The sequence below is a fragment of the Neorhizobium petrolearium genome (genome assembly GCF_017873175.1).
Lineage (GTDB): Bacteria > Pseudomonadota > Alphaproteobacteria > Rhizobiales > Rhizobiaceae > Neorhizobium > Neorhizobium petrolearium.
Map to the genome: position 1 here is coordinate 1 of NZ_JAGGJW010000014.1, position 113,753 is coordinate 113,753.

At 60.9% G+C, this 113,753-nt stretch carries 103 protein-coding genes, 1 tRNA gene, 1 other RNA gene and 1 pseudogene (1 of these 106 running past the window's edge); 57 read left to right on the forward strand and 49 right to left on the reverse strand.

Features of this window, described 5'->3' with window-relative positions; genetic code table 11:
* The first annotated feature begins 309 nt into the window (after positions 1-309).
* Both J2046_RS24175 and J2046_RS24180 read left to right on the forward strand, forming a co-directional pair.
* Entirely contained in the window at positions 310-1,725 is a 1,416-nt protein-coding gene (locus tag J2046_RS24175) for an FAD-binding oxidoreductase (protein ID WP_210056261.1), read from the forward strand.
* Between the two features lie 72 nt (positions 1,726-1,797).
* Positions 1,798-5,499: an AsmA family protein gene (locus J2046_RS24180; protein WP_210056263.1), complete on the forward strand. Its 3,702-nt coding sequence runs from the start codon at positions 1,798-1,800 to the stop codon at positions 5,497-5,499.
* 11 nt (positions 5,500-5,510) lie between these two features.
* On the opposite strand, the gene J2046_RS24185 is transcribed toward J2046_RS24180, so the two are convergent.
* The 4 genes from J2046_RS24185 to ssrA all read right to left on the reverse strand — a co-directional run bounded on the left by J2046_RS24185 (position 5,511) and on the right by ssrA (position 7,064).
* Entirely contained in the window at positions 5,511-5,726 is a 216-nt protein-coding gene (locus J2046_RS24185) for a ribbon-helix-helix domain-containing protein (protein ID WP_210056265.1), read from the reverse strand.
* Positions 5,727-5,841: 115 nt separating this feature from the next.
* The gene (locus tag J2046_RS24190; protein ID WP_210056267.1) at positions 5,842-6,045 is read right to left on the reverse strand and encodes a DUF4169 family protein; all 204 of its coding nucleotides are present in this window, start codon (positions 6,043-6,045) and stop codon (positions 5,842-5,844) included.
* A gap of 17 nt (positions 6,046-6,062) precedes the next feature.
* Positions 6,063-6,575 (reverse strand): SspB family protein, encoded by a 513-nt coding sequence (locus J2046_RS24195; protein ID WP_210056571.1) that lies wholly within the window; start codon positions 6,573-6,575, stop codon positions 6,063-6,065.
* Between the two features lie 119 nt (positions 6,576-6,694).
* Positions 6,695-7,064, reverse strand: a transfer-messenger RNA (tmRNA) gene (gene ssrA, locus J2046_RS24200).
* A gap of 133 nt (positions 7,065-7,197) precedes the next feature.
* Here ssrA and J2046_RS24205 point away from each other — a divergent pair.
* Complete coding sequence (locus J2046_RS24205; protein WP_210056269.1) at positions 7,198-8,091, forward strand: NAD-dependent epimerase/dehydratase family protein; 894 nt, start codon at positions 7,198-7,200, stop codon at positions 8,089-8,091.
* Positions 8,092-8,243: 152 nt separating this feature from the next.
* Positions 8,244-9,161, forward strand: a complete 918-nt coding sequence (gene thyA, locus J2046_RS24210) for a thymidylate synthase (protein ID WP_210056271.1) — start codon at positions 8,244-8,246, stop codon at positions 9,159-9,161.
* Between the two features lie 26 nt (positions 9,162-9,187).
* On the opposite strand, the gene mgtA is transcribed toward thyA, so the two are convergent.
* From mgtA to J2046_RS24235, 5 genes are all read right to left on the reverse strand, one after another.
* Positions 9,188-11,776: a magnesium-translocating P-type ATPase gene (gene mgtA, locus J2046_RS24215; protein WP_233470256.1), complete on the reverse strand. Its 2,589-nt coding sequence runs from the start codon at positions 11,774-11,776 to the stop codon at positions 9,188-9,190.
* 15 nt (positions 11,777-11,791) lie between these two features.
* Entirely contained in the window at positions 11,792-12,904 is a 1,113-nt protein-coding gene (locus tag J2046_RS24220; RefSeq protein WP_210056572.1) for an ABC transporter permease, read from the reverse strand.
* 2 nt (positions 12,905-12,906) lie between these two features.
* Complete coding sequence (gene rbbA / locus J2046_RS24225; RefSeq protein ID WP_210056275.1) at positions 12,907-15,651, reverse strand: ribosome-associated ATPase/putative transporter RbbA; 2,745 nt, start codon at positions 15,649-15,651, stop codon at positions 12,907-12,909.
* 12 nt (positions 15,652-15,663) lie between these two features.
* A complete protein-coding gene (locus J2046_RS24230) occupies positions 15,664-16,734 on the reverse strand; it encodes an HlyD family secretion protein (protein ID WP_325169783.1) in 1,071 nt (356 codons plus the stop codon).
* Between the two features lie 160 nt (positions 16,735-16,894).
* Complete coding sequence (locus tag J2046_RS24235; RefSeq protein ID WP_210056278.1) at positions 16,895-17,368, reverse strand: NUDIX domain-containing protein; 474 nt, start codon at positions 17,366-17,368, stop codon at positions 16,895-16,897.
* Positions 17,369-17,534: 166 nt separating this feature from the next.
* On the opposite strand from J2046_RS24235, the gene J2046_RS24240 reads away from it, so the two are divergent.
* Positions 17,535-18,365 carry a universal stress protein gene (locus J2046_RS24240; RefSeq protein WP_210056281.1) on the forward strand — a complete coding sequence of 277 codons (831 nt, stop codon included), beginning with the start codon at positions 17,535-17,537 and terminating at the stop codon, positions 18,363-18,365.
* A gap of 116 nt (positions 18,366-18,481) precedes the next feature.
* On the opposite strand, the gene J2046_RS24245 is transcribed toward J2046_RS24240, so the two are convergent.
* The 4 genes and pseudogenes from J2046_RS24245 to J2046_RS24260 all read right to left on the reverse strand — a co-directional run.
* A complete protein-coding gene (locus J2046_RS24245) occupies positions 18,482-21,151 on the reverse strand; it encodes a cation-translocating P-type ATPase (RefSeq protein ID WP_210056283.1) in 2,670 nt (889 codons plus the stop codon).
* Positions 21,152-21,284: 133 nt separating this feature from the next.
* Positions 21,285-23,675: a phosphoketolase family protein gene (locus tag J2046_RS24250; RefSeq protein WP_210056285.1), complete on the reverse strand. Its 2,391-nt coding sequence runs from the start codon at positions 23,673-23,675 to the stop codon at positions 21,285-21,287.
* 90 nt (positions 23,676-23,765) lie between these two features.
* Positions 23,766-24,965 (reverse strand): acetate/propionate family kinase, encoded by a 1,200-nt coding sequence (locus J2046_RS24255; RefSeq protein ID WP_210056287.1) that lies wholly within the window; start codon positions 24,963-24,965, stop codon positions 23,766-23,768.
* A pseudogene (locus J2046_RS24260) lies at positions 24,962-25,918 on the reverse strand (bifunctional enoyl-CoA hydratase/phosphate acetyltransferase); the annotation flags it as partial. The gene J2046_RS24255 and the pseudogene J2046_RS24260, both read right to left, overlap by 4 nt.
* Before the next feature lie 161 nt (positions 25,919-26,079).
* Between J2046_RS24260 and J2046_RS24265 the strand changes: the two are divergent.
* Together J2046_RS24265 and J2046_RS24270 are read left to right on the forward strand one after the other, a co-directional pair.
* The gene (locus tag J2046_RS24265; protein WP_210056289.1) at positions 26,080-27,561 is read left to right on the forward strand and encodes a pyruvate kinase; all 1,482 of its coding nucleotides are present in this window, start codon (positions 26,080-26,082) and stop codon (positions 27,559-27,561) included.
* A 96-nt stretch (positions 27,562-27,657) separates the two neighbouring features.
* Positions 27,658-29,172, forward strand: coding sequence for a bifunctional aminoglycoside phosphotransferase/ATP-binding protein (locus J2046_RS24270; RefSeq protein ID WP_210056290.1), 1,515 nt, complete (start codon positions 27,658-27,660; stop codon positions 29,170-29,172).
* A 39-nt stretch (positions 29,173-29,211) separates the two neighbouring features.
* Here the strand turns inward: J2046_RS24270 and adhP are convergent, their stop codons facing one another.
* Together adhP and J2046_RS24280 are read right to left on the reverse strand one after the other, a co-directional pair.
* A complete protein-coding gene (adhP, locus tag J2046_RS24275) occupies positions 29,212-30,249 on the reverse strand; it encodes an alcohol dehydrogenase AdhP (protein ID WP_210056291.1) in 1,038 nt (345 codons plus the stop codon).
* 180 nt (positions 30,250-30,429) lie between these two features.
* Positions 30,430-31,194: a response regulator gene (locus tag J2046_RS24280; protein ID WP_210056292.1), complete on the reverse strand. Its 765-nt coding sequence runs from the start codon at positions 31,192-31,194 to the stop codon at positions 30,430-30,432.
* A 178-nt stretch (positions 31,195-31,372) separates the two neighbouring features.
* Between J2046_RS24280 and J2046_RS24285 the strand changes: the two genes are divergently transcribed.
* The 4 genes from J2046_RS24285 (at position 31,373) to J2046_RS24300 (ending at position 35,923) form a co-directional block, all read left to right on the forward strand.
* Positions 31,373-31,903 carry a dihydrofolate reductase gene (locus J2046_RS24285; protein ID WP_210056293.1) on the forward strand — a complete coding sequence of 177 codons (531 nt, stop codon included), beginning with the start codon at positions 31,373-31,375 and terminating at the stop codon, positions 31,901-31,903.
* Between the two features lie 140 nt (positions 31,904-32,043).
* Complete coding sequence (hflK, locus tag J2046_RS24290) at positions 32,044-33,138, forward strand: FtsH protease activity modulator HflK (RefSeq protein WP_210056294.1); 1,095 nt, start codon at positions 32,044-32,046, stop codon at positions 33,136-33,138.
* Positions 33,135-34,073: a protease modulator HflC gene (gene hflC / locus J2046_RS24295; protein WP_210056296.1), complete on the forward strand. Its 939-nt coding sequence runs from the start codon at positions 33,135-33,137 to the stop codon at positions 34,071-34,073. Before hflK ends, hflC begins: the two co-directional genes overlap by 4 nt.
* Positions 34,074-34,294: 221 nt before the next feature.
* Entirely contained in the window at positions 34,295-35,923 is a 1,629-nt protein-coding gene (locus J2046_RS24300; RefSeq protein ID WP_210056298.1) for a Do family serine endopeptidase, read from the forward strand.
* A gap of 2 nt (positions 35,924-35,925) precedes the next feature.
* Here the strand turns inward: J2046_RS24300 and J2046_RS24305 are convergent, their stop codons facing one another.
* Together J2046_RS24305 and serB are read right to left on the reverse strand one after the other, a co-directional pair.
* On the reverse strand, positions 35,926-36,519 hold the full coding sequence (locus J2046_RS24305; protein WP_325169784.1) for a GNAT family N-acetyltransferase: 594 nt from the start codon (positions 36,517-36,519) through the stop codon (positions 35,926-35,928).
* Positions 36,516-37,406, reverse strand: coding sequence for a phosphoserine phosphatase SerB (gene serB, locus J2046_RS24310; RefSeq protein ID WP_210056300.1), 891 nt, complete (start codon positions 37,404-37,406; stop codon positions 36,516-36,518). The genes J2046_RS24305 and serB overlap by 4 nt, the downstream gene beginning before the upstream one ends.
* Here serB and miaA point away from each other — a divergent pair, their 5' ends adjacent.
* Complete coding sequence (miaA, locus tag J2046_RS24315) at positions 37,407-38,300, forward strand: tRNA (adenosine(37)-N6)-dimethylallyltransferase MiaA (RefSeq protein ID WP_210056302.1); 894 nt, start codon at positions 37,407-37,409, stop codon at positions 38,298-38,300. It begins immediately after the preceding gene.
* Here miaA and J2046_RS24320 read toward each other — a convergent pair whose 3' ends face one another.
* Entirely contained in the window at positions 38,301-40,400 is a 2,100-nt protein-coding gene (locus J2046_RS24320; RefSeq protein WP_210056304.1) for an ATP-binding protein, read from the reverse strand.
* A 397-nt stretch (positions 40,401-40,797) separates the two neighbouring features.
* Between J2046_RS24320 and J2046_RS24325 the strand changes: the two genes are divergently transcribed.
* Genes J2046_RS24325 through J2046_RS24335 form a run of 3 tightly spaced genes read left to right on the forward strand, consistent with a single transcriptional unit; the run spans position 40,798 to position 44,265 of the window.
* Complete coding sequence (locus J2046_RS24325; RefSeq protein WP_210056306.1) at positions 40,798-42,591, forward strand: acetolactate synthase 3 large subunit; 1,794 nt, start codon at positions 40,798-40,800, stop codon at positions 42,589-42,591.
* 49 nt (positions 42,592-42,640) lie between these two features.
* On the forward strand, positions 42,641-43,213 hold the full coding sequence (ilvN, locus tag J2046_RS24330; RefSeq protein ID WP_037147347.1) for an acetolactate synthase small subunit: 573 nt from the start codon (positions 42,641-42,643) through the stop codon (positions 43,211-43,213).
* 44 nt (positions 43,214-43,257) lie between these two features.
* Complete coding sequence (locus J2046_RS24335; RefSeq protein WP_233470262.1) at positions 43,258-44,265, forward strand: capsular polysaccharide export protein, LipB/KpsS family; 1,008 nt, start codon at positions 43,258-43,260, stop codon at positions 44,263-44,265.
* On the opposite strand, the gene J2046_RS24340 is transcribed toward J2046_RS24335, so the two are convergent.
* Positions 44,262-45,104 (reverse strand): aldo/keto reductase, encoded by an 843-nt coding sequence (locus tag J2046_RS24340; protein WP_210056307.1) that lies wholly within the window; start codon positions 45,102-45,104, stop codon positions 44,262-44,264. The two genes, J2046_RS24335 and J2046_RS24340, sit on opposite strands and share 4 nt — an antisense overlap.
* A gap of 171 nt (positions 45,105-45,275) precedes the next feature.
* Here J2046_RS24340 and J2046_RS24345 point away from each other — a divergent pair, with 171 nt between their 5' ends.
* Genes J2046_RS24345 through J2046_RS24360 form a run of 4 tightly spaced genes read left to right on the forward strand, consistent with a single transcriptional unit; the run spans position 45,276 to position 47,518 of the window.
* The gene (locus J2046_RS24345) at positions 45,276-45,869 is read left to right on the forward strand and encodes a LysE family translocator (protein WP_210056309.1); all 594 of its coding nucleotides are present in this window, start codon (positions 45,276-45,278) and stop codon (positions 45,867-45,869) included.
* A gap of 11 nt (positions 45,870-45,880) precedes the next feature.
* Positions 45,881-46,504 (forward strand): nitrile hydratase subunit alpha, encoded by a 624-nt coding sequence (nthA, locus tag J2046_RS24350; protein ID WP_210056311.1) that lies wholly within the window; start codon positions 45,881-45,883, stop codon positions 46,502-46,504.
* A complete protein-coding gene (gene nthB / locus J2046_RS24355; protein ID WP_210056313.1) occupies positions 46,501-47,160 on the forward strand; it encodes a nitrile hydratase subunit beta in 660 nt (219 codons plus the stop codon). Before nthA ends, nthB begins: the two co-directional genes overlap by 4 nt.
* Positions 47,147-47,518: a nitrile hydratase accessory protein gene (locus tag J2046_RS24360; RefSeq protein ID WP_210056314.1), complete on the forward strand. Its 372-nt coding sequence runs from the start codon at positions 47,147-47,149 to the stop codon at positions 47,516-47,518. Before nthB ends, J2046_RS24360 begins: the two co-directional genes overlap by 14 nt.
* An 11-nt stretch (positions 47,519-47,529) precedes the next feature.
* Here the strand turns inward: J2046_RS24360 and J2046_RS24365 are convergent, their stop codons facing one another.
* The 3 genes from J2046_RS24365 to J2046_RS24375 are packed head-to-tail and all read right to left on the reverse strand — an operon-like array spanning position 47,530 to position 49,236.
* On the reverse strand, positions 47,530-48,315 hold the full coding sequence (locus J2046_RS24365) for an anti-sigma factor family protein (RefSeq protein WP_210056316.1): 786 nt from the start codon (positions 48,313-48,315) through the stop codon (positions 47,530-47,532).
* A complete protein-coding gene (locus tag J2046_RS24370; protein WP_210056318.1) occupies positions 48,312-48,878 on the reverse strand; it encodes an RNA polymerase sigma factor in 567 nt (188 codons plus the stop codon). The genes J2046_RS24365 and J2046_RS24370 overlap by 4 nt, the downstream gene beginning before the upstream one ends.
* The gene (locus J2046_RS24375) at positions 48,862-49,236 is read right to left on the reverse strand and encodes a COG4315 family predicted lipoprotein (protein ID WP_210056320.1); all 375 of its coding nucleotides are present in this window, start codon (positions 49,234-49,236) and stop codon (positions 48,862-48,864) included. The genes J2046_RS24370 and J2046_RS24375 overlap by 17 nt, the downstream gene beginning before the upstream one ends.
* Before the next feature lie 149 nt (positions 49,237-49,385).
* Between J2046_RS24375 and J2046_RS24380 the strand changes: the two genes are divergently transcribed.
* The 4 genes from J2046_RS24380 (at position 49,386) to J2046_RS24395 (ending at position 52,345) form a co-directional block, all read left to right on the forward strand.
* Positions 49,386-49,748 carry an ArsR/SmtB family transcription factor gene (locus J2046_RS24380; RefSeq protein ID WP_210056322.1) on the forward strand — a complete coding sequence of 121 codons (363 nt, stop codon included), beginning with the start codon at positions 49,386-49,388 and terminating at the stop codon, positions 49,746-49,748.
* Entirely contained in the window at positions 49,745-50,221 is a 477-nt protein-coding gene (locus J2046_RS24385) for an SRPBCC family protein (RefSeq protein ID WP_210056324.1), read from the forward strand. The genes J2046_RS24380 and J2046_RS24385 overlap by 4 nt, the downstream gene beginning before the upstream one ends.
* 117 nt (positions 50,222-50,338) lie before the next feature.
* Positions 50,339-51,466 (forward strand): ATP-dependent DNA helicase, encoded by a 1,128-nt coding sequence (locus J2046_RS24390; protein ID WP_037147314.1) that lies wholly within the window; start codon positions 50,339-50,341, stop codon positions 51,464-51,466.
* Between the two features lie 126 nt (positions 51,467-51,592).
* Positions 51,593-52,345: a pyridoxine 5'-phosphate synthase gene (locus J2046_RS24395; protein ID WP_210056326.1), complete on the forward strand. Its 753-nt coding sequence runs from the start codon at positions 51,593-51,595 to the stop codon at positions 52,343-52,345.
* 56 nt (positions 52,346-52,401) lie between these two features.
* Here the strand turns inward: J2046_RS24395 and J2046_RS24400 are convergent, their stop codons facing one another.
* The 3 genes from J2046_RS24400 to J2046_RS24410 all read right to left on the reverse strand — a co-directional run bounded on the left by J2046_RS24400 (position 52,402) and on the right by J2046_RS24410 (position 55,093).
* The gene (locus J2046_RS24400; RefSeq protein WP_210056328.1) at positions 52,402-53,349 is read right to left on the reverse strand and encodes a bifunctional helix-turn-helix transcriptional regulator/GNAT family N-acetyltransferase; all 948 of its coding nucleotides are present in this window, start codon (positions 53,347-53,349) and stop codon (positions 52,402-52,404) included.
* A gap of 57 nt (positions 53,350-53,406) precedes the next feature.
* Positions 53,407-54,123: an aspartate/glutamate racemase family protein gene (locus J2046_RS24405; RefSeq protein ID WP_210056330.1), complete on the reverse strand. Its 717-nt coding sequence runs from the start codon at positions 54,121-54,123 to the stop codon at positions 53,407-53,409.
* An 85-nt stretch (positions 54,124-54,208) separates the two neighbouring features.
* Positions 54,209-55,093, reverse strand: coding sequence for an SDR family oxidoreductase (locus J2046_RS24410; protein WP_210056332.1), 885 nt, complete (start codon positions 55,091-55,093; stop codon positions 54,209-54,211).
* 151 nt (positions 55,094-55,244) lie between these two features.
* On the opposite strand from J2046_RS24410, the gene J2046_RS24415 reads away from it, so the two are divergent.
* Positions 55,245-55,655 carry a winged helix-turn-helix transcriptional regulator gene (locus J2046_RS24415; protein WP_210056333.1) on the forward strand — a complete coding sequence of 137 codons (411 nt, stop codon included), beginning with the start codon at positions 55,245-55,247 and terminating at the stop codon, positions 55,653-55,655.
* A gap of 50 nt (positions 55,656-55,705) precedes the next feature.
* Here J2046_RS24415 and J2046_RS24420 read toward each other — a convergent pair whose 3' ends face one another.
* Entirely contained in the window at positions 55,706-56,752 is a 1,047-nt protein-coding gene (locus J2046_RS24420; protein ID WP_210056334.1) for an NAD(P)-dependent alcohol dehydrogenase, read from the reverse strand.
* Between the two features lie 209 nt (positions 56,753-56,961).
* Between J2046_RS24420 and J2046_RS24425 the strand changes: the two genes are divergently transcribed.
* The 3 genes from J2046_RS24425 to ilvC all read left to right on the forward strand — a co-directional run bounded on the left by J2046_RS24425 (position 56,962) and on the right by ilvC (position 59,700).
* Positions 56,962-57,870, forward strand: coding sequence for an AraC family transcriptional regulator (locus J2046_RS24425; protein ID WP_210056335.1), 909 nt, complete (start codon positions 56,962-56,964; stop codon positions 57,868-57,870).
* A gap of 132 nt (positions 57,871-58,002) precedes the next feature.
* Complete coding sequence (locus tag J2046_RS24430; protein WP_210056575.1) at positions 58,003-58,641, forward strand: TetR/AcrR family transcriptional regulator; 639 nt, start codon at positions 58,003-58,005, stop codon at positions 58,639-58,641.
* A gap of 39 nt (positions 58,642-58,680) precedes the next feature.
* The gene (gene ilvC / locus J2046_RS24435; protein WP_037147297.1) at positions 58,681-59,700 is read left to right on the forward strand and encodes a ketol-acid reductoisomerase; all 1,020 of its coding nucleotides are present in this window, start codon (positions 58,681-58,683) and stop codon (positions 59,698-59,700) included.
* 55 nt (positions 59,701-59,755) lie between these two features.
* Here ilvC and J2046_RS24440 read toward each other — a convergent pair whose 3' ends face one another.
* Positions 59,756-60,214 (reverse strand): RbsD/FucU family protein, encoded by a 459-nt coding sequence (locus tag J2046_RS24440; protein WP_210056336.1) that lies wholly within the window; start codon positions 60,212-60,214, stop codon positions 59,756-59,758.
* Between the two features lie 200 nt (positions 60,215-60,414).
* Between J2046_RS24440 and J2046_RS24445 the strand changes: the two genes are divergently transcribed.
* The 8 genes from J2046_RS24445 to J2046_RS24480 all read left to right on the forward strand — a co-directional run bounded on the left by J2046_RS24445 (position 60,415) and on the right by J2046_RS24480 (position 68,712).
* Complete coding sequence (locus J2046_RS24445) at positions 60,415-61,638, forward strand: aminotransferase-like domain-containing protein (protein ID WP_210056337.1); 1,224 nt, start codon at positions 60,415-60,417, stop codon at positions 61,636-61,638.
* A 153-nt stretch (positions 61,639-61,791) separates the two neighbouring features.
* Complete coding sequence (locus J2046_RS24450; protein WP_210056338.1) at positions 61,792-62,775, forward strand: ABC transporter substrate-binding protein; 984 nt, start codon at positions 61,792-61,794, stop codon at positions 62,773-62,775.
* A 12-nt stretch (positions 62,776-62,787) separates the two neighbouring features.
* The gene (locus tag J2046_RS24455; RefSeq protein ID WP_210056339.1) at positions 62,788-64,482 is read left to right on the forward strand and encodes an ABC transporter permease; all 1,695 of its coding nucleotides are present in this window, start codon (positions 62,788-62,790) and stop codon (positions 64,480-64,482) included.
* Entirely contained in the window at positions 64,470-65,510 is a 1,041-nt protein-coding gene (locus J2046_RS24460) for an ABC transporter ATP-binding protein (RefSeq protein WP_210056341.1), read from the forward strand. The genes J2046_RS24455 and J2046_RS24460 overlap by 13 nt, the downstream gene beginning before the upstream one ends.
* Before the next feature lie 51 nt (positions 65,511-65,561).
* Positions 65,562-66,671: an endonuclease/exonuclease/phosphatase family protein gene (locus J2046_RS24465; protein ID WP_210056343.1), complete on the forward strand. Its 1,110-nt coding sequence runs from the start codon at positions 65,562-65,564 to the stop codon at positions 66,669-66,671.
* Complete coding sequence (locus J2046_RS24470) at positions 66,668-67,420, forward strand: NUDIX hydrolase (protein ID WP_210056345.1); 753 nt, start codon at positions 66,668-66,670, stop codon at positions 67,418-67,420. The genes J2046_RS24465 and J2046_RS24470 overlap by 4 nt, the downstream gene beginning before the upstream one ends.
* A gap of 65 nt (positions 67,421-67,485) precedes the next feature.
* Positions 67,486-68,403 carry a PhzF family phenazine biosynthesis protein gene (locus J2046_RS24475; protein WP_210056347.1) on the forward strand — a complete coding sequence of 306 codons (918 nt, stop codon included), beginning with the start codon at positions 67,486-67,488 and terminating at the stop codon, positions 68,401-68,403.
* A 233-nt stretch (positions 68,404-68,636) separates the two neighbouring features.
* Positions 68,637-68,712 (forward strand) — tRNA-Lys (locus tag J2046_RS24480).
* A gap of 47 nt (positions 68,713-68,759) precedes the next feature.
* On the opposite strand, the gene J2046_RS24485 is transcribed toward J2046_RS24480, so the two are convergent.
* On the reverse strand, positions 68,760-69,956 hold the full coding sequence (locus J2046_RS24485; RefSeq protein ID WP_210056349.1) for an MFS transporter: 1,197 nt from the start codon (positions 69,954-69,956) through the stop codon (positions 68,760-68,762).
* 116 nt (positions 69,957-70,072) lie between these two features.
* The gene (locus tag J2046_RS24490) at positions 70,073-71,008 is read right to left on the reverse strand and encodes a LysR family transcriptional regulator (RefSeq protein WP_210056351.1); all 936 of its coding nucleotides are present in this window, start codon (positions 71,006-71,008) and stop codon (positions 70,073-70,075) included.
* A gap of 220 nt (positions 71,009-71,228) precedes the next feature.
* On the opposite strand from J2046_RS24490, the gene J2046_RS24495 reads away from it, so the two are divergent.
* The 3 genes from J2046_RS24495 to J2046_RS24505 all read left to right on the forward strand — a co-directional run bounded on the left by J2046_RS24495 (position 71,229) and on the right by J2046_RS24505 (position 76,528).
* Positions 71,229-71,978, forward strand: a complete 750-nt coding sequence (locus tag J2046_RS24495) for an alpha/beta hydrolase fold domain-containing protein (RefSeq protein ID WP_210056576.1) — start codon at positions 71,229-71,231, stop codon at positions 71,976-71,978.
* 57 nt (positions 71,979-72,035) lie between these two features.
* Positions 72,036-73,220, forward strand: a complete 1,185-nt coding sequence (locus J2046_RS24500; protein ID WP_210056352.1) for an efflux RND transporter periplasmic adaptor subunit — start codon at positions 72,036-72,038, stop codon at positions 73,218-73,220.
* Between the two features lie 125 nt (positions 73,221-73,345).
* Positions 73,346-76,528, forward strand: a complete 3,183-nt coding sequence (locus J2046_RS24505; protein ID WP_210056354.1) for an efflux RND transporter permease subunit — start codon at positions 73,346-73,348, stop codon at positions 76,526-76,528.
* Positions 76,529-76,592: 64 nt separating this feature from the next.
* Here the strand turns inward: J2046_RS24505 and J2046_RS24510 are convergent, their stop codons facing one another.
* Positions 76,593-77,363, reverse strand: a complete 771-nt coding sequence (locus J2046_RS24510) for an SDR family NAD(P)-dependent oxidoreductase (RefSeq protein ID WP_210056356.1) — start codon at positions 77,361-77,363, stop codon at positions 76,593-76,595.
* A 170-nt stretch (positions 77,364-77,533) separates the two neighbouring features.
* Between J2046_RS24510 and J2046_RS24515 the strand changes: the two genes are divergently transcribed.
* The 3 genes from J2046_RS24515 to J2046_RS24525 all read left to right on the forward strand — a co-directional run bounded on the left by J2046_RS24515 (position 77,534) and on the right by J2046_RS24525 (position 79,755).
* Complete coding sequence (locus J2046_RS24515; protein ID WP_267950868.1) at positions 77,534-78,217, forward strand: HAD-IA family hydrolase; 684 nt, start codon at positions 77,534-77,536, stop codon at positions 78,215-78,217.
* A gap of 223 nt (positions 78,218-78,440) precedes the next feature.
* Positions 78,441-79,118, forward strand: coding sequence for a class I SAM-dependent methyltransferase (locus J2046_RS24520; protein WP_210056358.1), 678 nt, complete (start codon positions 78,441-78,443; stop codon positions 79,116-79,118).
* A gap of 1 nt (position 79,119) precedes the next feature.
* A complete protein-coding gene (locus tag J2046_RS24525; RefSeq protein ID WP_210056360.1) occupies positions 79,120-79,755 on the forward strand; it encodes a TetR family transcriptional regulator in 636 nt (211 codons plus the stop codon).
* Here J2046_RS24525 and J2046_RS24530 read toward each other — a convergent pair.
* The 4 genes from J2046_RS24530 to J2046_RS24545 all read right to left on the reverse strand — a co-directional run bounded on the left by J2046_RS24530 (position 79,742) and on the right by J2046_RS24545 (position 83,990).
* Positions 79,742-80,179, reverse strand: a complete 438-nt coding sequence (locus J2046_RS24530; protein WP_210056361.1) for a YqaA family protein — start codon at positions 80,177-80,179, stop codon at positions 79,742-79,744. The genes J2046_RS24525 and J2046_RS24530 overlap by 14 nt on opposite strands.
* 66 nt (positions 80,180-80,245) lie before the next feature.
* A complete protein-coding gene (gene secD / locus J2046_RS24535) occupies positions 80,246-82,789 on the reverse strand; it encodes a protein translocase subunit SecD (protein ID WP_210056363.1) in 2,544 nt (847 codons plus the stop codon).
* A gap of 88 nt (positions 82,790-82,877) precedes the next feature.
* Positions 82,878-83,258: a hypothetical protein gene (locus J2046_RS24540; RefSeq protein WP_210056365.1), complete on the reverse strand. Its 381-nt coding sequence runs from the start codon at positions 83,256-83,258 to the stop codon at positions 82,878-82,880.
* Between the two features lie 231 nt (positions 83,259-83,489).
* Positions 83,490-83,990 carry a cupin domain-containing protein gene (locus J2046_RS24545; protein ID WP_210056366.1) on the reverse strand — a complete coding sequence of 167 codons (501 nt, stop codon included), beginning with the start codon at positions 83,988-83,990 and terminating at the stop codon, positions 83,490-83,492.
* Positions 83,991-84,484: 494 nt separating this feature from the next.
* On the opposite strand from J2046_RS24545, the gene J2046_RS24550 reads away from it, so the two are divergent.
* The 3 genes from J2046_RS24550 (at position 84,485) to J2046_RS24560 (ending at position 86,073) form a co-directional block, all read left to right on the forward strand.
* The gene (locus J2046_RS24550) at positions 84,485-84,847 is read left to right on the forward strand and encodes a response regulator (protein WP_210056367.1); all 363 of its coding nucleotides are present in this window, start codon (positions 84,485-84,487) and stop codon (positions 84,845-84,847) included.
* A 165-nt stretch (positions 84,848-85,012) separates the two neighbouring features.
* Positions 85,013-85,504, forward strand: a complete 492-nt coding sequence (locus tag J2046_RS24555; protein WP_210056368.1) for a heme-degrading domain-containing protein — start codon at positions 85,013-85,015, stop codon at positions 85,502-85,504.
* Between the two features lie 11 nt (positions 85,505-85,515).
* Entirely contained in the window at positions 85,516-86,073 is a 558-nt protein-coding gene (locus J2046_RS24560; RefSeq protein WP_210056369.1) for a DUF924 family protein, read from the forward strand.
* Between the two features lie 92 nt (positions 86,074-86,165).
* Here the strand turns inward: J2046_RS24560 and J2046_RS24565 are convergent, their stop codons facing one another.
* Positions 86,166-86,417, reverse strand: coding sequence for a GlsB/YeaQ/YmgE family stress response membrane protein (locus tag J2046_RS24565; RefSeq protein WP_210056370.1), 252 nt, complete (start codon positions 86,415-86,417; stop codon positions 86,166-86,168).
* Positions 86,418-86,767: 350 nt separating this feature from the next.
* Here J2046_RS24565 and J2046_RS34465 point away from each other — a divergent pair, with 350 nt between their 5' ends.
* The 4 genes from J2046_RS34465 to J2046_RS24585 all read left to right on the forward strand — a co-directional run bounded on the left by J2046_RS34465 (position 86,768) and on the right by J2046_RS24585 (position 93,356).
* Complete coding sequence (locus J2046_RS34465; RefSeq protein ID WP_233470264.1) at positions 86,768-89,071, forward strand: mechanosensitive ion channel domain-containing protein; 2,304 nt, start codon at positions 86,768-86,770, stop codon at positions 89,069-89,071.
* A 142-nt stretch (positions 89,072-89,213) separates the two neighbouring features.
* Positions 89,214-91,727: a GcvT family protein gene (locus tag J2046_RS24575; protein ID WP_210056372.1), complete on the forward strand. Its 2,514-nt coding sequence runs from the start codon at positions 89,214-89,216 to the stop codon at positions 91,725-91,727.
* Between the two features lie 154 nt (positions 91,728-91,881).
* Complete coding sequence (locus tag J2046_RS24580) at positions 91,882-92,733, forward strand: response regulator (RefSeq protein ID WP_037147225.1); 852 nt, start codon at positions 91,882-91,884, stop codon at positions 92,731-92,733.
* A gap of 14 nt (positions 92,734-92,747) precedes the next feature.
* A complete protein-coding gene (locus tag J2046_RS24585; protein ID WP_210056373.1) occupies positions 92,748-93,356 on the forward strand; it encodes a GGDEF domain-containing protein in 609 nt (202 codons plus the stop codon).
* Positions 93,357-93,374: 18 nt separating this feature from the next.
* Here the strand turns inward: J2046_RS24585 and J2046_RS24590 are convergent, their stop codons facing one another.
* Both J2046_RS24590 and J2046_RS24595 read right to left on the reverse strand, forming a co-directional pair.
* The gene (locus J2046_RS24590) at positions 93,375-94,403 is read right to left on the reverse strand and encodes a GlxA family transcriptional regulator (RefSeq protein WP_210056375.1); all 1,029 of its coding nucleotides are present in this window, start codon (positions 94,401-94,403) and stop codon (positions 93,375-93,377) included.
* 226 nt (positions 94,404-94,629) lie between these two features.
* The gene (locus J2046_RS24595; protein ID WP_037147219.1) at positions 94,630-94,839 is read right to left on the reverse strand and encodes a hypothetical protein; all 210 of its coding nucleotides are present in this window, start codon (positions 94,837-94,839) and stop codon (positions 94,630-94,632) included.
* Between the two features lie 211 nt (positions 94,840-95,050).
* Between J2046_RS24595 and J2046_RS24600 the strand changes: the two genes are divergently transcribed.
* Positions 95,051-95,947 carry a LysR family transcriptional regulator gene (locus tag J2046_RS24600; RefSeq protein WP_152601054.1) on the forward strand — a complete coding sequence of 299 codons (897 nt, stop codon included), beginning with the start codon at positions 95,051-95,053 and terminating at the stop codon, positions 95,945-95,947.
* Positions 95,948-95,989: 42 nt separating this feature from the next.
* Here the strand turns inward: J2046_RS24600 and J2046_RS24605 are convergent, their stop codons facing one another.
* The 5 genes from J2046_RS24605 to J2046_RS24625 form a co-directional block, all read right to left on the reverse strand.
* Positions 95,990-98,020 carry an ASKHA domain-containing protein gene (locus J2046_RS24605; protein WP_210056377.1) on the reverse strand — a complete coding sequence of 677 codons (2,031 nt, stop codon included), beginning with the start codon at positions 98,018-98,020 and terminating at the stop codon, positions 95,990-95,992.
* A gap of 33 nt (positions 98,021-98,053) precedes the next feature.
* Positions 98,054-99,013, reverse strand: coding sequence for a methyltetrahydrofolate cobalamin methyltransferase (locus J2046_RS24610; protein WP_210056379.1), 960 nt, complete (start codon positions 99,011-99,013; stop codon positions 98,054-98,056).
* Positions 99,014-99,047: 34 nt separating this feature from the next.
* The gene (locus J2046_RS24615; protein WP_210056381.1) at positions 99,048-99,371 is read right to left on the reverse strand and encodes a virulence factor; all 324 of its coding nucleotides are present in this window, start codon (positions 99,369-99,371) and stop codon (positions 99,048-99,050) included.
* 90 nt (positions 99,372-99,461) lie between these two features.
* Positions 99,462-100,238 carry a formyl transferase gene (locus tag J2046_RS24620; RefSeq protein ID WP_210056383.1) on the reverse strand — a complete coding sequence of 259 codons (777 nt, stop codon included), beginning with the start codon at positions 100,236-100,238 and terminating at the stop codon, positions 99,462-99,464.
* Positions 100,239-100,292: 54 nt separating this feature from the next.
* Positions 100,293-100,928: a DUF1638 domain-containing protein gene (locus J2046_RS24625; RefSeq protein ID WP_407722075.1), complete on the reverse strand. Its 636-nt coding sequence runs from the start codon at positions 100,926-100,928 to the stop codon at positions 100,293-100,295.
* 65 nt (positions 100,929-100,993) lie between these two features.
* Between J2046_RS24625 and J2046_RS24630 the strand changes: the two genes are divergently transcribed.
* Positions 100,994-101,107 carry an entericidin domain-containing protein gene (locus tag J2046_RS24630; protein ID WP_233470280.1) on the forward strand — a complete coding sequence of 38 codons (114 nt, stop codon included), beginning with the start codon at positions 100,994-100,996 and terminating at the stop codon, positions 101,105-101,107.
* Positions 101,108-101,139: 32 nt separating this feature from the next.
* Here the strand turns inward: J2046_RS24630 and J2046_RS24635 are convergent, their stop codons facing one another.
* Positions 101,140-101,841 (reverse strand): corrinoid protein, encoded by a 702-nt coding sequence (locus tag J2046_RS24635; protein ID WP_210056387.1) that lies wholly within the window; start codon positions 101,839-101,841, stop codon positions 101,140-101,142.
* Positions 101,842-102,098: 257 nt separating this feature from the next.
* On the opposite strand from J2046_RS24635, the gene J2046_RS24640 reads away from it, so the two are divergent.
* Complete coding sequence (locus J2046_RS24640; RefSeq protein ID WP_210056578.1) at positions 102,099-103,673, forward strand: trimethylamine methyltransferase family protein; 1,575 nt, start codon at positions 102,099-102,101, stop codon at positions 103,671-103,673.
* A 101-nt stretch (positions 103,674-103,774) separates the two neighbouring features.
* Positions 103,775-104,449, forward strand: a complete 675-nt coding sequence (locus J2046_RS24645; RefSeq protein ID WP_210056389.1) for a 4Fe-4S dicluster domain-containing protein — start codon at positions 103,775-103,777, stop codon at positions 104,447-104,449.
* Here the strand turns inward: J2046_RS24645 and J2046_RS24650 are convergent.
* From J2046_RS24650 to J2046_RS24670, 5 genes are all read right to left on the reverse strand, one after another.
* The gene (locus tag J2046_RS24650) at positions 104,446-104,796 is read right to left on the reverse strand and encodes a hypothetical protein (RefSeq protein WP_210056391.1); all 351 of its coding nucleotides are present in this window, start codon (positions 104,794-104,796) and stop codon (positions 104,446-104,448) included. The genes J2046_RS24645 and J2046_RS24650 overlap by 4 nt on opposite strands.
* 16 nt (positions 104,797-104,812) lie before the next feature.
* Entirely contained in the window at positions 104,813-105,826 is a 1,014-nt protein-coding gene (gene bmt, locus J2046_RS24655) for a betaine--homocysteine S-methyltransferase (protein ID WP_210056393.1), read from the reverse strand.
* 53 nt (positions 105,827-105,879) lie between these two features.
* Positions 105,880-106,974, reverse strand: a complete 1,095-nt coding sequence (locus tag J2046_RS24660; RefSeq protein WP_210056395.1) for a quaternary amine ABC transporter ATP-binding protein — start codon at positions 106,972-106,974, stop codon at positions 105,880-105,882.
* Positions 106,967-107,875 (reverse strand): ABC transporter permease, encoded by a 909-nt coding sequence (locus J2046_RS24665; RefSeq protein WP_210056396.1) that lies wholly within the window; start codon positions 107,873-107,875, stop codon positions 106,967-106,969. The genes J2046_RS24660 and J2046_RS24665 overlap by 8 nt, the downstream gene beginning before the upstream one ends.
* Before the next feature lie 210 nt (positions 107,876-108,085).
* Positions 108,086-109,081, reverse strand: coding sequence for an ABC transporter substrate-binding protein (locus tag J2046_RS24670; protein WP_210056398.1), 996 nt, complete (start codon positions 109,079-109,081; stop codon positions 108,086-108,088).
* 799 nt (positions 109,082-109,880) lie between these two features.
* Here J2046_RS24670 and cobU point away from each other — a divergent pair.
* Positions 109,881-110,402 carry a bifunctional adenosylcobinamide kinase/adenosylcobinamide-phosphate guanylyltransferase gene (gene cobU, locus J2046_RS24675; RefSeq protein WP_210056400.1) on the forward strand — a complete coding sequence of 174 codons (522 nt, stop codon included), beginning with the start codon at positions 109,881-109,883 and terminating at the stop codon, positions 110,400-110,402.
* Here cobU and J2046_RS24680 read toward each other — a convergent pair.
* Complete coding sequence (locus J2046_RS24680) at positions 110,399-111,184, reverse strand: TSUP family transporter (RefSeq protein ID WP_210056401.1); 786 nt, start codon at positions 111,182-111,184, stop codon at positions 110,399-110,401. The two genes, cobU and J2046_RS24680, sit on opposite strands and share 4 nt — an antisense overlap.
* 179 nt (positions 111,185-111,363) lie before the next feature.
* On the opposite strand from J2046_RS24680, the gene J2046_RS24685 reads away from it, so the two are divergent.
* The 4 genes from J2046_RS24685 to J2046_RS24700 all read left to right on the forward strand — a co-directional run.
* The gene (locus J2046_RS24685) at positions 111,364-112,338 is read left to right on the forward strand and encodes a nucleoside hydrolase (RefSeq protein WP_210056403.1); all 975 of its coding nucleotides are present in this window, start codon (positions 111,364-111,366) and stop codon (positions 112,336-112,338) included.
* A 102-nt stretch (positions 112,339-112,440) separates the two neighbouring features.
* Positions 112,441-112,725 carry an acyl carrier protein gene (locus J2046_RS24690; RefSeq protein ID WP_003495848.1) on the forward strand — a complete coding sequence of 95 codons (285 nt, stop codon included), beginning with the start codon at positions 112,441-112,443 and terminating at the stop codon, positions 112,723-112,725.
* Between the two features lie 18 nt (positions 112,726-112,743).
* Positions 112,744-113,217 carry a 3-hydroxyacyl-ACP dehydratase FabZ family protein gene (locus J2046_RS24695; RefSeq protein WP_210056405.1) on the forward strand — a complete coding sequence of 158 codons (474 nt, stop codon included), beginning with the start codon at positions 112,744-112,746 and terminating at the stop codon, positions 113,215-113,217.
* 132 nt (positions 113,218-113,349) lie between these two features.
* Positions 113,350-113,753 carry the 5' end (the start) of a beta-ketoacyl-ACP synthase gene (locus tag J2046_RS24700; protein WP_210056406.1) on the forward strand. 796 nt of this gene lie beyond the right edge of the window, so only the first 404 of its 1,200 coding nucleotides appear in the window; it begins with the start codon at positions 113,350-113,352; the stop codon falls past the right edge of the window.

Sequence of the window (113,753 nt, forward strand, 5' to 3'; positions counted from 1 at the left end):
GTAAGTCTAAAGAGCGTGCATGACACTCTCCCGCTCAGGAGGGACACGCCACAGTTCCCACAAACCCCGTCATCGCAGAGGGACCGGAGTCGCGGGCACAAACCGCCGAACGGGGCGCTGAGAGGTGCTACCCAAAACTAAAATATAAGAGGCAGCTTTCAGCGCCCCGTCCGATCCTCGGGTTCAACCCGAGGAGAAATTCCGACCATCGCCAAGGGATGAGTCTGCCTTTCCCGATCCGCATCGTTATTTCTGGACAAAGCCTGACCTGTGACCTAACCAATCCCCGATACGACAAGGAGAATGGTCATGGCGGTCAGGGACGTGAAGGCGGGCTTTCGCAACGAGGAAGGCATCGGCACGGTTCTCGGCATCCTCAAACAATCCTTCGGCGAACGGTTCCAGACCGGCCAGTCCTTTCGCGAGCAGCATGCGCATACGACCACCTATCTGCCGGCCCAGCTTCCGGATGGCGTCGTCTTCGTCGAGAGTGCCGAGGATGTGAAGACGGTGGTGAAGACCTGCGCCGCCCATCGCGTGCCGATCATTCCCTTCGGCGTCGGATCGTCGCTGGAAGGTCAGGTCAACGCGCCGTCCGGCGGGATTTCGATCGATTTCAGCCGCATGAACAGGGTGCTTCGCGTCAGCCCCGCCGATCTCGACGTGACGGTGGAGCCCGGCATCACCCGCGAGGAGCTGAATCGGGAACTGCGCGATACCGGCCTGTTCTTCCCGATCGATCCGGGCGCCAATGCGTCGATCGGCGGCATGGCAGCGACGCGCGCGTCGGGTACCAATGCGGTGCGCTACGGCACGATGAAGGACAATGTCCTGTCGCTCACGATCGTCGCCGCCGATGGCGAGGAAATCCGCACCGCGCGGCGGGCCAGGAAATCGTCGGCGGGCTATGATCTGACCCGGCTGTTTGTCGGCTCGGAAGGCACGCTCGGCGTCATCACGTCCATCACGCTTCGCCTGCAGGGCATTCCGGAAAAGATTGGCGGCGGGGTCTGCGCCTTCCCGAGTGTTGCGGCCGCCTGCGACGCGGTCATCATGACGATCCAGATGGGCATCCCGGTCGCCCGCATCGAGCTGCTCGACGAGGTGCAGATGCGCGCCTGCAATGCCTATTCGAAGCTCTCCTATCCGGAAAAGCCGACGCTCTTCCTGGAATTCCACGGCACCGAGGAAACGGTGGCGCTGCAGTCGGCGCAGTTTTCCGAGATCGCCACGGAATGTGGCGGCGACGAGTTCCGCTGGACGGCGAACGCGGAGGAGCGCGCAAAGCTCTGGAATGCGCGGCACAATGCCTATTGGGCGAGCCGGGCGCTGGCGCCGGAGCTCGACGGCCTCTCAACCGATGTCTGCGTGCCGATCTCGCGGCTTGCCGAATGCGTGGCCGAGACGCAGGCGGATATCGTCGCCGAGGGGTTGCTTGCGCCGATCGTCGGTCATGCGGGCGACGGCAATTTCCACGTGCTTGTGCTTTTCGACGGCAAGGACCCCACCTCCGTCGAGAAGGTCGAGGGTTTCATCGAGCGCCTCAACCGTCGGGCGCTTGCCATGGACGGCACCTGCACCGGCGAACACGGCATCGGGCAGGGCAAGATGGCCTTTCTCGAAGAAGAGCTGGGCGGTGCGGTAGACCTGATGCGCTCCATCAAGAAGAGCCTCGATCCGGACAATATCTTTAATCCCGGCAACATCTTCCGTGCTGGCAAATGAACTCTTCCCGCAAGCTTGACTTGTCTGCCCACCCGATAAGACTAGTCTCATAGCGAGATCGGAGAAGCTGCGTTGTTTGGACGTATCCTGCTGGCCTTGAGCGGATTGGTGGTGGTGGCGCTGTTCACGGCGCTGCTTGCACCGTTTTTTGTCGACTGGTCGAGCTTTCGCGTCGGTTTCGAGGAACAGGCAAGCCGCATCCTTGGGAAAAAGGTTTCCGTCCACGGGGCGGTCGATGCGCGTATACTGCCATTTCCATCCGTTACCCTTCACGATGTTCGGGTCGGCATGGATACGGATGGTCAGCCGCTGGTGCAGGTGGCGCGCTTTTCGATGGACATGGAGCTTGCACCCTTCCTCTCCGGCGAAGCGCGCATCTTCGATATGCGCATCGAGGAACCGAAGGCACGCATCCGGGTCCTGAAGGACGGCACGCTTGACTGGATGCGCGGCAGCCAGGCGGCGATCCCCACTCGCGTCGTCGTCATCGAGGATGTGCATGTCAGCGGCGGCGAGATCGACCTCATCGACGAACAATCCGGCCAGTCACGGCAGATTACCGGCCTCTCGGGCGATTTTTCCGCCGCGTCCCTCCGCGGGCCCTGGCGTGGCGAGGGCGATGCGACGCTCGACGGATATGCGGCGAGGTTCAATCTTTCAAGCGGCGCGGCCGACACCGATGCCAGGCGGCTGCCGCTGCGCTTCAGGCTTTGGCCGGAGGCCCAGCCCATCGAGGTGGGCCTCGATGGGGAGCTCACACTGGCCGAGGACAAGCCGGCCTACAACGGCAATTTCACCCTCGACGTCCTGCAGGAGGAAGATGACACCGAGCCGGTCGAAGCGCCGCCACCCGGGCCGCGGGTGAAGGGCGGTTTTGAGCTGACCAACGAGCGTATCCGTATTCCGCAATATCGGGTGGAGATCGGCGCGACTGATAACCCTTACGTCGTGACCGGCGAGGCAACGCTCGATACCGGCGAGAAGCCGGAATTCCTGCTGACCGCCGAAGGCCAGCAGATCGACGTGAACCGCCTGGGCGAGGGGGGGCGGGCCAAGACCGGCCGCGATCCTGCTGTTTCGGCGCAGCGACGCATCAATAATTTCATCCGCATGGCCGCCTCCATCCCCATTCCGCAGGTCCCCGGCCGGGCGAGCCTCAGGCTACCGGCTATCGTCGCCAACGACACGACGATCCGCGACATCAAGCTCGACATCCGTCCTGCCGGACAGGGCTGGGCGGTCGATAACGTGGTGGCGACCCTGCCGGGCCGCACGCAGTTCGAAGCCAAGGGCAGCCTCCTCCTGCGCGACCGGGTTTCCTTCGTCGGCGACATGCTGGTCGCCTCCAACCAACCATCCGGTCTTGCCGACTGGTTATCCGGACGGGTGGCGCCCGAAATCCGCCAGCTCCGGTCGGCGGGTTTTTCCGCAAGGGTCAATCTGACGCCCGAGATGCAGCGTTTCGACAACCTCGAGCTTGCGATCGGTGCGGCGACGCTCAAGGGGCGGCTGGAGCGCCAGTCGCCGCAGGGGCACGCTCCAAACCTCTCGGTGAGCCTTGCCGGCAACGAGATCGATATCGACGCCATGCGGGCGCTCGCCTCGCTGCTGACCGGCGACGATGCGGGCCAGGACGTGCTCGACCACCATATCGCGGCGACGCTGAGGGCCGATCGGTTCACGGCGTTCGGCGTCGCGGCCGACAAGGTCGACACCGCCTTCACCATGGCCGGCGGCGTGTTCTCGCTGGAGCGGCTTGCGGTCGGCAACATCGAGGGCGCCACGATCTCTGCCGTGGGCAAGGTGGAAGGCTCGCTGCTTTCCTATGCCGGCAGCGGGACCTTGAACCTCCGCTCGGACGATCCGACGGCATTTCTGACCATGCTGCGCGACCGGTTGCCGTCGCATCCGGTTTTGCAGCGGCTGGCGCGCAATGCCTCCTGGTTTGCGAATACGGACCTGTCCGCCGACCTGAAGGTCGGGGGAAATGTCGCCGGCATGGAGATCGCCCTCAAGGGCGAGGCGAACGGCAGCGAGGTGAATGCCGATCTGACGCTGCCGGGCCTGTTCGACCTGACGGGCAGCGATAACATGTCGCTGAACGCGTCCCTCGATAACCCCGACTCGCGGATTCTTCTGGGTCAGGCGGGTCTTGATCCCCTGCCTTTCGACGGAGATGGCGCGGGCCGGCTCGCACTCAACCTTCGGCAGAGTTCGGCAGACCGGGCAGACGCGGATCTGTCGTTCAGGACCGGCAGGACGACCTTCGAGATGAAGGGGGACCTGAATATCCACAACGAGGGTTTCGGCGAAGGCGCCGGTCACGTGACGCTGAAAAGCGATGATCTCGAACCCTATCTTCTGATGAACGGCATCGGATTGCCGCAATTCGGAACCGGCCTGCCGGTTACACTCGAAGCCGATGTCAGGATGACGTCAGACGGGGTGGAGGTCGCCGGTCTTCGAGGCACGTCGGCTGGCAACGATTTCACAGGCGATATCGCCATTGACCGGAAAGCGCCGGGCATGCCGGCGACGGGATCGCTCGACATCGATACCCTGGATCTTGCCTGGCTTGGGGAGGCGGTCTTCGGTCCGGTCGGCGATCCTCAGAATGGCGCCTTTTCCTCAAAACCGCTGAGCCGGCCGATCTTCGGCGACCTGGATGCTGCGCTCGATCTCAGGGCGAAAGCGTTCCGCACGGATGGCTTCGGCAGCATCACTGATTTCTCGGCCAGAATCACCCATCGCGCAGGTGGTGTCATCATCGAGAACGGCCTCGGCCACTGGCAGGGCGGCAAACTGGCCGGTCGCCTGATGATGTCGAACGGTGACGGTAACGGGCTTCTGCAAGTGCAGCTTGCGGCCGAAAGTACCGATCTTGCGCCGCTCGTCTGGAAGGCCGGGGGCAAGCCGGTTGCCACCGGTCAACTCGATTTCGACATTTCCGCCGAATCGACCGGCAAGACCGTCGCCGAATTGCTCGATGCCGTCAGCGGCTCGGCCGAGTTGCGGCTCAAGGGAGTGGCCGTCGCGGGGATCAATCCCGACGCGCTCAAACCCTTGATGACGGCGGCGGACAAACTTGGCGGCGAGGTGACGGAGGAGAAGATCCGGCCGCTTGTTGCCGGTCTCGTGCATCAGGGCCGTGCTGAGATCGGCGATCTGACGATTCCCGTCACGATCACGGCGGGTGAGGCGCGGGCGCAGAATATCTCTGCTGCGGTTGGTACGACGAAACTTTCCGGCGAGGGACGCTTCGATCTTCTCGAGGACGGCATGACCGCCGATCTCGCCGTCACCTACGATGCCGGCGAGGAAGGGCTTGCCGGCGGCGATCCGACCGTCCGGCTCGGCTATTCGGGTGACCTTGCCAAGCCCACGCAACACATCGATGTTGGGGCGATGACCAATTTCCTGTCGCAGCGGGCCTTCGAGCAGGAGCGGCGGCGGGTCGAGGCGCTGCAGGCGAGCGTGCTGGAAAAACAGCGCCTGCGCCGCGAGGTGGCGCTTTACAATTTCCAGGCGGTCGAGCGGCAGGCGGCACGCGAGAAGGCGGAAGCGGAGGAGCGGGCGCGCCGCGAAGCCGAAGAGGTCGAGCGCCAGCGTCAGGCTCAGGCCGCTGCTGCTGCAGCCCGTGCCGCCGAAGAAGAACGCCAGCGGCAGATCGGCCAGCCGCAACTCATCGTGCCCCCGACCGACAATATCCTCCGGCAGGAGCCACTGGTCATCCCGCCGGCGGACGTGCCTGGCCTTCCGGGTGTCCAGCGCTGAACCCGCAGCGTTTATACCGTCTTCTTCTTGAGCCAGGTGAGCACATGCACGCGCAACGCCGAGGACAGATTGCTGTCGGGCGAGCGCAGGTCGTCGATTTCGGCAATCAGGCTCGCAAGGCTGATTTTGCGCTGGGCAGCGATCGTCTTCAGTTCGAGCCAGAATTCGTCTTCGAGGGAAAAACTGGTGCGATGACCGTGAAGCGTCGCGGAATGTTTGCGGATCACGAAACTCTCCGGGACAGGTGAGAAAAGTCGGGCTTATTCAAACTGTTACGCCCTTGGCGTCAAGCAGCCCGATAGTGGGTGGGTTAACCACGCATTAACGTTGTGCCCCAAAGGTTCAATCGTCCTGACGTCCCTCGTGCGGCTTTTCCAGCCGGCCCTGGTCGAGTGCCTTCCCGGCCTTCTCGTTGCGTGCCCCTGTCAGGGATTTTTCCGCTTTCGTTCGGCCGAAGGTGATGCGGTTCTGCTCCGCTTCCTTCTCCTTTTCGAGCCGGGCCTTGCCCTTGCGGAACTGGCGCAGATTAACGATCTCGGCGCTCATGATGCGGCGCCTCCGCGCTACTGTTTCTTGCGGAAGGAATCCAGCGACACGACCGAACCGGGCTTCTTTTCCTCGTCGGTCTTGCTCTTGGTCTCGGTTTCGGCAGGTTTCGAGGTGGCTTCGACCGGAATGGCAGTGATCTCGGCGGAGGAATTGTCGTCCTCGTCGGCAAGCGGCACTTCGAATTCCAGTTCGAAATTCACCGACGGATCATAAAAGCCGCGGATGGCGTTGAAGGGGATGACCAGGCGCTCCGGCGTGTCGGAGAAGGAGAGGCCGACCTCGAATTGGGTTTCGGTGATCTTGAGATCCCAGAACTGATGCTGGATGACGATGGTCATCTGCTCGGGATATTTCGCCTTCAGGTGCTGGGAAATGCGCACACCCGGCGCGCCGGTCAGGAATGTGATGAAGAAATGATGATCGCCCGGCAGCCGGCCGGTGGCCGCGACTTCGGACAAAACCTTACGGATGACGCCACGCAGAGCGTCTTGCGCCAGAATGTCGTAACGGATGTGATCCTGCCCCATGCGGTCCTGTCTTTCCACTTGTCTCGTCTTTTAGTCAGACGTGTTATGCCATGCCGGTCGGGCGCGGGGAAGCCCATCGCTCTCCGAGTCAGACCAATAGTATTCGACTGAGGCAGGAAGGTGAAGGCTTCTGTTGCCAGGTGCCTTCGGACCCCGCCTTACGGTGCTAACCGCAAGGGCTTAAAGCGGAATTCCCGCACCGCCATTAGGCAGCGAGAGCATATTCCTTAGCGTTGTTGTCGTTTGCAACTACACTTTTTGACCCGATAACGGTGGTATCATGCCGAGCAAAAGTTCGATCTTTACACCCTTGTCGATCCTATTTCGCCCCCATCAAAAGCCGGTCTTCTTCGACTGACCGGTTTTTGGTGGAGGCGCCGGGTACCGCCCCCGGGTCCAATAGGTTTATTACACCGACCGTTTATTGCCATAGCCGGACAGGTGTCCGGCAATCCCCATATAGGCATTTCCCTCGTGCATGAAAAGGGGGCGCGCAATAGCTTGCGGCTATTTCCGGCTGGCCAAGAGGCTGGCTGGGGGATAGTTAGTCGAGGCGTCTTTAGAAGGCGCAGACAGCGCGATCAAATCTGTGTGGCGCGATAGTGTCTGAGGAGGCAATGCCATGGGCAAGCGAATTGTATTCACCGGCGGCAGCGGCAAGGCGGGGCGGCATGTCGTGCCCTATCTTCTCGACCAGGGGCATGAAGTCCTCAATCTCGATCTGGTGCCGCTCGATCATCCCGGCGTCAACACGCTGATCACCGACCTGACCGACAGCGGTGAAGCGTTCAACGCGCTTTCCATGCATTTCGGCTTTCAGGGACTTGCGAGCGGAAAGGGCCCGGCGCCGGTCGACGCGGTGGTGCATTTTGCCGCCGTGCCGCGCATCCTCATGCGGCCGGACAATACGACATTCGCCGCCAATACGGTCTCGACCTACAACGTCATCGAAGCGGCGATGAAACTCGGCATCCGCAAGGTGATCATCGCCTCCAGCGAGACGACCTATGGCGTCTGCTTCGCCGAGGGGGACAAGGACTATCGTTCATTCCCGCTGACCGAGAACTACGACGTCGATCCGATGGACAGCTACGGGCTTTCCAAGGTGGTCAACGAGAAGACGGCGCGCGCCTTCGCCATGCGCTTCGGCGCCGATATCTATGCGCTCAGGATCGGCAATGTGATTTCGCCGGAAGACTATGCACGCTTTCCCGCCTTCCTTGCCGACCCGCCGTCGCGCAAGCGCAATGCGTGGAGCTATATCGACGCTCGCGACCTCGGCCAGATCGTGCATCTCGGCGTCGAAAAGGACGGACTGGGCTTCCAGGTCTTCAATGCCGTCAACGACACGATCACGGCCTACGAACCGACCCGGCCGTTCCTCGAAAAATGGGCACCCGGGACGCCGATCACCGGGGAGATCGGTGAGTTCGAAGCCCCGATCAGCAACCGCAAGATCCGCGAAGTCCTTGGTTTTTCCGAGGAGCATAACTGGCGGAACTACGTGTCCCGGTAAGCTGCCCGGCAAAATGCCGGGGAAAGCCGCTGCCACGAGATTGGCCGGGCTGTGGTGTGCTATTATTGAAATCCATAAAAAGGAATCGGCGGTCCTGCCTGTCTTGCGCGCACGAGGCGCATGGCGGCGGAACTTCGCGGAGGGACATCGCCTTGACGCTGAGACATCCGGAATACCAGTATCTCGATACGCTGGCCTACCTCCTGGAGAAGGGGGACCGAAGGATCGACCGCACCGGCGTGGGCACGCTTTCGATGTTCGGCGTGATGATGCGCTTCGATCTTTCCGATGGCAGTTTTCCCGTCTACTCGACGAAGAAGGTTTTTTGGAAGACCGCCGTCAAGGAGATGCTGTGGTTCCTGACCGGGCAGACGAATATCCGGTCGCTCCTCAGCGAGAACGTCCGCATCTGGACGGACTGGCCGCTCGCCGCCTACCGGAAGGCGACCGGCTCGGACATCTCTCAGAAGGATTTCGAGGACAGGATTCTCGCCGATGCCGCATTTGCCGAGGAATGGGGCGATCTCGGCCCCGTCTACGGCAAGCAGTGGCGGCGCTGGAAGGGCGCGGACGGCAGGGAATACGACCAACTGGCGGAGGTGATCGACACGCTGCGCAGGAACCCTTCAAGCCGGCGCATGCTGTTTCATGCCTGGAACGTGCCCGAACTCGACCAGATGGCGCTGCATCCCTGCCACATGACCTATCAGTTCCATGTCTCCAATATCGGCGAAGGGCGCCGTCAGAAGGTTTCGCTTCTCGTCCTGCAGCGGTCGAGCGACATGGGGCTCGGCAATCCGTTCAACGTCTGCCAGCAGGCGGCGCTGCTTGCCATGGTGGCGCAGCAAGTGGACATGACCCCGGGCGAGCTTGTGTGGGTGGGCGGCGACGTTCACCTCTACCTCGATCATCAGGATCTCGCGAGAACGGTGCTCGAGCGGGAGCCACGGCCGTTTCCGAAACTGCGGCTGCTCCGGCGGCCGGACAGCATCGACGGGTACAGGATCGAGGATTTCGAGGTCACCGGCTATGATCCTCATCCCGCAATCGAGGCCCCGGTGGCGGTTTGAGGATATCGCCGAGCCTGTACTGCCGATCAGCCGTGCCGTCTCCGCGGCTTGCGACTCGTCTGTCCTCGGACTTTTGACCTGCGGTCCTCGCGATAGAAGAACCAACGCTTGGTGGCTTCGGAGACAGCCAGATACGACAGCGTTATCAGCAGTATGCCCAGTATGACCGGCAGAGGCGGTGGGACGAAGCCGAACCAGTCGGGTAGTGGCAGGAAGGGCAAAGCGATGGCGACAACGGCGACGGCAAAGGTCAATACCATCAGGAGGCCGGCCGGTCGGCTTCGCCAGAAGCGTTTGCGGGTCCGGATGACGAAGACGATCAGCAGTTCCGTCAGCAGCGACTCCACAAACCAGGCCGTCTGAAAAACCTGTTCCCCCGTGCGGGCGACGAGCATCAGGAATGCGAAGGTCGCCAGGTCGAAGACCGAGCTGATCAGTCCGAAGGTGATCATGAAGCGCCGCACGAAGCCGATGTCCCAATGCCGCGGCGAGCGCTTGTCCTCGATATCGACATTGTCGGTAGCGATGGCGAAGGAGGGGATATCGGAAAGGAAGTTGTTGAGCAGGATCTGCTTGGCGAGCAGCGGCAGGAAGGGCAGGACCAGCGAGGCGAAGGCCATGCTGATCATGTTGCCGAAATTGGCGCTAGCGGTGATCGATATGTATTTCATCGTGTTGGCGAACGTCGCACGTCCGTCGTCGACGCCGCGGACGAGCACGCCGAGGTCGCGCTTCAGGAGCACCATGTCGGCGGCTTCACGCGCGACATCCACGGCGCCGTCTACGGAAATACCGATATCGGCCTCGTGCAGGGCTGCGGCGTCGTTGATGCCATCTCCGAGATAGCCGACGACGTGCCCGCGGGCGCGAAGGGCTGCGACGATCCGCTCCTTCTGATTCGGATCGATCTCGACGAACAGGTCCGTGATCCTTGCCTTTGCCGCCAGCCCGCCAGCGGTGAGACGGGAAACCTGGACTCCGGTCAGGATGCGATCCGATCTCAGCCCCACCGATGCGGCGAGATGGGCAGCGACATACCGGTTGTCGCCGGTAATCATCTTGACGGTGATGCCACGGGCTTGAAGATCTTTCAGGGATTCTTTGACGCCCTGTTTCGGCGGATCGAGAAACAGGAGGAAGCCTTCCAGCCTCAGCGCGGTTTCAGCATCCCGGCCATAGCGTTGCTGAGAGGGTAGGCGGCGTGTCGCGATGGCGAGCACCCGGTAACCCTGTTCGCCCCAGGTGCGGAAGCTCTCTTCGAGAGGAGCTCGCCGCTCCGCGGTGAGCGGCTGTTCGCCGCATGCTGTCCGCAACGTGCTACATATCTCAAGCACATTGGCAACCGCGCCCTTGCAGATCAGTATCGTTTCTTGTTCCGGCGATTTTATGATGACGGAAAGGCGCTTGCGGATGAAATCGTAGGGGACTTCGTCGCATTTCCGGAAGGATTTCTCCGGCGCCTCCGTCATCGGCGCCGCGACGATCGCTTCATCCAGCGGGTTGGCCATGCCGCTCTGGAAGGCGGCATTGAGACGGGCCAGCCGGAGGATCTCACTCGAAGGACGCCCCTCGGTGTCCATCCAGGCGTCCAGATGGATCAGCCCCTCGGTGAGCGTACCGGTCTTGTCGGTACACAGGATGTCGATGCTGCCGAGGTTCTCGATTGCCTCCAGCCTGCGGACGATGACGCCGTTTTCGGCCATCCGCCGTGCGCCTCGGGCAAGCGTCACGCTGATGATCGCCGGCAGGAGTTCCGGTGTCAGGCCGACGGCGAGAGCCAGCGAGAAGAGGACGGAATCGATGAGCGGCCTGCCGAGGGAGGCGTTGGCGAAGAAGACGACGATGACCATGACGAACATGATCTCGGTGACCAGCACCCCGAAGCGGCGGATGCCTCGCGCGAACTCCGTCTCCGGAACCTGCCGTTCGAGGCTTGCGGCGATCGAGGCGAACTCCGTGCGGGGGCCGGTGCGGGTCACCAGAACGGAGGCGGTGCCGCTGCGCACCGATGTTCCGGCGAAGACGGCATTGTTGCGCCGGATGAGCGGCGCATCCGCCTCGGCAAGGCCCGGCATCTTGACGACGGGGAACGTCTCTCCGGTCAGCACGGCCTCGCTGACATTGACGTCCCGCGCTTCGAGGATCCTGCCGTCGGCGGGGATCAGGCTTCCGGCGGAAAGACGAAGGATATCGCCGGGAACCACCTCGCTTGCGTTGATAGTCCTCTCGGCACCGTCGCGGAGCGCCGCCGTCGTGCGGGTCAGGCGTAGCCGGAGCGTCTCCATTGCCCGGGATGCCGAAAACTCCTGCAGGAAGCCGAGCACGCAGCTTCCCAGAACGATCAGCGTGATGATGATTGCTTCATGCGCTTCGCCGACCGCTGCGGAAATCGCCGCCGCACCGATCAGGATCAGCACAAGCGGGCTGCGAAACTGCCGGATGAAAACCTTGAACGCCGAATCGTGCCCGTTTTCGGTGAGCGCATTCGGGCCTGCGCTCTTCAGCCTGGCGGCCGCCTCCGACGTGGAAAGGCCGTCTTTCGAGCTGGCCAATCCCTTCAGCAGCGCGTCCACGTCTGCCGACCAGTATGTCCCCAATTCATCGTTCGCGGACATTGCCATCTACTACCGTCACTTGAGCGACCGTCGGAAGCCGCGGTGCGAAAATGTGAACAGAACGGTTGCGATCCCGGTGAGCCAGGCAAGCTGCGGCCAGACGACCGAAAGGCCGGCGCCCCGATAGAGGATCGCCTGGGCCATCAGGACGAAATGCGTGTTGGGGGCGGCGAGCATGATCGTCTGGATGACTTCCGGCATGCTTTCGCGCGGCGTCGTCGCGCCTGACAGGATCTGCAGCGGAATGAGGACGAGGATCAGAAGCAGCCCGAACTGCGGCATCGATCCCGCGACCGTGGCAAGCGCGATGCCGAGCGCGGTGGTCGCGAGAAGATGCAGTGCGGCTCCCGCCATGAAGAGCGCCAGCGACCCTTCGATCGGGACCTGCAGAAGGACCTGCACGACGAGCACGAGCGACAACAGCGTGGCGACGAAGACGACAAGGCCCATCGACCAGACCTTGGCCAGCATGATCTCCAGCGGCGTTACCGGCATCACCAGAAGGTGCTCGATGGTTCCATGCTCGCGTTCGCGGATGAGGGCCGTGCCGGTGAGGATGATCGACAGCATGGTGACATGATCGATGACGGTCATCACCGAGGCGAACCATGTCTGGTTGAGTTCCGGGTTGAACCGGGATCGGAGCGTCAGGGCGACGTCCGGTGTCTGCGAAACCGTGTTCGATCGCACGAAGTCGGAGACTTCCGTGGTCACGATGCTCTGCACGTAGCCGGAACCGGAAAATGCCTGGGTCATGCGGGTAGCGTCGACATTGAGCTGGATGACCGGCGCCTTGCCGGCGATCAGGTCGCTCTGGAAATTCGGCGGGATATCGAGCGCGAACGTGTCGGTGCCGGCATCCATCCGGGCGTCCATCTCTTGCGCCGTGATCATCGACGGCTGCTTGAAATAGGGGCTCAGGAAGGTATCGGCGATGCGGCGCGAGAGCGGCGAGTTGTCTTCGTCGACGATCGCGATCGGCGCATTGTTCAGGGTCTCCGGCACCGCTTTCGCTTCGGTATAGACGGCGATGGTGAAGGCATAGATGATCAACCCGATGAGGATGGGGTCGCGCAGCAGGCCGCGCAGTTCCTTGATGCCGAGATGGAAGATGGTGCCGGGCCGCATCGTCACTTCGCCTGTTTCTTGAGGAGGACGGCCGCCGCCGCGATGAGCAGCGGGCCCGCGATCACGAGCGGCAGGAAGGCGCTGCCGAGGCTTTCGAAGGCCAGCCCCTTCGAAAAGGTGCCGCGCGAGATGATGTTGAAATAGGTCGTCGGATAGATCCGGCCGATGAAGGCGCCGAAACCCTGCAGCGACGAGACGGGATCGATCATGCCCGAGAACTGCACGGCGGGAATGATGGTCATCAGCGTGGTGCCGAAGATCGCGGCGATCTGGCTCGAGATGAAGCTGGAGACCAGGAGACCGAAGGCCGTCGAGAAGGCGACGTAGAGGAAGGCGGCCACCGCGAACGTCAGGAGGCTGCCCGTAAACGGCACATGAAAGACGAGGATGGCAAAGAGCCAGAGCAGCACCGCATTGGCCATGCCGAGCGCCAGATAGGGGAGCTGCTTGCCCAGCAGGAATTCGAGTTTCGTGACGGGTGTCACATAGAAATTCACGATCGAGCCGAGTTCTTTTTCCCTGACGACCGAAAGGGCGGCGAGCATGGCCGGGATCAGGAGCAGAAGCAGCGGGATCACCGCCGGCACCATGGCGATCAGGCTTTCTATGCCGGGATTGTAGCGGAAACGCGTTTCGATGGAGAAGGCCGATGAGGCCGCGTCGCCGTAGATCTCGCGTGCATGCCGGGCGATCCAGAGCGAGTGCATGCCCTGGACATAGCCCCGGGTCGTCTCCGCCCGCTGCGGCATGGCGCCGTCGATCCATGCGCCGACTTCCACGTCATTGCCGCGGGCGACGTGTTCGGCAAAGCCCGGCGGTATCTCGATCGCGAGCTTCAGCGAACCATTGCGCATGCGCCTGTCGAGATCGTTGTAGTCTTCCAGCGGTGGCTGCTCGATGAAGTAGCGTGAGCCGGCGATATCGGCGACATAGTCCCGGCTCGTCACGGTGTCGTCTCGGTCGAGGGCTGCGAATGTCAGGTTCTCCACGTCCATGTTGATGCCGTAGCCGACGACAAACATCAGGATTACGCTGCCGATCAGGGCCAGCGTGGCGCGGATCGGATCGCGGCGCACTTCGAGCGCTTCCCTCCGGCTGAAGCTCAGGACGCGGCGCAGATCGAAGAGCCGCCGATACCCGCCGCTTGAGAAGGCGGGCGTCTGCCCGGGCTCGACCTGCGGTTCCTCCGGGAGGGGCGCCGGTTCGCTGATCGCATCCTCCAGATAGCTGATGAAAGCCTCTTCCAGCGTTGCAGCCTTGCGGCTGTCGCGGATCGCATCCGGCGTATCGCTCACGAGCACCTTGCCGGCATGCATCAGCGATATGCGGTCGCAGCGCTCTGCCTCGTTCATGAAATGGGTGGAGATGAAGATCGTCACCTGGTCCTTGCGGGACAGCTCGATCAGCATCGCCCAGAGCTCGTCCCTGGCGATGGGATCGACGCCGGATGTCGGCTCGTCGAGGATCAGCACTTCCGGCGAATGGACGAGCGCCACGGCGAGCGAAAGCCGCTGCCGGATGCCGAGCGGCAGGGCATCGGGCAGCGAATCCATGACGTCGAGCAACTGGAATCGCCGGCCCATTTCCTCGATGCGAGCGGGAATAGTCTCAGGGGGCAGTTGGAAGAGGCGCGCATGCAGGTCGAGGTTCTGCCGGACGGTGAGTTCCGTGTAGAGCGAGAAGGCCTGCGACATGTAGCCGACACGCCTGCGGATATCCATGTCGCGCGGGTCGACCTGCTTGCCGAAGAGCTTGGCGGTTCCCTCGCTGGCCGGCAGCAGGCCGGTCAGCATCTTCATCGTCGTGGTCTTGCCGCAGCCGTTGGAGCCGAGAAAGCCGAAGATCTCGCCGCGGCGAATTCGGAAGCTGACATTGTCGACGGCGGTGAAATCGCCGAAGCGCATGGTAAGCCCTTCCGCCTCGATGGCGAAGTCCGAGTCGCCGAAGGACGGCGGAAGCCGTTCCACCGAATGGTGTGCGGCCCGCACCTCCTCGGGCAACAGCGCGATGAATGCCTCATCGAGCGAAGAGGCCCCGGTATGGGCGAGGATTTCGTCGGGAGTGCCGGTGGCGAGCACCTTTCCGGCATCCATGGCCGCCAGCCAGTCGAAACGCGCTGCCTCTTCCATATAGGCGGTGGCGACCATGACGCTCAATTGCGGGCGTTCGGCCCGGATGTCGTCGATGAGATTCCAGAACTGTCGGCGCGACAACGGATCGACGCCGGTCGTCGGTTCGTCCAGAATCAAGAGGTCGGGATCATGGAGGAGGGAGCAGCAGAGACTGAGCTTCTGCTTCATCCCACCCGAAAGATTGCCGGCCGGCCGGTCTTCGAAACCGGCAAGACCGGTTCGCCTCAGGAGCATGCGGATACGGTACTCCCGTTCCTCCTTTCGCTGTCCGAAAAGGCTTCCGAAGAAATCGGCATTTTCGAACACCGACAGCGTTGGATAAAGATTGCGGCCCAGCCCCTGGGGCATGTAGGCGACTGCCGGGCAGACGCGACTGCGATGGCCGCTGCTGCGCATGTCGCCGCCCAGGGCCAGCACATCGCCTTTCTGGATCTTGCGCGCGCCGGCCACCAGGGAAAGAAGGGTGGACTTGCCGACACCGTCCGGTCCGATGAAGCCGACCATCCGACCTTCGGGGATATCCAGCGAGACGCCGTCGAGTGCGGTCGTCTTGCCATACGTATGAACTACATCCTTCAATCGCGCGACATAAGCAGGTTCCGCCGGATCAGCCATGGCAAGATGCTCCTATGGGGCGAGCGGTTGGGAAAGAGCGGCAGGCCATCGGGCATTGGCATCGATCTTGACATAGGCTCGGCCGGGGAGGCCTGTCTTTACCTGTGCGACATATTTCTGCAGCAGTTCCTTCGGCACTTGCGCCCGAAGACGGAACGTCAGCTTCTGGCGCTCTTCCTCGGTTTCCACCGTCTTCGGCGTAAACTGGGCTACATCGGACAGGAAGGATATGTGGGCAGGAATGACATATTGGGGGGCTGCATCGAGAACGATGCGCGCCTCGCTGCCGATTGCCGTGCGACCGGCATCGGCGGTCGGGAGGAAGAAGGTCATGTAAACGTCGCTGATGTCCAGCATGTTGAGGACACGGCCCCCGGCAGCAACGACCTCGCCGGGTCTTGCAACCAGATACTGGACCCGGCCGCTGCGGGGTGCCTTCAGCTCGGAATCGCGCAGATCGGCCTCGATTCTCGCGATCGTCGCCTGTGCGGCTTCAACGGAGGCTTCCGCATCCACCACCTGGGACTGCGCGGCGCCGATTGCTGCGTCGGTCGCGGCGAGTTGCGCCTTGGCGGCGGCGACGGCGGCCCTGGCGGTCTCGACGCGGGCGCGGTCATCATCCAAGGTCTGTTCGGAAACGGTACCGCTGCGTGAAAGCTGCTCGCTGCGAGCGAACTTCTTCTGAGCTGATTGAAGCTCCACTTCGTTCTGCGCAACGGTTGCCGCCGCCGCTTCCTTCTCCGCCTGCCGCTGGGTGACGAGGCTTTTCGCCGTGTCGATGCCGATCTTGGCCCTGGCCAGTTGCGCTTCCGCTTCGCGCTTCTCGGCGGCAAGCTGTTCGATGTCCATGCGAGCGACGACCTGGCCGACCTCGACGAAATCGCCCTCCTTGACGAGCACGTCGGTCAGGCGTCCGGCCGTGCGCGCCGCAATGTCGATTTCGGTCGCTTCGATGCGCCCGTTGCCGCTTGCGATACCCTGCATGGCCTGCGCGGCATTGCGGTCCTGGACATATTTCCAGCCCAGGACGCCGGCGGCTACGACGACCGCGAGGACCGCGGCGATTTTTCCGGTGCGATTCAAGATGCGGCTCCATTTCGGATGGGTTGCGGTTCTGTTCGGAAACTTCGGTGCATGGCTTTCGATCTGCCAACGCTCCTCTGCTCCGTCTGCCGGCGGCTCGCTTTTGATTGCCCCGGACGGGTTCGGCAACATTGATAAGGATCAAGAAGATATGTGAAACTCACGCGCTCTTGTTCCTCCGCCCGGAGAAGTCGTCCAGAATCGAGGCCTGACCTTTCAATATCTTCCGCTGTGCCTGGTCGAGGCGGAACCAGGCGATCCGATCCACCTCCGGGAATTGTTGGAGACGTCCTGAATGCGGCGGCCATTCCAGCGAGAACATATTGCTGACGATGCGATTTTGATCGATCGGAGGATTCGCCTCGACCGACCAGACCAGAACCTTCTTGCCACCCGGCTGACGGTATTCACCGAGCCACTGGAATGGTCCTTCGACGGTCTCGCCGATTTCCTCGGCGGTCTCCCGGATGGCCGCACCGAGTTCGTCCTCGCCTTCTTCCACCATGCCTTTGGGGACAGACCAGGCTCCTTCGTCCTTGCGCGCCCAGAACGGGCCGCCCGGATGCACCAGAAGAATTTCAGGTTCTCCCTCCGAATACCGGAATATCAGGAGACCGGCGCTGCGTTTCGGCATGGTGACCAACTCCCCGTGACAGAGCGGCTGAGACCGGTCAGGCTCGGCCGCTCCATGTTGAAGATTTCCGCCCGCGGTATTTGATAAAGATCATCGTTGCCGGGCAAGTGCCTGACTAGGCTGCAATTCATCGGGTCAATCAAGACCGATTTAGAGGAGGCATGTCATGTCGTTCAAAACAGTGCTTGCGGTCATCGGAGCCTCCGATGCCACTGCCGACATCAAGAAAGCCGTCGAACTTGCCCTGGAGCTGGATGCGCATCTTTGTGCGATCGTCGCCGGGCTTGCCCTTCCGCCTTCCGTCGCCGAATTCCCGACCGGGACGGTCTGGCTCGATCAGAGATATGAGGACATGAAGGTTCTAGATGATGTGCGGAAGCAGGTGGAGGCGGCATGCCAGGCGAACGGGCTGTCCTTCGAAGTGGGGCAGATCTACGCGGAATCCATGTTCCTTGCGGGCGAGATCCTGCAGCGGGCGCTTTACGCGGATGTCATCCTCGTCTCGGACGGTGTCAGGAGCGACCTTGAGCTGACACGGGCGATCATCGACGGCGGCGTCTTCGATGCCCACAAGCCGCTTCTGCTGGTGCCGAAGGACGGCAAGGCTACGTTGAAGCCCAAAATGGTCCTGCTCGCGTGGAATTCCCGGAGGGAGGCGGCGCGGGCCGCTCGTGAAGCGATGGACATGCTGGTATCGGCCGATACCGTCCATGTCGTGCTGGTCGATCCGGATACCAGCTACTGGCGCAACGGCGAGGAGCCGGGCGCCGACATGGCCACCTATCTTTCCCGGCATGGGGTCAAGGCGGTCGTCGAGCAGATAGCAGGCGGCGGCCGGCCGGTCGAGCAGGTCCTCGAACAGCATGCGCTGGACATCGATGCCGATGTGATCGTCATGGGCGCCTACGGTCATTCGCGGCTGCGGGAGCGGATTCTCGGCGGCGTCACGGCGTCGATGCTGAAGGATGCCAAGTTCCCGATATTCCTCGCGCGGTAAGCCTCAAAAACAAAACGCCCCGGTTCCGTCAGCAGCGGAACCGGGGCGTTTTTTGTCCGATAGCATGAGGATGGCGCCGGCGGCTTTCGGATGCCGCCTTGCGCATCACCCTGCCGTCATGCGTTTTTGCGGCAGCGCCATTTGTCCAGTTCGGTGACGACGAGGATCGAGGAGGCCGCGAGCAGCATCACCGCCCATTCGGCAAGCGAGATCGGCGCGAGGTCGAGCGTATCGCGGAACCAGGGGATATACATGGCCGAGATATGCAGGACCTGCGCCATGATAACGGTCAGGATCAGCAACGGATTGCCGAAGAAGCTGAGCGAGAAGACCGAACGACGTTCCGAGCGGCAGGTGAAGGTCTGGACGTTTTCGAACATGACGAAGAGCAGGAGGAGCATGTTACGTGCCTGCGAGACCTCGTATCCCTGCTGCAGGAGCCAGTAGAAGACGGCAAAGCCGCCGATACCGATAACGAGCGTCGAGAGGATAATCCGGCGGATCATCATCCGGTCGAAAATCGGCTCTTTCGGGCGCCGAGGCGGCCGCTTGAGCTCGTCTCCTTCCGGTTTTTCGCCGGCAAGTGCGACGTCCTGGATGCCGTTGGTGACGAGATTGAGCCAGAGGAGCTGCACGGGCAGCAGCGGCATGGGCAGGCCGAGCGGGATCGCGAGCAGGAAGACCAGCATTTCCGCGGCTCCGGTGGCGACCAGCATGAGGATGACCTTGCGGATGTTGGAATAGGCTGTACGGCCTTCGCGGATGCCGGTGACGATAGAGGCGAAATTGTCGTCAGTGACGACGATGTCGGCACTTTCCTTGGCGACCTCAGTTCCTTTCCGCCCCATCGCCACGCCGACATGCGCGTGCTTCAGGGCCGGCGCGTCGTTGACGCCGTCCCCGGTCACAGCGACGAAATGGCCGGTACGGGCAAGCGAGAGCACGATAGCCAGCTTTTGCGCCGGCGCGACACGGGCATAGATGCGGGCGCGTCTCGTAAGTTCGTCGAGGCTGTCCGATCCAGCCTCCTCGGCCTTGCGGACGTCTTCGCCGGTCGTGATCTGATCGGGTCGGAATTGAAGTCCGGCCTGAGCGGCGATTGCCGCCGCTGTCCTCGGATCGTCACCGGTTACCATCGCGACCTCGACACCGGCGGCACGGCAATCATAAATCGCCTGCGGCACTTCCGGACGGATCGGATCCTGCATGCCGGCAAGACCGAGAAACACCAGATCGACGAGGTGGTTGTTGCCGAGGAGTTCATTCTCCGCGTTTGCCCGGACTTCCCCTTCCGCAAAGGCGAGCACTCGCAGGCCGCGTTCCGCCATCTCCTCCTTTTGCCGGAGAAGCGTCTCGCGGTCGATCGGTATAATCGCTTTGCCGACATCCATCCGGTCGGCCATATCGATCAGGACCTCTGCCGAGCCCTTCACGAATACGCGCACATGGTCGCCCTTGCGGTGGAAGGACGCGGCGTATTTGAGATCCGGCTCATAAGGGATGCGGGCAATCAGCGGGTAGTCGTCTGCCATGGCGTCCTGCTTCAGCCCTGCCTTGCGCGCAGCGGCGAGAAGCGCCACATCGACCGTGTCGCCAACGCCTTTCCAGCCATCGGCATCCTGCTTGAGCGAGCCTTCATTGGGCAACGACGCTGCCTTCAGGAGCCTGGCGGCCCGATTGCGGGCGCCAGCAGGGGTCATGTTGCAACCCCGAATATCGCAGGCATCGAGATCCATGCCGGCGTCCAGCAACAGATCCGCGCCGTCGGGCAGGCGGATATCGGTGACCGTCAGTTCGTTCAGGGTCAAAGTGCCCGTCTTGTCGGTGGCGATCATCGTACAGGAGCCGAGCGACTCCACTGCCGGCATGCGCCGTACAATCACGTTCTGTCTGGCCATGCGCCGCATGCTGATCGCAAGCGCGATCGATATGGCGATCGGCAAGCCTTCCGGGATGGCGCTGACCGCAAGCCCGACCGACATGAGGAACAGGTCGCTCCAGGCTAGGCCACGCGAGAGACCGACCGCGATGAGAACGAGCGATGCAATGCCGACGGTCCAGGCGATCACATTCGAGAAACGGGCGAGCCGGATCATCAGCGGCGGCTGGGAGATCGACTCCTTGCCGATCTCGGCGGCAATCTTGCCAATTCCGGTCGAAAGTCCTGTCGCTGTCACGATACCCTTTGCCCGGCCGCGCGTCACGAGGGTGCCGGCAAATGCCTTCCCGGCCGTCAGATTCTCCGCCGATGCATCAGGGAGCGGAATCCTCTTGCGTACCGGCAGTGATTCGCCGGTCAGCAAGGACTCGTCGCAGAGAAGGTCATTGGTCTCGACAAGCAGGAGATCGGCGGGAACCCTTCCGCCGGCGTCAAGCAGGACGAGATCGCCGGGAACGAGCAAACGCGCTTCGATTTCCTGCACCTGTCCATCGCGGATGACGGTTGCATGCGGCTCTTCGAGCTGGCGGAGCGCAATTGCTGCCCGGCCCGCGGAATATTCCTGCATGGTGCCGATGATCCCGTTCGCCAGGAGCACGACGCCGATAAAGATCGCGTCTTCGGCTTCGCTCACCATCAGCGATACGGCCGCGGCAAGCAACAGGATATAGATCAGCGGACTGCGGAACTGGCGCAGGAAGATGACGATCAGGGACGGTGCTGCCGGTGCCGGCAGCAGGTTTTCGCCGTATTCGGCAAGACGCGCTACAGCCTCGGCACTCGTTAACCCCCGGGACCTGTTCTCGCCCTCGGGAATGTCACGGGACCGCAAAGACGTAGCAAGCATGAAGTGCTCCAGTTCGGGGCTGCCCTCTATGGAATTTCGGGGCCATTATCATCCTCCCGACAATATAGGCAGAAAGCCACCGCCCATTGACATCCATCAATTCGGGACATCCATCAGTTCGGGCGGGGGCCGGTCAGCTTGTCCACTTCCAGTTCCGGATTTCCGGCATGTCCTCCCCGAACTCCCTGACGTAGCGGTGATGATCCCGAAGCTTGCCGCGGAGAGCTTCCACCACATGCGCGGCCTTCTCCTTCAGACCCGGCACCCGTTCGATCACCTCGATCGCAAGATGGAAGCGGTCGAGTTCGTTCAGCACCGTCATGTCAAAGGGGGTCGTGGTCGTGCCTTCCTCGATAAAGCCGCGGACATGGATGTTTTCGTGGTTGGTGCGCCTATAGGTCATCCGGTGAATGAGGTAGGGATAGCCGTGATAGGCGAAGATCACCGGCCGGTCGGTGGTGAAAAGCTGGTCGAATGTGGCGTCATCCAGACCGTGCGGATGCTGCTCCCTCGATTGCAGTGCCATGAGGTCCACGACGTTGACGACGCGGATGCGCAGCGCCGGGATCGCTTCACGGAGCAAGGTGACGGCGGCAAGCGTTTCCATGGTCGGCACATCGCCGGCGCAGGCCATTACGACGTCCGGCGTCAACGCGCCGTCCTCGCTGCCCGCCCAGTCCCAAACACCGATGCCGGCTTCGCAATGGGCGACCGCTTCGTCCATCGTCAGCCATTGCGGCTCCGGCTGCTTGCCTGCGACGATCACGTTGACCCGGTCCCAAGTCTTCAGGCAATGGTCTCCGACCCAGAGCAGCGTATTGGCATCCGGCGGCAGGTAGATGCGCACGATATCGGCCTTCTTGTTGGCGACGAGATCGATGAAGCCGGGATCCTGGTGCGAAAAGCCGTTATGGTCCTGCCGCCAGACATGTGAGGTGAGCAGGTAGTTGAGCGACGAAATGGATTTGCGCCACGGCAGCTCGCGGGAAACCTTCAGCCATTTGGCATGCTGGTTGAACATCGAATCGACGATATGGATGAAGGCTTCGTAGCAGGAGAAGAAGCCATGCCGGCCGGTCAGCAGGTAGCCCTCCAGCCAGCCCTGGCAAAGATGTTCGGAAAGCACTTCCATGACGCGCCCGTCACGCGAAAGATGCACGTCGTAGGGCTCGATCTTCTCCATCCAAACGCGATTCGTCGTCTCGAAGACGGCGCCGAGACGGTTCGATTCCGTTTCGTCCGGACCGAAGATGCGGAAATTGGAATGGGTGTCGTTGAGCTTCAGGACGTCGCGCAGATATTTGCCGAGCACTTCCGTGGTCTGGATCATGGCTGCGCCGCGGTCGGTCACCGGCACCGCGTAATCACGGATATCCGGCACGATGAGCTCCCTGCGCAGCAGACCGCCATTGGCATGCGGATTGGCGCCCATGCGGCGGTCACCCTTCGGTGACAGGGCGCGCAATTCCTCCTTCAGCCGGCCGTCTGCATCGAACAGATCTTCCGGATCGTAGCTCCGCATCCAGTCTTCGAGGATCCTGCGGTGGCCTTCGTCCTCGCGGCAATTGGCGACCGGCACCTGGTGCGCCCGCCAGAACCCCTCGACCTTCTTGCCATCCACTTCCTTCGGGCCCGTCCAGCCCTTGGGACTCCGGAGCACGATCATGGGCCAGCGCGGGCAGCTGTCGCCGGTCTTTCCTTCGCGGGCTTGCCTCTGGATCGTGCGGATGTGGTCGAACACCTTGTCGAGCACCGACGCCATCTGCCGGTGCATCCGTTCCGGCTCATGTCCTTCGACGAAGAAGGGCTCGTAGCCATAACCCCGGAACAGATGTTCGAGGTCTTCGTCGCCCACGCGGGAAAGCACGGTCGGGTTGGCGATCTTGTAGCCGTTCAGATGCAGGATTGGCAGTACGGCGCCGTCGCGGGCCGGATTGATGAACTTGTTCGACTGCCAGCTTGCCGAAAGCGGCCCGGTCTCCGCCTCGCCGTCACCGACGACACAGGCGACGACGAGGTCCGGATTGTCGAAAGCGGCGCCATAGGCATGCACCAACGCGTAGCCGAGCTCGCCGCCCTCATGGATGGAGCCGGGCGTCTCTGGCGCCGCGTGGCTCGGGATGCCGCCCGGGAAGGAGAACTGCCTGAAAAGCTTCTGCATGCCCTCCGCATCTTCCGAGATGTCCGGATAGATTTCGCTGTAGCTGCCTTCGAGATAGGTGCTGGCGACCATGCCGGGTCCGCCATGACCGGGGCCGCAGACATAGATCATGTCGAGATCGCGATTGCGGATGATGCGGTTGAGATGGGTGTAGATGAAGTTGAGGCCGGGCGTCGTGCCCCAATGGCCGAGCAGACGCGGCTTGATATGCTCCGCCCTCAAGGGCTCGCGCAGGAGCGGATTGTCGAGCAGATAGATCTGCCCGACGGAAAGATAATTGGCGGCTCGCCAGTAGCGGTCCATCAGCGCCAGTTCCTTCGGGTCTGTCACAGGTGCTGCGGATGAGGAGGCGCTTGGCTGCATCGGTTTGTTCCTTTGAATGATCTGGTGCATTTCTATCGGAGGATGGAAACCCGATCGCGACATGGTTCGGGTCATGTTCCCCTCTCTGGATCAGAGAGGGGAGATCTGCTCCATCGATTCGAGGATGGCCAGGCATTCCTCAACGATCATCTGTTCCTCGTCGGTGGGAATGACATAGACGGCGATGCGGCTTGCCGATGTGCTGATCTTCACCGCATTCCTTGCATTTGTGTCGTCATCCAGCTCGACGCCCAGCCATCGCAGCCGCTCGGCCACGCGTTTGCGAATCTTCGGCTGGTTCTCACCAATGCCGGCCGTGAAAACCAGTGCGTCCAATCCGCCCAGCGTGGCAGCCAGACGGCAGACTTCTCCGGCAATTCTCAACGTGAAGAGGTCGATCGCCTCCTTCGCCTGCCGGCTGTCGTCCTCGATGAGTTCGCGGGTGTCGCCGCTGAGGCCCGAGACGCCGAGCAGGCCCGACTGATGATAGAGCATGTCCTCGACCTCTTCGAGGGGCTTGCCGAGCGGACCCAGGAAATGCAGCAGGACGCCGGGATCGAGCCAGCCAGGACGCGTCGCCATCGGGATGCCGTCCAGCGTGGAGAAACCCATGCTGGTATCGCGGCTCAAGCCGTTTTCGATGGCACATAGGCTGGCGCCGCTGCCGAGATGGGCGATGACGACCTTGCCGTTGGCGATGTTCGGCTCCTGCCGGGCAAGCGCCCCGGCCACATATTCGTAGGAGAGCCCGTGGAAACCGTAACGCTTGACACCCCGGTCGTGCCAGGCGCGGGGGATGGCGAACCGCCGTATAAGGTCAGGTTGGGTTGCGTGGAAGGTCGTATCGAAGGAGCCGGTCTGGAAAAGCTGCGGGCGCAGATGCCGGACGGCCCTGATCAACCGCAGGGCCTGCGGCTGATGAAGCGGCGCCAGTTCCGTCAGCGTCCTGATTTTCTCCAGGGCTTCGGCATCCAGTTCGACCGGTCCGTCGAAGATGTCGCCGCCATGGACGATGCGGTGGCCGGCGGCGGTGACGGCCCTAAGGTCGAAATGCTTGTCCAGTTCGGAAAATACCTCGTCCATGAGATCGGCAAGGTCGTCGCCGGATTCTGCCCTCAAGGGCAGCTCGAATTGCGTCGGTCCTTCCTTCAGATGCAGTATCAGCGGCCGGCTCGCGAAATCGACGACGGCCTTGCCGACTCGTTTGGGACCGTCTCCGTCCAGTGCAAAAATGCCGATCTTCACCGTCGACGAGCCGGCATTGAAGGTCAGGAGAAGCTTGTTGGTCATGCGATGCCCCTTGTCTCGTCGTGCCTGGCGGCCATCAGCTTGGCAAGTGCGGCGGAGGCCGTGCGAACCTTGGCGGGATCGGCCCGGCTTGTCAGTATGATAGGGACGCGGGCGCCGAGGACCAGCCCCGCCGCGTCGGCGCCGGCAAAATAGATGAGCTGCTTGGCAAGCATATTACCGGCTTCGAGATCGGGAACCAGCAGGATATCCGCCTGTCCGGCAACAGGCGAGGCAATGCATTTGGCCTGCGCCGCCTCGATGCTGATCGCATTGTCGAAGGCGAGCGGTCCGTCGACCACCGCGCCGGTGATCTGACCGCGTGCCGCCATAACCGTGAGCGCGGCGGCGTCGAGCGTCGCCGGCATTCTGCTGTTGACTGTCTCGACTGCCGCCAGCACTGCGACGAGCGGTTTTTCGATGCCGATCAGGTGCATGAGATCGATGGCGTTCTGGCAGATGTCGCGCTTCTGATCGAGGTCCGGCTGGATGTTGATCGCCGCATCGGTGACGACGAGCAGCTTGTCATAGGCCGGTATGTCCATGACGTAGACGTGGCTCATGCGTCGCTCGGTTTTTAGTCGCGAGGATGGCGCCATCACTGCCGAAAGCAGTTCGTCGCTATGGAGGCTGCCTTTCATCAACGCTGCGACCTTGCCGCTCGAGGCGAGCTCGACGGCGCGATCCGCCGCGGCATGGCTGTGCTCCACGGGATCGATGTCGATGCCTTCGAGCGAGACTTCGGCCGCGGCCGCGATCGCCCTGATCTTGTGTTCCGGACCGATGAGGAGCGGATCGAGAAGGCCTTGCTCCTTGAGTTCGACCGACGAGCGCAGCGCTTCGGTCGAGCAGGGATGGACCACCGCCGTCCGCATGGGCGGTAGAGAAATTGCTTCGCGGATGAGGGCCTCGTAGCGTCCGTGATGTCTCAGCATGTTTTCCACCGTCCTGATCCTTTCGTACTTGAAAAGGAAACCGAGCGGCGCGTACCGCTTGCAGCTTTTCTGGCCGGGAAGGGCAGAGGCTTCCTTGACACAGCGCAAGGCGGGAACCCTCGTCATCAAGAATTGATCTTGGCGGAGCAGTCTTCGATGACCTTACCTGAAGGAGAGAAGCGATGCCGCATGCGGTCGAAAATGCCTCCGCCCTGGCCGATGAACTGCTGGCCTTGCGCAAGGATATCATCGAGCAGGCGGTGCCGATGCTCGCGGGCCTCGCGGGTGCAGGGCAAATGGCCGAGGAAAAGCGGGCAGGGCTGGAGAATCTCTGTCATTATCTGGCGCTGCGGCACCATGATTTGAGGCCTCTGCAACGCAAGCTGATGTGGCGGGGACTTTCGTCGCTCGGCCGGCTGGAAAGCCGGGTCTTGCCGACGATCGATGCAGTTCTGGCGGCCCTGGCGGCCATTTGCGGCACCAATCCGGCATTTCCGCCACCTTCGGAGGAACGGTTCTTCCTGGGTGAAAGCCTTCTGAGGCAGGCGGCGGATGAGCTTTTCGGACCGCCCCGCGTCCATCGGCGCGGACGCATCATGGTGACGCTGCCGAGCGAGGCCGCCGCTCAGCCGGACTTCGTCCTCGACCTGGCCAAACGCGGAATGGACGTGGCGCGGATCAACTGCGCACACGACGATGAGCGAGCCTGGGCGGAAATGGCCAGGCATGTCCGTGCCGCAAGCGCTGCTCTCGACCGCCGCCTGACGGTCCTCATGGACATTGCGGGGCCGAAGATCCGCACGGAGGCGGTTGCAGGCGAAAAGGGCACCCGGCTCAAGGCGGGCGATCTCCTGCGGCTGGTAGCGAAGGGCGCTCCCTATGTGACACCCGAGGCAGCCTTCTGTGCCGCCGTCTCCTTGCCGGAGATCGTCACCCGCGTCTCGGTTGGCGACCGTATCCGCTATGACGACGGCAAGCTGGAGGGCGTAGTCGAAAGCGTTTCCGAAGGGGAGGCGCTCGTAAGGGTAGGGCGTACGAAGACGGGAGGCGCCAAACTGAAGCCGGAGAAGGGGCTCAATCTGCCGGACACCGCTCTCGGCCTTTCCCCCTTGACCGCCAAGGACCATAGCGATCTTGCGGCGATCATCGGTCAGGCGGACATGCTCGGCTACTCCTTCGTCAGCCGCGCCGACGATATCGACCTTCTGGAAGAGGCGCTCGCCGAATTTCCGCCTCGCGAGCATGCTCTGGGGCTAATCGCCAAGATCGAGCAGCCGCAGGCCGTCACCAGCCTGCCGGCGCTGATCGCACGGGCGCGCTGCCGGGAGCGTCCTTTCGGAGTGATGATCGCCCGCGGCGATCTCGCCGCCGAGATCGGTTTCGAGCGGGTTGCGGAAATGCAGGAGGAAATCCTCTGGATCTGCGAGGCGGCCTTCGTCCCGACGGTATGGGCGACGCAGGTTCTGGAGGATCTTGTCAAAACCGGCCTGCCATCCAGGGGCGAAATGACCGATGCGGCCATGGCCGCACGCGCGGAATGCGTCATGCTCAACAAAGGGCCTGCCGTCAGCGAGGCCGTGAGCCTGCTCGACAGCCTGCTTGCTCGGATGGACGCGCATATCTTCAAGAAGACCCCGACCCTGCGGGCCCTGAAGTCGTGGTGAAGGCGGGAGGCGGATTTAGCCGTTGACTCACGTCAAGGTCATGCCGAGCATCGGGGGGCCATGTTCATCACATGGTGTTCGGCAAGGAAAAGGACGATGATGACGGACGATCAGAGCGGCACGATCACTTTCCTGGCCGATCCGGCTACCCATGGCCCGACCGATGGGGTTGATGTCATGGAGACGCATATCTCTGTGATCGTATTGGCTGGAGACAGAGCCTATAAACTGAAGAAGGCGCTGAAGCTCCCTTACGTGGATTTCTCCACCGCCGCGATCCGTGAGGAGGCCTGCCGCAAGGAAGTCTCGTTGAACGGCGAGACGGCGCCTGGACTTTATCTCGGCGTGCGGCGGATCACGCGGGCGTCGGATGGGACCCTCGAATTCGACGGTGACGGACCGCTGGTGGATTCGGTTGTCGAGATGACCCGATTCGAGCAGGAACAACTCTTCGACCGTATGGCGGTTGCGGAGAAGCTGACGCCCGAACTGATGACCGCCACCGCCCGCATGATTGCGGTCTATCACAGCAAGGCGCCCGCGGTTTCCGTCGGCGGCGGCGCTGAGAATATCGGTGCCGTTCTCGATATCAACGATGCCGGTTTCGCCACCAGCCAAGTCTTCGACCCGGCTGTCGTGGGAAGCCTCAGTGAAGCGTTCCGGTCCAAGCTTCGCCGTCATGCGCCGCTGCTCGATCGCCGGGCGGTGGCCGGCAGGGTCCGCCGTTGCCATGGCGACCTCCATCTTCGTAACATATGCCTGTTGGACGGCCGGCCGTGCCTCTTCGACTGCATCGAATTCAACGCGCAGATCGCCACGGTCGACGTCCTTTACGATCTCGCCTTCCTGCTCATGGATCTGTGGCATCGTGGCTTTCCGGACCTCGCCAACCTGGTGATGAACCGATATCTGGACGAGACCGATGACGAGGATGGCTTCTGCCTGCTGCCGTTCTTCATGGCGATTCGTGCACAGGTCCGTGCCCATGTCACCGCGACGCAAGCCGAAGAAGACGGGCAAGACAGAAGCAGATTGGCGGAGGAGGCAAAGTCCTATTTCGATCTTGCGCATGCGCTGCTGGAGGATAGGCCCGCTTGTCTCATCGCCATCGGAGGCTTGAGCGGCTCGGGCAAGACGACGGTTGCCGAACGCATCGCGTCGGAGATCGGTGCGCCTCCCGGCGCCCGGATCATCGAAAGCGACCGTATTCGAAAAGCCCTGCATGGGGTTTCAGCCGAAACGAGATTGCCGGCTGCCGCATACAGTCCGGATGTTTCAAAGGCTGTCTATCGGGAAATGGCCCGGCGCTCGGAACTGATCCTGGCCGAGGGCGGCAGCGTGGTCGCAGACGCCGTTTTCGACAATCCGGCCAATCGGCATCTCATCGAGGCCGCAGCGACCAATGCCGGCGCCGATCTCCGAGGTATCTGGCTCGATGCTGACCAGGCGCTGCTCCTTCAGCGGGTACGCAACCGCGTCGGCGGGCCCTCGGATGCCGATGTGGACGTGCTTGCGGGCCAATTGGCCCGCAAACCGACGGACATTCCGTGGCGGCATGTCGATGCATCGATGCCATTGGAGGGGATCGTGGCGGCCATCGCTCGCCGGTGAGAGGGCGCCGGGCGATCGCTGCCCGGCGCTTTGCCGCAATCAGGTGGCGGATGAGAAATCCAGCACCATGCGCCCCTCGATCTTGCCGTCCTTGAGGCGGGCGAAGATATCGTTGATGTCTTCGAGCGGTGCCTTGTGGATTTCGGTCCTGACCTTGCCGTCGGTCGCGAAGGCGATCGCCTCGTCAAGGTCGCGGCGCGTCCCGACGATCGAGCCGCGCACGGTGATGCGTTTCAGAACGACGTCGAAGATGGGCGTCGGGAATTCCCCCGGCGGCAGACCGACAAGGCTGACCGTGCCCCTGCGCCGCACCATCCGGATCGCCTGGGAGAATGCCGGCGGCGACACGGCTGTCACGAGAACGCCGTGAGCTCCGCCCCCAGTGGCCTCCCGGACCTCCTCGACGGCCGTCAGGGCGCGGGCATCGACGGCGAGATCCGCCCCGACGCTGCGGGCGAGTTCGAGCTTGTCGGCGGCGACATCAAGGGCCGCAACCTTCAGACCCATCGCCTTGGCATACTGGATGGCGACATGGCCGAGGCCACCGATGCCGGAAATCGCCACCCATTCACCAGGTCGGGCTTCGGTCTCCTTGAGGCCCTTGTAGGTGGTGACGCCAGCGCAGAGGATCGGCGAGATCGCGGCGAAATCGACGTTCTGCGGCAGACGCGCCGCAAAGGCCGCCGACGCTACGACATATTCGGCAAAGCCGCCGTCGCAGCTATAGCCGGTATTGTGCTGGTGTTCGCAGAGCGTTTCCCAGCCCGTCTCGCAATATTCGCAGCGCAGGCATGCGTCATGCAGCCAAGCGACGCCAACCGCATCGCCTTCCTTGAAATCCGTGACGCCCGGACCGAGCTCGACGACCACGCCGGCCGCCTCGTGACCGGGAATGAAGGGCGGCGCCGGCTTGACCGGCCAATCGCCATCCGCTGCATGAAGATCAGTGTGGCAGACACCGCAGGCCATCACCTTCACGAGGATTTCGCCCGGGCCGGGCACTGGAACGGGAACGCTTTCGATCACAAGAGGTTTGCCGAATTGATGCACCACGGCAGCTTTCATCGTTCTGGCCATCTTTGTCTCCTTCAGGTGAGGGTGCAATATGGGCGCCGATTGTCGCGAACCGGACCGCCGCTTCATTGATCCAGCGCAATCAGAGAGGATTGATGCCGGGAGCCTATAGGCAGTCAGGTCCCAGGCGTTCCTGAAAGGATATGGCGAAAATCACCTATCTTGCCGTCGTCGAAAATCGGATCAGGCGATCTTGGCGGTGAAGAGGTAGCCGACGCCGCGCACGGCCTTGATGAACTGAGGGCGTCCGGCATCGGCTTCGATCTTGCGACGGAGCCTGACGATCTGCGCATCGACCGTCCGGTCGAATGCCCCAAGCTGGCGCCCGCGCGTCGCGTCCATCAGGAATTCGCGGGAAAGCACCCGTCCGGCATGCTGGACAAATGTCGCGAGCATTTCGAATTCGCCGGTGGTCAGCTCGACGCTCGTGCCTTCGGCGGTGAAGAGCTCACGTCTTTCCAGGTCCAGCGCCCAGTTTTCGAAACGGACGATCCCGCCATCCCCGGCGTTCTGCCGGGCGTTCCCCGGCTGGCGTCGCCGCAGGATGGACCTGAGCCGGGCATGGACCTCGCGCAGGTGAAAGGGCCTGGCGACATAGTCGTCCGCTCCGATCTCCAGGCCGATGATCCTGTCGATTACATCGTCGCGCCCTGAGACGATCATGATCGGAATATCCGAATATGTCCGGAGTTCGCGCGCAAGATCCAATCCGTCCTCGCCGCCCCCCAGTGACAGATCGAGGAGAATGATGTCGACGTCCCCGTGCTTCAGGTGCGCCTCCATCTCCGCGCCGTTGGCAGCGGTGCTGACCACATAGCCCTCGCCGTCGAAATAGCGGGTGAGCATCTGGCGCACTCTTTCGTCATCGTCGACGACGAGGATATGCGCTGCCTGAGACTGGCGCGATGATGCCTGAAAGGAGGCCGTATCCGCTACAATCTGTTGCATAACCGAACCGTCTCCAATACCGCTAGATTCGTTTGTTGCCTGTGCCGGAGCGACCGGCTCTATCGAACGAAAGCGGGGTCATGTTTCTGACGAACTGTTCGAGTGCTCTCCATATGCGGAATGCAGCTTTTGCATATGAGACAAATTGCCCACACGTTCTGGTTTTGAGGTTGGCGACGTGACGAAGCCTCGCCTTGTCATTATCTCTGCCGTCGCCAGGAACGGCGTCATCGGCCGCGATGGCGACATGCCTTGGAAGCTGTCCACCGACCTCAAGCGCTTCAAGGCGATGACGCTCGGCAAGCCGGTGATCGTCGGGCGCAAGACACTCGATTCCTTTGGCGGCAGGCCGCTGCCCGGGCGCCCGCATGTCGTCGTCACCCGTCGCGGTGACTTTCATTGCGAGGGTGTCGATGTCGCCACCTCGCTCGATGAGGCCATCGATATCGCCGGCCGGAAGGCGGCGGAGGTGGGCGCCGAAGAGATCTATGTGCTCGGCGGCGGTGAAATCTATGCCGAGGCGATCAAGGTCGCCGATTTGCTACGGATCACACATGTGGAAACCGAGATTGTCGACGGCGACACCTTTTTTCCGACTATCGATCCGGATGTCTTCGAGAAGATCGAGGAGACCGTTGTTCCGGCGGGCGAGAAGGACAATTATCCCACCCGTTTCGTGAGCTATCGCCGTCGAGACGCGACAAACTGAAACATTTCGTTACCAAACAACGGGAAGTTATTGAGTCCGCGTTGAAAGCGACCCGGCTCATACCTATAACGGGCAATGGCGGGACGACCTTCACACGGCAGGGTCGCGGCCTGGGAGCGGACACAGACAAAGAGGTTTTGATGCCCTGGAGCAATCAGAATGGCGGCGGCGGCCCTTGGGGCGGCGGTGGCGGTAACAATCAGGGCCCTTGGGGGCAGGGACCGAACCGCCCGCGCGGCGGAGGCAGCGGCGGCCCGCCTGATCTCGAAGACATCATCCGGCGCAGTCAGGACCGGTTGCGCGGTGTGATGCCCGGCGGCTTCAACGGCGGGGCTCTTGCGATCGTGGTGCTCGTGATCCTCGCCTTCCTCGCTTTTCAGTCCGTCTATACCGTGCAGCCGGACGAGCGCGGCGTCGAACTGCGCTTCGGCCGTCCGAAGGACGAGATTTCCATGCCGGGCCTGCATTTCCATTTCTGGCCCTTTGAGACGGTCGAGATCGTCAAGATTACCGAACAACAACAGAATATCGGCGCGGCGCGGGGTTCCAGCTCCAATGCCGGCTGGATGCTGACCGGCGACCAGAACATCGTCAACGTGCAGTTCTCGGTGCTGTTCACAGTGACTGATCCGAGAGCCTACCTGTTCAACCTGGAAAGCCCGGCTTCGACCCTGCAGCAGGTCTCAGAAAGCGCCATGCGCGAGGTTGTCGGCCGCCGCCCGGCGCAGGATGTCTTCCGAGACAATCGCGAAGATATCTCGACCGAAGTGCGCGGTATCATCCAGGGCACGATGGATACCTACGGTTCCGGTATTTCCATCAACGCCGTGCCTATCGAGGACGCCGCGCCGCCACGTGAAGTGGCCGATGCCTTCGAAGAAGTGCAGCGGGCCGAACAAGACGAGGATCGCTTCGTTGAAGAAGCCAACCAGTACGCCAACCAGAAGCTCGGTCAGGCGCGCGGCCAAGCCGCCCAGGTCCGCGAAGAGGCATCCGCCTACAAGGATCGGGTCGTCAATGAGGCTCAGGGCGAGGCGCAGCGCTTCATCTCCATCTATCAGGAATATGCCAACGCGCCGGAAGTCACACGCCGACGCATCTTCCTCGAGACCATGGAAGCCGTGCTGAAGAATTCCACCACGATCATCCTGGACGACAAGCAGGGCGTCGTTCCCTATCTGCCGCTCAACGAACTCAACCGGCAGCAGCCGGCCCAGCAGGGAGCCGCCCGATGATTTCCAATCGACTTCCCGCGATCCTGATCGGCCTGGCCATCGTTCTGCTCCTTCTTTACTCGTCGGTTTTTGTGGTCAACCAGCGCGAACAGGCGATCGTCCTGCGTTTCGGCGAGATCCAGGACGTGAAGAGCGAGCCAGGACTTTACTTTAAACTTCCGTTCGCCTTTATCGATGCCGACCGGGTCCAGTATGTCGAGAAGCGGGCGCTGCGTTTCGATCTCGACAATATCAGGGTGCAGGTTCGCGGCGGCGCCTTCTACGAGGTCGACGCCTTCGTGGTCTATACGATCAGCGATCCGCGCAGGTTCCGCGAGGCCGTTTCCGGCGATCGCGAATCCGCAGAATCACGTCTGCGCACCCGTCTTGATGCGGCGCTTCGTCGAGTCTACGGCCTGCGCAACTTCGACGCGGCGCTCTCCAATGAGCGTTCCTCGATGATGCAAGAGGTGCATGCCGACCTCAACGGAGCCGCAGAGACGCTCGGCCTTGCTATCCGAGATGTACGCATCCGTCGCACCGACCTCACGCAGGAGGTTTCAGCGCAGACCTTCCAGCGTATGCGGGCCGAACGTCTCGCTGAAGCGGAACTGATTCGCGCGAGGGGTAACGAACAGGGCCAGCGACGTCGGGCCATCGCGGACCGTCAGGTGGTCGAGCTTGTTTCCGAAGCGCAGCGGGATTCGGAAATCCTGCGTGGCGAAGGCGATGCAGAACGCAATAAGATCTTCGGCGAGGCCTTCCAGCGCGATCCGGGATTCTTCGAGTTCTACCGCTCAATGCGGGCCTATGTCGCTTCGCTCGCAGACAAGGGCACGACCATGGTGCTCTCGCCGGATTCGGAATTCTTTCGTTTCTTCAAGTCTTCTGACGGCGACGGGCCTGCGCCGCAGGCTGCAACTCCGCCAGCGCCGCCGGCCGCGCCGGCCAACTGACCGGATTGCATCGGGGCGGTGAGGAAACCGCCCCGTTTGTCTGCGAGAGCATCCGTTACCGAAACGTGGAAGGAGCGCAATCCTCACGAAAAGGTAATTTCCCCCGTGCTTATTCCGCCTTATGCTCTGCCGAAACTACGCCCGATTCAAAGGCTCCAATAGGCCCGCCCGGGTGAGCGCCGCTTCTCGGGATGCGGAAAATCCAATAGCGAGGATGCCATATGGCCCATTCGGTTCGATCGTCCTTCAAGCACACCGTCATGCTGACGGCGGCTTTTGCCGTATTGGCGGGACCCTTGCAGGCGATCGCCCAAACACCGGCACCGCCGACTGCCGGGCAGAACGGCAATCCGCCGGGGTCCATGTTGCCCGCGCCGCCGACACCGTCTCCGACCATCAATCCGCCGCCGCCGCCCGGTCCGGCTGCCGCAGGCCCGGCCTCGATCGCCGATCTCGCGGAAGGCCTGCTTGATGCGGTGGTGAACATTTCCACCTCCCAGAGCGTCAAGGATGGAGGTGCCGGCCCACAGCCGCAGATCCAGGAAGGATCGCCTTTCCAGGAATTCTTCGAGGATTTTTTCGACAGCCCCGACAATCAGAACGGTAATCAGAAGGTCTCTTCGCTTGGTTCCGGCTTTGTGATCGATCCGGCCGGCTTCGTGGTGACCAACAACCATGTGATCGAAGGCGCCGACGACATCGAGGTGATCTTTCCGAACGGCTCCAAGCTCAAGGCCAGGTTGGTCGGCACCGACACGAAGACCGACCTTTCGGTGCTCAAGGTTGAGCCGAAGACGCCGTTGAAAGCAGTCCGTTTCGGCGATTCCCGAAGGATGCGCATCGGTGACTGGGTGATGGCTATCGGCAACCCGTTTGGCCTTGGCGGGTCGGTGACGCTCGGCATCATCTCGGCGCGAGGCCGCAACATCAATGCCGGTCCCTACGACAATTTCATCCAGACGGACGCAGCGATCAACAAGGGTAATTCCGGCGGCCCCCTGTTCAACATGCGCGGCGAGGTCATCGGCATCAACACGGCGATCATCTCGCCCTCCGGGGGCTCGATCGGCATCGGGTTTGCGGTACCGACCGAACTTGCCGAAAACATTGTGCATCAGCTTATCGAATTCGGCGAGACGCGGCGCGGATGGCTCGGTGTTCGCATCCAGCCGGTGACCGATGAAGTGGCATCAAGCCTCGGCCTCGATCGTGCGCGCGGTGCGCTGGTTTCCGGCGTCGTCAGCGGTGGTCCGATCAAGAACGGCGAAATCAAGGCCGGTGACGTGATCCTGACCTTCGACGGTCAGCCGGTCAACGAGATGCGCGACCTGCCGCGCATCGTGGCGGAAAGCCCGGTCGGCAAGGATGTCGATGTCGTGATCCTGCGTGACGGCAAGGAGCAAACAGTGAAGGTGCCGCTCGGCCGGCTGGAAGACAGCGCCCAAGCGGAGGATGACGCTGAGCAGCCGTCTCTGCCGGAAGGCCAGGGCCAAGACATGTCGCCGGACAACGGGGCGCCGGACGACCAGAAAGGTGAGGCGGACCAGGGGCCTGCCGTGACCTTCGGCATGACGCTCGCCGTGCTCGATGAGGAGCGCCGCAAGAGCTTTAATATCGCCGAGAGTGTCGAGGGCGTGGTGATCATGGCCGTAGAACCGAATTCGCCTGCCGCCCAGAAGGGATTGAAGGCCGGCGAGGTGGTCGTCGAAGTGGCGCAGGATTTTGTCGAAAGCCCGGATGACGTGGCCACGCGGATCAAGATGTTGAAGGCAGAAGGCCGCCGCAACGCACATGTGATGATTTCGGATCCCGCCGGCAACCTTCGCTTCGTGGCGCTGCCGCTGGAGTAAGACTAGCGGGGCTGGCCGGCTTTCTGCCTCAGGATCAGCCATTCATCCCGAGTCACGGCATAGACGACGTGAGACTTCAGATGCGGATGCGTATCGGGTACACGCGGGTGGTCGAAATCGAGACTCGCAGCCCGGTGAAGCCCGAGCCGTTTCATGACGGCCGTCGAACGATGATTGTCCGTCACGGCGAAAGAGACGATGGCGTCGAGGTGCTTCTTATCGAAAGCGAAGTCGAGGAGGGCGCGGGCGGCTTCAGTGACGTAGCCGTGGCCCCAGAAACGGGTGGCAAGCCTCCAGCCGATCTCTACCGTTTCGGGCGGAAGGACTTCCGGCATGTTGGCAAGCGAAAGGCCGCAGAAGCCCATCGGCTCCCGCGTTTCCTTCAGTTCCAGGGCATAGAAGCCGAGCCCGGTCTCCGTGATCGTGTCATTGAGCCGAGTCAGGAAGGCATCGGCCTCCTCATGGGAGCGCCGGAACGGGAAGAATTCCATGACTTTCGGATCGGCATTGATCTCACGAAACAGGTCGCGGTCGCTGTCAAGCCAGCTGCGGAGCCGCAACCGCTCGGTTTCGAGAATGATCTTTGGTTCTTTCACGGGGTCACGAAATCCGCCTTGCGATAGCCTTGAATATAGAGAAGGGCAGTGAGGTCACCATAGTCAATACGCATCTTTGCCTGCGCCGCGACGGTCGGCTTGGCATGCAGCGCCACACCCGAGCCGGCTATGCCGAGCATGCCGAGATCATTGGCGCCGTCGCCGACAGCGATTGCATCCTCAGGGGAGATGCCGAGCTTTTCGGTAATGGACAGAAGCGCATCCATCTTGGCCTGTTTGCCGAGAATGGGTTCGGCCACTTCGCCGGTGAGGATGCCATCCTTTTCGATCAGGATGTTCGCATGGTTTTCGTCGAAACCGAGCGACTTGGCGATCCGGTTCGTGAAGACCGTAAAGCCGCCGGAGACAAGAGCGGCATAAGAACCTCTCGCCTTCATGGTGGCGATCAGTGCCGGTCCGCCGGAGGTTAGCGTGATGCGCTTGGCGATCACGTCGTCGACAACGGTAATCGGCAGGCCTTTCAGGAGCGCTACGCGCTCTCTGAGAGCCGGCTCGAAGGCGATCTCGCCGTTCATCGCCCGCGCCGTGATCGCCGCCACCTTGTCCTTCAGCCCCACGACATCGGCGAGCTCGTCGATGCATTCCTGGCCGATCATGGTGGAATCCATATCGGCGATCAGGAATTTCTTCCGCCGGGTTTCAGCATTCTGCACGACGACGTCGATCGGCGCAGCTGCGACGACGGCGCGGAGATTGGCCGCGGCCGCCTGAATGTCCGTATCGTCGCGAAGCACGATATCGCAGGCGATGCCGTCCGCCAGCCAGTAGAGGCCGGAGGCCTTTACGGCGTCGGCCGCCTGTTCTCCGAGCCTTGCATTGAGAACAGGATTTGACGGATGGGCAATGAGCGTGGCAACGAAAGCCATATGAAGACCGACCTTGATGATGAAATGGACGCGATCCTGATAACCGGACCGACGGCGAGCGGCAAGTCGGCTCTTGCACTGCATCTGGCACGGGAGGCAGGCGGTGTGGTCATCAACGCAGACAGCATGCAGGTCTATGACACGCTCAGGGTTTTGACGGCGCGGCCTTCCGAAGCGGAAATGGAAGGCGTGCAGCATCTCCTCTACGGGCATGTGCCGGCGACGTGCGCCTATTCGACCGGCGAATGGCTGCGTGACGTCCAGGACTTCTTGCCGAAGCTTCGCTCGGAAGGCCGGTTGCCGGTCTTCGTCGGAGGGACGGGACTTTATTTCAAGGCATTGACGGGTGGCTTATCCGACATGCCGGAGATTTCCCAGGATGTCCGCTGCAGGGTGAGACTGCGGCTGAAGGAGGAAGGGCCGGAAGCGCTGCATGCGGAGCTTTCAAGGCGAGATGCAGTGGTTGCCGAAAGTCTCGAGCCGAAGGACGGTCAGCGGATCGTCCGGGCGCTCGAAGTGCTGGAGGAAACCGGCCGCTCTATCTCCGACTTCCAGCAGCGGCAGGGGGCGATGGTGATCGATCCCGCCCGCGCGAAAAAGCTTGTCGTGCTACCCGATCGGAAAATTCTTCATGAGCGCATCAATCGGCGTTTCGAAAAAATGCTGGAGGGCGGAGCGGTGGACGAGGTGACGGCACTTTTGGCGCTCCAACCAGCGCCCGATCTGCCGATCGTGAAGGCGATCGGCGTTCGGGAGATTGCCGGGATGCTGGAAGGGCGCATGAGCCGTCAGGAGGTGATCGAGCGTGGCTCGGCGCTGACGCGCCAATATGCCAAGCGGCAGATGACCTGGTTCCGCAACCAGATGGACGAAAGCTGGGAGCGGATCGGCTGATCAATCCTTGTCGTAGAGGCTGCCGAGTGGCTTCTTCAGCAGGCTTTCGCGCAGCGAGCCTTCGCGGCGGAGCAGCGGATTGGGGCGCGGGGCACCTTCCTGTGCAGGAGGGCGCTGAAAAACCGGCTGTGAAACGTCGGTCGAGCGTTCTCGCCGCAGGTCCGCGAAGCGGTCCGGGCGAAGGGGTGCGGGAGGCTCGGAAACCGGTGGCCGAGGCAGCATATCCGGGTGGTAAGGTTCAGGCTGCGGATCGCCGATCGCGGGCGGACGATTGATAACCACGTGTCCATTGGCACGGATTTCCTGGTTCCATCGTTCGAGTTCCGCGTCGCTTGCCGGTGGGAATTCGTCATCCACGTCTGCGTTGTCGGCAGGCAGGGCGTCTGCAAAAGCGAGATTGGCAGCGGCATAACTCTGCTGGAAGGCGGAAATATCCGGCCCGCTGGCGGCCCGCATGCGCGCCACGACCGTACGCAGATCGATCGTGTCCGGCGTGTTTTCCGACCCCTTGTCGGCGATGCCATTGGCCTTTGGCAGGTATTTTTCCTCAACCCTGGCGAATTTCATGCGCATAGGCACCGTAATCGCTTCACCAAAGGCGATCGCCTCGCCATTGCCGATCGAGGAGAGAAAGCTGGTCGTCGAGATCGAGGAGTTCGGGATGGCCGACTTGATGATCTCCTGGTCGCGGTCGTTGGAAAGCCGCATGGCGAACAGGGTCGAGCATTGCGACAGGATCGTCTGATCAAGTTCGCCTGGCCGCTGGGTGATGACGCCGAGCGAAACACCATACTTGCGACCTTCCTTGGCAATGCGCGAGATCGCTTGGCGAGTCGGGAAGAAGCCAAGATCGCGGTCAGCCGGCACGTAGCGGTGCGCCTCTTCGCAGACGACAAGCATATGGATCGCGCCATTGCTCCATAGCGCCAGCTCAAACGCCATGCGGCAGAGGATCGAGGCGACGGAGTTGACGACTTCCGAGGGGATGCCGGCGAGCTGGAAAGTGGAGATCGGCTTGTCGCCGCCCGGAATGCGGAAGATATGTGCGATCGTCTCCATGATCGTGTCGTTGATCGTGTTGTTGGAGAACATGAAATGATAGCGCGGGTCGTTGATCGCCGACATGATGCGCATCTTCAATGACCGCAGGAAGGGTTTTTCGCCGCGCCCTTCCAGACGACCGATACGCTCATCGATCAGCGCGAGAAGGTCCGCCATACGGTAGGGCACGGGCGTGTCGGCCGTGATCGAGCTCTTTTCGGTCGTGCGGCGCATGAGCGGGGAATCGCTGCCGCGGAAGGCGCGCTTCGCCTCCGGTATCAGGTCGCGCAGGATATCGAGTTCTTCCGGCACTCCGGGCCGACCGCGGAAGACGACTTCTGTAAACTCTTCGAGCCGCATCAGCCAGAAGGGCAGGTCGAGCGTGTCGGTATCGATGACGACCGCATGCTCCGGAAAAGCGGCTGCGAATTCGTTATGCGGATCGAGGATCAGCACGCGCAGCTTCGGATCGGCCTCGATCGCCTTGTTGAGGAGCAGGGACACGGCGGTGGATTTGCCAACCCCCGTTGAGCCGACGACCGCGAAATGTTTCGAGAGCATCGAGGGAATATGAATCGTCGCATCGATGCTTTCGTCCTGGGTCAGTTTGCCGATGACGCAGGTGTCGCTCTTGCCCGTATCATAGATGCGCAGGAGATCGGCGGCGCGGATGCGATGCGCTACGGCGCCGAGATAAGGATAGCGAGAGATGCCACGGGAAAACTCCTCGCGCCCGTCTCCCCCTTTGCGGACCTCGCCGAGCAGTTCGACCTCGATATGAAAGCCGGTGTCCTCGCCATCGCGCCAGGCTTCATCGCTGGTCCCCATCGCATAGGCGAGCGCCACAACGCGGTTTTCGCCGACGCTGATCGAGATCAGCCGGCCGACGGACCAGAGTTCCGTGAGGTCGGTCTCACCGTTCTGGGCAATAGCGGAAATGGTTGCGTTGGAACCGTTGCAGGCCACGACACGGCCCAGCATACGGTTGCCGGGTTTCTGCAGATCGCGGCGATCCTGCTCTCCTGCGGACGCGGAACGGTGGAGATCGTTGTTCAGCAAAATCGATCCCCTGTCATTGGGGTGGCGGATCGGGTCATAGGCTCATCCGTCGGGTCGCTGCCTTTCAAACATCGGGAGCATAAGCCTCGCGACTTAACAACTCGTGTAGGCGTATCCTCCATGAGGAGACGGAAACGGCGCAGCAAAATCAGCTGAATGGCCTTTTTTGGTGCAAGATGGCGTTGACGAATGGGATTTATCTGGCTAACACTTCGCGCCATGAAAATCTCGATTGCTCTTATTGTGGTGGGAACGCGCATGGGCAGGATGGTGTAACCATCCGGCGACAGCCACCCATGCGCGGTAGACAGGCTCCTCAAAGGGGCCTTTTTTTATGCCTTCAATCCGGCTCGGAGGAGCCGCCGGTAAAAATCCAGCAGCGAAATGGAAGAAGACAATGACGGATAGCAACAACCAGATGCCAGATAACCAGATGACTGGCGCGGAGATTGTTCTGAGAGCGCTGAAGGACAATGGCGTCGAACATATCTTCGGATATCCGGGCGGCGCCGTCCTGCCGATCTATGACGAGATTTTCCAGCAGGACGAGATCCAGCATATTCTTGTCCGCCACGAGCAGGGTGCCGGCCATGCGGCTGAAGGCTATGCCCGCTCCACCGGCAAAGTCGGCGTCATGCTGGTCACATCCGGTCCCGGCGCGACGAACGCGGTCACCCCCTTGCAGGACGCGCTGATGGACAGCATTCCGCTCGTCTGCCTGTCCGGCCAGGTTCCGACGACGCTGATCGGCTCCGACGCCTTCCAGGAGTGCGATACCGTCGGCATCACGCGGCCCTGCACCAAGCACAACTGGCTGGTGAAGGACGTCAACGAGCTCGCCGGCGTCATCCACGAAGCCTTCCGCATCGCCCAGACCGGCCGCCCGGGCCCTGTCGTCGTCGACATTCCGAAGGATGTCCAGTTCGCCACCGGCACCTATACGCCGAAGCCGGAGATTGCGGCGAATATCAGCTACCAGCCGAAGAAGGAAGGCGATCTCAAGGCCATCCAGGCTGCCGTCGAGTTGATGGCGTCTGCCCGTCGGCCGATCCTCTATACCGGCGGTGGTGTCGTCAATTCCGGCCCGGAGGCTTCGCGGCTGTTGCGCGAGCTGGTTCATCTCACCGGATTCCCGATCACCTCGACGCTGATGGGGCTGGGCGCCTATCCGGCGTCCGGCAAGAACTGGCTCGGCATGCTGGGCATGCACGGTTCCTACGAATCCAACATGGCCATGCATGACTGCGACGTGATGGTCTGCATCGGCGCGCGTTTTGACGACCGCATCACCGGTCGTATCAACGCGTTCTCGCCGAACTCGCGAAAAATCCATATCGATATCGATCCGTCGTCCATCAATAAGAACGTCCATGTCGATATTCCGATCCTCGGCGACGTCGGGAGCGTTTTGGAGGACATGGTCCGCCTGTGGCGGGCGCTGCCGCACAAGCCGGCCAAGGGACAGACGGAAGACTGGTGGGCGCAGATAAACCGCTGGCGTGCCCGCAAGAGCTTTTCCTACAAGCATTCCAGCGACGTCATCATGCCGCAATATGCGCTGCAACGCCTCTATGAGCTGACCAAGGGCCGTGACACCTACATCACCACGGAGGTCGGCCAGCACCAGATGTGGGCGGCGCAGTTCATCGAGTTCGAAGAGCCGAACCGCTGGATGACGTCCGGTGGTCTCGGTACGATGGGTTATGGCTTTCCTGCGGCGATCGGCGTTCAGGTCGCGCATCCAGGCGCGCTCGTCATCGATGTTGCCGGTGATGCCTCGATCCAGATGTGCATTCAGGAGATGTCGACGGCAATTCAATACAATCTGCCGGTCAAGATCTTCATCCTGAACAACCAGTACATGGGCATGGTTCGTCAGTGGCAGCAGCTGCTGCACGGCAATCGCCTGTCCAACTCCTATACGGAAGCGATGCCGGACTTCGTCAAACTCGCGGAAGCCTATGGGGCCATCGGCATGTATTGCGACGACCCGAAGGAGCTCGACCACAAGATCGAGGAGATGATTGCCGTCAAGAAGCCGGTGATCTTCGACTGCCGCGTCGCCAATCTCGCCAACTGCTTCCCGATGATCCCGTCAGGCAAGGCGCATAACGAGATGCTGCTGCCGGACGAGGCGACCGACGAAGCGGTCGCCAATGCGATCGACGCTAAGGGGCGCCAGCTCGTATAAAACGAGGCGGTATGCTTCAACAGAATTCTGAGGAAACGGACCCAAGACCATGAATGCGCATCAGCAACCGACCGGCTCAGCCTACTTCATCGCACCGGAGACGGCGAAAGCCGAAAGTCATACGCTCTCGGTTCTCGTCAGCAACGAACCGGGGGTGCTCGCCCGCGTGATCGGCCTTTTTTCGGGCCGGGGCTACAATATCGAAAGTCTCACGGTTTCGGAGACGGAGCACGAGGCACATCTTTCACGCATCACCATCGTCACCAATGGGACGCCGAGCGTGCTCGAGCAGATCAAGGCGCAGCTTGAGCGCATCGTGCCGGTCCACCGGGTCCTGGATCTTACGGTGCGAGCGCGCGAACTCGGGCAGGAGCGCCCGATCGAGCGGGAAGTGGCGCTGGTGAAGGTGGTCGGCCACGGCGAGCGCCGCGCCGAGACACTGCGGCTCGCGGAAGCCTTCCAGGCCAAGGTGGTCGATGCGACGGTCGAACATTTCATCTTCGAAATCACCGGGAAATCCTCCAAGATCGACCAGTTCGTGGCGATTATGAAACCGCTCGGGCTGATGGAGGTCTGCCGCACTGGGATTGCAGCCATGAACCGTGGCCCGCAGGGAATGTGAGGGCAGGCGGGGAACGGCGCATCGGTTGGCGAGGTAGGACAAGGTTGACGAAGGATTGGTATCCACCCGCCGGCATGCGCCTTGGCGCCACCCACTACGTGACGCGATCGGCACCCTGGTTGAAGCACTATTTCGGGATTCGCGAACTGGAGTCGGCATTTGCGCCGGGGGTTAGGGGGATCGTTTTCTGGGGCGGGCGATCTACCGCCAAGCTAGCCCGCAGGATCGCATGGTTTCGCCGGCTGCCTTATTGGTATCTTGAGGACGGTTACCTGCGTTCGGTCGGTCTCGGCAAGGGGAGCACCCTGCCGATTTCCGTTATCGTCGATGATCTCGGCATGCCGGTCGATGCTTCGAAGGCTTCCAGGCTGGAGAGATTGATCGCGAGTTCCGTGGATAGGGACATCGCGGGGCTTGGGGCGAATATCCGAGAGATGCTCGTCCGTGAAAAACTCTCGAAATACAACAACCTGCCGCATCGCGAACCGAAGCTCGCCCGCACAACACGGCGGCGGATTCTTCTTGTCGATCAGGTGCTGGGTGACGTTTCGGTACCAATGTCGGGTGGCTCGCCTGAAAGTTTCGCGCGCATGCTTGGGGATGCTGTCGCGAGCGGTGCGCAATGCGTGGTGCGCACACATCCGGATGTGATGGCCGGTTTCCGCAAAGGTTACCTCACCGAAAAGGCGGCAAGGACACCCGGCGTCATCCTGATGGACGATGCGGTTTCCGTCGCCTCGATTTTGGACGTCGTCGACGAGATCTGGACAGTGTCGAGCCAATTCGGTCTCGATGCAATGCTGCGCGGCATCCCCGTGCGTTGTTATGGAGCACCTTTCTATTCGGGCTGGGGACTGACCGAGGATCGGCTGGGCGGGACCTCGAATGAGGCTTTGCATAGAAGGCTGGCGCGGCCGAGCGTCGATCACCTCGTTGCGGCGACATTCAGCCTCTATCCTTCCTATCGCGACACGGTCACCTGGCAGGAAATCGATGTCTTCGGAGCGATCGAGACGCTTGTTGCCGAGCGCAGAAAACTCGAAATCGACTAGATCATCTCAAGCGGGCGTTTGCGTTCCGGAGGCGGGAAGGCGGCGTCGAGCGCGGCCCAATCCTCTTCGCTGATTTCCAGTTCCGCTGCTTCGGCGTTTTGCGCGACGCGTTCCGGATTGGCGGATTTCGGGATGGCGATGACGCCATCACGCTCCAAGAGAAAAGCGAGTGCTACTTGTGCGGGCGTCGCCTGATAGGCTTTGGCGATGTGGATAAGTTCACCGCTGCGGGCAAGCCGGCCCTGTTCGATCGGCGAATAGGCCATGACCGGGATACCGCGCTCCTGGCACCAGGGCAGGAGGTCATATTCGATGCCGCGGCGGGAAAGATTGTAGAGCACCTGGTTGGCGGCGCAATTTTTTCCTTCCGGCACCGCCATCAATTCCTCCATGTCGGAGAGGTCGAAATTGGACACGCCCCAGGCTGCGATCTTGCCGGTTCGACGTAATTCCTCGAAACCGGCGACGGTTTCGGCAAGCGGATGTTCGCCGCGCCAATGAAGAAGGTAGAGGTCGAGCCGATCGGTCTTCAGGCGCGCGAGGCTGCGGTCGCAGGCATCGATCACGCCCTTGTGGCTGGCATTCCACGGATAGACTTTGCTGACCAGGAAGGTCTCGTCGCGGCGGCCAATGATCGCTTCGGCGACGATTCTCTCAGCGCCGCCCTCGGCATACATTTCCGCAGTGTCGATCAAGGTCATGCCGAGATTGAGGCCGCGCTTCAGGCTGTCGATCTCAATGTTTGCCTTGCGGCTGTCCTCGCCCATGTTCCAGGTGCCGAGGCCGAGCGCCGGCACGGAAATGCCCGAGGGCAGGTTGACTGTCGGGATATCGGGCATGTTTGACCTCGATCGTCATATCGGAAAGGACATGTCCTAGACATATGGCTTTTGTCGAAGGTTCCAAGTTCCGCTTGAAGATCGTCCACAACGATCCTATCACCAAAGGACAGCCGCCCGCGACACGAGGCGGCTGATGTAACGGGGCCATTTGGCATCTTGGGAGATCACATGCCGCTGGAAACATTTCTGGCTCTCGTCCTGTTTGCCTTCACGACCTCGATCACGCCGGGACCGAACAATATGATGCTCTTCGCATCGGGCGTGAATTTCGGCTTCACCCGCACCATTCCGCATATGCTCGGTATCGGCGTCGGCTTCTTCTCGCTGCTGCTCGCGATCGGTCTCGGGCTCGGTGCGCTGCTGCAGACGGTTCCTGCGGTCTATACGATCCTGAAATTCGCCGGCGGCGCCTATCTTGTCTGGATCGCCTGGAAGATCGGTACGTCCCGCAGCCTTTCCGACGGCAGGACCGGTGCACAGCCGATGACCTTTTTCGGGGCTGCGATGTTCCAATGGGTCAACCCGAAGGCGTGGGTCATGGCGGTGACGGCCATGGCGACCTACACCAATCCCGACTACTACCTGCCGACCGTGCTGCTTGTCGGCCTGGCTTTTGCGGCAGTCAACGTACCCAGCGTTTCCACCTGGGCCGGCTTTGGTTCGGCACTCCGTGAATGGCTGTCCGTGCCCGCCCGGCTCAAATGGTTCAACATCACCATGGCCGTCTTGCTCGTCATGAGCCTCTGGCCGATGCTGAAGTGAAGGAGAGTGACATGTCGGAAGATCATCACCACGATCACCAGCATCACCATGACAACCGCTACAGCGACATGCAGGCGCGGGTGAGGGCGCTTGAAACGGTGCTGACGGAAAAGGGACTGATCGATCCAGGCGCGATCGATGCGATCGTGGAGACCTACGAGACGAAGATCGGGCCGCGCAACGGCGCCCACGTGGTGGCCAAGGCCTGGAGTGATCCGGATTTTGCCGAGTGGCTCAAGCGGGATGCGACGGCGGCGATCGCAAGCCTGGGATATGCCGGCCGGCAGGGTGAGCACATGCGCGCCGTCTTCAACACGCCGGACACTCATAATCTCGTCGTCTGCACGCTCTGCTCCTGTTATCCATGGTCGGTGCTCGGTCTGCCGCCGGTCTGGTACAAGGCGCCGGCCTATCGCTCGCGCGCCGTCATCGACCCCCGCGGCGTGCTTGCGGAATTCGGCCTGACATTGCCTGAGACCAGGAAAATCCGGGTATGGGATTCGACGGCGGAACTGCGCTATCTCGTCATTCCCGAGCGGCCGGAAGGTACTGACGGCATGAGCGAGGAGGCGCTTGCCAAACTCGTCAGCCGTGACTCGATGATCGGTACGGCGATTGCGGGAATGCAGCCATGAACGGGCCTCATGATCTCGGTGGACAGATGGGGTTCGGGCCGGTCGCGCCGGAAAAGGACGAGCCTTATTTTCACGCGGAGTGGGAGAAGCGGGCGCTCGGCATCACGCTGTCCTGCGGAGCCTTCGGCGCCTGGTCGATCGATGAAAGCCGGCATGCGCGCGAAAACATTCCGCCGGCGGACTATCTGACCGCCAGCTACTACGAAATCTGGACCCGGGCGCTGGAAGTGCTGCTGGAACGGCATGGATTTGCAACAAGAACCGAGATCGATTCCGGTCACAAGCAGACGGTGCCGGCCACACCGAAGCGTATCCTGGCCGCGGATATGGTTCCGGGCGTGCTCGCGCGGGGCGGTCCCTGCGACCGGCCGGTTGATACGGAGCCGCTTTTCCAGCCGGGCGACAGAGTACGGACAAGGAATTTCAACCCCACCACCCATACGCGGCTGCCGCGCTATGCCCGTTCCAAGACCGGTGTCGTGGAGGCCGTGCAGGGCTCCTACGTCTTTCCCGACGACAACGCGCATGGAAGGGGCGAGAACCCGCAATGGGTCTATACGGTCGTCTTCGACGGCGGCGAGATCTGGGGCGAGGGTGCCGATCCGACGCTGACCGTCTCAATCGACGCCTGGGAGAGCTATCTTGAGCGCGTGTGACGTTCCGTCCGCGCTCGCGCGGTCCCCTGGTCTTCCGAAGTCACCGGAAGGTGATCCGGTGTTTCCGGAGCCATGGGCGGCGGAGGCGTTCGCCTTGACCGTTCATCTGCACGAGAAAGGTGTCTTTACCTGGAACGAATGGGCGGAGGCGCTTTCCGTCGAAGTGCATAAGCCAGGTCGCGCCGAGGACGGCAGCGATTATTTCGACTGCTGGGTGGCGGCGCTTTCGGGCCTGCTGGTTGCGAAGGGCGTCGCGGACGCCGATACGATCCTCGCATTGCAGCAAAGCTGGCAGAGGGCGGCGGAGGCAACGCCGCATGGCCAGCGGATCCTTCTGGAGAATGACCCGCTGCGGTGAGGTTCTTCCTCTCATGACGGAAACTGCCTGTAACATTCTTCGGCGATTTTCTGTAGCAGGTCGCGGGAAATCTCGCCGGTGACCGCGTAGCCGAGTTCGCCATCGATCCAGTAGAAGGTCTCGACGTCGCTGGCGGAGGCAAAACGGAAGCTCGTCGTCCGGTTTTCCCTGTTGCGCCCGACCAGAACCGTTACGCGCTGGCCAGTGTTGTCTTCGTACATGAACAGGGCGCCCGGCTTGCCGCCGACCGGCAGAAGCCTGCCGCCGACCAGCTTGAAGCCCAGGGATTGCAGGTTCGGGACCTTGAGGTTGGCGATCGAGAGCCGCTTGCCGAGCCAGGTAGCGAGATGCGTCTCCTCGTTTGCAAAGACCTCGACGGGATGGCGCACCTCGCTTGCATAGATCAGGAAGGCGTTGCGGGCCTCTCGCGGCAGGATTTCCGTAGAGGCAAGCCGGATCTCGGGACGCTCGAATAGACGTGGACCATAGTGGCCGCCGACGGCACCGAGGGCGAAAATAATCGCCGCGGCGGCGGCCAAGGCAAATCGACGCTGGGGGGGCGCCGGCGGGCGGGCAAACCCCATCGACAGCAGCCTGATATCCGTAGGCTTCGATTTTTCGTGAGGCGCGAAAGCGGCACGCAGTTCCTCGTTCTGCGCCTGCCAGTCGGCGACCATTTCCGCCGCTTGCGAGTTTTCAGCCAGAAAGCGTTCTACGCGGGCGCGGGCGGCCTCATCGAGGAAGCCGTCGGCATAGGCGTGCAGGTCCGCTTCGGATACGGATCGGGCCTCGGTCATTTCGGTCTCCGCAATTGAATGATGTTTTCCTCCCGCATTTTCTCACGCAGGTTCTGGCGGGCCCGCGAAAGACGCGACATGACCGTGCCGATCGGTATCTCCAGCATGTCGGCGACTTCCTGGTAGGCATACCCCTCCACGACCACCAGCATCAGGACGGTGCGCGCCTCCTTCGGCAGCGTTTCAAGCGCCTGGATGAGGCGGTTCCTCTCCAGCGGATCATCTGAGCCTGAACTTGCTGCGACGATCTCCGCCTCCTCGATGCCGACAACGGGCCGTCGCGCGGTCGAGCGGCGCGCGTTCAGATGAAGATGGGTCATGATCCTGTAGGCCCAGGATTTGAAATTCGAGCCGCGCCATTGCGCCCGGTTGATGAGCGCTTTCTCGACGCAGTCCTGCAGCAGATCCTCGCTCTCCGCATCCGACCGCGTCAGGCTGCGTGAATAGCGCCGGAGCTGCGGCAGGAGAGCGAGGATCTGTGCCTCGAACGAGAGCTGCGCAGGAGCCTGTGCCTCGCGCGCCACTGTCGAGGAGGAACCGAATTGATCAGGGTTTTGCGACATCCCAAACGCCGTTCACGCCATCGCCGGTCGTGTCGCCTTCCTTGGTGTCCTTGACCCAGTAATAAAGCGGCATGCCGTCCTTGGCCCATTGCCTGGACCCGTCCTTGCGGGTAACGAGCGAATATGCCCCATCCGCTTTCGCATCGGAAGCGGCCATGACCGGCGGCCAGTTCTGAGCGCATTTGTCGTAGCAGTTGGACGTGCCGGGTTTGTCGTTTTTAAAGGTGTAGAGCGTCATGCCCTTGTCACCGGCAAGCACGTCGCCCTTGGCGGTCTTGACGGTTTTGAACGGGCCGGCAGCGAAAGCGGCCGTGGTCAGCGCTGCCAATGCGAAAGGCACAAGGATGAAGGTCTTCATGGGTGTCTCCCTGAGTTGAATGGCGGCTGCCATCGGCCACCGATGCCAAGACACCGGTGGAGGCAGATTTATTCCGTCGGCCGCAAAGATTTTCGGAAAAGTTCATACTTATCCCTTGAGCTAAGTGTCTTGAGATGATACTTATCCTTATGGAAAACTATTCAAATCAGTTGGACAATGTGTTCCAGGCGCTCGCGGATCCAACCCGGAGGGCCGTGCTCGGACAGCTCGGTCAGGGGCCGGCAAGTATCAGCGATCTTGCGGCGCCCTTCGACATGGCACTGCCCTCCTTCATGAAACACATCCGCTTCTTGGAGGAGAGCGGCCTCATCCGTACGCATAAAAAAGGCCGGGTGCGTACCTGTGTGCTGGAAAGGGCGAGGTTCTCGATGATGGAAGACTGGCTCGCCGAACAGCGTGCGATCTGGGAAGCCCGCACCGACCGGCTGGAGCAGCTTGTTCTGGCGAAGGAAGAATTCCTTCGGGCCAAAGAAGGGGAGAAGGGCAGATGACGCAGAATTTCAATGCGGATCTCGACCTCACCATCTCGCGGATCATCAGGGCTCCGCGTGCTTCCGTCTGGCATGCCTGGACCGACAAGGCTGCTTTCGAACAGTGGTGGATTCCGACGCCCGCGCTCTGCCGGGTGGTCGCCATGGATATCCGGCCGGGCGGTGCCTTCAAAACCCGGATGAGCGAGGACGGCGGGGATTTCGGCCCGCACTTGAACGCCTGTTTCCTGGCGGTCGAAGAGCAGGAGCGGATCGTCTTCACCAATGCGCTGACCGGCGGCTGGCGGCCGGCCGAACAGCCCTTCATGACGGCGATCATCACCTTCAAGGATCATCCCGAGGGTACGGACTACTTCGCGCATGTGATGCACAAGAGTCCTGATGACCGGAAGATGCACGACGAGATGGGGTTCTTCGACGGCTGGGGCACGGTCATCGAACAACTTGCGAAACTCGTTGAACGGCCGCAGTGAATGTACGCGTGACGCATCCGCGAAAAGCGGAGGAAAACAAGGTCATTCCGTGCCTCTGATTCCTCTTTCGTTCTTTTTTAGTTGCGATTTTTCGTCGAATCCTGCCAAGTCCCCGGCATGCAATTTGCACCGCAACAGGACGAGGCCCTCAAGGCCGTTTCACAATGGCTGAAAGAGGGACGCAGCCAGATCTTTCGGCTGTTCGGTTATGCGGGCACGGGCAAGACGACGCTGGCCAAATATTTCGCCGAGCATGTCGACGGCGATGTGCTTTTCGCAGCCTTCACGGGAAAGGCCGCGCAGGTGCTGCGCTCGCGTGGTGCACGTAACGCGAAGACCATCCATTCATTGATCTACCGTCCGCGGGGAGAAGAGGCGGTCGAAGATGAGGAGACCGGGAAGACCTCCATTTCCCCGATGTTTTCCATCAACCGCCAGAGCCCGGTCGCCAAGGCGGCGCTGATCATCATCGACGAATGCTCGATGGTCGATGAGGCGCTCGGCAAGGATCTGATGAGTTTCGGCACGCCCATTCTCGTGCTCGGTGATCCGGGCCAATTGCCGCCGGTGACGGGCGGCGGCTTCTTCACCGAACAGGAGCCGGATTATCTTCTCACGGAAATCCATCGCCAGGCCCGCGACAACCCGATCATCCAGCTCGCCATGGACGTGCGCGAGGGCAAGGAGATCATGTATGGGGACTACGGCACCGCGCAGGTGATTTCCCGCAACGAGGTGACCCAGCCGCTGGTGCTGGAGGCGGACCAGGTGCTGGTCGGCACAAACCGGACCCGCAAGCGCTACAACCAGCGGCTCCGGGAGCTGAAAGGGTTCACGGCCGAATATCCGCAATCCGGCGACAAGCTGGTGTGCCTTAGGAACGACCAGGTGAAGGGACTTCTCAACGGTTCGCTCTGGCAGGTGATGAGCTCGTCGCGCGAGACCGTGAAGCCGGGTATCAACCTGATGATCCGGCCGGAGGACGACGACATGGATCGGGGGGCGGCGAAGATCAAGCTCCTGAAGGCCGCTTTTGAGGACGGCGAGGGGGAAATCCCCTGGTCGACCCGCAAGCGTTATGACGAATTCGACTACGGTTACGCGCTGACCGTGCACAAGGCCCAGGGCTCGCAGTGGAACAATGTCGTGCTTTTCGACGAGAGCTTCGCCTTCCGCGACACGCGCGAGCGCTGGCTTTATACCGCGATCACCCGTGCGGCCGAAACGCTGACCATCGTCCGCTGACCGGCCGGCTTTCTCTCGTATCGACACTTGAAAAAATCTGTTGGATGCCATCGCTTGCAGCCGGTGGTTTTTCGGCGAGGCTTGGCCTAAAAGCAGAAAAAGCTTTCCGCGAAAATGGATGTTGCCATGCCTACCAAACTTTCCGTCAACCTCAACGCCGTCGCCATGCTTCGCAACCGCCGCGACCTGCCCTGGCCGAGCGTCGAGGGTCTTGGGCGCATTGCGCTTCAGGCGGGAGCAGCGGGCCTGACCGTGCATCCGCGTCCCGACCAACGTCATATCCGCTTCTCCGACCTGCCGGCCATCCGCGCACTGATCGATGACGAATTTCCCGATGCGGAGTTCAACATCGAGGGCTATCCCAGCGAGGATTTTCTGGCGCTTTGCGAAAGGACCGAACCCGAGCAGGTGACGCTGGTGCCGGACGATCCGGCCCAGGCGACCTCAGACCACGGCTTCGATTTCCGGGCGAGCGGCGAACTCCTGAAACCGATCGTGGCACGGCTCAAAAAGAAGGGCATGCGTGTGTCGCTGTTTGCCGATGGCGACGGCGATGTCGAGGCGGTAAAGCTCGCCCGCGCGACGGGCGCCGACCGCATCGAGCTTTACACCGGGCCTTACGGGGGGTGCTACGACAATCCCGAGCGGGCCGTGCAGATCCTTGATGAGCTTGGCCGGACGGCGGATGCGGCCTTGGCGGAAGGCCTCGGCGTCAACGCGGGACACGACCTGACGGTCGCCAACCTGCCGGCGCTCATCAAGCGCATCCCGAAACTCGCCGAGGTTTCGATCGGCCACGGCTTGACGGCGGATGCGCTGGAATACGGCATGGCGGAAACCGTGCGCCGCTTCCGCCGCGCCTGCGGCCAGGCGGTTTGACCAGTTTTCCTTACGCAATTCAGGATGGAAAGCCGCCACACATTTCGGGAATTGCTCTAAGCCGCTGAAAGCTTCGCCTCTCTGAGATTCAATTCCCAGGTCTGGCCCACGCATTCCGGGCCGAACATTGCATGTCTCTCCTCGGAGACAAGCCTGAAGCCTGCCGTCTTGTAGATATGGATCGCCGCCGTCAGAATGTCATTGGTCCAGAGCGACAGCTTTTTGTAGCCGGCTAAGGTCGAGAATTTGATGCATTGTTCGACCAGCGTCCTGCCAAGCCCGAGGCCACGCACTTCCGGATCGAGATAGAGAAGGCGAAGTTTGGCGACATCGCCGCCGCCATCGGCCACCAGCACGGAACCGACCCGTTTGCCGCCTCGTTCCGCGATCCAGCTCCGTTCGCGCTCGGGATTGAAATTGGCGATGAATTTGCCAGCGACCTCGGCGATCAGCGCCTCGAATTTTTCGTTCAGGCCGTATTCGCGGGCATAGGCGGTCGCCTGCGCCTCTATGAGCCAGCCCATGTCGCCGATCCGATAGGGGCGTATGATGACGGGCGGGGGGGGAAGGGCGCCGGAAGGATCGAGGATCGCCCGGATTGTCTGCATCGAGTCGACCAGCCTTGCCTGGCTCGCGTCGTCCACATTCTGGAGGTCATCGGCGATCTGACGACGGGAACGCTCCCCGAGCGTTTCATAGATTTCCCGTCCCATGTCGGTGATATTGAGGATCTGGCTGCGTTTGTCGGCCGGATCAGGTTCGCTGTCAATGAAACCCGCTTCACGGAACTTCTTGAGGATGCGGCTGAGATAGGCGGGGTCGAGACCGAGATCGCGATTGAGCTCGGTGGCCGAGACACGTTCTCTCGCGCCCATTTCATAGAGAATACGTCCCTCGACGAGGGTGTAGGGCGTTGCCAGGTAATCCTTGGCGAGGACACCGATCTTGTTCGTGTAGAAACGGTTGAAAGCGCGGATGGTATCGATGGTTTCGGGCAAGATCATGGGCAGAATCTCCTTTTGGAGACTCTGTCCAATATTTATTTGACTAAGTCAAGTAAATCAGGCGGCGACCCGATTGGTCTCGCCCTCGCCCAACGCGAAATCGACCGCAGCTTGGGCATGGATTGCGGTGGAATCGACGCAGGGGAGCGGCAGGTTTTCCGGATCGAGGAGAAGGCAGATTTCGGTGCAGCCGAGGATGATGCTGTCGGCGCCGGCCGCCTTGGCCTTTTCGATCATCGCCATCGCGCAATCGCGCGATCCGTCGAGTACCCTTCCGGCGCAAAGTTCGTTGAAGATGATGTTATGGATGGCGGTGCGGTCGTCCGGGTCCGGAACCATGACGTCGATGCCGAGCGCCGCCATACGATCGGTATAAAAGCCATGCTCCATCGTGTAACGGGTGGCAAGCAGGAGAGAGCGCTTGAGACCATTCGATTTCAGCGCTTTGGCGGTTTCATCGATGATATGGATGAGCGGAATATCGACCGAGGCTTGGACTTCGGAGGCGACGAGATGCATGGTGTTGGTACAGATCAGCACGCATTCGGCGCCGGCGGCTTCGAGGCTTGCGGCACTTCTGGCGAGATGCCCGGCCGCCAGATCCCAGCGGCCGGCTTTCTGCATCTCGACCACCTCGGCGAAATTGACCGAATGGAGAAGAAGATCGGCTGATGCGAGGCCGCCGAGGCGGTCGCGCACCATTTCGTTGATCAGCCGGTAATAGACGGCCGTACTTTCGAAACTCATCCCACCGATAAGGCCGATTTTCCGCATTATTTTCTCCAAAGTAAGAAAAAATTAGATTGATCATCTAATTACATCGGAGAATTTAGATTTGCAATCCAAGCCGGCAGTTGCCTCAGCCGGTCAGCGCCGCCTTTTGCGTTGTGAGATAGGCGGTAAGGTTCTGTGGCTTGCGACCGGTGAGTTTTTCAAAATCGTCTGTCACCAGGTCGAAATTGCCTGCGCGAATATTGGCGTCGGCCGAGACGAGCATTTGAACGGCGAAACCCGGCAGACCTGCACCGGTCAGCCCATGGGTGAGCTGTTCGTCGGTGACATGCGCGACTTCGAGTGGTTTCCCCGCCGCCATGGCGACGTGTGCGGCGATTTCCTCCGCAGTCAGCGATTCCGGTCCTGTCAGGGTAAAGATCCGGTTTCCGGCCGGTGGATTAGCAAGCACTGCAGCCGCGGCGCGTGCGCAATCGTCGCGCGTGATGTTGGAGACCTTGCCGGCATCCATAGCGGTGTACCATGTGCCGACCTGCAGGTTGTGCGGCATGCCCATCAGATAATTGTCGGCATACCAGGAATTGCGCAGGATCGTGTAGGGAACGCCGCTTGCCTTGATCGCCTCTTCCGTGCCGAGATGGTCGGGCGCGAAGCTGACGAGCGACTTGTCCGGGTTCGGCATGGATGTATAGACGATATGCCTGACGCCGGCCTTTACTGCGGCAGAGACGGCAACTTTGTGCTGGGCGATACGTTTGCCGGGTGTCGCGAGTTCATCTGTCGAGATGATCAGCACGCGATCGACATCGGCGAATGCCTTGACGAGACTTGCTTCGTCGTCGAAATCGGCCATGCGTGTCTCGAGGCCTTTGGCCGCCCAATCTGCGAGCTTTTTGGTATCTCGGCTTGCGGCGACGATATCGCCCGGCTCGACCCCGCTGGTTTCCATGAGGTGATGCAGGACTGCGCGGCCAAGTTTTCCAGCGGCGCCGGTGACGAGGAGTTTGGTCATCTCAGAATTTCCTTCCTGGTAACAAACCGACGCCTTCGGCGCGGTATCGAATGTTGGTCTCTAAAAGAGACTAGCACTAGAATAGGAATTGACTACGTCGTGTAAAGAAGGCAGTTTTCCGGGAGATCGTTACCTGGAAGGAACCACTCCCATGGTGCTCAAGTCAGCTCACAAACCCATCCTGGACGGCCAGGAATGTGATATGTCCGGCTGGGATGCCGGCAATTGCCCCGTACGCGATGTGATCGACCGCATCGCCGGCAAATGGTCGACGTTATTGCTGGAGGCTTTGGTGCACCGCCCCTATCGGTTCGGCGAACTGCGCCGGCTGGTGCCCGACATATCGCAGCGCATGCTGACCCAGACGCTGCGCGACCTGCAGCGCGATGGCTATGTCGACAGGCAAGTCTTTCCGACGAAGCCGCCGAGTGTGGAGTACAGGATGACCGATCTCGGCCGTTCCTTGTTTGAGCCGCTTTCCAAAGTGCTGCAATGGGCAGCGGAGAATCATCCCGCAGTGAAGGCGGCGCGGGCCAAATACGACGAGACCGAAATCTCTTGACGTGAAAAAGGCGGCACGAAAGCCGCCTCCTTTTGTTCAGATCGTTTCGATCAAGCCTTCAGCGAGGCGATGTCGATGACGAAGCGGTAGCGCACGTCGCTCTTCAGGACGCGCTCATAGGCTTCGTTGATCTCGCTGATATTGATCTTCTCGATCTCCGAGACGATGTTATGCTCGCCGCAGAAGTCCAGCATTTCCTGGGTTTCCTTGATCGAACCGATCATCGAGCCGGCAAGGCTCCTGCGGCCTGGAACCAATGAGAAGGCATGCACGGGGACGGCATGTTCCGGAACGCCGACCAGGACCATGGAGCCGTTGACCTTGAGCAGGTTGAGATAAGCGTTCCAATCGATCTCGGCGCTGACGGTGCAGATGATGAGGTCGAACGTGCCCGCGAGCGCCTTGAACGTCTCGGCATCGCTGGTCGCATAATAGTGGTCCGCGCCGAGCCTCAAGCCGTCTTCCTTTTTCGACAGCGACTGGCTGAGCACCGTCACGTCGGCGCCCATCGCATGAGCAAGCTTGACGCCCATGTGGCCGAGGCCACCCATACCCAAGATCGCAACCTTCTTGCCGGGGCCGGCGTTCCAGTGGCGCAGCGGCGAGTAGAGGGTAATGCCGGCGCAGAGCAGGGGGGCTGCAGCGTCGAGCGGCAGATTGTCCGGAATCGACAGGACGTAACCTTCCTTGACGACGATCGAATCGGAATAGCCGCCATAGGTCGGCGTTTTGCCGTCGGCTTCGAAGTCGTTGTAGGTCTGTACGAGGCCGGGCATGTATTGCTCGTTGTCGAGATCGCGGGCGGCGCAACCGACGCAGGAATCGACAAAACAACCGACGCCAACGTGGTCGCCGATCTTGAATTTCGTGACAGACGAACCGACGGCGGTCACCGTGCCGACGATCTCGTGGCCAGGCACCATGGGATAATGGGAATTGCCCCATTCGTTGCGGGCCTGGTGGATGTCGGAATGGCAGACGCCGCAATATTGGATCGAGATCACGACGTCGTCGGCGTTGGGTTCGCGGCGCTCGAAAGTAAAGGGCGTCAAAGGTTTCGACGCATCGGTCGCGGCATAGCCTCTTGCAATAGCCATGGAGAGTTCCATTCATTGATTGAGTTGGGAGGGGAATTGGACGAGGCGGACTATGCCTCGGCTGACCGCAACGGCGTTAGATCGATCCTGCAAGCTTCTTGCACGATCCTGCAAAAGTGAGCGGGGTGGCTATTTGCAGATGCGGAGAGGCATTCTAAATAGGGACAAACGCAGACAGCGTTTCCATCAGCCCAGGAGGGGTTTCCCGCATGACGCTGCCGTTCAACCCCTATCAGGAAATCGCCTCGATCTCAGACCGCTTCGCCTCGGGTGACGGCGAGTACCTGACGACCATCGAAGGCCTCGCGATCAGCCGCCGATCTACGCCGAGCGTGCCCTGCCACGGCAGCTACCGTCCCTGTTTCGCGATGGTCATTCAGGGCGCAAAGAGCGTGCAACTTGGGGCGGATACCATTAATTACGGTCCCGGTCACTATCTGTTGACATCGCTCGACCTGCCGGTCGTCTGGCGTGTGGTCGAGGCAAGCCCGGAGACTCCGCATTTCTGCCTGACGTTCGCCATCAACGGCGAACGACTGCTCGACCTAGTCAGCCGCGCGGGCATAAGACAGCCGAACGTGCCTGCGAGCGGGCAACGCGGCATCGTGGTGAACCATGCGACGCCGGAGCTTCTCGATGCCGCGGTGCGGCTCATGCGTTTGCTCGATAATCCAGGAGATATCGGGGCGATGGCGCCGTTGATCGAGCAGGAAATCCTCTATCGCATTCTCACCGGCCCGGCCGGCGGACAATTGATCAATATCGCTGTTGCAGACAATCACGGTAACAGGATAGCCCGCGCCATCGCATGGCTCCGGGAAAATTTCGCACGGCCATTGCGCATCGAAGATCTGGCCGAACACGTCAGCATGAGCGTGTCGTCCTTCCATCATCACTTCAAGACGATCACCGCCATGACCCCGGTGCAGTACCAGAAGCGCCTCCGGCTTCACGAGGCCCGCCGGCTGATGCTGGTCGAGGGGCTGGATGCCGGCAATGCCGGCCATCGCGTCGGCTACCTGAGCCCATCGCAGTTCAGCCGGGAATACAGCCGGCTCTACGGCGTGTCGCCGGCAAGGGATATGGACGCGGTGCGCGAGGCCGTTGCCGCGGAATAAGTTCCGGCCATTTTCGCCGACACATCCGGATCCCTCCCTCTTGACGGCCGGCTTTGCCTGCGCCATAAGCAGGTCAAGAACCGTACCGTACGGTACGCAAAGGATATCGCAGTGAAACCCGACGCCGCCGACATGCCCGAATTTACGCCGCGCCAGAACGCCGTTCTGGAACAGGCGCTTCGGCTGCTTGTGGAAGGCGGAGAGAAGGCGCTGACGACTTCGGGCCTTGCACGGGCGGCCAACTGCTCGAAGGAAAGCCTCTACAAGTGGTTCGGCGACCGCGAAGGCCTGCTGGCCGCGATGATCGCTTATCAGGCGAGCAAGGTACGCACGCATGAACGCCCCGGTGAACGGCTGACGGTGGATGTGCTGCGCGACCATCTAGAGCTTTTTGCCCGCGATCTGCTGGCAGTGCTTGCCGGCGACGTATCGCTTGCGCTCAACCGGCTTGCCATCGGCCAATCCAGCCGTGAAGGTTCCAAGCTCGGCAAGCTCTTGCTGGAGCATGGTCGTCGCCAGATCGACCGTCGTGCCATGGCTCTCATCGAACAGGGCAAGAGGGCAGGGCTTCTGCGTTTCGACAACGCGGATTCAGCCTACCACACGCTTTATGGCCTGATCGTCTCCGACCTGCATGTGCGCATGCTGCTCGGCGAACCCGGCCTCAAGGACAATGCGCGCCAGGCGGAGAGGGCGGTCGACGCCTTCCTGACGCTGCACGGCACGCAGAAGCAATCGGCGGATGCGCTCGGCGCTTTCGCGGGACGATGACGAACATCAACAAATCACACGCATAGGGAAGGAATAACGATGCGCGTTTATTACGATCGGGATGCCGATATCAACCTCATCAAGGCGAAGAACGTGGCCATCATCGGCTATGGCAGCCAGGGCCGCGCGCATGCGCTGAACCTCAAGGATTCCGGCGCCAAGAATGTCGCGATCGCCCTGAAATCCGGTTCGGCGACCGCCAAGAAGGCGGAAGCCGACGGCTTCAAGGTGATGACCGTCGCCGAAGCCGCCAAGTGGGCCGACCTGATGATGATGGCGACCCCGGACGAACTGCAGGCCGACATCTACAAGGCCGAGATCGCCCCGAACATCCGCGACGGTGCAGCGATCGCATTCGCCCACGGCCTCAATGTGCATTTCGGCCTGATCGAGCCGAAGGCCTCGGTCGACGTCGTGATGATCGCACCGAAGGGCCCGGGCCACACGGTTCGCGGCGAATACCAGAAGGGCGGCGGCGTGCCCTGCCTCGTCGCCGTTCACCAGAACGCTTCCGGCAATGCGCTCGAACTCGCTCTCTCCTATGCCTGCGGCGTCGGCGGCGGCCGTTCGGGCATTATCGAGACCAATTTCAAGGAAGAGTGCGAAACCGACCTGTTCGGCGAACAGGTCGTTCTCTGCGGCGGTCTGGTCGAGCTCATCCGTGCCGGTTTCGAGACGCTGGTGGAAGCCGGTTATGCGCCGGAAATGGCCTATTTCGAATGCCTACACGAAGTGAAGCTGATCGTCGACCTGATCTATGAAGGCGGCATCGCCAACATGAACTACTCGATCTCCAACACGGCCGAGTGGGGCGAATACGTCACCGGCCCGCGCATCATCACCGAAGAGACCAAGGCCGAGATGAAGCGCGTGCTGAAGGACATCCAGACCGGCAAGTTCACCTCCGAGTGGATGCAGGAATACCGTTCCGGCATGGCCCGCTTCAAAGGTATCCGCCGCATGAACGACAGCCACCAGATCGAGGAAGTCGGCGCCAAGCTGCGCGGCATGATGCCCTGGATCGGCAAGAACAAGCTGGTCGACAAGTCAGTGAACTAAACTTTGCGGTTTTGTACCGCGCCACGCACGAAAAGCCGTGCGTGGCGCTTTCCTTTTAGAGTTCGGCAGCGGGCGGAATAACGCCCTTGGTCAGCAGGAAACAGCCGTAGAAGCGGGTTTCGCCGGTGGCGATGACGCAATAGGCCTTCTTTGCCTGTTCATAGAAGGCGAAGCGTTCGATGCCGTACATGGGCTTCGATTTTCCCTCGACCGCATCGATCTCGGCCTGGACCTCCTGTTGCGGCGCCGGGATCTGATCCGGATCACCCATCACCTCCATACGACCGACGGATGGCTGCAGCGGCGTATCGAGCGGAAAAACCGAGAGGATCGCCCGCATCGCCCGGGCTGCCGGGATATTGTCCATGCGCAGGAGCTTGCCCAGCGTTGTCTGGCGGGCGATTGAATCGGCCGGGAAATTGGTGTCCACGAGCGCCAAAGTGTCAGCGTGACCCATAGAGCGCAGGGCGTGGAGCACATCGGCGTTCAACGCCGGGTCGATGTTTTTGAGCATGTCTTCCTCCTCTCGGCCACGGATATTCCCGCACGATCCCGATTACGGCAAACCTGTCTTTTCAACGCTCTTCTGGCAAGCGCTTCCGGGCGGTGCTAAACAGAAGAAAATAAGACAAAGATCGATAGGTCAGTATTGCTGACCTATCGATCTTTGTGTAAAGATCAGACATAGAAAGTTGAAATAAGAGGAAACATTCCGTGCTTGATTGGGAACATATCTTCGCGACGCGCTCCGGCCGCATGCGCGCCTCCGAAATCCGCGAACTCCTGAAACTCCTGGAGCGGCCGGACATCATCTCGTTCGCAGGCGGCATTCCCGATCCGGCGCTTTTCCCGGACGAGGCCTTCAGGCAAGCCTATGCGGATATCTTCTCCGGCGCGCAGGTGAATGCGGCGCTGCAATATTCGGTGAGCGAAGGCTACAAGCCGCTGCGCGAATGGATCCGCGGCGAAATGGCCCGGATCGGCGTCCAGTGCGAGGTCGAGAACGTCTTCATCACCTCCGGATCGCAGCAGGCGCTCGATTATCTCGGCAAGCTCTTCCTGTCGCCGAAGGACACCGCCCTCGTCACCTGGCCGACATATCTCGGGGCGCTGCAGGCCTTCAACGCCTATGAGCCGAACTATGACCAGCTCTCCTTCGGCAACCGCACGCCGGAAGCCTATCGCGAAACGGCGGCAAAGGCCGGCGGAGCTGTGAAATTCGCCTATCTTTCGGTCGACTTCGCCAATCCGACCGGCGAGACGGTTGACCGCACCGGTCGCGAAAAACTGCTTGAACTGGCGGATGAATTGGATGTCGCCGTCATCGAGGACGCTGCCTATCAGCATCTACGCTATGACGGAGACGCGATTCCACCGATCCTGGCACTCGACATTGCCCGCAAGGGCGGCATCGAGAACACTCGCACGATCTATTGCGGCAGTTTTTCCAAGACGCTGGCTCCGGGCTTGCGCGTCGGGTTCGTGGTCGCCGCGATGCCGGTCATCCGCAAGCTGGTCCTGATGAAGCAGGCTGCCGACCTGCATTCCTCGACGATCAATCAGATCGCCATCGAACACGTCGCTTCGCGCGGTTTCGATGAGCAAGTTGCCAAGATCAGGGCTGCCTATAGCAAGCGCCGCGATGCGATGCTCTCAGCGCTCGCCAAATACATGCCGAAGGGTACAAGCTGGACGAAGCCGGAAGGCGGCATGTTCGTCTGGGTGACGCTGCCTGCCGGCATGGATGGCGCCGACCTGCTCGCCCGGTCGATCGAGACAGAAAAAGTGGCCTTCGTGCCGGGGCAGGCGTTCTTTGCCGATCGCTCCGGCGCCAACACGCTGCGTCTCTCCTTCTCCTGCGCTGATGAGGCGATGATCAACGAGGGCATCCAGCGGCTCGGGCGTCTGATCACCAATGCAATCCCTGCAGCCGCCTGATCATCACCAGGTGTGATTTCGAAGCCCCTGTCGCCGGAAGGAGACGGGGGCTTTCTGCATTTCGGGAGGGGTATTCGTATGGGAGCTTCCATTGTCACATACGTGTCAGAAGACTGTGTTTAAGCGGATGATATGTTCTCGAAAGGACCTCCGATGAAGAACCTTCTTTCCGCATTCTCCGCGCTCGTGGCGTTCGGCATGATCGCCGGAGCGGCCGAAGCCGCCGACCTCGTGCTTTACACCAGCCAGCCGAATGCAGACGCGCAGGCCACCGTCGACGGTTTCAAGGCCGCCAATCCTGGTATCGAGGTCGAGTGGGTTCGCGACGGGACGCCGCAGATCATGGCGAAGCTGAATGCCGAGATCCAGGCCGGCAACCCGGTCGCCGATGTCCTGCTGATCGCCGACACGGTGACGCTGGAGCGCATGAAGCAGGCTGGCCAGCTTCTGGCCTATAAATCGCCGGAAGCCGCCAATTACGACAAGGCCCTCTACGATGCGGACGGCTATTATTATTCCACCAAGCTCATCACCACCGGTATCATGTACAATACCCAGGCGTCGATGAAGCCAGCAAGCTGGGCCGACCTTGCAAAGTCGGAGGCCAAGGGTCTTGTCACCATGCCAAGCCCGCTTGCCTCGGGTGCCGCGCTCATTCACGCCCAGACGCTGACCGCCGTTCCAGACCTCGGCTGGGACTATTACAAGCAGCTCAAGTACAATGGTGCGATCGCCGCAGGCGGCAATGGCGGGGTGCTGAAGTCGGTCGCATCGGGCGAGAAGGCCTATGGCGTCGTGGTTGATTACATGCCGATCCGTGAAAAAGCCAAGGGGGCGCCGGTGGAGTTCGTCTTCCCGAAGGAAGGCGTGTCTGCCGTGACTGAGCCCGCAGCGATCCTCGCTTCCACCAAGCATGCCGAAAACGCCAGGAAGTTCATCGATTACGTTCTGTCCGAGAAGGGGCAGGAGGGGTTCCTGAAGCTCGGCTATATCCCGGCTCGCAACGGCATGGCGGTTCCGGCCGGCTTTCCGGCTCGCGATACGATCAAGGTTCTGCCGATCAACGCCTCGGAAGCTCTCAAGAATTCCGAGAACGACGTCAAGACCTTCTCGGATATCTTCGGCACTAAAGGCTGATATAAACCCTTCATGACGCGACCTAAGAATCAGGGAAACAGCCAGCCGCGCTGGCTGTTTCCCTTTGTCGTAACAGTAATCTTTTGTCTGAGCGTGCTGCCGCTTGGGCGGCTTGCGGTGACCGGTATCGTGTCGGCCATGCAGGGCGGGGCGCATCAGCTTCTCTCCGATCCCGCTCTCTGGCAGGCGGTCTACGATACGTTGACGACATCCTTCTTCGGCATGATTGCGGCTGTCGTGCTCGGCGGCGGTTTCGCGCTTCTGCTGACGCTGTTCGATGTCCGCGGCAAGGCGGCGCTCGGCTTCCTTTTCATGCTGCCGACCATGATCCCGCCGCAGGTGACGGCGCTTTCCTGGATCGGCATGACTGGCCCTTCGAGCACGCTTCTGAAGGCGCTCGGACTGGCGCCGCCGCTCGGAAGCCCGCAGCCGCTCTATTCGATTGGCGGGATTGCTTTGCTCTACGGCGTGCAGAATGCGGCACTCGTCTATCTCTCGCTCCGGGCGGGGCTGCTGGCGTTGCCACGCGATGGGGTGGAGGCGGCCAGGCTCTCGGGCGCATCGTCCTGGCAGGTTCTGAAGGATGTGATCCTGCCGCTTTCCTTGCCCGGTTTTGCGGCCGGCGCGGCGATCGCCTTCGTCTCCTGCGTCGGCAATTTCGGTATTCCGGCAATTCTCGGCATCCCCGCCTCGATCTACACGCTGCCGACGCTGATCTATTCGAAGTTTTCGAGTTTCGGACCCGGCACATTCGCCGATGTCTCGCTGCTGTCGGCCATGATCGCCATTCTGTCGGTTGCAGGGCTTGCCGTGGAGGAACGGGTGCTGCGCGGCCGTGACTATCGTGTCATAGGCCTTTCCGGGCAGGTGGCGGTGTTTCGGCTGGGATCCTGGCGGTGGTTTGCGGAGATCGCGCTTTGGCTGACGATCCTGATCATTCTCGTGATGCCCCTGACGGCGCTGGTTGCGAGCTCGCTGGCGCCGGCCTACGGCGTGCCGCTGAGTTCTTCGACCGCGACCATCCAAGCCTATGAGGAAATCCTCTTTCGCCAGACGGTGACGCGCACGGCATTTACCAACTCCGTCACTTTGTCGCTCACGACGGCCTTCGGTCTCCTGGCAGCGACCGTGCTGACCGGTTATTTCCTGGTGCGCGGCAGGAGCCGGTTCGCACCGGTCATTGCGGCTCTTGCCGAGATTCCTTATGCCCTGCCGGGCATTGTGCTGGCAGTGGCTTTCATCCTCGTCTTCGCGGCACCCGTTCCGGTGATCGGAGTCTCGATCTACGGGACGATATGGATCATCCTGATCACTTATTTCTCAAGTTTCTTTGCCGTCAGCCTGAAGCCGGTGATGAGCGCCTTCCGGCAGCTCGATCCCTCGCTCGAAGAGGCGGCGCGGCTTTCGGGCGCTCGTTTCGGGCGGCGGCTTGCCGATATTCTCGTGCCGCTGGTCGCGCCAGCCGCCGGTGCCTCGGTGATTCTCGTCTTCCTGATCGCCTGCAACGAGCTGACCATATCGGCGCTGCTCTGGTCGGCCGGCACGCAGACCCTTGGTGTCGTCATCTACAATCTCGACGACAGCGGCAGTTTCAATCTCGCCTCGGCTCTCTCGGTCCTCGTTGTCTTCATGGTCGTGGTGATGATGCTGGTGCTGGAACTGATGGCGAAGCGATTGCCAAAAGGTGTGGTGCCATGGCGAAGCTGATCCTCAACAGCCTTTCCAAGTCCTTTGAAACGGGCGGCAGGCCCGCGGTGAACGGCTTGTCGCTCACCGTCAGGGAAGGCGGCTTTCTGGCGCTGCTCGGGCCTTCCGGCTGCGGCAAGACGACCGTGCTTCGCATGATCGCCGGTTTCGAGCAGCCGACGGAGGGTTCGATCCTGCTTGGGGAGCGGCTTCTTGCCGACGCGAGTGAGATGGTGCCGCCCGAACACCGCAACATGGCGATGGTCTTCCAGTCCTATGCGCTCTGGCCGCATATGAGCGTCGCGGAGAATGTCGGTTATCCGCTCAAGGTGCGCGGCATTTCCGGCGAGAAGAGACAGCGGAAGGTGAAGGATGCCCTTTCTGCCGTCCGGCTCGAGAGCTACGCCGATCGACAACCGGCCGACCTGTCCGGCGGCCAGCGCCAGCGCGTCGCACTCGCCCGCTGCCTCGTGACGGAACCCGATGTCGTGCTGCTCGACGAACCGCTTGCCAATCTTGACCGACATCTGCGGCAGGAAATGGAGGAGACCTTTCGCGAGTTTCATGCGCGATCGGGAGCGACGATGATCTACGTCACGCACGACCAGGCTGAAGCGATGGCGCTGGCGACGGACGTGGCGGTGATGTCGGAAGGCCGGCTCCTGCAAGTGGCGGCCCCCGAGGAGATCTATGCGAGCCCGGATGGCCGGCTGGTCGGTGGATTGATCGGGCAAGGCGCAATTCTCTCCCTCCCGTCTCCGGATGGTGACAGGCGGCTTCTCGACTGGCCGGCCATGCAGTCACTGTTGTCAACGCGGGAGATTGGGCAGGGGAATGATCCGGTTGCGGATATCCTTGTCCGCCCGCAGGATGTGGAGATCGCGGCGGAAGGGGTGGCGGTCAGCGTTCTTTCGGTTCTCTTCGAAGGTGAGCGTTATGCGCTGCGTCTTGCCCTTGCTGATGGCCAGACCCTGCGTGCCTTCAGCCGTCGATCGGTCAAGGTTGGCGATACCCTGACGGTTATCATCCGCTCGGCCTGGAGGTTGTAGCCACGCGGCGTTCTGGTGGTTATGGTGCTGACGAGAATAGGGAATCTCAGCATGTCGCTTCGCCTCGGCACGTTCAACATCGAAAACCTGATGACGCGATTCGATTTTTCCGGCTGGCGTAATCAGCTTCGGCAGGATCGCGTGCTGAGACTCTATGACGTGCAGGACAAGGCGGTCTATCAGCAGTTGGAACAGGCCCGCCTGATCGCCGAAACCGACGATACGCGGCAGCTTTCCGCACTGGCGATCGCGCAAGCGGATGCCGACATTCTCTGCCTGCAGGAAGTCGACAACATGCCGGCCCTGCAGGCCTTCGAATATGGCTATCTCTACCGCATGGTCGGAAACGGTTACCGCCAGAAATACCTCGTCGAGGGAAATGATTCGCGCGGTATCGACGTTGCCGTGCTGATGCGCGAAGAGACCCGTACCGGCGAGCAGATCGAGGTAATCGATGTCCGCAGCCACGCCATGCTGACCTATCAGGACCTCGGCCTGTTCAACGCGGAACTGGCACTGACCAGTAAGTCGCATGACAAGGTGTTCAAGCGGGATTGCCTCGAAGTTGAACTAAAGGTCGGCGGAAAGCCACTGTCGCTCTACGTGGTCCACTTCAAGTCGATGAGCAATTCGCGTGAGGGTACGGACGGTCGGACCGGCACAATGGCGATCCGCACGGCCGAAGCGCGGGCTGTGCGCCATATCATCGAGCGCCGCTTCGGCGCGGGGCAGACCGAAATCAGGAATTTCGCCATCTGCGGCGACATGAACGATTATCAGGAAAAGGTGCAGGTGATCGGCACACGGCGCGAGGGTTACCGGTTCGAGCCAAGGCGGGAGGAAAAGAGCGCGCTTGACGTCTTCAGTGGTGACGGCTTCGCGGTGAACCCGATGCAGCGTCGTGACGTGATGGACCGCTGGACGCTTTACCACGCTCGCGGGCCTGAAGAGCAGCATCTCTGCCAGCTCGACTATATCTGGCTTTCTCCCGCGCTTGCCGAGCACAATCCGGACAGCGTTCCCGAGATCATCCGCGGCGGGCAGCCCTATCGCACCGTCTTTCCTCCGGGGCAAGACATCCAGCGATTTCCGCGTACCGGATGGGACCGTCCCAAGGCGTCGGATCACTGCCCCGTTGTCATGACGCTGGAGATCCAATGACCATCGAACTTTACGAGGATTTTTTCGGCTGGCCGCCGGAAAAGACCGTTTTCCAAGTCGATCGGGTGAGGATGCGCATCGTGACGGGGGCCCACCCACTCTACCTCGCGGAACAGGAGGCGATTGCCGAGAATTGGAAACAGGAGGTGGCCGCCAATCCCGCCCTGTTCGATGGCCGGATGATCCTTCAGAGGCGGATCGGCCTGGCACGGCGCGCGCTTGTCAGCGAAGGCTATCTCGTGCCCTTTTCCGCCTTCCTATGGTGGCGTAGGCAGCCGGAGCGGCACGGGGCCTTGCATATTCACGCGTATCCGGTTCTGGAAACCTCAGACGGTGCTCTGGTGGCCATCCGGATGGGCGCGCACACGGCGAATGCGGGCCTGGTTTATTTCGCCTGCGGCTCATTTGAGCCCGGTGACGTCGTTGACGGTCATTGCGACCCGGAGCTCAACATGCGGCGCGAGGTGCTGGAAGAGACGGGGATCGAACTGCATGATGCAATTGTAAGTGACGGATACTACATCGCTCATTTCCGGCGGACTGTGACCCTGTTTCGGCTCTTCCGATTCGATCAGACCGCGGACCAGATGATCGCTCGGATCGAGCGGCATATGCAGGTTGCCGAAGACAAGGAAATCGCGGGCGCGGTGGCGATCCGTTCGGCCGATCCTTCAGCCCATCCTTACCATGTCGGCATGTTGCCGGTTCTGAACTGGTATTTCGGCCAAGGGCAAGTCGTCGCCGAATAGGGTTGCACTGAATGGGCTGCTCGGGCAGTTTGGCACCATCGAAAATTGCAGGGAGGGAACTGCTGTTGGCCCGTCGCTACAGCATTTATGACGTCTTCACCAACAGGAAGCTTTCCGGCAATCCTTTGGCGGTCGTCTTTGACGCAGACGGTCTTGCCGACGATGCCATGCAGGCAATTGCGAGGGAAATGAATCTCTCGGAAACGGTTTTCGTGAAGTCTTCCTCCAATCCCGCCTATGCCGCGCGGCTGCGGATCTTTACACCCGGGAGGGAACTTCCCTTTGCCGGACATCCGACGGTTGGGACGGCTATAGCGCTTGCCGAACGTGATCACGGCATCCGTGGAGCGGACATGGATCTCGTCTGCGTGCTGGAGGAAAATGTCGGACCGGTGCGCTGCGCCGTGCGGCTTCGGGCCGGTGAGGCCGGATTTGCGGAATTCGACCTGCCGAGGAAGCCTCAACGGATCGACCTGCTGCTCGACCATCAGGGGCTTGCCGATGCGCTCAGCGTCAAATCGACGGATATGGGGTTCGAGAATCACGTGGCTTCGATCTGGAGTGCCGGCGTGCCTTTCCTGATGATTCCGCTGCACAACCTTGCCATTGTGCAGAACCTGGAATTTGATCCGCTCCTTTGGGAAAGGGCTGCTCCCTTCGTCGAAGGGGCGCTTGCTTCCGCTTATGTCTATTGTCGTGGCGGCGTCCACCATCAGGCGAAATTCCACGCGCGCATGTTCTCGCCGGACATGGGGATTTCAGAGGACCCGGCGACGGGTGCCGCGGTCGCAGCGCTTTCTGGGGCGATCCGTCATTTCGATGCACTGCCGGACGGGCATCATCCTCTCCTCGTGGAGCAGGGCGTCGAAATGGGCAGGCCGTCTTTCATCTACCTGCATATCGACGTGAAGGAGGCCGAGATTGCCAAGGCACGGATCGGCGGGCAAGCCGTCAGGCTTGCGGAAGGTATGCTTGACCTTTGAATTTCCGGCATGCGTCGAAGATTGCGATATTGTGACGCGGTAAATTGTTGAAACTTCTGCTCTTTGCACATCTGGTGCGAATCCTGCCAGTTCCATATCTGCTGGAGTTCAATCCGGTTGGATTTTTTGACCGAAGAGGCGAATAATTTTTGCAGAGCCGCTGGACAAGGCCAGCGTTCCCCTTTATACGCCCCCTCACACCGCTGGCGAGGACGCCTCGCGCAGACGGTCTTGGGTGATTAGCTCAGTTGGTAGAGCAGCTGACTCTTAATCAGCGGGTCGTAGGTTCGAGCCCTACATCACCCACCATATTCTTCCATGACGAAAGAAATTCCCGGGCAGGGGTGAGCGTCTTCTCAAGCGGCTTCGGGTTGAGCCGCCGCAATGCGGCGCTCGGTCTGGCGCAGGCACAGAGCGAGTGCGAAGCCGAGCATCATTGTGACGAAGATGTAGTAAGGTGCCGCCTGCCAGCCGGATGCCGCGACGATCGAAGCGAGCAGCATCGGACCGAATACCTGGCCGATATTGGACCCCTGCATGACGAATCCACTGAATGTGCCGACGAGGTCGCGGCGCGGGGCATAGACGGGCAGAGAACCCATGATCGTCGCCGGCAGCACGCCACCTGAAACGGCGTAAAGCACTGACGCGCCATACCTCATCCACAGCGGAAAGGCATGGCCGAAGACGATGAAGGCCGTCATCGTCAGCATGACGCAAGGGCCGGCGATCAATGCCCAGCGCGGCGCGCCCCATCGGGCGAAGACGCCGCCAAGCACATTTCCGATGCCGTTTGCGAGCACGGCAAGCGCGGTCATGACGGACGCAGCCGCGAGGCCGATCCCCATATCCTCGATCAACAGCGTCGGCAGGAAGCCGAAGACAGCCATGAAGCTTGCGCTGTAGGTGGCAAAGATTCCTGAAAGGATCCAGGACATCGGCCGGGATGCGGTGAGCCTGACCGCCGCCGGCAGCGATGTCGGAACCTGCCCGGCGGCCCTCGGCTGCGCTGTTTTCATCGTCATCAGCGCAATCATCGGAATGAGGCTCAGCATGGCTGCGAAAACCCAGGAGCCCTGCCAGCCGAAGCTCGGCAGGAGGAAGGGCGAGATCATCATCATGACGGAAACGCCGACGGGCATCCATACGCCCCAGAGTGCGAAGGCGAGACCCGTATCGCGCGGATCGATCGATGAGGCGATCAGGCCGGGTGCCGCGACGGAGACCATGATCAGGCCGACGCTTTCCAGCACGCGGCTGGCGAAGATCACCGCTTCGGAATGTGTCGCGGCACCGATCAGGCTGCCTGCGATGAGCAAGGCCAGGCCGAGGATCATCGCGCGGCGGTGGGTCAGATGGTCGGTGAAGCGACCGATGAGGAGGCCACAGACGGCGCCGAGCGCGCTGACCAGCCCCATCAGCCAGCCTGCGGCGACGAGATCCATGCCAAGTTCCGAGCGCAGCATCGGGATCGCGGGCGGTACTTTGCCGACATGCAGTGCGGCTGCGATGCCGCCCAGTACGGCGATTGCGACATGTCCCCAACGTGTCATGCTCTGCTTCTTCCGATCATAAAAGGCAAACCCTCGAACGGCTTTACCATCCTCGCAGGTGCCGAGGCATAAATTCCTTGCGAAGAGCATGATTTATGGTTGAAGGAACGCCTGGTTCAGCCCGCCCTCCGGATCTGCTCGCGGTTTTCCTCGATCTTGAGGTTCTGCACGAGCTTGGCGAGCCAGTCGACAAAGACCCGAACCTTGTTCGAGAGGTGGCGCGTCTGCGGATAGACAATGTAGAGAGGCAGGGATTCGCATTCCCAGTCCGCAAGAACCTCGACCAGCTCGCCGCGTGCGACCGGATCGCGGGCCATGAAATGGGCCGCCTGTGCGACGCCCATGCCGGTGGTTGCGGCAGTGAGATAGCTGCGCGCATCATTGACCGAGACGACATAGCGCGGAGTTACTTCGATCACTTCCTCGCCGCGGCGGAAGTCGAAAGGCATCGTCCGCCCGGCAGTGGCGTTGAGATAGCCTACCGACATGTGCTTGTCCTCCAGTTCCTTCGGATGAGAGGGAAGGCCGAAGCGGCGGATATATTCGGGCGAGGCGTAGGTCTTCATCCTGAGTTCGCCGACCTTGCGGGCGATCAGCGACTGATCCTTCGGCGTACCGCCGCGAAGCGCACAATCAACGTTTTCGGCGATGTAATCCACCAGCCGGTCGCCGACCCCGATGTCCAGGCGGATGTTCGGGTAGCGTGTATAGAAGTCGCAAAGCGAAGGAATGACGACAAGGTCGGCGAAGGCGCCTGCCATCTCTACCCGCACACGCCCGGAGGGCGTCGTCTGCGAGTTCGACATGCTGCCGTCAAGCTCCTGAATTTCAGAGAGAATCTGGATCGCACGCTCATAATAGAGCGCCCCGTCGGTGGTCACTATGACTCGCCGCGTCGTACGGTTCAAAAGCTTGGTGCTGAGATGCGATTCCAGTGCTTGCACCATGTTGGTCGCCGTCGTCTTCGGAATGTTGAGCGTTGCGGCGGCGCGCGTGAAGTTACCGGTTTCGACGACCCTGACGAAAACGCGCATTGCTGAAAGCTGATCCATATGTCACCTGTTGCGGTGCGATATTATCCATCAATTTGGAATAGTGTTGTCCGTTAGGCTGACTTGTGGTCAACACTGCGAACAATAATATATGTTCCAAGTGATAAGGCAAGAGCTGCCCCCTTATGGGCGCCGAAGCGAGTCCGTTGTGAGTGAGAAGGTCGTCAGTGGGATTTGGGAGAATATCGGGCTGGAAGGTCCTCCCGTACCCCCGATCCCGATGCGTCTTTACGGCGATATGGCAAAGGTGAAAGTGAAGGGAGCGCCGATCGTTCTCTACTTTCGCGGTGATGCCTTTCAGGGCGGGAGGCTGGAAGAGGCAGAGCGGCCGGCAGGCACTGCGCTAATGGATGCCGGCGCGATCGTCTTGGAAGCAGACTACGCCAGGGGGTCCGACAGCCGGTTTCCTCAGGCTATGGAACATGCGTTTATGGCGCTCGCGTATCTGAGCACAAAGCGGAAGCTGTATGGCGGCTTGAGCAAGTCCCAGCTATTCGTGGCCGGGGATGAGGCAGGCGGGAATATCGCAGCTGGCGTGGCGTTGAAAGCGCGCGACGTGTTGCCGGGCGAACTGAGCGGGCAAATACTGATGTCGCCGATGATCGACCCGATGATGGCGAGCAATTCGTTCAACCGGGCCGACGAGATCGGCATGGGGCAGCGCTGGGCGGAAGGTTGGAGCCACTATCTGCGCTCTGCATGCGGCTTCCAGCATCCTTATGCCGCACCGTGCCTCTGTTCGCGGCTTTCGGGTGTCGCCCCAGCGCTGATCGTGACATCGGAGGATGATCCGCTGCGCGATGAGGCGATCGGTTACGCTGAGCGGCTGTCAGCGTCGGGCGTATCGGTTAGGCAGAAGGTTTTCCCGGTCGGCTGCGGCTGGACGGGCATTTACAAGGGCGGCAGCGGAAAATGGATGGAGACACTTTGCTCCGAGTTTACCGGCTTCGTCCACGAATTGAGTGCATAGCATATTATATTTGAAGGAAGATCGCGGCCTGCTCCCTGGGCCGTAAGGAGAGTAGCAATGACATCGAAGATCAAGAACTGGGCCCTGTGGGGCACCGGACTGGGTACGGCCGCGCTGATTGCAGGGGCCTCCGTCTATCTCGACATACCGCAAGGGGCGAATGCTGCTCCTGCGACGGCTGCCGCGGCGGCACCGGCCGTTCCGGTGACGGTCGCAACCATCGAGCCGCGCAACGTCACTACCTGGCAGGAATTCTCCGGGCGCCTGGAAGCCGTCGACCGCGTGCAGATCCGTCCGCGCGTCGCCGGAACGATCCAGGCGGTGCATTTCCGCGAGGGCGGACTGGTGAAGGCGGGCGACTTGCTCGTCACCATCGATCCGGAACCTTATGAGGCGGCGGTCGCACAGGCCGAAGGGCAGGTGGCCTCCGCTGAAGCCAGGGTTCAGCTAGCCACGACCGAACTTGAACGCGGCAAGACCCTGGCGGCCAATAATACGATCTCGCAAAGCGATCTTGCACAGCGCCAGAGCACCAAAGGCGAAGCGCTTGCCAACCTCCAATCCGCGAAGGCGGAATTGAGGGTGGCTGAGCTCAATCTCGGTTATACCGAGATTCGGGCGCCGATTTCCGGCCGGGTCGGCAGATTGGAGATCACTGTCGGCAATCTCGTGGCATCGGGTTCGGAGTCCGCTCCGCTGACCACTCTGGTTTCCGCCGATCCGATCTACGCGAGTTTCGACGCCAGCGAAGAGCTGGTGACCCGGATACTGGCGCAGCTTCCGGCTCAGAACGGCGCTCCAGCAATCGAGCAGGTGCCGGTGGAAGTCAGCACGCTGGCCGACGGTGGTGCTCCGATCCGCGGTAAGTTGCAGCTTATCGACAACGAAGTGAATGCTCTGAGCGGAACGATCCGTGTGCGCGCGGTTTTTGACAACCCGGGTGGTCGTCTTATCCCAGGCCAGTTCGTGCGGGTGCGCATGGGCCAGCCGAAGTCGGAGGATCGCCTGATGGTCAGTGAAAAGGCCGTCGGCACCGATCAGGACAAGAAGTTCGTCTTTGTGGTCGATGCCAACAATACCGTCGCCTACCGGCAGGTGGAACTGGGCTCGGCGGTGGATGGCCTCAGGATTGTTGAAAAGGGGCTTAACCCCGGCGACCGGATCGTCGTCAACGGCCTGCAACGTATCCGTCCCGGTGCCGTGGTCGAGCCGCAGGACGAGGCCAAGGTCGCTACAAAGTAATCCGCTGACCGGCTGCTGGCCGGTCAGCCTCCAAGACATCATTCACGTTTGTAGCCTGCAGCCCCGATGGACTGCAGGGCGGACGCTTTCCGTTTCTTGTTCAACCCCGGAGAGAGGGCTTTGACATGAATATTTCCAGGTTTTTCGTCGACAGGCCCGTCTTTGCGGCCGTGTTGTCGATCCTCATCGTGGTCGCCGGCCTCATCGGCGTCAGATCGCTTCCGATTTCCGAATATCCGGAAGTCGTGCCGCCATCGATTGTCGTGCGCGCCACCTATCCAGGCGCCAACCCAACGGTCATTGCCGAAACCGTGGCCACCCCGCTCGAAGAGCAGATCAACGGCGTCGAGGACATGCTCTACATGTCCAGCCAGGCAACCTCCGACGGTGTACTGACACTCACCGTCACCTTCAAGCTCGGCACGGACCCGGACAAGGCCCAGCAGCTCGTGCAGAACCGGGTGTCACAGGCGGAGCCGCGCCTGCCGACCGAGGTGAGGGCGCTCGGCATCACGACGGTGAAAAGTTCGCCTGACTTTATCATGGTCGTCAACCTGGTTTCGACCGGCGACAACTACGACATCACCTACCTTCGCAATTACGCAACCTTGAACATCAAGGACCGGCTCGCCCGTATCGAAGGCGTCGGCCAAGTGCAGGTCTTCGGCGCCGGCGACTATTCCATGCGCGTCTGGATCGATCCGCAGAAGGCGGCTGAACATTCGCTGGCCGCCAGCGACATCAGCAATGCGATCCGGTCCCAGAACGTCCAGGCCGCAGCGGGCATCATTGGTGCATCGCCGAGCGTGCCAGGTGTCAACCTGCAGCTCAACGTCAACGCCCAGGGCCGCCTCCAGACGCCGGAGGAATTCGGCAATATCATCGTCAAGAGCGGTGAGAATGGTGAGATCACCAGGTTGCGCGATGTCGCCCGCATCGAGCTCGGTGCTGCCGACTACACGTTGCGCTCGCTGCTGGACGGGCAGCCGGCCGTCGCCGTGGCGGTCCTGCAGGCTCCAGGATCGAATGCGATCGAAATCGCCGACAACGTTCGCGCCACCATGGACGAGCTGCAACTTGCCATGCCGACAGGCGTCAAGTACGAGATCGTCTACGACACGACCAAGTTCGTGCGCGCCTCGATCGAAAAGGTCCTCGAGACCCTGCTCGAAGCGATCGCGCTCGTTGTTCTTGTGGTCATCCTCTTTCTGCAAACCTGGCGTGCCTCCATCATTCCGCTGATCGCCGTTCCCGTCTCGATCATCGGAACGTTCGCGGTCATGTATGCCTTCGGTTTCTCGATCAATGCGCTGACGCTCTTCGGCCTCGTCCTGGCGATTGGTATCGTCGTCGACGACGCGATCGTCGTGGTGGAGAACGTCGAGCGCAACATCGAGAACGGCCTCAGTCCGCGTGACGCGACGTATCGCGCCATGAAGGAAGTGTCCGGTCCGATCATCGCCATTGCGCTGGTGCTGGTCGCGGTCTTCGTGCCGCTCGCCTTTATCAGCGGCCTGTCCGGCCAGTTCTACCGGCAGTTCGCGCTGACGATCGCTATCTCCACCGTGATTTCGGCGATCAACTCGCTGACGCTGTCGCCGGCGCTTGCCGCCCTTCTTCTGAAGGGCCATCACGCCCCGAAGGACGGACTGACGCGGTTCATGGATCTGATCTTCGGCTGGTTTTTCCGCGGCTTCAATCGCGTCTTCGGAGCGGCTTCCAACGGCTACGGACGTACGGTCGGCGGGCTGATCTCGCGCAAGAGCCTGGTGATGATCATCTATCTTGCGCTCGTCGGTCTGACCTACAGCATGTTCAATGCCGTGCCGGGCGGCTTCGTGCCGGCGCAGGACAAGCAGTACCTGATCGGCTTTGCCCAGCTTCCGGACGGTGCGACGCTCGACCGTACGGAAGACGTGATCAAGCGGATGAGCGATATCGCCATGGAGCAGCCGGGCGTCGAACATGCCATCGCTTTCCCGGGTCTGTCGATCAACGGCTTCACGATCGGTTCCAATGCCGGCATCGTCTTCGCCGTGCTTGACGACTTCGAGAACCGCAAGTCACCGGAGCTTTCGGGCGGCGCCATCGCCATGGCGCTGAACCAGAAATATGCCGGTATCCAGGACGCGTTCATCGCCATGTTCCCGCCGCCGCCGGTCAACGGTCTCGGCACGACGGGCGGCTTCAAACTGCAGATCGAGGATCGCGCCGGCCTCGGCTACCAGACCCTCGACGAGGCGACCAAGGCGGTCATCGCCAAAGCTTACCAGACACCGGAACTCGCTGGTATCTTCTCGAGCTTCCAGATCAACGTGCCGCAGCTCTTTGCCGACCTCGACCGGGCCAAGGCCGAACAGCTCGGCGTCTCGGTGAGTGATGTCTTCGAAACGCTGCAGATCTACCTCGGCTCGCTCTATGTGAACGACTTCAATGCCTTTGGTCGTACCTACAGCGTACGAGTGCAGGCGGATGCGAAATTCCGCGCCAAGGCCGAGGATATCGGCCAGTTGAAGGTTCGCTCGCAGTCCGGCCAGATGATTCCGCTTTCCGCTCTGCTCAAGGTGGATGCGCAGACCGGGCCTGAACGCACGACACGCTACAACGGCTTCCTGTCGGCCGACATTAACGGCGGTCCGGCTCCGGGCTATTCGTCCGGACAGGCACAGGCGGCGATCGAGAAGATCCTCGACGAGACGCTGCCCTCGGGCATCGACTTCGAATGGACAGACCTGACCTACCAGCAGATCCTGGCCGGCAATTCCAGCATTGTCGTCTTCCCCCTGGCGCTGCTGCTCGTCTATCTCGTGCTCGCCGCACAATATGAGAGCCTAACGCTGCCGCTTGCGATCATCATGATCGTGCCTATGGGTGTTCTGGCCGCCCTGACCGGCGTCTGGTTTACCGGTGGAGACAATAACATCTTCACCCAGATCGGCCTCGTGGTGCTGGTGGGACTTTCGGCGAAGAACGCGATCCTGATCGTGGAATTCGCCCGCGAGCTGGAATTCGAAGGCCGCACACCGTTCCAGGCGGCAGTCGAAGCGAGCCGGCTGCGCCTGAGGCCGATCCTGATGACCTCCATGGCCTTCATCATGGGCGTGGTGCCGCTCGTCGTCTCCACCGGTGCGGGTGCAGAAATGCGCGCGGCCATGGGTGTCGCGGTCTTCTCCGGCATGATCGGTGTGACCTTCTTCGGCATCTTTATGACGCCAGTCTTCTACATGCTGGTGCGTTTGCTTACCGGCAGCCGCCCCTTGCGGCAGCACGGCACGGAGGCGGCGCCCGCTCTCTCTCCAGCGGAGTAAGCTCACCTCCGGTCGCGCGGGCTCTTTCCACCGGGAGCCCGCGCGACAATTTCCCTTTCCCTATTCAAAGCGCTCCGCCGTCGATGACGATCGTCTGGGCCGTCATGGCGGCGGAGGCGGTTGAGGCAAGGAACAGGCAGGGGCCGACAAGATCTTCCGCCACAAGCACCCGCTTCAAGCACTGGCGAGCGACCATCGCGGCAATATTCTCCTCCTTCAGCCAAAGTTCCTTCTGGCGTTCCGTTACGATCATGCCAGGCAAGATCGCATTCACACGAATGTTCTCCGGTCCGAGCTTTCCCGCCAGGCTTTTGGTCAATCCGATGATGCCGGCCTTGGCGGTCGTGTAAGCTGGCATTTCACCCATATTGAGCAGGTAGGCGATCGAGGAGAAATTGACGATCGCGCCGCCGCCGGCTTTCCGCAGATGCGGAACGGCGGCTTGCGAGACAAAGAACATCTGCTTCAGATTGATCGCCTGGCTATTGTCCCAATATTCCTCCGTTACGGCTTCCAGCTCGTGGCGGTCATCCCATCCGGCGTTGTTGACGAGCACGGACATCGATCCGAGCCTGCGTGCAGCTTCGTTCGCTGCAGCCTTGGCCTCTTCGATGTTGCGGAGATCGGCTTTCACGTAGAGAACCGGATGGCGGGATTTCTCTGTCAGTCGCGCGGCCAGATTCCGGCTGACATCGTCGGCGATGTCGATGAAGGCGACCCGCGCGCCCTGAGCGGCAAAGCCTTCCACCAATGCTGCGCCGATGCCCGAACCGCCGCCGGTGACCAGCACGCCAGAATCGGCGAGATCCGGATGGGACACGGAAACCTGGGCCAAGACGTCCTCCCTTGCATTCGACCTAGTAAGACAGTTCTACCGTGCTGAAAAGGGAAGGCAAGGATGGCGGCAATACTTGTTTCAATCGATTTGCATCTTCATATGGTAGAGTTGAACCAAAACCGATTCCGGCCATTTATGCGTCGGATTCCCCCCTGAAGGATCTGCCCTTGTCTTTTGCCGCCGCGCCGGAAATCAAGCTTCCCCAAAAAGCCTACGCCGCCTTCCTTTTCGACATGGACGGAACGATCCTGAATTCGCTTGCCGCGGCGGAACGGGTCTGGGGCCGCTGGGCGGCGGCCATGGGGCTCGATGTCGAAAGCTTTCTGCCGACCATGCATGGCAAGCGCGGCATCGACACGATCAGTGCGCTGAACCTGCCGGGCATCGATCCGGTCGCCGAGGCGGATTTCATCCTGCGCGGCGAGATCGAGGACGTGGAAGGCGTCGTGCCGATCCCGGGCGCGGTGGAGTTCCTCTCAGCCCTGCCGCCGGAGCGCTGGGCGATCGTTACATCCTCGCCGATCGAGCTGGCGAAGCGCAGGCTTGGAGCGGCCGGCATTCCCGAACCGCGCTATATGGTCACAGCAGAGGATGTGACGGTCGGCAAGCCCAATCCACAAGGGTACATCCTCGGCTCAGAACGGCTCGGCGTGAACCCGTCAGAGGCTCTGGTCTTCGAGGACGTGCTTGCCGGCATCCGGGCAGGAGAGGCGGCCGGCGCCGATATCATGGTCATCACCGCCACGCATAACCATGAGATCGAGACCGGGCATTGGAAGATTCCCGGTTATCTCGATGTGACAACACATATTGCTGATGATGGGCGGCTTTCGGTTCGCTTCAAGGGCTGATTGTTTCAGCCGGCAAGGCATCGGCCAGCACTTTCTCGTGATAATATTGCACTTGGTGCAAAAATTTACTAACTTCGTTTTGGCCGCGGCGTTACCTGGGTCATTCGACGCGCAGCCAAGCTGTTTTTTTAGGACGGAGGTTCTTATGCCTTGGAATTGCCATGCAGGCTGTGAAGGTCGGAGGAATACGCGATCGCATTTTCACACCGGTGAGTCTCTGACCATGAGAGCAGACGTCGCATTCTCCGATTTCCTGCATTTCTTCCGTTCCTGGATAAGCAATCCCATGCGTGTTGCAGCCGTTGCACCTTCCGGCGACACGCTCGCGCGGCTGATGACCCAGGAGATAGCGCCGCTCGACGGGCCGGTGATCGAGCTCGGGCCGGGGACTGGGGTCTTCACCCGCGCGCTGCTTGCGCGCGGCGTTGCCGAGTCCGATCTGACGCTGATTGAATACGGACCCGAATTCGTGCCTGGCCTGCAACGGCGGTTTCCGCAGGCGAGGGTGCTGCAGATGGATGCGGCAAAGCTCGCGCATGCCGATCTTTTCGATGGCGCAATAGCCGGAGCTATCGTCAGCGGGTTGCCGCTTCTTTCGATGTCGCCGCGCAAGGTGACGGCAATCCTCGGCGGCGCCTTCACCTATCTTCGTCCGGGCGGTGCCCTCTACCAGTTCACCTACGGACCACGCTGTCCCGTTCCGCGTCCGATCCTTGACCGGCTGGGCCTCAAGGCGACGCATATCGGCGCCACCGTGCGGAACCTGCCGCCGGCGAGCGTCTACAGGATTTCTCGCCGTAAGCCATTGGATCTCGCGCGCGAGCGCCCTCAATCTCATTCCGAGACGGTGATACGCCCGGCCCCGAATACCGATCCTACGAGCGATGATCGCATCGGATGAAATGACGAAGGCGACGGGCAGGGAAACGGAAGGTAGACGCGAACGCAAACGCCGGCAGACCCGTGAGCGTATCGAACAGGCAGCAATCAGCCTATTCCTGGAGCGCGGTTTCGACGTCACGACCGTCGAGGACATCGCCGAACGCGCCGATGTCTCCAAGCGCAGCTTCTTCGATTATTTCCCCTCGAAGGAAGACGTTGTCTTTGCCTGGCAGGACGGGTTTGCCGAGCATCTGATGAGAGCAATCGCCTCCCGTCCGCTGGACGAACCGGTGGTCAAGGCCGTGCAATACGGTTTGACAAGCGCCATCGTTTCGGCCGCAGACGAGAGAGCGCTCAGGCTTGGCGAATTGATCCGGCGCACGCCGGTGCTCAATGCCCGCGATCAGTTCAAATATGCCAAGCTCGAAGCGAAGCTTACGGAAGCTCTGAAAGCCCGCAGCCGCAGCGAAAAAGAGAGCGAGCGCATGCGGCTTCTGGCAGCCGTGGTGATCGGCGCGCTGCGGGTGGCGAGCGAGCGGTGGGCCGCGCAGCCTCCAGGTGGCTCGTTGGAAACATTTGCGCACCGGTTCTTCGCCGATTTCTGGAAGACGCTCATAGACTTCGGCAACGAAGGACTGCAGATCAGACCAGACTGAGCGTGGCTGCAGTCAGAACCAGATAGCGTATAGACTTGCCGATGAAGACGAGGATCAGGAAGATCGGCAGGGGTTCTTTCAGAACGCCCGCCGCGACGGTGATCGCGTCGCCACCGATCGGCAGCCAGCTCAGAAGCAGCGACCATTTTCCATATTTCCGATACCAGACCTGCGCTCGGTCGAGCTTTTCGGGAGTGACGGGAAACCAGCGTCTGTCGCGGAATTGCTCGACGCCGCGGCCGATGAACCAGTTGACTGCCGCTCCGAGCGTATTGCCCACCGAAGCCGCTAGAAACAATCCAGCGAGTGAATACCGGTCAGACAGAATCAGGCCGACAAGGATCGCTTCCGACTGCATCGGGAAGATGGTGGCGGCGACGAAAGCTGCGGAAAAAAGGCCGGCATAGGCGGCAAAATCGAACATGGGAGAGTTTCAATAAAAAGGGGGCGGATGGAGATCCGCCCCGTGCCATTGTCTGAGCCCGGCAGATCAGGCCTGCTTGGCGCGGTCGCCATCTTCGATAGCCGTTTCGCCGGCAGCGTCTACCCCGTGGGCCTTGTTGCGGCGGGTGCGCCAGTCGCCAAGGAAGAGCAGGATGGGCGCTGCGATGAAAACGGACGAAGAGGTCGCAATCGCAATGCCGAATACCATCGGGATTGCGAAGCTGGAGACTGCGCTGCCGCCCCAGATCGCCATGGGCAGCATGGCGAGGAAAGTAGTTGCCGATGTATAAAGGCTACGCGCCAACGTTTCGTTGATCGACAGGTCGATCAGCTCCCGCAGCGGCATTTTCTTGTAGAGCCGCATATTTTCGCGCATGCGGTCGTAGACGACGACCTTATCGTTGACCGAGTAGCCGACCAGGGTCAGAAGGGCTGCGATCGCGGTCAGATTGAAGTCGAGGCCGGTCAGTGCAAAAAAACCGACCGTTTTGGTTACGTCGAGAACCAGTGTCGCAATCGCGCCGACAGCGAAAGGCCATTCGAAACGGAACCAGATGTAGAACAACATGGCCAGCGAAGCGAGAACCACGGACAGGATACCCGCCGTCGCAAGTTCACCGCTGACCTTCGGGCCGACGACTTCCGTACGCTCAACATGCGCGGTGGAATCGATCCTGGAGATCTCGGACTTCAACCGCTCCACGGCAGTCGTTTGGGCCTGCTCGCCGCCCGGTTGGCGCTCGACGCGCACAAGCACGCGGTTCGCTGCACCAAACTCCTGAAGCGCGACGTCGCCAAGACCAAGCGAACCGAGGTCGGAACGGAACTTCGCAAGATCGGTGGGGCCGGCGGTCGCCACTTCGAGCTGGATGCCGCCCTTGAAATCGACGCCGTAGTTCAGGCCCGGCGTGAAGAACAGGATGATCGACGCGATCGACAGGAACGCGGAGAAGGCAATGCCGAAGAAACGTGCCTTCATGAACTTGATCCGAGTGCCGTCCGGAACCAGCTTGATCGGCAGCAGCGGTCGGATGTCGATCTTTTTCAGCTTATAGCGGGCGGTGAAATAGATCATCGCGACGCGGACGATGGAGACGGCCGTGAACATCGAGATCATGATGCCGAGACCCATCGTGACCGCAAAGCCCCGGACAGGGCCGGAACCGAACCAGAACAGGAGCACGGTCGCGATCAGGGTCGTAACGTTACTGTCGACGATCGTCGAGTAGGCACGTTTGAAACCCGCGTCAATCGCCGCAAAGGCGCTGCGGCCTTTACGGCTCTCCTCCTTGATGCGCTCATTGATGAGGACGTTGGCGTCGACCGCAATCCCGATGCCGAGCACGACGCCGGCGATACCCGGAAGCGTCAGCGTGGAGCCGATAAGGGTCAAGGCGGCAAAGGTCAGGATAACGTTGATGAACAGCGCGGTAATCGCGAGCACACCCCATCCGCCGTAGAGCACGACCATGAAAATGACGACAAGCGCGAAGCCGATCAGGCCGGTGAACAGGCCCTTTTCGATCGCATCCGAACCGAGGTCGGCGCCGACCGTGCGCTCTTCGATGACGGTGAGCTTGGCGGGCAGGGCGCCGGCGCGCAGCAGTGCTGCGAGCGTATTGGCTTCCTCGACCGAGAACCCGCCGGAAATCTGGCCGGAACCGCCGGTGATCGGCGTGCGGATGACCGGCGCGCTCAGCACCTTGTTGTCGAGCACGATCGCGAAGGGGCGGCCGACATTCTGCTGCGTGATCTGCGCGAAGCGGTTGGCACCGGCCGAATCGAATCGGAAGTTGACGACCGGTTCGTTGGTTTGCTGGTCGAAGGCGGCGCGGGCGTCCGTCAGGCGGTCGCCGGAGAGCTCGACGCGGTCGAGCACCGGATACTGGTTGCCGCTCTCATCGGCGAGCATGGTGACGCCGGCCTCTCCCTGCTGGCCGAGGAGGTGAAAACTCATCTTGGCGGTCGAGCCGAGAAGCTGGCGAAGGCGTGACGGATCCTGCTCACCTGGAAGCTGGACGAGGACGCGGTCGGAGCCGACACGCTGGATCGTCGGTTCGGCGACGCCTACCTGATCGACGCGCTGGCGGATGATCTCAAGGCTCTGGTCGACGGCGGCGCTGATATGGGAATTGATGCCGGCCTCAGTCTGCGCAATCGAGATCGTGTTGTCGGAGGGCGTGGTGATCGAAAGGTCGCTGCCGCCAACGGTCGTCCCGAGGCCGACGGGGTTGGCAAGCGTCTGCAACTCGGTCACCGCTGCATCGCGCTGGGCGGGATCGCGGAGCGCGACCGTGATCGCGTCACCTGAACGTCGGATCGCCGAGGTGTTGATATTCTTGTCGCGCAGCACGCGGCGGGCATCCTGCAGCAGGCTCTGGACGCGTTCGTTGATCAGGTCGGCGCGATCGACTTCGAGGACCAGATGCGAGCCGCCACGCAAATCGAGGCCGAGCGAAACGCGGCTATGCGGCAGCCAGGAAGGGAGGCGGTCGAGCGTGGACTGCGGAACGGCGTTCGGCAGCGCCACCAAAACGCCGACCAAGATGATGAGCACATAGCTCGCCACCAACCATGGGGAATTTCTCATATTTTTAATCCTGCTAGGCCCGTATCACGCTTCCAGGCGGTGAGGGGCGAGAATGCTAATGCCACAAATGCGCCGAAGCGCGATTTCCTCAGGCGCGGACAGGCGGCGCGCGTGGTAGAGATCCTGGCCAAAATGCAAAAGCGGCCGGATCGGACGAGGGATTTGGCGTGATAGCCGAAGCATGGAACGGGAAGGTTATTTCTGCGGAACCCGGGACGAGCGCACCGTCGGCGCTCGTCGACTGGGCGCTGGTTCCCTCTTTCCGGTCTGTCGCGACAAGCGACCTGAGCGGCTCCCGCTTGGAAAGATGCGGAGCATCGGTACCCTTGTCGGCGGACTGGATGCCGCGTGGAAATTGCGCGTCCTTGACAACACCCGAAAGCAGACCGAAAAGCGCGGCGATCAGAAGCGCAGCGGCAAAGACCGGCCAGCGCGACAGGAGGCTATCCTCATCACGTCCGCGTTTCATCCGCTTGTCCGGCGGGAACAGCGCCATCCGTATCAGCTCCGGAGCGTTCTAAGATCCCGAAGCGCCTGCTTCGGAACAGAATGCCGCCTTCTAAAGGACAGCCTCGAAGCGGTCAATCTCCAGTGAGACTTCGGTAAACCAGGATTGCGGCGGCTTTAGCAATGCTCACAGCATCTCAGGTCGGAAATCTGCTCTCTTTTCGACCGGATACATCCCGCTACCGTAACATCGCTATTTGTGAATGGGGTCCTTCCACAGAACCTCCTCCGGCTTTTCGACCGGTTCGATGTCCAGGTTCACAACGACCGGCTCCTGACCTGAGCGCATCAGAACGCATTCGAGCGTTTCATCTCGGCTGGCGTTGATCTCCTGATGGGGCACGTAGGGCGGAACGTAGATGAAATCGCCCGGGCCGGCTTCGGCAACATATTCGAGGTTGTCGCCCCAGCGCATGCGAGCCTTGCCCTTTACGACATAGATGATGCTTTCGAGATCACCGTGATGATGAGCGCCGGTCTTGGCGTTGGCATGGATCGTCACGGTCCCGGCCCAGATCTTCTCCGCGCCCGCGCGCGCCTTGTTGATCGCCGTCGCCCGATTCATGCCCGGCGTCTGAGCTGTGTGCGGATCGAGCGAATTGCCGGGGATGACCTTCACGCCATTCTCGCGCCAGTCGACGTGGGAATGGTCGTCATGACCGTGCTGATGATGATCGTCGTGATCGTGGCTCAAGGCTTGCTCTCAGTGACTGGGACGGGGCTCACCAACTCTTGCGAGAAGGGGGTCCGCGAGCCCCTGACCGGCGTCATGCCGGCTGGGAGCCCACGTAGCTTTGCTTCGGGAACATGTTCAATGGGAACGCGACAAAAGTCAAAGACTTGGTGACGAAAAGCTGACCTCGCCGCCTCAAATCAGCACATCGTCAGGCTCCAATCGCGGCCTTTACCCGCTCCCGCGTCAACGGCAGGTCGAAGAGCCGCTTGCCGGTTGCGTTGCGGATCCAGCAGAGAATTACATTTTGCCGAACGCCATCATCCACCATTCAATCCCGACAAGCCGCGCCGAGGCCGCAACCTTGATGTCTCAAGCAGTCTTTTTACGGGCATTCCTTGTGCTTGCCGTCTATCGGCATCTCTCTTATATGGCGCTCGGAGCGCAGGTCGAAGCGTGTCCAGAGGCCCTGGCACTTCCCGATTTCGCGGGGCCTGGATCTTAAGGAGACCCCCATGCCGCAGAGAGCTGTTGTCCTCATCGTCGAGGACGAGCCGCTGATCCGCTTCACCACGCTCGACGCATTGGAGGACGTCGGCCACACGGTGTTGGAAGCCGGCAATGCCGACGAGGCAATGGTGCTTTTCCGCAACCGCGCCGACATCAACATCGTCTTCACCGACGTCGACATGGCCGGCTCCATGGACGGCATTCAGCTTGCGCGACGCGTCCGTGCCATTCGTCCAAGTGTCGGCATCATCATCACGTCCGGCGTGGTCAACCTTGATCCGATGCTGTTACCGGCCAATACGCTCTTCCTGCCGAAACCCTACCAGCACGAAAAGCTGCTTTCCTCGATACACGAACTCATGCCTTGATGCCCTGAGGTCCAGCGGTCAGCTGGGTTCGGCTTCGCTGTCTGCGAACCAGGCGCCTTCTTCATTGTGCGGAAACCTGCCCCCGCGGAAGAGGCGGCAGAACTTTACTTTCCGCCGCTTTGGCGGCATCAATGCCCCCGCTGCCGCAAGCGGAGGACGACGGATATGGCCATCGAAGAGGATATCGCGAAGATCGCCGAACAGGAGAGGACACTTGTCTTCGACCGTTTTGACCTTTCCACCGCCTGGGACCTTGGATCGCTTCTTCGCCATATGGCGACGGAACGGGGGCAGGGTGTCGCAATCGACGTGCGGCTGCATTCAATGCCGGCCTTTTATGCAGCGCTACCGGGATCCACGGCGGACAATGAAGGCTGGGTTCGCCGTAAACGCAACCTTGTGCTTCGCTTCTTCCAGTCGAGCTATGCGATCGGCCGGAAGCTGACGCAGCAGGAGGCAACGCTCCAAGAGAAATATGGATTGTCATCCGCCGACTACGCTGCCCATGGCGGCAGCTTTCCGATCACGGTGGCCGGCGTCGGCTGCGTGGGCGCGGTGACGGTTTCCGGTTTGCCGCAGCGGGAGGACCACAATCTGGTCGTCGAGGCGCTTGCCCGCATGCTCGGCAAGGATATTTCCCTGCTTCGCCTCGATTGAGGAGATCGCCCATGGCGCAGACGAACATCAAAACGCCCGAGGAAGTATTCTCGTTCTGGTTCAAGGAACTGACCCGCAAGGACTGGTTCGAGAAGAACGAGGCGCTGGACGAAGCCATGCGCAGGCATTTTGCGCCCACGCATCTTTCACTCGCCCGCGGTGAATTCGACGAGTGGCGGGCGTCGCCGCAGAACCGGCTTGCCGCCGTCATCGCGCTCGACCAGTTTTCGCGCAACATCTACAGGGGCACGCCGCTTGCCTTTGCGACCGATTGGCTGGCGCTGCGGGAGGCAAAGCTAGCCATCGAAATCGGCGCCGACATGGCGGTGCCGCCAGAGCAGCGTGGTTTCTTCTATCTGCCCTTCGAGCATGCCGAAAATCTTGCCGAACAGGATCGCTCGGTTGAGCTGTTCACACTGCTCGGGGATGGGGAATACCTGGACTATGCCGAACGTCACCGGTCGGTGATCCGTGAGTTCGGCCGTTTCCCGCACCGCAATTCGCTGCTCGGACGGGAATCTACCGCCGCCGAGCTTGAATATCTTTCCAAGCCCGGCGCCGGTTTCTGATGTCAGCAGGCTAAATGATGATGACTTTCAGCCCCGATGGTATGAAATACAATTCCTGATCTATTTCGAAAGATAGATTTGGAATCAGGATACTAGCGTCGTATTGCCCGCCCGATCGCGATCAGGATGCAGGCGCCGACGAATCCGGCAATCAGATATCCGATCCAACCACCGAGCACGACCCCGAAAACGCCAAGGATGACATTGGCGACAATAGCACCGACGATCCCGAGAAGGATGTTCATGAGGATGCCCATATTGCTCTTCATGAACTGTTCTGCGAGCCAGCCCGCAATGCCGCCGATGATGATGGCCGCGATCCAGCCTACCCCTGCACCTTCCATAATTTACCCTCCTGTTTGATATTGGCAAAAGGTAACGCACGGAAATGTTCCAGGTTCCATGTGATTGTTCCAATTCCAGGTGCGGGAAAGGCGGGCTTCCTTTTCTTCGCCGCGAAGTCCCTCTATTTTCGCGGCACGAATCTGATCGAAAGACAAAGAGCACCGATTTGGCACCTTCCACGACCGGACCTTCGACAATTGTATGCGTAGCCCGCGCGATTGTCACAATCCTCCTGCTCACGATCAACGCGTCTGCGTTTTGTCTACCGTCGCCTGCGGGCGCGCAAATGCTACAGCAGCCTCAGCCCCAACTTGAGTCAGCAGTCACGATCGACTCGATCAATGCGGACATGAAGGCAAAGATCGAAGCGATCCGCCGGCAGCTCGATACCTTCCGCAGCCGGGTGCAGGAAGATTCCAGCGACGATGCACGCCTGGCGGAACTCAGGGTTCAGGCTGAGAAGATCGTTGAGGAGATGGGTGCTATTTCCGACGCGATGCGGACGCGGATCGAGCAGATCCAGTCGCGCCTCGCGAGCCTGGGGGAGCCGCCGACCGCCGGTCAGGCTTCGGAGGCGCCGGCAGTAACAGAAGAGCGCGGCCGGTTGCTCAACGAGCGTTCGGAACTTAACATCATCGTCGATGATGCCGGCGCCCTGTCGAACAGTGCGACCCAGCTTGCCAACTCGATCACCAATCTGCGTCGCACGCTATTTGCTCAAACGCTATTCCGCCATACGGAATTGTCGGGCGAATTGTTCGCGGATGCCGGCACGGCATTCGTCGCCGAGGTTCGGAATTTCGGCTCCACTTTTGGAAGCTGGATCAGCTTCGTCTGGAAATACAAGAAGCTGCAACTGCTCGGCGCCATCGCACTGTCGCTCGGCGCGGGCATGCTCTTTCTCTCCGGCGGATATCGAATATTCGGTCGCTTCATCCGCCGCGACGGGCAGGAGTCACCATCCTATATCCGGCGACTCTCCGTCGCCTTCTGGTCTACCGTCATTCAGACGATATCGCTTGCGTCCTTCCTCGTCGCATCCTTCCTGTTCCTGGATGGTTTCAATGTGCTCCGGCCGGACGTCTCACCGATCATTGCGACTTTCTTCGGATTCGTCTGGTTCGTCTATTTCGTCTCGAAGCTCACCTATGGCGTTCTGGCGCCTGGAGAGCCGCAATGGCGGTTGGTGCGCATCACCAATCGTGGCGCACAACGGCTGACGATAGCGGTGCTCGCCATGGCAATCGTCAACGGGCTCGACTATCTGCTCGGTGCGATCAGCGAAGCGCTCAATTCGCCGCTTGTGCTCACCATCGTCAAGAGCCTGCTTGCCTCGGTCATCGTCGGTCTGATGCTGATTGCAATTTCCTTCGTCAAGCCGAGGCTCGTCGAGGGAGAGGACCCGGACGGGCCGGGGCATGATTGGCCACGTTTCTTTCCTCTACTGCTCCGGTTAATGGGCGGTTTGCTCATTCTTTCGGTTTTGACCGGCTACATAGGGCTCGCACGTTTCGCCTCGACCCAGATCGTGCTGACCGGCGCCGTCATCGTCCTCATCTATATCGGACTTCTTTCCGGCAAGGCGATCTCGAAGCAGGGCTCGTTTACTGCGACGGCCGCAGGGCGCAGGCTTGCCGAACGCTTCCACTTCAACGAAGTGGCGCTCGATCAGGCGGGACTCGTCGCAGGGCTTGGCGTCTATGCCTTCGCTCTGTTCTTGGGGATCCCGCTGATCCTGCTTACGTGGGGGTTCCAGATTGCCGATATCGAAGCCTGGATATTCAGCTTCTTCACGGAAATCCGCGTCGGCAATATCTCGATCTCGATTGTTGGCATCCTGGGCGGCCTGCTGCTTTTCGGCGTTGGCTTCGTCGTCACGCGCTGGGTGCAGAGATGGATCGACGGCAATGTGCTGGCCCGTAGCCAGGTCGATCTCGGCGTTCGCAATTCGGTGAGGACCGGCATCGGCTATCTCGGTGTCGGGCTTGCGGTCATTATCGGCGTCTCGGCTGCCGGTATCGACCTGTCGAGCTTCGCGCTCGTCGCCTCGGCGCTCTCAGTCGGCATCGGTTTTGGCTTGCAGAACATCGTGTCGAACTTCGTATCCGGCCTGATCCTGCTTGTGGAGAGGCCGTTCAAGGTCGGTGATTTTGTCGTGACCGGAACGACCGAAGGCATTGTGAAGCGCATCTCCGTGCGCGCCACCGAGATCGAGACTTTCCGCCAGCAGGCGATCATCGTTCCCAACTCGGATCTGATCAATGCTCCGGTCGGCAACTGGACGCTCAAAAACCGCATACAGCGTTCCGAGATCCCGGTGTCCGTCAGTTACGACAGCGACCCGGAACAGGTGATCGCGATACTGCTGGAGATCGTCGACGAAATTCCCGAAGTCTTGAAGAACCCCGGTCCCCATGTGGATTTCATGGCTTTCGGCGGCTCCTCGCTCGATTTCGAGCTCCGGTTCCATCTTGCCGACATGTCGGATGGCATTCGTATCCGAAATTCCGTGCGCACCAACATCTTGAAACGGTTCCGCGCCGAAGGGATCGAGATACCCTATCCTCGCCAGGATGTCACAATCCTTTCGCAACCAAAGAATGGTCCCAAGCCCTTTTCACCAGAGGAAATAGACGACGGTGGCGGTATCTGACGGGGCTTCAAACCCGGCATCGAACGATCGTCGCGAGCTGGATGTCGCAATGTCGTAATCAGGCGTTTGAGCCGCCGGCTGGAATTGCATAGTCCCCGAAAGTATCGTTAAGGCCGGACGAGGCCGAAAAGGGGTTCATTCCATGAAGACACATGCACGGGCGGTGGTAATCGGCGGCGGCGTGGTCGGCGTTTCGACGCTTTATCATCTGGCGAAAAAAGGCTGGAGTGATGCGGTCCTGATCGAGCGTAAGGAATTGACTTCCGGTTCGACCTGGCATGCGGCAGGGCTTCTGCCACTCTTCAACCTCTCCTATTCGGTCGGCCAGCTCCATAAGTATTCGGTGCGTTTCTACCAGGAACTCCAGCAGGAAACCGGCATGAATGTCGGTTTTGCGAATGTCAGCAACATCCGTCTTGCCCGCACCAAAGACCGCTGGGAAGAGTACATGTATTATGCCGGTATCGCCGAGACGATCGGCGTCAAGGTGAACATCCTGACGCCGGATCAGGTCAAGGAGATCTGGCCGCTTTGCGAGACCGACGGCATCCTCGGCGCGATCCAGCATCCGGACGACGGTTATATCCAGCCGGCCGATCTGACGCAGGCGCTCGCCAAAGGCGCGCGCGACCGCGGCGCCACCATCTACCGCAACACGACCGTGATGGCGATCGAGCTGCAGGCCGACGGCCTGTGGAAGGTGACAACCGACAAGGGCGAGATCACCGCCGAGCACGTCATCTCCTGTACGGGGAACTTCGCCCGCAAGACAGGCGAGATGGTTGGGATCAACATTCCGGTCATTCCGGTCGAGCACCAGTATATCGTTACCGAGCCGCATCCGGCGATCCAGGAACGCAAGGCCAAGGGCCTGCCGGAAATGGGCGTCCTGCGTGAATCGGATTCCTCCTGGTACATGCGCGAGGAGAATGGCGGCCTGCTGCTTGGTCCCTACGAAGTCGGTGCGCCGGTCTGCTATGTCGACGGCCCGTCCGACGACAGCGAATACGAGCTGTTCAACGAAGATCTCGACCGGCTGATGCCGTATATTGAGACTGCCATCACCCGCGTGCCGGCCTTCGGCGAAGTGGGCATCAAAAAGGTCTATAACGGTGCGATCGCCTATACGCCGGACGGCTCGCCGATCGTCGGCCCGGCGCCGGGACTGAAAAATTTCTGGCTCAACGAAGGCCATTCGTTCGGCATCACGGCGGCCGGCGGCGCCGGCTGGCAGCTTGCCGAGTGGATCGTCGACGGCGAGCCGACCGTGGACATGATGGGCGTCGATCCGCGCCGCTTCGGGCCTTACGCCACCGAAGGTTATCTCATCGAGAAGAACGAGGAGGCCTATGCCAACGTCTTCACGATGCATTATCCCGATGAGGAGCGTGCCGCAGCGCGGCCCTTGAAAACCACGCCGGTCTTTGACCGCCTGAAGAAACTCGGCGCCGTCTTCGGTTCCGTCTATGGCTGGGAGCGCGCCAACTGGTTTGCGCCGGAAGGCTACGAGGTGGCGAACGAAGATCTCGGCGTCGGCGCCGACGTCATCACAAGCCACAATCACGCGCCGCCGCTGGATGATGGCCGGATCGTCGAGAAATGGTCATTCCGTCGTTCCAATTATTTCGAACACGTCGGCAACGAGATCAAGAACGTGCACGAGAATGTCGGCGTGCTCGACATGTCGGCCTTCGCGAAGATGGAGGTTTCAGGCCCCGGAGCGCGCGTGTGGCTCGACTCGATCTTTGCCAATGCAATCCCGAAGAAACGCGGACGCATCGCGCTCTGCCATCTGCTCACAAAGGGTGGCGGGGTGCGTTCGGAATTCACCGTCTATGAATGGGCCCCGGATCGTTTCTATCTCGTTTCGGCCGGCGCCTATGAGGCGCATGACCACGATTATCTGCGCAAGCTCGCGCCGAGCGACGGTTCTGTCCGCCTGCAGCAGATTACCCAGAAGCTTGGAGTGCTGGTGCTGGCCGGCCCGAAATCCCGCGATGTGCTGAAGAAACTCACCCGCACCAGCCTGGACAACAAGGATTTCCCATGGCTTTCGGGCAGGGAGATCTCCGTCGGGGCGGCCTTGGCCCATGCGTTGCGCGTCAATTTCGTCGGCGAACTCGGCTGGGAACTGCATCATCCAATCGAGATGCAGAATTACATCTTCGACAAGTTGATGGAGGCGGGCGCCGAATTCGGCATCAAGCCGTTCGGCATCCGAGCCATGCTCTCCATGTCAGTCGAAAAATCCTACCGGCTGATCCCGCGCGAAATGTCGATCGAGTACAATGCCTACGAATCCGGCCTCGACCGCTTCATCAAGACGGACAAGGATTTTCTCGGCAAACAAGGCCTGCTTTCCTACAGGGAGAAGGGGCTCAGGTGGAATTTCTGCACGCTTGCGGTCGAGGGCGCCAACGATGTGGATGCCCGCGGTTCCGAGGCGATCTACGACGAGACAGGCGAGCTCATCGGCCGCGCCACCAACGGTGCCTATGGCTGGCGCGTCGGCAAGTCGCTGGCGCTTGCCATGGTGAAGCCCGGCTATGCGGTGGCCGGCACGAAGCTGAAGATCAAGATCCTCGGCACGCTCTATAATGCAAGCGTCATCCCGGAAAGCCCGTTCGATCCGGAGAACGAGGCGCTCAGGGCCTGATAGCGGCTAAAAGTAATAGACCATTGACTTTAAAGGGCGGTCTCCGGGCCGCCCTTGTCTTTTCGAGATCGGAGCGGTGCTCGGATTAACGGTTCTGCAAACCGTTCACAGTACGAATGTTCTCAGAGGGGCAGTATTTATCGATAGGGGCGTCATGACATTCCTCGGCATTTCCGGAATGCAATATTCCGGTCAATCACTGGCAAATTCCCGCATCCTGCTTGCGGAGGATTCCAACGTCTTTACTTCGATGATCGGTACCCGGCTGAAGGAATTGTTCGGCATCGAGGTCGAGGTCTGCCGCAATTTCGAAGAGCTGCAGCTTGCCTATGACCGCTCCACCGAGCCGGTGACGCTGGCGATCTCGAACATCAATCTGCCGGGTGCTGAAAATGGCGAGGCACTGGAATACCTGATCGATCTGTCGATCCCGACCATCGTCTTCACTGGAACGTTTCACGAAGCGACCCGCGACAAGCTGCTGTCCAAGGAAATCGTCGACTACATCCTGAAGGACAATGTCTTTGCGGTCGAAATGCTGGCGGAATCGGTCTGCCGTTTCCTCACCAATCATCGCCATCATGTGCTGATCGTCGACGACAGCCCGACGGCCCGGGCGTTGCTGTCGAGCCGCCTGAAACGCTATAATTTCAGAGTCAGCGTTGCCGAGAGCGGTGCCAAAGCGCTCGAAATCCTCAAGAAAAATCCGGATATCGGTCTCGTCGTCACCGACTACAACATGCCGGATATCGACGGTTTCGAACTCACCCGCCGGATACGCTCGGTGCGCGGTTCGCATGAACTCAGGATCATCGGTGTTTCGTCTTCCTCCAACCGGCTGCTTTCGGCCCGCTTCCTGAAGGCAGGGGGTAACGATTTCATGCTGCGGCCCTTCATCGACGAGGAGTTCTACTGCCGCGTCAACCAGAACCTGGACACGCTGGTTCAGATCTGGTCGATGCAGGCCAAGCTCAAGGAGCCGGCGGCAGTCAAAAGCGTAGCCTGACCCCAAGGATTTGCATGCCCTATCATCAAAGCCATCACATCCGGGAAACGGAGCATCTGACCTATGGTCGGGCGGCGCCATCTCGGGCGCAATCGGAAGCGACGGAGCCGGCTACCGATCCCTTGACCGGTCTTCCGACCCTGAAGGAGTTTTATCGCCTCGGTCAGCCTCTGGTCGAGGCGTGCCTGTCGCAAGGGGTTCCCTGCGCGGTCGCCATTGTCGATATCGATCACTTCCGACGGCTGAACGAGACCTGCTGCGAGGAAACCGTCAGCCAGGTGCTGAAGGCAATTGCCGCAAAGCTTGATGCTGCCTGTGATGGCAGCCGACATCTGCTCGCTCGTCTGGACGACGAGGAATTTGGCCTATTTCTGATCGGTCTCGACGGCGCAGCGGCGATGGATTTTTGCGAGAAGCTACGACTGGAGATTGCTTCCAAGCGGTTCGTGGCCGGAGACAGCGATTTCTCGGTCACCGTTTCAATCGGGCTGGCGAAAGTCTGTGGCCCGGAGATGTTTGACAACTATCTCAATGCCGCCGAGCAATTCCTGTTTATGGCCAAGAGCCATGGACGCAATCAGGTCTTTTCGGAGTTTACGGTTGTATTGCAGGTCGCGGGCTAACCGGCCGATTCCAATTGCTCAGACCACGACGCCGGTGCGTGACGTATTCGTATTGAGCTTGCGTTCGGCACGCTCCTGTTGCGGCGAACGGTTGTAGACCTCGCGGTAGCATTTCGAGAAATGCGAGGCGGAAACGAAGCCACAGGCAACCGCCACTTCCACGACCGGCATGGAGGACTGGACCAATAGGTGTCGGGCGCGGTCAAGGCGGATCTCGAGATAATAGCGTGCCGGGGAGCGACCCATTTCCTGGCGAAAGAGGCGTTCGATCTGGCGGCGGGAAAGGCCCGCATCGTCAGCGATCTCCACCAGCGACAGCGGCTCGGAGAGATTGTTCTCCATCAGTTCGATGATCGACAGCACTTTGGCATTCTGCACGCCCAGTCGGGCACGCAGGGGAAGGCGTTGGCGGTCATGCGGATTGCGCACCCGATCGGTCAATTGCTGCTCGCATACCCGGTTGACGAGGTTCTCGCCGAAATCCTGGCCGATCAGGTTCAGCATCATGTCGAGCGATGCTGTGCCGCCGGCACAGGTATAGAGATTTGAATCGACCTCGTAGAGGTCCGCATAGACCTCCGCCTGCGGAAAGGCTTCGGCAAAACCGGGGAGATTTTCCCAATGAATGGCGCACCGCTTGCCGTTCAGGAGACCGGCCTGTGCAAGCACGTGAGCGCCTGTGCAGAGGCTGCCGACCGCAATGCCGCGGTTGTAAGTTTCCCGAAGCCAGGCGTTCACCGACTTGTTGCGGAATTCTTCTACATAAATACCGGAACAGACGATCACCATGTTCGGACGGTTTTCGCCGGAAAGGTAGCGCCGTTCGTCGGTGAGCGATGAATTCACTTCGAGGCCGATGCCGCTCGATGAATAGACTTTTTCACCATCGACCGAACAGAGCCGCCAGGTATAGGCGGAATAACCAAGCATGCGATTGGCAATACGAAGGGTTTCGACGGCCGCCGAAAACGGCAGCATTGTGAAGTGCGGTACGAGAAAGAAGACGAGGGAACGCTTCTTCATCGGGCTTTTGCTCGTCAGATCCATGCTCTCATTCCCCTATCAATGGCCGTACTTTGCGGCCCGCTTATACTTTAAAAGCGACATTGACACGGAAAAATAAGGCGGAGAAGGGCTTTTGACGACAGGCCGATGATATTTTTGCGACACGGGCGGGTCGCAGGCGTGATCCCTTTGCGAATTGCCTTCCGGAACGGCAATCCAAAATGCACGGCCCGTGCCATATCAACGATACGGGCCGTGCGTCGGGAGGTTATTTACGATCGGTTGCTGCATTGGTCGTCGGCCATCCGATATCCTTGCGGATCTCCGCGGGCAGGCCCTCAAGCACCTTTTCCGTCTGGCGGCGGCGGCGTTCGTTGCGGACTTTCAGGATGAGAAAGAGAGCCGGGCGTAGAAACGAGGCGAACGATGACGGCCGAAACCGGGAGCGATCGCTCTCCTGATAGGTAATCATGGTCATGGCAGTTCTCCTTGGGTATTTCATGGACGGCGCAGACTGGGAGATTGAGCGCTGTCAATCCATCAATCAATCAGATGCAAGTGATGCGTCTCATGAAATTCTGTTTGGTATGGACGCTTGCTTCCGATGATTTGCAGTATGTCGGCCATTTGACATTCAATCAAACGAAATGATATCGTTCTTAAATTCAGATTTTTTGATGGAGGCCGCCATGACAGTACCTTTCCGTCCGCCGCTCCCGTTGCTCGACAACGATGTGCTGCGAACCTTTGTGGCGATTGCAGAGACAGGAAATTTCTCCACCGCTGCGGAGGCGGTATTGCGCACACCGTCAGCGGTATCGATGCAGATCAAGAAGCTCGAAGAGCAACTTAAGACGACGCTCTTCCTGCGTGATGCCCGCTCCGTAACGCTCACTCAGCACGGCGAAATGCTGCTCTCCTACGCGCGGCGCATGCTGGCACTCTCCAATGAAGCGGTATCGCGTTTCGTCATGCCCGAGCTTTCAGGCGTCGTTCGGCTCGGTGCGCCGGATGATATAGCCGAGCGTATCCTGCCGAAGGTCCTCAAGAATTTCGGGGAGGCTTTTCCCGGCATCATGGTGGACGTCACGGTAGACATGAGCATACAGCTCAGGAAGCGCATGGAGGAACAGCGCCTCGACCTGACGCTGATCAATTGCGCCACGCGGCCGTTTCCCACGAGTGGCGAGGTGATCCATACCGAAAAACTGGTCTGGGCCGGTGCCAAGTGCGGTACTGCCTATCTGCGCGATCCTCTGCCGATCTCCGTCTGGGAGGATGGCTGCGTCTGGCGCCAGGATGCCGTCTCGCAGCTCGAAAAGCACAAGCGGCCTTATCGTATCGCCTATGCCAGTGCACATACGATGGCGCAAAGGGCGGCGGTCGTTTCCGATCTGGCGATCGCGCCGTTCCCGCTGTCCTATGTGACGGATGACATGCAGGTTCTCGGCCCGAAGGAAGGCTTGCCGGAGTTGTTCAGCTTCGACATCCGGCTGCTGACCGCGCCGCAGCTCTCGCACCCTGCCAAGGCAGTGGCGGAAAGCGTCCGCGAGGCCTTTGGCAGCCTTATCGCTGCTGCAGCTTGATCTATCGCTCGGCTGTTGTCCGGTCTCGCCGGATCGCGCTTGTCACTCGCGGCCGCGACGACGCCTGCGGCCGCCTTCGCCGGCATCAGCCAAAACTTTGCGCTCCGGCAGTGTCACGACCGCTGCAAGATGCGGGAAGGCATCGATCTTGTTCGGCAAAGCCATGGCAGCAACGAAATGCTCCTGAAATCTTGGTTCAAGAGCGGTTTCTATCTTGTCGATTTTCCTCACCGTTTCCTCGATTTCACGACGATACTCGCGATTGAGCAGACACATGCGCGCACCCGTGCCTGCGGCATTGCCGACCGCCTTGACCTTGGACAGATCACAGTCCGGGATCAGACCCAGCACCATGGCGTATTTCGGGTCGATGAAAGTGCCGAAAGCGCCCGCAAGTCCGATCCGATCGACTTGGGTCACGCCCTGCTTGTCCATCAGCAGTTTCACGCCGGCGTAGAGTGCCGCTTTGGCAAGCTGGATGGCGCGCACGTCATTCTGCGTCACGGTGAGGCGCTGCTCTCCATCATGCAGCAGATAGGAGAAGGTGCGGCCGTTCTGCAAGATTCGCGGCGACCGCTCCGCAAGCGTCCCGTCCACAACGCCGTCCTCCGAAATGATGCCGGCGAGATACATCTCGGCGATAACCTCGATGATGCCTGAGCCGCAGATGCCGGTGACGCCGGTCGCGGCCGCTGCTTCGGCAAAACCCGGCTCGTCGGACCATTGCTCGACGCCGATCAGCCGGAAACGCGGTTCCAGCGTCAGAGGATCGATACGGACGCGCTCGATGGCACCGGGTGCCGCCCGCTGGCCGGAGGAGATTTCTGCACCTTCGAAGGCCGGCCCGGTTGGCGATGAAGCCGCGACCACGCGACTTGAGTTGCCGAGCACGATTTCGGCATTCGTGCCGATATCGACCAGGAGCATCATCTCGTCCTGCCGGTGGGGGCCTTCCGACAGCGTTGCCCCCGCGGCGTCGGCACCGACATGGCCTGCGATGCAGGGCAGGACATAGGTGCGAGTTCCCTCGTTCATCGGCAGGCCGATTTCCGACGATTTCACCCGCACCGCACCGGAGACCGCCAGCGCAAACGGTGCTCCGCCGAGCTCGGTAGGATCGATGCCCAGAAAGAGATGGTGCATGATCGGGTTGCCGACGAAGACGCTGTCAAGGATATCGCCGCGCGACACGCCGCCCTCCGCGCACACTTTGTCGATCAGCCCGTTCAAGGCTTCGCGCACGGCGAGCGTCATCGCCTCGCGGCCGTCCGGGTTCATCATCACGTAGGAGACGCGGCTCATCAGGTCTTCGCCGAAGCGGATTTGCGGGTTCGATGTGCCGGCGGACGCCACGGTGCGGCCCGAAAGCAGCGAGGAGAGATGCATGGCGATCGTCGTCGAGCCGATGTCGCAGGCTATCCCATAGGCTTCATTCTTGAGACCCGGATAGAGCGCGACGAGGCGAGGGCATTCGTCCTCCCGATCCTTGTGGATCGCGGCCGTTACCTTCCATTCGCCCTTGCGCAGGATCGACTGAACCTTCGGGATCAGGTGGAAATCCACATCGAGATCATCGAAATGCCAGTCTGCGGCAAGTGCGGCCTTCAGCCGGTCGAGATCGCCGAGCGGCTTTTCCATATCCGGCTCTTCGACTTCCACGTAACACATGCGGAGCGCTGCGTTGCGGTCGAACACACGCTCGTCGGCCGCCTTGCGGACGACCTGCGCATTGATCACCGTGTCCTGCGGTACGTCGATGACGAGGTCGCCGAGAATCAGAGCAGAGCAGGAGAGGCGGCGCCCTTCAGGCAGGCTGCGCACGCGATCGTAACGCTCCTCTTTCGGTCCGATCCGGGAAAGATGGTCGTGAGAGGAAGTGACGCCGTGCTTGGCGAAATGTCCCTCCTGCACGGAGATCTGGCAGCGGCCGCAGGTCGCCCGGCCGCCGCAGACGCTCTCCACATAGACGCCAAGCTGGCGCGCGGCTTCGAGCACCGGCGTGCCGACCGGAAACCGACCGCGCTTGCCGGACGGCATGAAGAGGACGAGGGGATGGGCGGCGGTATCATTCATCTTGTCATTGTCTCACGCGCTTCGAGGCGCGTTCTACTCCATTCTTGCACCAGCGCCAGCCCGGGCGGCACGGCCTCCGCGGCGACCGGCAGATGCAGCGGCAGGCGTCGCCGCGGCGGCTCCACCTTCCGCCGGCTTGTAGTCGCGATAGGTCATGATCCAGTTGCCGCAATTCTGGTCCGTGCCGTTCAGGACGTTGGCGGCGCGGACGGCTTCCATTTCCTGCGGACGGCAGGGGTTCATGATCGCCGACGTCATGCCGGCGCCGATCACCATCGGGATGAAGCCCGCATTGATGCCGTGGCGGTGGGGCAGGCCGAAGGAGATGTTGGAGAGACCGCAGGTGGTGTTGACCTTCAGTTCCTCGCGCAGGCGTCGCAGGAGCGCAAAGACCTGCAGACCGGCCGATCCCAGCGCGCCGATCGGCATGACCAGCGGATCGACGACGATGTCATGCGCCTTGATGCCGTGGTCGGCGGCGCGCTCGACGATCTTCCTGGCGACGGCGAAACGCACGTCCGGGTCCATGGAAATGCCGGTCTCGTCGTTGGAGATCGCCACGACCGGCACGTCGTATTTCCTGCAAAGCGGCAGGATCGCTTCGAGCTTTTCTTCTTCGCCGGTGACGGAATTGACGAGCGGCCGCCCCTTGGCGACCTTCAGCGCCGCCTCGATTGCGGCCGTTACGGAACTGTCGATCGACAGCGGCACGTCGACGAGGCCCTGTACGATTTCCAGGGTCCGGACGAGGAGCGGGGGTTCCGTTTCGTTCGGGTTGACGGCGGTCACGCCGGCATTGACATCGAGCATAGTGGCGCCGGCGGCGACCTGTTCCAGCGCATCCCTGATGACGGTGTCGAAATTGCCTTCCACCATTTCCGCCGCGAGTTTCTTGCGGCCGGTCGGGTTGATGCGTTCGCCGATCACGCAGAAGGGCTGGTCGAAGCCGATCACGACTTCCCGGGTTGCGGATGCAACAATGGTGCGGGTCATTAATTCCTCCAGGCCTTCCTCTCGGGTGCCGAAATTACGTGTTCGTCTTGGTATGCCAGACCGTCTCGCGCCCGCCTGCTTTTACCAGCGTCACGAGGCGCTCCTTGTCATAAGCCGCTTCAAGCTCGGCTGCGGCCCGATCGGCCTCGATCTCCAGATCATCGGAAACGACGACAGGATCCGCCTTGCGCCATTCGGCGAGGTAATCATCCGTCTCCGAAGCGCCGGTGCGCATGGCGCACATGTCGATCGCTTCGGTGAAGCGCAGCGACAGTTCGCGCTTGGCGGTCTGGCGGCCCTTTTTGATGATCACCTGTGCCGGAATGTCCCGCCAGTAGACGATGATTCGGTCGGCCATGATTTCCTCCGTGTCGAGAACGAGCATGCACGGGCAGGGCGCGGGGGACTGCGCTTGCCACGACGTCGCACAGAGCAAAAAGCGACGCGGCTACCAGATGCCCTTGGTGAAACCGTGATAGACCCATGTCCAGATCGTCGGCGGAAAGCGCAGGACGGAGGGCCCTTGGGGTCGATAGGGCTTCAACGTACCGCCGATCGCATCCTGTAGAGCGCGAACGCTAATGTCGACGCAAGCCGCCGTCATCAGCAGCGGGTAGGTGGCGAGGCTGTCGGCACGGGAGGGCGTCAGCCGCTTCTCGTACAGCGTTCCGCCGGTGTCGATGCCCTTGTCCACCAGATGCACGGTCGCGCCGAAGTTCTTCTCGTCGCCTTCGACGAGCGACCAGTATCCGCCCATCTGGCCGCGATACATGGGATTGATTCCTGCGTGAAAATTGACGACCGGGCAGGGGATAGCGGCGAGTGTCTGCGGCGACAGGATACGGCAGGAAATGGTGAAGATCGCAGCCGGCTGCAGCTTTGTCACCATGGCGTGACAGGCGGGATCATTCAGTGACGGTACACAGGTCACCGGAATGGCGGGGTCTGGCTCGGCGGACAGGCCGTAATCGCGGATGATCTCTGCCGATCGTCTTGCGGCAACGTTCTTGCCGAGTCTGGAGGCAACCATGGTGACGAGCTGACCGATCGCGGTCGCCCAGCCGAAGCGCCTGGCACGGCGTCTTAACAGCGCGCCCTTCGTTTCAGGTTGTTCCTCGATCACATGCAAATCGGGAAAATGCCGGGCGAGCGCATTGATCATCACCTGCGGATTGGTCCCGCCGGCGGTCATCACCACGATCCGAGAAGAGCCCTGTTCCTGCATCTGCCGCCCCTTGTTCACAAAGCGGCACTCTTCTCGTGAAGCCGAAAGAAACCGTTAAGCCGAGCGTAACGCTTGCGTGAGGTCGCCGTAGCCGGTGAAGCGATATTCGTAGGAGAGGCCGAGATAATCAGCCGCCGCACGCGCTTTTTCCTGCAACGTCTCATCTTCCTGCTGGGAGAGATAGACGAGCTTGCGGTAATTGCCGAAATACATGTCCTTCAGTTCGGGGTGCCTGTCGAGGCCAAGTGGCTGGACGACGAAGGCTTCGAACTGGCGAGCGAGGAAATCCGTCAGGAAGAAAGAGAGCAGATCGTCATCGGCCTTGGCCGCAAAGGCCTCGTTGCCGGCGAAGAATGAGTAGCAATGCGGTCCTTCGATCCGCGCGATGCCCTCGCGTTCGCACAACCGATCGATCGCGCCGCCAGTGCCGCAATCCGCATAGGCGAAGAAAATCCTCTCGAAGCCGTTCTGACGCGCCTCCGCGACCGCCTTTTCGAGTCCCGGCACGATTTTCTGGGGATAGGCATGCCAGATCGCCGGCAGGCAGTTGAGATCGATATGGTCGAGTCCACTCTGTTCGCAGACCGCGAGAATCTCCCGCGCGATGGCCCCGCAGGCGATCACGTGAACCTTTTCGCGGTTTGAGCGTTCCTTCGCCGGAAATTCTCTTTCCGGAACAATTCGATCCATTTCCATCGGAGTATTCTATCATGACGGCCAGAACAGTCACGGTGATCGCCGCGCTTTTCGCGACGATGGTTTCGCTTTCCTCCTGCGGCAATACGATCCGCGGCGTGGGTCAGGACACGGCGAATGCTGTCGACGCCACCCAGGATGCCGGCCGCCGCGTCGAACGTGCTGCTCGCTGATTAGACTGAACCGCCTTCGCCGCTGGCCAGTCTCAGACGCCGGCGGCGAGGCTGTTGTGCCTGCGCCGAATGAACTCCTTCGCCGTTTCGACGGTGACTGCGGCATCGCGGCAATAGGCATCGGCGCCGACCGCCTTGCCGAACTCCTCGTTGAGCGGTGCACCACCCACCAGCACGATATAATCGTCGCGGATCCCCTTTTCCTTCATCGTGTCGATAACGACCTTCATATAGGGCATGGTCGTGGTCAAAAGCGCCGACATGCCGATGATGTCGGGCTTTTCCCGCTCGATCGCATCCAGATAGTTCTCAACAGGGTTGTTGATGCCGAGGTCGATGACGTCGAAACCGGCACCTTCCATCATCATGCCGACCAGGTTCTTACCAATATCGTGGATATCGCCCTTGACTGTGCCGATGACCATCTTGCCAAGCTTCGGCGCGCCGGTCTCAGCGAGCAGCGGACGCAGGATCGACATGCCGGCCTTCATTGCATTGGCTGACAGCAGCACTTCCGGCACGAAGAGGATGCCGTCGCGGAAATCGATGCCGACGATGCGCATGCCCTCGACCAGCGCCTTGGTCAGGACATCGTAAGGCGTCCAGCCGCGCTCCAACAGGATATTCGTGGCCTCCTCGATCTCCTCCTTGAGGCCATCGTAAAGGTCATCGTGCATCTGCTGCACGAGTTCCTCGTCGGAAAGTTCCGAAAGGATGATTTCGTCATCGGACATGGGATTCTTCCCTTCACGTTCGCGGGGCCGGGCAAATCAGACGCTCACCGTCTTCGAATATCTGTACCTTCAAATCGTTTCGCAATTTCTTTCGTATGCGACAGCCGTGCGTCGGAAAAACGACGGATGACGAACGTCAAGAAATGTCTGTCCTGCACAAACCCGTGACGCAGAAAGGCAGGGCTCGGCTTGCACATGAGCCTAGCATGGCGCATCAGAAGGAATGCGCAAAGAGCGGCGCGAAGGCGAGGAACATCATGGACGATCTGAACCAGCAAACGGAACCGGCAGGCGGCGTGGGACGACGCGGCCGCGGCGAACGGGGCGCGGCGGGCCGCCGGGCAGCACGCGCGGGTGGCGGTCCGGGGGCCTCCTTGCCCTATATCACCCGGAGGATCGGCGTCTATGACGTGCTCGACGAAGAAGGCCTGCAGCTCATCGAGCGTAATGCCGACACGATCCTCGAAGAGATCGGCATCGAGTTTCGCGACGACGAGGAAGCACTCGACCTCTGGAGACAAGCCGGCGCCGACGTTCAGGGCCACCGGGTGCATTTCCCGAAAGGGCTCTGCCGCGAACTTTTGAAGACCGCGCCGAAAGAGTTCACCTGGCACGCGCGCAATCCGGCACGTAGCGTGCAAATCGGCGGCAACGCAACCGTTTTCGCGCCGGTCTACGGACCGCCCTTCGTGCGCGACCTCGATGGCAAGCGGCGTTACGCGACCATCGAGGATTTCCGCAATTTCGTGAAGCTCGCCTACATGGCACCTTCCATGCATTCCTCGGGCGGTACGGTCTGCGAACCGGTTGATATTCCGGTCAACAAGCGCCATCTCGACATGGTTTACAGCCATATCAAATATTCCGACAAACCCTTCATGGGGTCGGTCACCGCTCCGGAGCGGGCCGAGGATACGGTCGCCATGGCGAAGATCGTCTTCGGCGACGACTTCGTCGAAAACAATTGCGTGACGCTGAACCTCATCAACGCCAATTCACCGATGGTTTTCGACGGCACCATGCTCGGAGCGCTGAAGGTTTATGCGCGGCACAACCAGGCCTCTGTCGTCTCGCCCTTCATCCTGTCGGGCGCCATGAGCCCGGTCACGGTCGCAGGTACGCTGACGCAGATCCTCGCCGAAGTGCTGGCGGGCGCGTCTTTCTCGCAGCTGATCCGAAAGGGCTCGCCGGTTCTGTTCGGCACGTTTGCGGCATCGATCTCCATGCAATCGGGCGCACCGACCTTCGGCACGCCGGAGCCGTCGCTCGTTTCCTATGGAGCGGCCCAGCTTGCCCGCCGCCTCGGCCTGCCGTTCCGCACTGGCGGTTCGCTTTGCGGCTCGAAGGTGCCGGATGCGCAAGCCGCGCATGAATCCTCCAATACGCTCAACACGACGCTGCTTGCCGGCACGAATTTTGTCCTGCATGCGGCGGGCTGGCTGGAGGGCGGCCTCGTCAGTTCCTATGAGAAATTCATGATCGACCAGGACCAGCTCGGCATGATGCAGAAGATGGCGCAAGGCGTCGATCTTTCGGAAGAAGGTCAGGCGCTTTCGGCAATCCGCGAAGTCGGACCGGGGAGCCATTATCTCGGCTGCACCCATACCCAGGCGCATTTCCAGACAGCTTTCTACCGCTCGGCGCTTGCTGACAACAATTCGTTCGAGCAGTGGGAGATCGAGGGAGAGAAGCGGATCGAGCAGCGCGCCAATGCGCTCTGCCGTGCATGGCTCGATTCCTACGAGGCGCCGCCGCTCGACCCGGCGATCGATGAAGCCCTGCTTGCCTTCATCAAGGATCGCAAGGATTCCATGCCTGACGCCTTTACTTGAAGAGAGCCCGAGGCCGCCAGGGAGCAAGGCGGCGCCAAGATGGTTGCCGACTTCATCCAGGAAGGAGTCTGGCGCCCGCACTACAAGCATCAGGGGCCGCAATGAGCGGCCTCTCGGCTGTTCTCGACCGGATTTCAGAGGCGCTTGAGCCGCATGGTATCTTCGCCCGTGGCATCGCTAGTTTCGGACCGGACGAGGGGCCATTGCTGGCGGATGGCTCGAGGGCGCGATCGGTCGTGTTGCTCGGCAATCTGGGCGGATCGTTATGGCCGTCTTTTGCCAGATGGCGTCGGAGTTATGATGGCCCCGATCCGCTCGATATGTGGTCGAAACAACGGATCCGGCCATTGGCAGAAGAACTCGGAGCAACCGCTTATTTCCCCTCCGATCCGCCTTGGCAGCCGTTTCAGCAATGGGCAATGAAGGCGGAAGGGCTGAAACCTTCCCCGCTCGGCATCCTGATCCATCCGCAATACGGCCTGTGGCACGGCTATCGCGGCGCGCTCGGTTTTCCGTTCGAGATCGCAACCGACATCACCAAGTCCGGCCATCCTTGCGATACCTGCCTGGAAAAGTCTTGCCTTACAGCCTGTCCGGTGACGGCGATCAGCCTATCCGGCTTCGATATCGCGGCCTGTCGCTCCTATCTCGCCAGCGAGAGTGGTAAGAAAGCCTGCATGATTTACGGCTGTCTGGCGCGCAACGCCTGCCCGATCGGCGCGGAATTCCGCTACCCGCCCGAACAGCTCCGCTTCCACATGGAGGCGCTGATCTAGATTTTTGCCTTGGGATAAGCCCGTTCCAATCCGCCGGAACGGGTCAGTCCTTCGCGGAAGGCGGCGTAGGCCGGGTGCTGGCTCGACTTGGCGGACTCCATCAATCGCATCTGCAGTCGGGCAGGGGCCGTATTGCCGATCCACTCGCCGCATTTTTGCAGCTTCAGCGAGTTGAGAAACCGCGCCTCCGATGCCTGATCGAGATAGAGATGCAGGCCATCAAGCAGCAGGTCGTCGGAGGTCGGGTTGTCCATCAGTAGCGTGAGCCACGACTGGTTCTCCGGCGAAAACCCTGCAAGGCTTTCCGCCACCGTCTCCCGGCTGCCGATCGGAGATATGCTTGCCATCTGGTCCTCCTCGGCGCTAGCCGCGGCGGCGACGTCTTTCCCGGCCGGAATCGCCGCCCGATTCACTGGCGGTCTTATTGCGCAGCGGGCCGATCTTGTCGACGATTTCCTCGATCGTCGGCCGTGGATGTGGCGTATAGTCATCAAGGGCCTTGCGCATGGCCGCCAGATGCTCACAGGACGTGCCGCAGCATCCACCGATGATCCTTGCACCGGCATCGCGGGCGAGTCTCGCATATTCGGCCATCAGCGGCGGCGTGCCGGAATAGAATATCTCCGCACCGCGATATTCCGGAATGCCGCAATTGCCCTTGACGATAGTGATGGCTTCCGGGTCGGCCGTAGTGATGTCGAGCAGGCTCGAAAGGATATCCGACGCGCCGACTCCGCAATTGGCGCCGACGGCGACCGGGCCTTCGCCGACGCTGCTTGCGACGCCGTGGATGTCCTTGGGGTCGAGACCCATCATGGTCTTGCCCGCCGTGTCGAAGGACCCGGTATAGGTATAGGGCAGGCCGACCTTCGCGGCGGCCTCTGCAGCGGCACGGATCTCCTCCGGCGAGGACATGGTCTCGATCCAGGCGATTTCGGCACCACCAGCCTTCAAGCCTTCGATCTGCTCTGCGAAGGCAGATACGGCGTCTTCATAGGAAAGCGCGCCGAGTGGTATCAGGAGTTCGCCAGTCGGGCCGACCGAGCCGGCGACGATCACCTTGCGGCCTGCCTTTTCGGCAACCGAACGCGCGATTTCCGCAGCCCGTTTGTTGAGGTCATAGACCCGGTCATCGGCCTTATGCAGCTTCAGCCTGTGTCGGGTGCCACCGAAGGAGTTGGTCAGGATGATGTCGGCGCCTGCATCGACGAAATCCTGATGCAGTTTTTCGATCTTCTCCGGCGCCGTTTCATTCCAGAGTTCCGGCGCCTCGCCCGCTTCGAGCCCCATGGCGAAGAGATTGGTACCGGTCGCGCCATCCGCCAGCAGCACGCCTTTTTCATTGAGAAGTTCGGTCAGCGCGTTGACAGTCGGCATCCTGGCTCTCCTTGCATCGGAAATCGATCATATAAAGATTTCTTTATATGCGTTCAAGTCGCAGCCATCTGCCTCTTCGCGACGTTGGTGTCTCTTATTCCGTCGCTTCCTTTTTCCCTCTCGCGGCTGGCTGGCATGACCATGGCGGCTATGATGGTCTGAAGGTCCAGCATGCCACTCGGCGTTCCACTCCCGTCCACCACGACTGCGCGTGATTGGCCTGCCTCGGTCATTTGCCTGGCGGCGGCTTCCAGTGTCGCGTCGGCTGCGAGTCGCAGGCCATCCGGCGTATCGTCGAGCGGCCGCATGACCGTGCGAGCCCGGATGACGCGGCCGCGGTTCACTTCCTTGACGAAGGCGGTGATGTAGTCATCGGCCGGTGACAGCACGATCTCCTGGCCGGTCCCCTGTTGGATTACCTGCCCGTCGCGCAGGATAGCGATCTTGTCGCCAAGCCTGAGCGCCTCGTCGAGATCGTGAGTGATGAAGACGACGGTTTTCCTGAGTTCTGCCTGGAGGTCAAGCAGCACGGTCTGCATGTCGACGCGAATCAACGGATCGAGCGCCGAAAAGGCCTCGTCCATCAACAGGATATCGGCATCGTTGGTGAGCGCCCGGGCCAGGCCGACCCGCTGCTGCATGCCGCCGGAAAGCTGGTTCGGATAGTGCTTTTCAAAACCGGCAAGCCCGACGCGTTCGATCCAGTACTGACCGCGCTTGAGGCTTTCGGAGCGTGGAATGCCCTGGATATCGAGTCCGTAGACCGTGTTTTCGATGACTGTCCGATGTGGCAGGAGCGCGAATTTCTGGAAGACCATCGCCGTCTTGTGGCGGCGGAATTCGCGCAGGTCCTTTTCGTTCATCCGGCAGATATCGATGCCGTCATAGACGACCTCGCCCGTGGTCGGCTCGATCAGCCGGTTGATATGGCGGATCAGGGTGGACTTGCCGGAACCGGAAAGCCCCATCACCACGGTGATGCCGCCCGCTTGCATCGAGATGTCTATGTCCTTCAAACCCAGCACATGGCCGTGCTTTTCATTGAGTTCGGCCTTGGTCATGCCGGCCTTGACGGCCTCGATATAATCGCGGCCGAAAGGCCCGAATATCTTGTAGAGGCCTCTGATCTCGATGCCATGACTAGCCATGAACCACCTCCGAATGCTTCTGTAGCCGTTTACCGAAGGCCTGGCTGGTCCGGTCGAAGATGATCGCGATCGCCACCAGCGCGAAACCGTTCAAGAACCCGAAGGTGAAGAACTGGTTGTTGATGGCTTGCAGGGTATTTCTGCCAAGCCCGCCGACGCCGACCATGGAGGCAACCACGACCATGGCGAGCGACATCATGATCGTCTGGTTGATGCCGGCCATTATGGTGGGGAGTGCGAGCGGCATCTGCACGTTCCAGAGCTTTTGAGCAGGCGAGGAGCCGAAGGCATCGGCCGCCTCCAGCACTTCCTTGTCGACCAGGCGAATACCAAGATTGGTCAGCCGGATCATCGGCGGTACGGCATAGATCACCACCGCGATCAGCCCCGGCACTTTGCCGATCCCGAAAATCACAACCACGGGAATGAGATACACGAAGCTCGGCATGGTCTGCATCACGTCCAGGATTGGATTGATAGCGCCCTGGATCCGATCGGAGCGAGCCATCAGGATGCCGATCGGCAGACCGATGACGATAGCAATCAGGGTGGCCACCGTCACGATCGCGAGCGTCACCATCGTATCGCCCCACAGTCCGGACATGCCGATCAGCAGCATGCCGACCGCCGTGCCGATGGTGATGCGGAGGCTGCGGCTACCGAGATAGACGATCGCCAGCATGATCATCAGCACGACGATCCAGGGCGAATTGGTGAAGAGCCGCTCCAGATAGTTCAGGAACCATTGCAGAGGCGCAGTCACGGCGTCTATGACGTGACCATATTCCCTTACGAGCCCCTTGAAGCCGTCGTCGATTAACTTGCGTGCATCACGAATATACTGATCACTGATAGCCGGGAATTTACAGAGAATGCCCGGCACGAAATCGCAGATCGCCATGCTTTTCCCCTTGTCTGTTCTATATTTTGCCTTTCGCAACCCGACATGGCTTTCCGGGTGCGGCGGCAATTTCCGGCACGTTTCCGCGTCGGGAGTATCGCCCGGCGACAACTCCCATGCACCACCGCAGACGACATCGAGCGACGTCCACGACAAATGCGGTTGCCGGAGGCAACGCCCGGAGCGTCGCCTTCGGCATGTCCATTACCTTCAGAGGGACGCTTTGATCTTATCGGCGACTTCCGGCGAGACCCACTTGGTCCAAACCTCCGGCATGGTTTCGAGGAAGTGCTTGGCAGCGTCCTCGTTGGTGCCCTGGTTGTCCGTCTGCCACGCGAGAATGCTGTTGACCGTCGCGTTGCTCCATTTGCGATTCTTGATGTAGTCCATCGCAACGCCTGCCTTCTCGGCAAACTGCTTAGTGACAACGGTGAAGGCTTGCGAGGTCGGATAGGAGTTGACCTTGGGGTTTGCGCAGTCCGGCACTGCAGTGCAGGCGTCCCACTCGGCCTTGTCGTGCGGTACGTCGAAGGAGAGCTTCACCATCTCGTATTTGCCGAGGATGGCCGTTGGCGCCCAATAATATCCGAGCCACCCGGTCTTCTTTTCGAAAGCGCTGGCGATCGACCCGTCAAGGCCGGCTGCGGAACCCGTATCAACCAGTTCGAAGCCTTTGTCCTGTGCTGCGAGCGCCTTGTACAGATTGGCGGTCGAAACCTGGCAGTTCCATCCCGAGGGGCAGTTGGTCACCGCACCCTTCGACGGGTCTTCGGGGGCCGGGAACAGATCCGGATGCGCGAGCGCCTGTTGAACCGTCTTGATGTCCGGGTGAGCGTCGGCCAGGAATTTCGGAATCCACCAGCCCTCCACGGCGCCGTCGGCGAGGATCTCCGCAGCGATGATCAGCCGGCCTTCGGCAGCGGCCTGGTCGAGCAGGGTGCGCACCGAATTGATCCAGAATTCCGGCGCCATATCCGGCTGACTTTTCTCATTCATGGAGGTGAAGGTCGGCATCGTGTCGCCCGAGACGAGTTCGACAGTGCAATCATACCCTTCTTCAAGAATGATCTTGTCGACATTGGCCGCGACACCCGCCGAGGCCCAGTTCATCTCCGCAATCGAAATCGAGCCGCAATCGGCCTGTGCCGATCCGGCAAAGGCATAAAGACCGGCGGCGAAGACAGTGGAAGCAAGCAGTTTTTTCATCTTAAGACCTCCCAGTCTTATCGTTCCAAATGTTCACTTCGGTGGATGTCCGGCAAGGCCATCCGCTAGCGCGGGCGCAGTGCATACAACCGGTGGATGCTGCCGCACAGACGTTGCTGGGGCAATGCGTCTTTTCACATCTGCGGAATGCTGTCACAGATACTGCGCATTTATATGTCAGCCCAATGCAAGGTACGGTTTCCCCAAGAGAAATCAACCTGTCCCGGGCAAGCGCGCAACGCCCGGGCAAATATCAAATCTTTGTCTGAGCTCGATTCCCGGTCGAAAAATCATCATTTGCCATCGTTCTCAGCGACAATTCCAGCGTGCGGAACAGATGGTACATGGTACGCGAAAAAGTCACGCCCGAGATTTGACGTTTTGTAGTCGATTAGCGCCGTTTTCCAGCAGCCCGAAATTTTTCGAAAAAGACAAAAAATAAGAAATTCACGCAGCTTACCGTCCGTAATAACTATCCGGTAAGAATGTCGCGCTATTGGTTTCAATGCGGGCGGTTAGCTTGCCTTTGGCACCGGATCAGGTAGTGCGTACCGGTTGCCCTTGCTTCCCCAACAGGGGCTTAACCTTTGCGGCGAGGGATGTTTTCATCTTCCGATTGTTGTCGGATTCACCGCCGTCACATCCGAGCGGGCCTTGAGACAGCGGAGATTGACACCTATCTCCAAAGCCTTCACCATTGCCAGGCAATGCAAGTCCAGAGTCATCACCACCAACAGGGCCGGACGCCTCTCTTGTCTACGAATCGTCCGGTCCCCTCTGGAACAGGCTCCTTCCTTCCATGACACGCTCCGGTCACGTCACGTTCGTCCTCGGCGGTGCCCGCTCGGGCAAATCTAGCTTTTCCGAAAAACTCGCCCGGGAGACCGGCTTTGAATGCCACTATATTGCGACCGGCCGCGCCTATGACGACGAAATGCGGCAGCGGATCGCCCGTCACCGAGCCGATCGCGGCGAAGGATGGGTGACACATGAAGTGCCGGTCGATCTCATGTCGTGTCTCGAAGCCATCAATGCACCGGGCAGGGTAGCGCTTGTCGATTGTCTCACGCTCTGGATCACCAACCTCATGATGGAAGATCGGGATATCGATGCGGCAGGCGAAACGCTTGTCCGAAGCTTCGCTCCCCTTACGGGCCGTCTGATCCTCGTTTCCAACGAGGTGGGGCTTGGCATCGTACCGGAGAACAGAATGGCGAGGGAGTTCCGAGACCATGCCGGGCGCCTGCATCAGAAGATCGCCGCGGCGGCTGATGAGGTCTTCTTCATCGCCGCCGGTCTGCCGCTGAAGATGAAGGGTTAGAAACCGAGCCAGATCCGCGCCGGATGGGCCGGATCGGCGAGCAGTTTAAGCGCCAGAGCAAGGCACGAAAGAACCAGCAGCGGCCTGATCAGCTTTGCGCCGTTCCTCATCGCCATCCGCGAGCCGACTTGAGCACCGAAGAACTGGCCGACCCCCATCAGAAGGCCGATCTTCCAGAGTACCGAACCCGTTGTGGCAAAGACCAGGAAGGAGCCGAAGTTCGATCCGAGATTGATGAGCTTGGTATGGGCAGTCGCTTTCAGCATGCCGAAACCGGCAAGCAAAACGAAGCCGAGCATATAGAAGGAGCCCGCACCCGGACCGAACACACCGTCGTAAAGCCCCACCAAGGGAACAACCGTCAGGCCGAAAACAAACGGAGTCACCCGTTGGTGGCTGTCGCTGTCGTTGAGGTTCGGTTTGACTGCGAAAAAGACGGCAATCGCGATCAGCAGGAAGGGGATTGCTGCCGCGAGCCACTTGGCCGGCACCATGGAGGCGAGTATGGCGCCTATGGCTCCGCCGAGAAGCGACATGGCCGCCATCGGCAGCTGTTTTCTTAAGTTGACATGACCGCGCCGGGCATAGGCGATTGTCGCCGAAGCAGAACCGAATTGCGATTGCAGCTTGTTCGTTGCGATCGATTCCAGTGGCGGAATGCCGGCGATCAGCATAGCCGGAATGGTAATAAGCCCGCCGCCACCGGCGATCGAATCCACAAAACCGGCAAAAAAAGAGGCGAGGAAAAGCATCAGGACTAGATGCGAGGCGAGGTCGTTCAAGGAAAAAACTCGGTAAGCGGCGAAATGCGCGAACTAAGACGCGGCGCGCTTCTCGCATCGAATGTGGATTGACGCAAGGCAATCTCGCTCGAAGTCGCCATGCCGCCGGGGATTGCGCTGCAAATGTTTGGCGCTATTGTGCGCCGCCTTGAAAGCGGCCGAATATGGGGATGAAGCATATGCATAAGGTCATTTTTGATACGGATCCGGGCGTTGATGACGCCATGGCCCTGCTTTTCCTGCATCGGCATCCCGAGATCGACCTTCTCGGCGTGACGACGGTCTTCGGCAATGTGCCGCTGGAGTTGACCACCCGCAATGCGCAATTCCTGCATCGGGAATGGAATATCTCCGCACCCATCTCGGTTGGCGCCGAAAGCACGCTCGATCCGTCGCGCCGTGACGACCGAGCGGCATCAGTCGTGCATGGCGCCGACGGCCTCGGTAATATCGGCGTGCCGCAGACGATCGACTGGCCGCTTGATTCGCGTCCTGCCTACCAGTTCATCATCGAGACCGTGCGGGCCAATCCGGGCGAGGTGACGCTGGTTGCCGTTGGGCGCATGACAAACCTCGCTTTGGCGCTGAGGGCTGATCCGGGCATCGCAGACCTCGTCAAGGAAGTGGTCGTCATGGGCGGCGCCTTCGATGTGATCGGCAACGTGACGCCTGCTGCCGAGGCGAATATCCACGGCGATCCGGAAGCGGCCGATGTTCTTTTCACAGCACCGTGGAAAGTGACCATCGCCGGGCTCGACGTGACGATGAAGACGATCATGACCGCCGAATATCTCGACGTTATGGTCAAATCAGGCGGCCCGTCCGTACAGCTCCTGTCGGACCTGTCGCAGTATTACATCGACTTCTACAAGAGCCGCGTCGGCATTGCCGGCATGGCCGTGCATGACAGCACGGCCTGCGTCTATCTGGTCCGGCCGGACCTTTTTACCCTGCGCAGCGGTGCTGTGCGCGTCGTCTGTGGCGGCATTGCCGACGGCGCGACGATCCAGTCGCCGGACCATGGCCGCAAATTCACCGGAAGCCCCTGGGATGGTCACCCGAGCCAGCGGGTCTGCACGGATGTCCGATCCGAAGAGGTGCTGGAAGTCATCCGTGCGGCGCTGGTGGAAGGTCGCCATTCGATTGCTGTTTAGGCAACAGTTCCAGCGCAAATTGACGCTCTCGAAAACGAGGCCATTGGCATTTGAGATCGATTTCCCTATGTGGGACGTTGATTTTGATATTCTTCAGAGGACATGGGCGTGACTGCTACATTCGACAAAGTTGCCGACATCATCGCTGAGACCAGCGAAATCGATCGCGAAACGATCACGCCGGAAAGCCATACGATCGATGACCTGGGCATCGACAGCCTCGACTTTCTGGATATCGTCTTTGCCATCGACAAGGAATTCGGCATCAAGATTCCGCTGGAACAGTGGACGCAGGAAGTAAACGAAGGCAAGGTTTCGACCGAGGAATATTTCGTCCTCAAGAACCTCTGCGCAAAGATCGACGAGCTGAGGGCGGCAAAGGGCTGACCGCCCGCCGACAATCTCATGCTGCTCGAGTATTTCCAGATGATCGACCGCGTTGTGGCGGTCGATCTAGGCGCCAAACTCCTCAAGGCGCGATCGGTCGTGCCGGCTAAAAGCCCGGTCTTCGAAGGCCATTTTCCCGGAATGCCGCTGGTTCCGGGCGTCCTCCTGATCGAAACCATGGCGCAGGCCTCGGGTTTCCTGGTGCTCGCCGCCACGAATTTTGCCGCCATGCCGTTCCTGATGTCGGTCGACGGCGCCAAGATGCGCACTTTCGTCGAACCGAATGCCGTCCTCGACATCGAGGCGTTTCTGGAGCATGAGGGTTCCGGCTACGCCGTCACCAAGGCTAAGATTTCCAGTGCCGGAAAGAAGGTCTGCGACGCGCAGCTCAAGCTGCGCACCATGACCTTCAGCGAAATCCCGCTGGCGCCGATTGTCCGCAAGCGCGCGGAAGAGGTCGGCCTTATGGACGCGCTCGCCGCAAAGGCCTAATAGCCATTCATCGTTCACGACGATGAATGGCTCCGCATTTTTATTTTGACGCAATTCCGGACGGAAAACCGGTTTCCATGTTCCTGGATTTGCTGGAAGCTCATCCATCAGCCGATGGGCAAAGAGGACACCATGAAGTCTGACAATGATGTCGTGATTACCGGGATCGGGATCGTTACCTGCCAGGGCGTCGGGAAGGAGCCGCACGTTGCGCTTCTCTCCTCCGCCGATGCGGGTGCGCCCAGAGTCGAGACGGAACGTTTCGCTCCCTATCCGGTCCATCCTATGCCGGAAATCGACTGGTCGGCGCAAATCCCGAAGCGCGGTGACCAGCGCCAGATGGAGAACTGGCAGCGGCTCGGCGTCTTTTCAGCCGGTCTTGCGCTCGACGATGCCGGTCTCAAGACCGATGCGGAAGTCTGCGGCTCGATGGACATGATCGTCGCCGCCGGCGGCGGCGAACGCGATATCAAGGTCGATTCCCTGATCGTCGACGAAGCGCTGAAGCGCAATGACCGCGAGATGCTGCTCAACGA

What these genes read in the sequence shown, in the direction of transcription:
- J2046_RS24175 (WP_210056261.1), top strand. Translation starts at nt 310, where the DNA reads ATGGCGGTCAGGGACGTGAAGGCGGGCTTTCGCAACGAGGAAGGCATC.
- J2046_RS24190 (WP_210056267.1), bottom strand. Translation starts at nt 6,045, where the DNA reads ATGAGCGCCGAGATCGTTAATCTGCGCCAGTTCCGCAAGGGCAAGGCC.
- J2046_RS24195 (WP_210056571.1), bottom strand. Translation starts at nt 6,575, where the DNA reads ATGGGGCAGGATCACATCCGTTACGACATTCTGGCGCAAGACGCTCTG.
- J2046_RS24205 (WP_210056269.1), top strand. Translation starts at nt 7,198, where the DNA reads ATGGGCAAGCGAATTGTATTCACCGGCGGCAGCGGCAAGGCGGGGCGG.
- mgtA (WP_233470256.1), bottom strand. Translation starts at nt 11,776, where the DNA reads ATGTCCGCGAACGATGAATTGGGGACATACTGGTCGGCAGACGTGGAC.
- J2046_RS24220 (WP_210056572.1), bottom strand. Translation starts at nt 12,904, where the DNA reads ATGCGGCCCGGCACCATCTTCCATCTCGGCATCAAGGAACTGCGCGGC.
- rbbA (WP_210056275.1), bottom strand. Translation starts at nt 15,651, where the DNA reads ATGGCTGATCCGGCGGAACCTGCTTATGTCGCGCGATTGAAGGATGTA.
- J2046_RS24235 (WP_210056278.1), bottom strand. Translation starts at nt 17,368, where the DNA reads ATGCCGAAACGCAGCGCCGGTCTCCTGATATTCCGGTATTCGGAGGGA.
- J2046_RS24240 (WP_210056281.1), top strand. Translation starts at nt 17,535, where the DNA reads ATGTCGTTCAAAACAGTGCTTGCGGTCATCGGAGCCTCCGATGCCACT.
- J2046_RS24245 (WP_210056283.1), bottom strand. Translation starts at nt 21,151, where the DNA reads ATGCTTGCTACGTCTTTGCGGTCCCGTGACATTCCCGAGGGCGAGAAC.
- J2046_RS24250 (WP_210056285.1), bottom strand. Translation starts at nt 23,675, where the DNA reads ATGCAGCCAAGCGCCTCCTCATCCGCAGCACCTGTGACAGACCCGAAG.
- J2046_RS24255 (WP_210056287.1), bottom strand. Translation starts at nt 24,965, where the DNA reads ATGACCAACAAGCTTCTCCTGACCTTCAATGCCGGCTCGTCGACGGTG.
- J2046_RS24265 (WP_210056289.1), top strand. Translation starts at nt 26,080, where the DNA reads ATGCCGCATGCGGTCGAAAATGCCTCCGCCCTGGCCGATGAACTGCTG.
- J2046_RS24270 (WP_210056290.1), top strand. Translation starts at nt 27,658, where the DNA reads ATGATGACGGACGATCAGAGCGGCACGATCACTTTCCTGGCCGATCCG.
- adhP (WP_210056291.1), bottom strand. Translation starts at nt 30,249, where the DNA reads ATGGCCAGAACGATGAAAGCTGCCGTGGTGCATCAATTCGGCAAACCT.
- J2046_RS24280 (WP_210056292.1), bottom strand. Translation starts at nt 31,194, where the DNA reads ATGCAACAGATTGTAGCGGATACGGCCTCCTTTCAGGCATCATCGCGC.
- hflK (WP_210056294.1), top strand. Translation starts at nt 32,044, where the DNA reads ATGCCCTGGAGCAATCAGAATGGCGGCGGCGGCCCTTGGGGCGGCGGT.
- hflC (WP_210056296.1), top strand. Translation starts at nt 33,135, where the DNA reads ATGATTTCCAATCGACTTCCCGCGATCCTGATCGGCCTGGCCATCGTT.
- J2046_RS24300 (WP_210056298.1), top strand. Translation starts at nt 34,295, where the DNA reads ATGGCCCATTCGGTTCGATCGTCCTTCAAGCACACCGTCATGCTGACG.
- serB (WP_210056300.1), bottom strand. Translation starts at nt 37,406, where the DNA reads ATGGCTTTCGTTGCCACGCTCATTGCCCATCCGTCAAATCCTGTTCTC.
- miaA (WP_210056302.1), top strand. Translation starts at nt 37,407, where the DNA reads ATGAAGACCGACCTTGATGATGAAATGGACGCGATCCTGATAACCGGA.
- J2046_RS24325 (WP_210056306.1), top strand. Translation starts at nt 40,798, where the DNA reads ATGACGGATAGCAACAACCAGATGCCAGATAACCAGATGACTGGCGCG.
- ilvN (WP_037147347.1), top strand. Translation starts at nt 42,641, where the DNA reads ATGAATGCGCATCAGCAACCGACCGGCTCAGCCTACTTCATCGCACCG.
- J2046_RS24340 (WP_210056307.1), bottom strand. Translation starts at nt 45,104, where the DNA reads ATGCCCGATATCCCGACAGTCAACCTGCCCTCGGGCATTTCCGTGCCG.
- J2046_RS24345 (WP_210056309.1), top strand. Translation starts at nt 45,276, where the DNA reads ATGCCGCTGGAAACATTTCTGGCTCTCGTCCTGTTTGCCTTCACGACC.
- nthA (WP_210056311.1), top strand. Translation starts at nt 45,881, where the DNA reads ATGTCGGAAGATCATCACCACGATCACCAGCATCACCATGACAACCGC.
- nthB (WP_210056313.1), top strand. Translation starts at nt 46,501, where the DNA reads ATGAACGGGCCTCATGATCTCGGTGGACAGATGGGGTTCGGGCCGGTC.
- J2046_RS24365 (WP_210056316.1), bottom strand. Translation starts at nt 48,315, where the DNA reads ATGACCGAGGCCCGATCCGTATCCGAAGCGGACCTGCACGCCTATGCC.
- J2046_RS24370 (WP_210056318.1), bottom strand. Translation starts at nt 48,878, where the DNA reads ATGTCGCAAAACCCTGATCAATTCGGTTCCTCCTCGACAGTGGCGCGC.
- J2046_RS24375 (WP_210056320.1), bottom strand. Translation starts at nt 49,236, where the DNA reads ATGAAGACCTTCATCCTTGTGCCTTTCGCATTGGCAGCGCTGACCACG.
- J2046_RS24380 (WP_210056322.1), top strand. Translation starts at nt 49,386, where the DNA reads ATGGAAAACTATTCAAATCAGTTGGACAATGTGTTCCAGGCGCTCGCG.
- J2046_RS24385 (WP_210056324.1), top strand. Translation starts at nt 49,745, where the DNA reads ATGACGCAGAATTTCAATGCGGATCTCGACCTCACCATCTCGCGGATC.
- J2046_RS24390 (WP_037147314.1), top strand. Translation starts at nt 50,339, where the DNA reads ATGCAATTTGCACCGCAACAGGACGAGGCCCTCAAGGCCGTTTCACAA.
- J2046_RS24395 (WP_210056326.1), top strand. Translation starts at nt 51,593, where the DNA reads ATGCCTACCAAACTTTCCGTCAACCTCAACGCCGTCGCCATGCTTCGC.
- J2046_RS24400 (WP_210056328.1), bottom strand. Translation starts at nt 53,349, where the DNA reads ATGATCTTGCCCGAAACCATCGATACCATCCGCGCTTTCAACCGTTTC.
- J2046_RS24405 (WP_210056330.1), bottom strand. Translation starts at nt 54,123, where the DNA reads ATGCGGAAAATCGGCCTTATCGGTGGGATGAGTTTCGAAAGTACGGCC.
- J2046_RS24410 (WP_210056332.1), bottom strand. Translation starts at nt 55,093, where the DNA reads ATGACCAAACTCCTCGTCACCGGCGCCGCTGGAAAACTTGGCCGCGCA.
- J2046_RS24415 (WP_210056333.1), top strand. Translation starts at nt 55,245, where the DNA reads ATGGTGCTCAAGTCAGCTCACAAACCCATCCTGGACGGCCAGGAATGT.
- J2046_RS24420 (WP_210056334.1), bottom strand. Translation starts at nt 56,752, where the DNA reads ATGGCTATTGCAAGAGGCTATGCCGCGACCGATGCGTCGAAACCTTTG.
- J2046_RS24425 (WP_210056335.1), top strand. Translation starts at nt 56,962, where the DNA reads ATGACGCTGCCGTTCAACCCCTATCAGGAAATCGCCTCGATCTCAGAC.
- J2046_RS24430 (WP_210056575.1), top strand. Translation starts at nt 58,003, where the DNA reads ATGCCCGAATTTACGCCGCGCCAGAACGCCGTTCTGGAACAGGCGCTT.
- ilvC (WP_037147297.1), top strand. Translation starts at nt 58,681, where the DNA reads ATGCGCGTTTATTACGATCGGGATGCCGATATCAACCTCATCAAGGCG.
- J2046_RS24440 (WP_210056336.1), bottom strand. Translation starts at nt 60,214, where the DNA reads ATGCTCAAAAACATCGACCCGGCGTTGAACGCCGATGTGCTCCACGCC.
- J2046_RS24450 (WP_210056338.1), top strand. Translation starts at nt 61,792, where the DNA reads ATGAAGAACCTTCTTTCCGCATTCTCCGCGCTCGTGGCGTTCGGCATG.
- J2046_RS24455 (WP_210056339.1), top strand. Translation starts at nt 62,788, where the DNA reads ATGACGCGACCTAAGAATCAGGGAAACAGCCAGCCGCGCTGGCTGTTT.
- J2046_RS24460 (WP_210056341.1), top strand. Translation starts at nt 64,470, where the DNA reads ATGGCGAAGCTGATCCTCAACAGCCTTTCCAAGTCCTTTGAAACGGGC.
- J2046_RS24465 (WP_210056343.1), top strand. Translation starts at nt 65,562, where the DNA reads ATGTCGCTTCGCCTCGGCACGTTCAACATCGAAAACCTGATGACGCGA.
- J2046_RS24470 (WP_210056345.1), top strand. Translation starts at nt 66,668, where the DNA reads ATGACCATCGAACTTTACGAGGATTTTTTCGGCTGGCCGCCGGAAAAG.
- J2046_RS24485 (WP_210056349.1), bottom strand. Translation starts at nt 69,956, where the DNA reads ATGACACGTTGGGGACATGTCGCAATCGCCGTACTGGGCGGCATCGCA.
- J2046_RS24490 (WP_210056351.1), bottom strand. Translation starts at nt 71,008, where the DNA reads ATGGATCAGCTTTCAGCAATGCGCGTTTTCGTCAGGGTCGTCGAAACC.
- J2046_RS24495 (WP_210056576.1), top strand. Translation starts at nt 71,229, where the DNA reads ATGCGTCTTTACGGCGATATGGCAAAGGTGAAAGTGAAGGGAGCGCCG.
- J2046_RS24500 (WP_210056352.1), top strand. Translation starts at nt 72,036, where the DNA reads ATGACATCGAAGATCAAGAACTGGGCCCTGTGGGGCACCGGACTGGGT.
- J2046_RS24505 (WP_210056354.1), top strand. Translation starts at nt 73,346, where the DNA reads ATGAATATTTCCAGGTTTTTCGTCGACAGGCCCGTCTTTGCGGCCGTG.
- J2046_RS24520 (WP_210056358.1), top strand. Translation starts at nt 78,441, where the DNA reads ATGAGAGCAGACGTCGCATTCTCCGATTTCCTGCATTTCTTCCGTTCC.
- J2046_RS24525 (WP_210056360.1), top strand. Translation starts at nt 79,120, where the DNA reads ATGACGAAGGCGACGGGCAGGGAAACGGAAGGTAGACGCGAACGCAAA.
- J2046_RS24530 (WP_210056361.1), bottom strand. Translation starts at nt 80,179, where the DNA reads ATGTTCGATTTTGCCGCCTATGCCGGCCTTTTTTCCGCAGCTTTCGTC.
- secD (WP_210056363.1), bottom strand. Translation starts at nt 82,789, where the DNA reads ATGAGAAATTCCCCATGGTTGGTGGCGAGCTATGTGCTCATCATCTTG.
- J2046_RS24540 (WP_210056365.1), bottom strand. Translation starts at nt 83,258, where the DNA reads ATGAAACGCGGACGTGATGAGGATAGCCTCCTGTCGCGCTGGCCGGTC.
- J2046_RS24550 (WP_210056367.1), top strand. Translation starts at nt 84,485, where the DNA reads ATGCCGCAGAGAGCTGTTGTCCTCATCGTCGAGGACGAGCCGCTGATC.
- J2046_RS24555 (WP_210056368.1), top strand. Translation starts at nt 85,013, where the DNA reads ATGGCCATCGAAGAGGATATCGCGAAGATCGCCGAACAGGAGAGGACA.
- J2046_RS24560 (WP_210056369.1), top strand. Translation starts at nt 85,516, where the DNA reads ATGGCGCAGACGAACATCAAAACGCCCGAGGAAGTATTCTCGTTCTGG.
- J2046_RS24565 (WP_210056370.1), bottom strand. Translation starts at nt 86,417, where the DNA reads ATGGAAGGTGCAGGGGTAGGCTGGATCGCGGCCATCATCATCGGCGGC.
- J2046_RS34465 (WP_233470264.1), top strand. Translation starts at nt 86,768, where the DNA reads ATGAAGGCAAAGATCGAAGCGATCCGCCGGCAGCTCGATACCTTCCGC.
- J2046_RS24575 (WP_210056372.1), top strand. Translation starts at nt 89,214, where the DNA reads ATGAAGACACATGCACGGGCGGTGGTAATCGGCGGCGGCGTGGTCGGC.
- J2046_RS24580 (WP_037147225.1), top strand. Translation starts at nt 91,882, where the DNA reads ATGACATTCCTCGGCATTTCCGGAATGCAATATTCCGGTCAATCACTG.
- J2046_RS24585 (WP_210056373.1), top strand. Translation starts at nt 92,748, where the DNA reads ATGCCCTATCATCAAAGCCATCACATCCGGGAAACGGAGCATCTGACC.
- J2046_RS24590 (WP_210056375.1), bottom strand. Translation starts at nt 94,403, where the DNA reads ATGGATCTGACGAGCAAAAGCCCGATGAAGAAGCGTTCCCTCGTCTTC.
- J2046_RS24595 (WP_037147219.1), bottom strand. Translation starts at nt 94,839, where the DNA reads ATGACCATGATTACCTATCAGGAGAGCGATCGCTCCCGGTTTCGGCCG.
- J2046_RS24600 (WP_152601054.1), top strand. Translation starts at nt 95,051, where the DNA reads ATGACAGTACCTTTCCGTCCGCCGCTCCCGTTGCTCGACAACGATGTG.
- J2046_RS24605 (WP_210056377.1), bottom strand. Translation starts at nt 98,020, where the DNA reads ATGAATGATACCGCCGCCCATCCCCTCGTCCTCTTCATGCCGTCCGGC.
- J2046_RS24610 (WP_210056379.1), bottom strand. Translation starts at nt 99,013, where the DNA reads ATGACCCGCACCATTGTTGCATCCGCAACCCGGGAAGTCGTGATCGGC.
- J2046_RS24615 (WP_210056381.1), bottom strand. Translation starts at nt 99,371, where the DNA reads ATGGCCGACCGAATCATCGTCTACTGGCGGGACATTCCGGCACAGGTG.
- J2046_RS24620 (WP_210056383.1), bottom strand. Translation starts at nt 100,238, where the DNA reads ATGCAGGAACAGGGCTCTTCTCGGATCGTGGTGATGACCGCCGGCGGG.
- J2046_RS24625 (WP_407722075.1), bottom strand. Translation starts at nt 100,928, where the DNA reads ATGGATCGAATTGTTCCGGAAAGAGAATTTCCGGCGAAGGAACGCTCA.
- J2046_RS24630 (WP_233470280.1), top strand. Translation starts at nt 100,994, where the DNA reads ATGGTTTCGCTTTCCTCCTGCGGCAATACGATCCGCGGCGTGGGTCAG.
- J2046_RS24635 (WP_210056387.1), bottom strand. Translation starts at nt 101,841, where the DNA reads ATGTCCGATGACGAAATCATCCTTTCGGAACTTTCCGACGAGGAACTC.
- J2046_RS24640 (WP_210056578.1), top strand. Translation starts at nt 102,099, where the DNA reads ATGGACGATCTGAACCAGCAAACGGAACCGGCAGGCGGCGTGGGACGA.
- J2046_RS24645 (WP_210056389.1), top strand. Translation starts at nt 103,775, where the DNA reads ATGAGCGGCCTCTCGGCTGTTCTCGACCGGATTTCAGAGGCGCTTGAG.
- J2046_RS24650 (WP_210056391.1), bottom strand. Translation starts at nt 104,796, where the DNA reads ATGGCAAGCATATCTCCGATCGGCAGCCGGGAGACGGTGGCGGAAAGC.
- bmt (WP_210056393.1), bottom strand. Translation starts at nt 105,826, where the DNA reads ATGCCGACTGTCAACGCGCTGACCGAACTTCTCAATGAAAAAGGCGTG.
- J2046_RS24660 (WP_210056395.1), bottom strand. Translation starts at nt 106,974, where the DNA reads ATGGCTAGTCATGGCATCGAGATCAGAGGCCTCTACAAGATATTCGGG.
- J2046_RS24665 (WP_210056396.1), bottom strand. Translation starts at nt 107,875, where the DNA reads ATGGCGATCTGCGATTTCGTGCCGGGCATTCTCTGTAAATTCCCGGCT.
- J2046_RS24670 (WP_210056398.1), bottom strand. Translation starts at nt 109,081, where the DNA reads ATGAAAAAACTGCTTGCTTCCACTGTCTTCGCCGCCGGTCTTTATGCC.
- cobU (WP_210056400.1), top strand. Translation starts at nt 109,881, where the DNA reads ATGACACGCTCCGGTCACGTCACGTTCGTCCTCGGCGGTGCCCGCTCG.
- J2046_RS24685 (WP_210056403.1), top strand. Translation starts at nt 111,364, where the DNA reads ATGCATAAGGTCATTTTTGATACGGATCCGGGCGTTGATGACGCCATG.
- J2046_RS24690 (WP_003495848.1), top strand. Translation starts at nt 112,441, where the DNA reads ATGGGCGTGACTGCTACATTCGACAAAGTTGCCGACATCATCGCTGAG.
- J2046_RS24695 (WP_210056405.1), top strand. Translation starts at nt 112,744, where the DNA reads ATGCTGCTCGAGTATTTCCAGATGATCGACCGCGTTGTGGCGGTCGAT.